The 115,343-nt window shown below is 65.5% G+C and carries 99 protein-coding genes, 1 tRNA gene and 1 pseudogene (1 of these 101 cut by a window edge); 32 read left to right on the forward strand and 69 right to left on the reverse strand.

Annotation, left to right across the window (positions count from 1 at the left end; genetic code table 11):
- Window positions 1-48 precede the first annotated feature (48 nt).
- The 21 genes from CR917_RS21030 to trmJ form a co-directional block, all read right to left on the reverse strand.
- Window positions 49-840, reverse strand: a complete 792-nt coding sequence (locus CR917_RS21030) for an amidohydrolase (RefSeq protein WP_043862515.1) — start codon at window positions 838-840, stop codon at window positions 49-51.
- Window positions 828-1,976, reverse strand: a complete 1,149-nt coding sequence (locus tag CR917_RS21035) for a pyridoxal phosphate-dependent aminotransferase (protein WP_043862516.1) — start codon at window positions 1,974-1,976, stop codon at window positions 828-830. The genes CR917_RS21030 and CR917_RS21035 overlap by 13 nt, the downstream gene beginning before the upstream one ends.
- Window positions 1,977-2,121: 145 nt before the next feature.
- Window positions 2,122-3,585, reverse strand: a complete 1,464-nt coding sequence (der, locus tag CR917_RS21040) for a ribosome biogenesis GTPase Der (protein ID WP_043862517.1) — start codon at window positions 3,583-3,585, stop codon at window positions 2,122-2,124.
- 117 nt (window positions 3,586-3,702) lie between these two features.
- On the reverse strand, window positions 3,703-4,854 hold the full coding sequence (bamB, locus tag CR917_RS21045; protein WP_054916600.1) for an outer membrane protein assembly factor BamB: 1,152 nt from the start codon (window positions 4,852-4,854) through the stop codon (window positions 3,703-3,705).
- Window positions 4,847-5,488 (reverse strand): tetratricopeptide repeat protein, encoded by a 642-nt coding sequence (locus tag CR917_RS21050; protein WP_043862519.1) that lies wholly within the window; start codon window positions 5,486-5,488, stop codon window positions 4,847-4,849. Before CR917_RS21050 ends, bamB begins: the two co-directional genes overlap by 8 nt.
- A 39-nt stretch (window positions 5,489-5,527) precedes the next feature.
- Window positions 5,528-6,817 carry a histidine--tRNA ligase gene (hisS, locus tag CR917_RS21055; protein ID WP_054916601.1) on the reverse strand — a complete coding sequence of 430 codons (1,290 nt, stop codon included), beginning with the start codon at window positions 6,815-6,817 and terminating at the stop codon, window positions 5,528-5,530.
- Between the two features lie 28 nt (window positions 6,818-6,845).
- The gene (ispG, locus tag CR917_RS21060; RefSeq protein ID WP_043862521.1) at window positions 6,846-7,955 is read right to left on the reverse strand and encodes a flavodoxin-dependent (E)-4-hydroxy-3-methylbut-2-enyl-diphosphate synthase; all 1,110 of its coding nucleotides are present in this window, start codon (window positions 7,953-7,955) and stop codon (window positions 6,846-6,848) included.
- 3 nt (window positions 7,956-7,958) lie between these two features.
- Complete coding sequence (locus CR917_RS21065) at window positions 7,959-8,960, reverse strand: RodZ domain-containing protein (RefSeq protein ID WP_104572913.1); 1,002 nt, start codon at window positions 8,958-8,960, stop codon at window positions 7,959-7,961.
- Window positions 8,960-9,718 carry a type IV pilus biogenesis/stability protein PilW gene (pilW, locus tag CR917_RS21070; RefSeq protein ID WP_043864471.1) on the reverse strand — a complete coding sequence of 253 codons (759 nt, stop codon included), beginning with the start codon at window positions 9,716-9,718 and terminating at the stop codon, window positions 8,960-8,962. The genes CR917_RS21065 and pilW overlap by 1 nt, the downstream gene beginning before the upstream one ends.
- A gap of 7 nt (window positions 9,719-9,725) precedes the next feature.
- Window positions 9,726-10,874 carry a 23S rRNA (adenine(2503)-C(2))-methyltransferase RlmN gene (gene rlmN, locus CR917_RS21075; RefSeq protein WP_054916603.1) on the reverse strand — a complete coding sequence of 383 codons (1,149 nt, stop codon included), beginning with the start codon at window positions 10,872-10,874 and terminating at the stop codon, window positions 9,726-9,728.
- Between the two features lie 28 nt (window positions 10,875-10,902).
- Window positions 10,903-11,328, reverse strand: a complete 426-nt coding sequence (gene ndk / locus CR917_RS21080; RefSeq protein ID WP_043864469.1) for a nucleoside-diphosphate kinase — start codon at window positions 11,326-11,328, stop codon at window positions 10,903-10,905.
- A 91-nt stretch (window positions 11,329-11,419) separates the two neighbouring features.
- On the reverse strand, window positions 11,420-11,620 hold the full coding sequence (gene iscX, locus CR917_RS21085) for a Fe-S cluster assembly protein IscX (protein WP_043864468.1): 201 nt from the start codon (window positions 11,618-11,620) through the stop codon (window positions 11,420-11,422).
- 14 nt (window positions 11,621-11,634) lie between these two features.
- Window positions 11,635-11,976: an ISC system 2Fe-2S type ferredoxin gene (gene fdx, locus CR917_RS21090; protein WP_043864467.1), complete on the reverse strand. Its 342-nt coding sequence runs from the start codon at window positions 11,974-11,976 to the stop codon at window positions 11,635-11,637.
- A gap of 3 nt (window positions 11,977-11,979) precedes the next feature.
- On the reverse strand, window positions 11,980-13,842 hold the full coding sequence (gene hscA / locus CR917_RS21095) for a Fe-S protein assembly chaperone HscA (protein ID WP_078479943.1): 1,863 nt from the start codon (window positions 13,840-13,842) through the stop codon (window positions 11,980-11,982).
- Between the two features lie 41 nt (window positions 13,843-13,883).
- Complete coding sequence (gene hscB / locus CR917_RS21100; RefSeq protein ID WP_043864465.1) at window positions 13,884-14,405, reverse strand: co-chaperone HscB; 522 nt, start codon at window positions 14,403-14,405, stop codon at window positions 13,884-13,886.
- An 8-nt stretch (window positions 14,406-14,413) separates the two neighbouring features.
- Window positions 14,414-14,737, reverse strand: coding sequence for an iron-sulfur cluster assembly protein IscA (iscA, locus tag CR917_RS21105; protein WP_043864464.1), 324 nt, complete (start codon window positions 14,735-14,737; stop codon window positions 14,414-14,416).
- Window positions 14,738-14,765: 28 nt separating this feature from the next.
- Window positions 14,766-15,152: a Fe-S cluster assembly scaffold IscU gene (iscU, locus tag CR917_RS21110; RefSeq protein ID WP_002552476.1), complete on the reverse strand. Its 387-nt coding sequence runs from the start codon at window positions 15,150-15,152 to the stop codon at window positions 14,766-14,768.
- Window positions 15,153-15,198: 46 nt separating this feature from the next.
- Entirely contained in the window at window positions 15,199-16,413 is a 1,215-nt protein-coding gene (locus CR917_RS21115) for an IscS subfamily cysteine desulfurase (RefSeq protein WP_043864463.1), read from the reverse strand.
- Window positions 16,414-16,456: 43 nt separating this feature from the next.
- Window positions 16,457-16,948 (reverse strand): Fe-S cluster assembly transcriptional regulator IscR, encoded by a 492-nt coding sequence (gene iscR, locus CR917_RS21120; protein ID WP_043864462.1) that lies wholly within the window; start codon window positions 16,946-16,948, stop codon window positions 16,457-16,459.
- Between the two features lie 154 nt (window positions 16,949-17,102).
- The gene (gene cysE / locus CR917_RS21125) at window positions 17,103-17,885 is read right to left on the reverse strand and encodes a serine O-acetyltransferase (RefSeq protein WP_054916605.1); all 783 of its coding nucleotides are present in this window, start codon (window positions 17,883-17,885) and stop codon (window positions 17,103-17,105) included.
- On the reverse strand, window positions 17,886-18,659 hold the full coding sequence (gene trmJ / locus CR917_RS21130) for a tRNA (cytosine(32)/uridine(32)-2'-O)-methyltransferase TrmJ (RefSeq protein WP_043864460.1): 774 nt from the start codon (window positions 18,657-18,659) through the stop codon (window positions 17,886-17,888).
- Between the two features lie 144 nt (window positions 18,660-18,803).
- Here trmJ and suhB point away from each other — a divergent pair, with 144 nt between their 5' ends.
- A complete protein-coding gene (suhB, locus tag CR917_RS21135; RefSeq protein WP_043864459.1) occupies window positions 18,804-19,622 on the forward strand; it encodes an inositol-phosphate phosphatase in 819 nt (272 codons plus the stop codon).
- Window positions 19,623-19,758: 136 nt separating this feature from the next.
- On the opposite strand, the gene CR917_RS21140 is transcribed toward suhB, so the two are convergent.
- The 6 genes from CR917_RS21140 to queA form a co-directional block, all read right to left on the reverse strand.
- The gene (locus tag CR917_RS21140; RefSeq protein ID WP_043864458.1) at window positions 19,759-20,307 is read right to left on the reverse strand and encodes a glycine zipper 2TM domain-containing protein; all 549 of its coding nucleotides are present in this window, start codon (window positions 20,305-20,307) and stop codon (window positions 19,759-19,761) included.
- A 121-nt stretch (window positions 20,308-20,428) separates the two neighbouring features.
- Complete coding sequence (secF, locus tag CR917_RS21145; protein WP_043864457.1) at window positions 20,429-21,340, reverse strand: protein translocase subunit SecF; 912 nt, start codon at window positions 21,338-21,340, stop codon at window positions 20,429-20,431.
- Between the two features lie 9 nt (window positions 21,341-21,349).
- Window positions 21,350-23,218 (reverse strand): protein translocase subunit SecD, encoded by a 1,869-nt coding sequence (gene secD / locus CR917_RS21150; RefSeq protein WP_054916607.1) that lies wholly within the window; start codon window positions 23,216-23,218, stop codon window positions 21,350-21,352.
- Window positions 23,219-23,281: 63 nt separating this feature from the next.
- Window positions 23,282-23,623, reverse strand: coding sequence for a preprotein translocase subunit YajC (gene yajC, locus CR917_RS21155; protein WP_043864455.1), 342 nt, complete (start codon window positions 23,621-23,623; stop codon window positions 23,282-23,284).
- Between the two features lie 51 nt (window positions 23,624-23,674).
- Complete coding sequence (gene tgt / locus CR917_RS21160; RefSeq protein ID WP_162484886.1) at window positions 23,675-24,790, reverse strand: tRNA guanosine(34) transglycosylase Tgt; 1,116 nt, start codon at window positions 24,788-24,790, stop codon at window positions 23,675-23,677.
- Window positions 24,791-24,804: 14 nt separating this feature from the next.
- Window positions 24,805-25,854 carry a tRNA preQ1(34) S-adenosylmethionine ribosyltransferase-isomerase QueA gene (queA, locus tag CR917_RS21165; RefSeq protein WP_043864453.1) on the reverse strand — a complete coding sequence of 350 codons (1,050 nt, stop codon included), beginning with the start codon at window positions 25,852-25,854 and terminating at the stop codon, window positions 24,805-24,807.
- 108 nt (window positions 25,855-25,962) lie between these two features.
- Between queA and CR917_RS21170 the strand changes: the two genes are divergently transcribed.
- Window positions 25,963-26,047: transfer RNA gene (locus CR917_RS21170), tRNA-Leu, on the forward strand.
- 579 nt (window positions 26,048-26,626) lie between these two features.
- Here CR917_RS21170 and CR917_RS27190 read toward each other — a convergent pair.
- Both CR917_RS27190 and CR917_RS21180 read right to left on the reverse strand, forming a co-directional pair.
- The gene (locus tag CR917_RS27190; protein ID WP_143516664.1) at window positions 26,627-27,187 is read right to left on the reverse strand and encodes a hypothetical protein; all 561 of its coding nucleotides are present in this window, start codon (window positions 27,185-27,187) and stop codon (window positions 26,627-26,629) included.
- Between the two features lie 455 nt (window positions 27,188-27,642).
- Window positions 27,643-28,548 carry a LysR family transcriptional regulator gene (locus CR917_RS21180; protein WP_088515308.1) on the reverse strand — a complete coding sequence of 302 codons (906 nt, stop codon included), beginning with the start codon at window positions 28,546-28,548 and terminating at the stop codon, window positions 27,643-27,645.
- A gap of 107 nt (window positions 28,549-28,655) precedes the next feature.
- Here CR917_RS21180 and CR917_RS21185 point away from each other — a divergent pair, with 107 nt between their 5' ends.
- The 3 genes from CR917_RS21185 to CR917_RS21195 are packed head-to-tail and all read left to right on the forward strand — an operon-like array spanning window position 28,656 to window position 31,206.
- Window positions 28,656-29,897, forward strand: coding sequence for a D-amino acid dehydrogenase (locus CR917_RS21185; RefSeq protein ID WP_104572914.1), 1,242 nt, complete (start codon window positions 28,656-28,658; stop codon window positions 29,895-29,897).
- A 25-nt stretch (window positions 29,898-29,922) separates the two neighbouring features.
- Window positions 29,923-30,273: a RidA family protein gene (locus CR917_RS21190; RefSeq protein ID WP_104572915.1), complete on the forward strand. Its 351-nt coding sequence runs from the start codon at window positions 29,923-29,925 to the stop codon at window positions 30,271-30,273.
- Window positions 30,274-30,303: 30 nt separating this feature from the next.
- Window positions 30,304-31,206: a transporter substrate-binding domain-containing protein gene (locus CR917_RS21195; protein ID WP_043864448.1), complete on the forward strand. Its 903-nt coding sequence runs from the start codon at window positions 30,304-30,306 to the stop codon at window positions 31,204-31,206.
- A 38-nt stretch (window positions 31,207-31,244) separates the two neighbouring features.
- Here the strand turns inward: CR917_RS21195 and CR917_RS21200 are convergent, their stop codons facing one another.
- Window positions 31,245-32,153 (reverse strand): EamA family transporter, encoded by a 909-nt coding sequence (locus CR917_RS21200; RefSeq protein ID WP_104572916.1) that lies wholly within the window; start codon window positions 32,151-32,153, stop codon window positions 31,245-31,247.
- Window positions 32,154-32,246: 93 nt separating this feature from the next.
- On the opposite strand from CR917_RS21200, the gene CR917_RS21205 reads away from it, so the two are divergent.
- The 6 genes from CR917_RS21205 (at window position 32,247) to ssuD (CR917_RS21230) (ending at window position 38,524) form a co-directional block, all read left to right on the forward strand.
- A complete protein-coding gene (locus CR917_RS21205; RefSeq protein WP_104572917.1) occupies window positions 32,247-33,029 on the forward strand; it encodes a helix-turn-helix domain-containing protein in 783 nt (260 codons plus the stop codon).
- Window positions 33,030-33,267: 238 nt separating this feature from the next.
- Window positions 33,268-33,846, forward strand: coding sequence for an FMN reductase (gene msuE / locus CR917_RS21210; RefSeq protein ID WP_043864443.1), 579 nt, complete (start codon window positions 33,268-33,270; stop codon window positions 33,844-33,846).
- On the forward strand, window positions 33,843-34,988 hold the full coding sequence (gene ssuD, locus CR917_RS21215; protein WP_043864442.1) for an FMNH2-dependent alkanesulfonate monooxygenase: 1,146 nt from the start codon (window positions 33,843-33,845) through the stop codon (window positions 34,986-34,988). Before msuE ends, ssuD (CR917_RS21215) begins: the two co-directional genes overlap by 4 nt.
- Window positions 34,985-36,175 carry an acyl-CoA dehydrogenase family protein gene (locus CR917_RS21220; protein ID WP_043864441.1) on the forward strand — a complete coding sequence of 397 codons (1,191 nt, stop codon included), beginning with the start codon at window positions 34,985-34,987 and terminating at the stop codon, window positions 36,173-36,175. The genes ssuD (CR917_RS21215) and CR917_RS21220 overlap by 4 nt, the downstream gene beginning before the upstream one ends.
- A gap of 9 nt (window positions 36,176-36,184) precedes the next feature.
- Complete coding sequence (locus CR917_RS21225) at window positions 36,185-37,285, forward strand: sigma-54-dependent Fis family transcriptional regulator (RefSeq protein WP_043864440.1); 1,101 nt, start codon at window positions 36,185-36,187, stop codon at window positions 37,283-37,285.
- A 99-nt stretch (window positions 37,286-37,384) separates the two neighbouring features.
- The gene (gene ssuD, locus CR917_RS21230) at window positions 37,385-38,524 is read left to right on the forward strand and encodes an FMNH2-dependent alkanesulfonate monooxygenase (protein WP_104572918.1); all 1,140 of its coding nucleotides are present in this window, start codon (window positions 37,385-37,387) and stop codon (window positions 38,522-38,524) included.
- 38 nt (window positions 38,525-38,562) lie between these two features.
- Here ssuD (CR917_RS21230) and CR917_RS21235 read toward each other — a convergent pair whose 3' ends face one another.
- From CR917_RS21235 to CR917_RS21265, 7 genes are all read right to left on the reverse strand, one after another.
- The gene (locus CR917_RS21235; protein ID WP_058541401.1) at window positions 38,563-39,615 is read right to left on the reverse strand and encodes a methionine ABC transporter ATP-binding protein; all 1,053 of its coding nucleotides are present in this window, start codon (window positions 39,613-39,615) and stop codon (window positions 38,563-38,565) included.
- 73 nt (window positions 39,616-39,688) lie between these two features.
- Window positions 39,689-40,459: a MetQ/NlpA family ABC transporter substrate-binding protein gene (locus tag CR917_RS21240; protein WP_078479931.1), complete on the reverse strand. Its 771-nt coding sequence runs from the start codon at window positions 40,457-40,459 to the stop codon at window positions 39,689-39,691.
- A 92-nt stretch (window positions 40,460-40,551) separates the two neighbouring features.
- On the reverse strand, window positions 40,552-41,217 hold the full coding sequence (locus CR917_RS21245; RefSeq protein WP_104572919.1) for a methionine ABC transporter permease: 666 nt from the start codon (window positions 41,215-41,217) through the stop codon (window positions 40,552-40,554).
- Window positions 41,214-42,587: an LLM class flavin-dependent oxidoreductase gene (locus CR917_RS21250; protein ID WP_104572920.1), complete on the reverse strand. Its 1,374-nt coding sequence runs from the start codon at window positions 42,585-42,587 to the stop codon at window positions 41,214-41,216. The genes CR917_RS21245 and CR917_RS21250 overlap by 4 nt, the downstream gene beginning before the upstream one ends.
- A 9-nt stretch (window positions 42,588-42,596) precedes the next feature.
- A complete protein-coding gene (locus CR917_RS21255) occupies window positions 42,597-43,820 on the reverse strand; it encodes an SfnB family sulfur acquisition oxidoreductase (RefSeq protein ID WP_043864434.1) in 1,224 nt (407 codons plus the stop codon).
- Window positions 43,821-44,082: 262 nt separating this feature from the next.
- Entirely contained in the window at window positions 44,083-45,294 is a 1,212-nt protein-coding gene (locus CR917_RS21260; protein WP_054916313.1) for a YeeE/YedE family protein, read from the reverse strand.
- 62 nt (window positions 45,295-45,356) lie between these two features.
- On the reverse strand, window positions 45,357-46,046 hold the full coding sequence (locus tag CR917_RS21265) for a CPBP family intramembrane glutamic endopeptidase (RefSeq protein WP_052504326.1): 690 nt from the start codon (window positions 46,044-46,046) through the stop codon (window positions 45,357-45,359).
- Between the two features lie 216 nt (window positions 46,047-46,262).
- Between CR917_RS21265 and CR917_RS21270 the strand changes: the two genes are divergently transcribed.
- From CR917_RS21270 to CR917_RS21280, 3 genes are all read left to right on the forward strand, one after another.
- On the forward strand, window positions 46,263-46,982 hold the full coding sequence (locus CR917_RS21270) for an SDR family oxidoreductase (RefSeq protein WP_104572921.1): 720 nt from the start codon (window positions 46,263-46,265) through the stop codon (window positions 46,980-46,982).
- A gap of 101 nt (window positions 46,983-47,083) precedes the next feature.
- Window positions 47,084-47,611 carry a UPF0149 family protein gene (locus tag CR917_RS21275; RefSeq protein WP_100633012.1) on the forward strand — a complete coding sequence of 176 codons (528 nt, stop codon included), beginning with the start codon at window positions 47,084-47,086 and terminating at the stop codon, window positions 47,609-47,611.
- 123 nt (window positions 47,612-47,734) lie between these two features.
- The gene (locus tag CR917_RS21280) at window positions 47,735-48,259 is read left to right on the forward strand and encodes a hypothetical protein (protein WP_104572922.1); all 525 of its coding nucleotides are present in this window, start codon (window positions 47,735-47,737) and stop codon (window positions 48,257-48,259) included.
- On the opposite strand, the gene CR917_RS21285 is transcribed toward CR917_RS21280, so the two are convergent.
- From CR917_RS21285 to CR917_RS21305, 5 genes are all read right to left on the reverse strand, one after another.
- On the reverse strand, window positions 48,237-50,639 hold the full coding sequence (locus tag CR917_RS21285; RefSeq protein ID WP_104572923.1) for a TonB-dependent receptor: 2,403 nt from the start codon (window positions 50,637-50,639) through the stop codon (window positions 48,237-48,239). The genes CR917_RS21280 and CR917_RS21285 overlap by 23 nt on opposite strands.
- A gap of 90 nt (window positions 50,640-50,729) precedes the next feature.
- Window positions 50,730-51,704: a FecR domain-containing protein gene (locus CR917_RS21290; protein ID WP_158255602.1), complete on the reverse strand. Its 975-nt coding sequence runs from the start codon at window positions 51,702-51,704 to the stop codon at window positions 50,730-50,732.
- Window positions 51,701-52,219, reverse strand: a complete 519-nt coding sequence (locus tag CR917_RS21295; protein ID WP_043864428.1) for a sigma-70 family RNA polymerase sigma factor — start codon at window positions 52,217-52,219, stop codon at window positions 51,701-51,703. The genes CR917_RS21290 and CR917_RS21295 overlap by 4 nt, the downstream gene beginning before the upstream one ends.
- A 67-nt stretch (window positions 52,220-52,286) precedes the next feature.
- The gene (locus CR917_RS21300) at window positions 52,287-52,874 is read right to left on the reverse strand and encodes a hypothetical protein (protein WP_043864427.1); all 588 of its coding nucleotides are present in this window, start codon (window positions 52,872-52,874) and stop codon (window positions 52,287-52,289) included.
- A 70-nt stretch (window positions 52,875-52,944) separates the two neighbouring features.
- Complete coding sequence (locus tag CR917_RS21305) at window positions 52,945-53,754, reverse strand: AraC family transcriptional regulator (protein ID WP_058541391.1); 810 nt, start codon at window positions 53,752-53,754, stop codon at window positions 52,945-52,947.
- Between the two features lie 82 nt (window positions 53,755-53,836).
- On the opposite strand from CR917_RS21305, the gene CR917_RS21310 reads away from it, so the two are divergent.
- Entirely contained in the window at window positions 53,837-54,760 is a 924-nt protein-coding gene (locus CR917_RS21310) for a DMT family transporter (RefSeq protein WP_054916306.1), read from the forward strand.
- Here the strand turns inward: CR917_RS21310 and CR917_RS21315 are convergent.
- Both CR917_RS21315 and CR917_RS21320 read right to left on the reverse strand, forming a co-directional pair.
- Entirely contained in the window at window positions 54,672-55,217 is a 546-nt protein-coding gene (locus CR917_RS21315; RefSeq protein ID WP_054916305.1) for a sterol desaturase family protein, read from the reverse strand. The two genes, CR917_RS21310 and CR917_RS21315, sit on opposite strands and share 89 nt — an antisense overlap.
- A gap of 29 nt (window positions 55,218-55,246) precedes the next feature.
- Complete coding sequence (locus tag CR917_RS21320) at window positions 55,247-55,876, reverse strand: TetR/AcrR family transcriptional regulator (protein ID WP_104572925.1); 630 nt, start codon at window positions 55,874-55,876, stop codon at window positions 55,247-55,249.
- Between the two features lie 128 nt (window positions 55,877-56,004).
- Between CR917_RS21320 and CR917_RS21325 the strand changes: the two genes are divergently transcribed.
- Together CR917_RS21325 and CR917_RS21330 are read left to right on the forward strand one after the other, a co-directional pair.
- Window positions 56,005-57,087, forward strand: a complete 1,083-nt coding sequence (locus CR917_RS21325; RefSeq protein WP_104572926.1) for a sugar phosphate isomerase/epimerase — start codon at window positions 56,005-56,007, stop codon at window positions 57,085-57,087.
- Window positions 57,084-57,926, forward strand: a complete 843-nt coding sequence (locus tag CR917_RS21330) for an alpha/beta fold hydrolase (RefSeq protein WP_088515295.1) — start codon at window positions 57,084-57,086, stop codon at window positions 57,924-57,926. The genes CR917_RS21325 and CR917_RS21330 overlap by 4 nt, the downstream gene beginning before the upstream one ends.
- Before the next feature lie 73 nt (window positions 57,927-57,999).
- Here the strand turns inward: CR917_RS21330 and CR917_RS21335 are convergent, their stop codons facing one another.
- Entirely contained in the window at window positions 58,000-58,392 is a 393-nt protein-coding gene (locus CR917_RS21335; RefSeq protein ID WP_043864420.1) for a lysozyme inhibitor LprI family protein, read from the reverse strand.
- A gap of 25 nt (window positions 58,393-58,417) precedes the next feature.
- Window positions 58,418-59,320 (reverse strand): LysR family transcriptional regulator, encoded by a 903-nt coding sequence (locus CR917_RS21340; RefSeq protein ID WP_058541388.1) that lies wholly within the window; start codon window positions 59,318-59,320, stop codon window positions 58,418-58,420.
- A 94-nt stretch (window positions 59,321-59,414) separates the two neighbouring features.
- Here CR917_RS21340 and CR917_RS21345 point away from each other — a divergent pair, with 94 nt between their 5' ends.
- Window positions 59,415-59,888, forward strand: a complete 474-nt coding sequence (locus CR917_RS21345) for a DMT family transporter (RefSeq protein ID WP_104572927.1) — start codon at window positions 59,415-59,417, stop codon at window positions 59,886-59,888.
- 4 nt (window positions 59,889-59,892) lie between these two features.
- On the opposite strand, the gene CR917_RS21350 is transcribed toward CR917_RS21345, so the two are convergent.
- The 17 genes from CR917_RS21350 to hmpA form a co-directional block, all read right to left on the reverse strand.
- Window positions 59,893-60,414 carry a hypothetical protein gene (locus tag CR917_RS21350; RefSeq protein WP_043864417.1) on the reverse strand — a complete coding sequence of 174 codons (522 nt, stop codon included), beginning with the start codon at window positions 60,412-60,414 and terminating at the stop codon, window positions 59,893-59,895.
- Between the two features lie 15 nt (window positions 60,415-60,429).
- On the reverse strand, window positions 60,430-60,957 hold the full coding sequence (locus tag CR917_RS21355; protein WP_054916298.1) for a hypothetical protein: 528 nt from the start codon (window positions 60,955-60,957) through the stop codon (window positions 60,430-60,432).
- Window positions 60,958-61,506: a hypothetical protein gene (locus CR917_RS21360; RefSeq protein ID WP_104572928.1), complete on the reverse strand. Its 549-nt coding sequence runs from the start codon at window positions 61,504-61,506 to the stop codon at window positions 60,958-60,960.
- Window positions 61,507-61,579: 73 nt separating this feature from the next.
- Window positions 61,580-62,137 carry a GNAT family N-acetyltransferase gene (locus tag CR917_RS21365; protein WP_043864414.1) on the reverse strand — a complete coding sequence of 186 codons (558 nt, stop codon included), beginning with the start codon at window positions 62,135-62,137 and terminating at the stop codon, window positions 61,580-61,582.
- Window positions 62,134-63,726 (reverse strand): J domain-containing protein, encoded by a 1,593-nt coding sequence (locus tag CR917_RS21370; RefSeq protein ID WP_104572929.1) that lies wholly within the window; start codon window positions 63,724-63,726, stop codon window positions 62,134-62,136. The genes CR917_RS21365 and CR917_RS21370 overlap by 4 nt, the downstream gene beginning before the upstream one ends.
- 10 nt (window positions 63,727-63,736) lie before the next feature.
- Window positions 63,737-65,431, reverse strand: coding sequence for a molecular chaperone HscC (locus CR917_RS21375; protein WP_043864413.1), 1,695 nt, complete (start codon window positions 65,429-65,431; stop codon window positions 63,737-63,739).
- Between the two features lie 95 nt (window positions 65,432-65,526).
- Entirely contained in the window at window positions 65,527-80,535 is a 15,009-nt protein-coding gene (locus CR917_RS21380; RefSeq protein ID WP_256589740.1) for an autotransporter-associated beta strand repeat-containing protein, read from the reverse strand.
- A 247-nt stretch (window positions 80,536-80,782) separates the two neighbouring features.
- Window positions 80,783-81,157, reverse strand: a complete 375-nt coding sequence (locus CR917_RS21385) for a YkgJ family cysteine cluster protein (RefSeq protein WP_043864412.1) — start codon at window positions 81,155-81,157, stop codon at window positions 80,783-80,785.
- Window positions 81,158-81,336: 179 nt separating this feature from the next.
- Window positions 81,337-82,572, reverse strand: coding sequence for an alanine transaminase (alaC, locus tag CR917_RS21390; RefSeq protein ID WP_104572930.1), 1,236 nt, complete (start codon window positions 82,570-82,572; stop codon window positions 81,337-81,339).
- A gap of 147 nt (window positions 82,573-82,719) precedes the next feature.
- Window positions 82,720-83,847 carry a hypothetical protein gene (locus tag CR917_RS21395; protein ID WP_104572931.1) on the reverse strand — a complete coding sequence of 376 codons (1,128 nt, stop codon included), beginning with the start codon at window positions 83,845-83,847 and terminating at the stop codon, window positions 82,720-82,722.
- Between the two features lie 783 nt (window positions 83,848-84,630).
- The gene (cyoE, locus tag CR917_RS21400; protein ID WP_043864408.1) at window positions 84,631-85,518 is read right to left on the reverse strand and encodes a heme o synthase; all 888 of its coding nucleotides are present in this window, start codon (window positions 85,516-85,518) and stop codon (window positions 84,631-84,633) included.
- Window positions 85,519-85,529: 11 nt separating this feature from the next.
- Window positions 85,530-85,862, reverse strand: coding sequence for a cytochrome o ubiquinol oxidase subunit IV (cyoD, locus tag CR917_RS21405; RefSeq protein WP_043864407.1), 333 nt, complete (start codon window positions 85,860-85,862; stop codon window positions 85,530-85,532).
- Window positions 85,863-86,486 (reverse strand): cytochrome o ubiquinol oxidase subunit III, encoded by a 624-nt coding sequence (cyoC, locus tag CR917_RS21410; protein WP_043864406.1) that lies wholly within the window; start codon window positions 86,484-86,486, stop codon window positions 85,863-85,865.
- A 3-nt stretch (window positions 86,487-86,489) separates the two neighbouring features.
- On the reverse strand, window positions 86,490-88,508 hold the full coding sequence (gene cyoB / locus CR917_RS21415) for a cytochrome o ubiquinol oxidase subunit I (protein ID WP_043864405.1): 2,019 nt from the start codon (window positions 88,506-88,508) through the stop codon (window positions 86,490-86,492).
- Window positions 88,509-88,511: 3 nt separating this feature from the next.
- Window positions 88,512-89,453 (reverse strand): ubiquinol oxidase subunit II, encoded by a 942-nt coding sequence (cyoA, locus tag CR917_RS21420; protein WP_043864404.1) that lies wholly within the window; start codon window positions 89,451-89,453, stop codon window positions 88,512-88,514.
- Between the two features lie 562 nt (window positions 89,454-90,015).
- Window positions 90,016-90,522 (reverse strand): disulfide bond formation protein B, encoded by a 507-nt coding sequence (locus CR917_RS21425; RefSeq protein WP_043864403.1) that lies wholly within the window; start codon window positions 90,520-90,522, stop codon window positions 90,016-90,018.
- Between the two features lie 181 nt (window positions 90,523-90,703).
- Window positions 90,704-91,885: an NO-inducible flavohemoprotein gene (gene hmpA / locus CR917_RS21430; RefSeq protein WP_104572932.1), complete on the reverse strand. Its 1,182-nt coding sequence runs from the start codon at window positions 91,883-91,885 to the stop codon at window positions 90,704-90,706.
- Between the two features lie 155 nt (window positions 91,886-92,040).
- Between hmpA and norR the strand changes: the two genes are divergently transcribed.
- The 4 genes from norR (at window position 92,041) to CR917_RS21450 (ending at window position 95,780) form a co-directional block, all read left to right on the forward strand.
- The gene (gene norR / locus CR917_RS21435; protein ID WP_043864401.1) at window positions 92,041-93,588 is read left to right on the forward strand and encodes a nitric oxide reductase transcriptional regulator NorR; all 1,548 of its coding nucleotides are present in this window, start codon (window positions 92,041-92,043) and stop codon (window positions 93,586-93,588) included.
- Window positions 93,589-93,669: 81 nt separating this feature from the next.
- Window positions 93,670-94,569 carry a chemotaxis protein gene (locus CR917_RS21440; protein WP_043864400.1) on the forward strand — a complete coding sequence of 300 codons (900 nt, stop codon included), beginning with the start codon at window positions 93,670-93,672 and terminating at the stop codon, window positions 94,567-94,569.
- Window positions 94,570-94,734: 165 nt separating this feature from the next.
- Window positions 94,735-95,040, forward strand: a complete 306-nt coding sequence (locus tag CR917_RS21445; protein ID WP_088515290.1) for a hypothetical protein — start codon at window positions 94,735-94,737, stop codon at window positions 95,038-95,040.
- The gene (locus tag CR917_RS21450; protein ID WP_104572933.1) at window positions 95,019-95,780 is read left to right on the forward strand and encodes a YkgJ family cysteine cluster protein; all 762 of its coding nucleotides are present in this window, start codon (window positions 95,019-95,021) and stop codon (window positions 95,778-95,780) included. Before CR917_RS21445 ends, CR917_RS21450 begins: the two co-directional genes overlap by 22 nt.
- Before the next feature lie 7 nt (window positions 95,781-95,787).
- Here the strand turns inward: CR917_RS21450 and CR917_RS28220 are convergent, their stop codons facing one another.
- Together CR917_RS28220 and CR917_RS28225 are read right to left on the reverse strand one after the other, a co-directional pair.
- Complete coding sequence (locus tag CR917_RS28220) at window positions 95,788-96,660, reverse strand: methyl-accepting chemotaxis protein (RefSeq protein WP_370409068.1); 873 nt, start codon at window positions 96,658-96,660, stop codon at window positions 95,788-95,790.
- Window positions 96,661-97,041: 381 nt separating this feature from the next.
- Window positions 97,042-97,434 (reverse strand): annotated as a pseudogene (locus CR917_RS28225) (PAS domain-containing protein); the annotation flags it as partial.
- 148 nt (window positions 97,435-97,582) lie between these two features.
- On the opposite strand from CR917_RS28225, the gene CR917_RS21460 reads away from it, so the two are divergent.
- The 7 genes from CR917_RS21460 to CR917_RS21490 all read left to right on the forward strand — a co-directional run bounded on the left by CR917_RS21460 (window position 97,583) and on the right by CR917_RS21490 (window position 107,520).
- A complete protein-coding gene (locus CR917_RS21460; RefSeq protein ID WP_058541382.1) occupies window positions 97,583-98,761 on the forward strand; it encodes an efflux RND transporter periplasmic adaptor subunit in 1,179 nt (392 codons plus the stop codon).
- Complete coding sequence (locus CR917_RS21465) at window positions 98,758-101,859, forward strand: multidrug efflux RND transporter permease subunit (RefSeq protein WP_043864395.1); 3,102 nt, start codon at window positions 98,758-98,760, stop codon at window positions 101,857-101,859. The genes CR917_RS21460 and CR917_RS21465 overlap by 4 nt, the downstream gene beginning before the upstream one ends.
- A 9-nt stretch (window positions 101,860-101,868) precedes the next feature.
- Window positions 101,869-102,543 (forward strand): heavy metal response regulator transcription factor, encoded by a 675-nt coding sequence (locus CR917_RS21470; protein ID WP_043864394.1) that lies wholly within the window; start codon window positions 101,869-101,871, stop codon window positions 102,541-102,543.
- Window positions 102,518-103,900: a heavy metal sensor histidine kinase gene (locus tag CR917_RS21475; RefSeq protein ID WP_104572934.1), complete on the forward strand. Its 1,383-nt coding sequence runs from the start codon at window positions 102,518-102,520 to the stop codon at window positions 103,898-103,900. The genes CR917_RS21470 and CR917_RS21475 overlap by 26 nt, the downstream gene beginning before the upstream one ends.
- Window positions 103,901-104,089: 189 nt before the next feature.
- Window positions 104,090-104,311, forward strand: a complete 222-nt coding sequence (locus tag CR917_RS21480; protein WP_043864392.1) for a hypothetical protein — start codon at window positions 104,090-104,092, stop codon at window positions 104,309-104,311.
- Between the two features lie 255 nt (window positions 104,312-104,566).
- The gene (locus CR917_RS21485) at window positions 104,567-105,841 is read left to right on the forward strand and encodes an OprD family porin (RefSeq protein ID WP_231390716.1); all 1,275 of its coding nucleotides are present in this window, start codon (window positions 104,567-104,569) and stop codon (window positions 105,839-105,841) included.
- Between the two features lie 176 nt (window positions 105,842-106,017).
- Window positions 106,018-107,520: a diguanylate cyclase gene (locus CR917_RS21490; protein ID WP_104572935.1), complete on the forward strand. Its 1,503-nt coding sequence runs from the start codon at window positions 106,018-106,020 to the stop codon at window positions 107,518-107,520.
- Here CR917_RS21490 and CR917_RS21495 read toward each other — a convergent pair.
- Window positions 107,517-107,993 (reverse strand): PA2169 family four-helix-bundle protein, encoded by a 477-nt coding sequence (locus CR917_RS21495; RefSeq protein ID WP_043864389.1) that lies wholly within the window; start codon window positions 107,991-107,993, stop codon window positions 107,517-107,519. The genes CR917_RS21490 and CR917_RS21495 overlap by 4 nt on opposite strands.
- A gap of 203 nt (window positions 107,994-108,196) precedes the next feature.
- Between CR917_RS21495 and CR917_RS21500 the strand changes: the two genes are divergently transcribed.
- Window positions 108,197-108,427, forward strand: coding sequence for a DUF3820 family protein (locus CR917_RS21500; protein ID WP_043864478.1), 231 nt, complete (start codon window positions 108,197-108,199; stop codon window positions 108,425-108,427).
- On the opposite strand, the gene CR917_RS21505 is transcribed toward CR917_RS21500, so the two are convergent.
- From CR917_RS21505 to ptsP, 3 genes are read right to left on the reverse strand one after another with little or no spacing between them, the layout of a single operon-like run.
- Window positions 108,428-110,167, reverse strand: coding sequence for a PTS fructose-like transporter subunit IIB (locus tag CR917_RS21505; RefSeq protein WP_104572936.1), 1,740 nt, complete (start codon window positions 110,165-110,167; stop codon window positions 108,428-108,430).
- On the reverse strand, window positions 110,164-111,120 hold the full coding sequence (pfkB, locus tag CR917_RS21510; RefSeq protein ID WP_104572937.1) for a 1-phosphofructokinase: 957 nt from the start codon (window positions 111,118-111,120) through the stop codon (window positions 110,164-110,166). The genes CR917_RS21505 and pfkB overlap by 4 nt, the downstream gene beginning before the upstream one ends.
- The gene (ptsP, locus tag CR917_RS21515) at window positions 111,120-113,978 is read right to left on the reverse strand and encodes a phosphoenolpyruvate--protein phosphotransferase (RefSeq protein WP_104572938.1); all 2,859 of its coding nucleotides are present in this window, start codon (window positions 113,976-113,978) and stop codon (window positions 111,120-111,122) included. Before ptsP ends, pfkB begins: the two co-directional genes overlap by 1 nt.
- Before the next feature lie 284 nt (window positions 113,979-114,262).
- On the opposite strand from ptsP, the gene cra reads away from it, so the two are divergent.
- Window positions 114,263-115,258, forward strand: coding sequence for a catabolite repressor/activator (gene cra, locus CR917_RS21520; protein ID WP_104572939.1), 996 nt, complete (start codon window positions 114,263-114,265; stop codon window positions 115,256-115,258).
- A 2-nt stretch (window positions 115,259-115,260) separates the two neighbouring features.
- On the forward strand, window positions 115,261-115,343 hold the beginning of the coding sequence (locus tag CR917_RS21525) for a TatD family hydrolase (RefSeq protein WP_054916281.1). It continues 694 nt past the right edge of the window; only the first 83 of its 777 coding nucleotides appear in the window; the start codon lies at window positions 115,261-115,263; its stop codon lies beyond the right edge, outside the window.

A 115,343-nucleotide genomic window follows, 5' to 3' on the forward strand; every position in this document is an offset into this window, starting at 1 on the left:
TACGGGGCTGGTGGATGCCCGTAGGCGCCGGCCTTGCCGGCGAAGGGGTCAGTGCAGGTCGAAGGTATCGGCATCCAGGTTGGCCGGGAACCGCGTGCGGTACGCAGCCAGGTCCGCCGCACTCAGCACCACGGTGAACACGCCGTCGGCCTCGCCGGCACTGAGCAGGCTCTCGCCCTGGAAGTCCAGCACCTGGCTGTCGCCGCTGTAGCCAAAGCCCTTGCCATCGGTGCCCACGCGGTTCACCGCCGCCACATAGCACAGGTTCTCGATGCCCCGTGCCGGCAGCAGGCGGTTCCAGTGCAGGCGCCGCGCCGCCGGCCAGTTGGCGGTGTACAGCAGCAGGTCGGTGTCCTGTGCATCGCGGCTCCACACCGGGAAGCGCAGGTCGTAGCAGATCAGCGGGCGCACCCGCCACCCCTTGAGCTCGAACTGCACCTGGCGCTCGCCGGGGGTGTAATGCTTGTGCTCGCCGGCCATGCGGAACAGGTGGCGCTTGTCGTAGAACAGGATCTCGCCGTCCGGGCGCGCCCACAGCAGGCGGTTGCGGTGGCTGCCGTCCTCGGCCTGGATGATCACGCTGCCGGTCACCACGGCATCGAGCTTCCTGGCCTGGCTCTTGAGCCATTTGTAGGTGGGGCCGTTTTCCGGCTCGGCCAGGCTTTCGGAGTCCATCGAAAAACCGGTGGTGAACATCTCCGGCAGGATGATCAGGTCCGCGCCGCGGGCCTGCTCCAGCAGCACCTCGAAATGCTCGTAGTTGGCCATGCGGTCCTGCCAGGCCAGGCTGGTCTGCACCAGCGCCACGGTCAGGTTGGGCAATGTACTCAGATCGCGCATAGTTTTTCCGCTGCCTGACGCAGCGTCTCCTCGCGTTTGGCGAAACACAGGCGCACCAGGCGCTGCTCGGGAATGGGTTGCTGGTAGAACACCGACACCGGAATGGTCGCCACGCCGTGTTCGCGGGTCAGCCATACCGACATCTGCACGTCGTCGAGGTCCGGGCGAATCGCCGAATAGTCCACCAGCTGGAAATACGTACCGGCCACCGGCTTGAACTGGAAGCGAGAGCCTTGCAGCAGGCCACAGAACAGGTCGCGCTTGGCCTGGTAGAACGCCGGCAGCTCTTCGACATGTTCCGGGTGCTCGGCCATGAAATCGGCCAGCGCCCACTGCAGCGGCGTCACGCCGCAGAAGTTGACGTACTGATGCACCTTGCGCAACTCGGCACTCAGGGCTGGCGGCGCGATCACATAGCCGGTCTTCCAGCCGGTCACGTGGTAGGTCTTGCCGAACGAACTGACCACGAAGGCCCGCGCGTACAGGGCCTCGTGGGCCAGCACGCTGGCGTGGCGCGCGCCGTCGTACACCAGGTGCTCGTACACCTCGTCGCTGAGCACATAGATGTCACGGTCGGCGATCAGCGCCGCCAGCTGGTCCAGCTCGGCACGGGTAATCAGCGCGCCGCTGGGGTTGTGCGGCGAGTTGATGACGATCATGCGGGTACGCGGGCTCAGCGCATCGCTGAGTTTCTGCCAGTCGATGGCAAAGCTGTCGGCGCCCAGTTGCACGTGCACGCAACGGCCACCGGCCAGTTCCACGGCGGGTTCGTAGCTGTCGTAGCAGGGGTCGAAGACGATGACTTCGTCGCCGGGGCGGATCACCGCGTGGATGGCGCAGAAGATCGCGGCCGTGGCGCCGGGGGTGATGGTCACCTCGTGGTCGGCATCGACCGTCACGCCATACTGGCGAGCGACCTTGGCCGCTACCTGCTGACGCAGGGCCGGCAGGCCGGTCATGGGGGAATACTGGTTGTGGCCGGCACCGATGTGCCGCCCTACCGCGTCCAGCAGCGCTTGCGGGCCGTTGAAATCGGGAAAGCCCTGGGACAGGTTCAGGGCGCCGGTTTGCACGGCGAGCTGGGACATGGTGGTAAAGATGGTGGTGCCGACGTTCGGCAACTTGCTGCTGATCATGGAGCCCTCTTTCCTGCGCGGTCAGGCTCCGAGCATAGCGGATTGGACCGCCAGGTTGTAGGAGCCAGCGTTGCTGGCGAAAGGGTAAGCGCGGTTCAGTTGATCCGCGCTGCCCATTTCGCCGGCAAGGCCGGCTCCCGCACCATCAGCGCTTGTCCTTGCGCTTCTTGGCCGACTTCTTGTGGTGCGACATCAGGCGGCGCTTCTTGTTGACCTGGCGGTCGGTCAGGGTGTTCTTGTTGCCTTCGTACGGGTTCTCGCCACCCTTGTACTCGATGCGAATCGGCGTACCGACCAGCTTGAGCACACGGCGGTAGGTGTTTTCCAGGTAGCGCGAGTAGGACTTGGGCACCTTCTCCACCTGGTTGCCGTGGATCACGATGATCGGCGGGTTGGCACCCCCCAGGTGGGCATAGCGCAGCTTGATGCGACGGCTGTTGACCATCGGCGGCTGGTGCTCGCTGACCGCGTCTTCGAGGATCTGGGTCAGGCGGCTGGTCGGCCAGCGGGTGACCGCCGACTTGAACGAGTTCTGCACCGACTGGTACAGGTTGCCCACGCCAGTGCCGTGCAGTGCCGAAATGAAGTGAATGTCGGCGAAGTCGACGAAGAACAGCCGGCGTTCCAGCTCGGTTTTCACGTAGTCACGCTCGCCCGGCTGCATGCCGTCCCACTTGTTGAGCGCGATCACGATGGCGCGACCGGCTTCCAGGGCGAAGCCCAGCAGGTTCAGGTCGTGGTCCACCACGCCTTCGCGGGCATCCATGACGAAGATCACCACGTTGGCGTCCTTGATCGCCTGCAGGGTCTTGACCACCGAGAACTTTTCGACTTCCTCGTGGATCTTGCCGCGCTTGCGCACACCGGCGGTGTCGATCAGCGTGTACTTCTCGTCATTGCGCTCGAAGGGAATGTAGATGCTGTCGCGGGTGGTACCGGGCTGGTCGTACACGATCACACGGTCTTCACCGAGCATGCGGTTGACCAGGGTCGACTTGCCGACGTTGGGGCGACCGATGATGGCGATCTTGATGCCATCCTTCTCGCTGGGGCCAGGAATGCGCACGGCTTCCTCGCCCTCGGCGACGTTCATGTCGATCTCTTCTTCTTCCTTGTCCCGCGGGAAGTCGCTGAGCACAGCCTCGAGCAGGTTGTTCACGCCACGGCCCTGGGCGCCGGCCACGCCGATGGCGTTGCCCATGCCCAACGGTGCGAACTCGGCAATGGCGGTGTTCGGGTCGATGTTGTCGATCTTGTTGGCCACCAGGAACGAGCGCTTGTTGCGCTTGCGCAGGTGCTCGGAAATCATCTGGTCGGCAGCGGTCAGACCGGCACGGGCATCGACCAGGAACAGCACCACATCGGCTTCTTCGATGGCCAGCAGCGACTGCTCGGCCATTTTTTCGTCCATGCCATGTTCGTCACCGGAGATACCACCGGTGTCGACCAGGATGTAGGAGCGCCCTTGCCAGCGCGCCTCGCCATATTGACGGTCACGGGTCAGGCCAGACAGGTCGCCAACGATGGCATCGCGGGTCCTGGTCAGGCGGTTGAACATTGTAGATTTGCCGACGTTCGGTCGGCCCACCAGGGCGATTACGGGAACCATGCGGCTCTCCACTGCTTGAATTCAAAAAATACAAAGGCCGCTGCAGTGCAGCGGCCGGAGTTCGGGCGGCGCCCCGAAGGCGCCGCAGCCCGAGGCCCGCAGGCCTCAAGCATAGACTCAGCGAATGGTCAGCGCCTCGAGTTTGCCGCTGTTGCCAAACACATAAATCATGTCACCTACCACCAGCGGGCGTGCACGCAGGCCATCGCTGTCGATGCGCTCGCGACCCACGAAGCGGCCGTCCACCTGGCTCAGCAGGTGCAGGTAACCTTCCAGGTCACCCACGGCCACGTAGCTGGAGAACACTTCCGGTGCCGACAGCTGGCGACGGGCCAGCGAGTCGTTGCTCCACAGCGCCGACGAAGAACGCTCGTCGATGCCTTCGACCGTACCGGACGCCAGGCTCACGTAGACGTTGCCAAAGCCCTGGGCCACACCGGCGTAGCTGGAGGCATCGCGCTGCCACAGCACGCGACCGCTTTCCAGCTCGAGGCCGGCGACGCGCCCCTGGTAGCTGGCCACGTACAGCACACCGCCCGACAGCAGCAGGCCGCCGTCGATATCCACCACGCGGTCCAGCTCGGAACGCCCTTGCGGAACGGCAACACGTTGCTCCCAGACCGGCACGCCGTTCTGGGTGTCCAGCGCCACGACCTTGCCGGTCGAGAGGCCGGCCACGGCCAGGCGGTTGGTCACGATCGGCGCACCGGTACCGCGCAGGGTCAGTACGGCCGGGGTGCTTTCGTAGATCCAGCGGCGGTCGCCGGTGCTGGCATCCAGGCCGATCACGCGATCGTCCTGGGTCTGCACCACCACCACGTCACCGTTGGTCGCCGGGGGCGCCAGTACTTCACTGGTGACCCGCGCACGCCACTTTTCTTCGCCGGTGCTGGCATCCATGGCGATCACTTCACCCTTGAGGGTGCCGAGCATGACCAGGCCGTAGCCGACACCCACCGCACCGGATACCGGCAGGTCGAGGTCTTTCTTCCAGATCACGTCGCCGTTCATGCGGTCCAGCGCCATCACCACGCCGGTCACATCGGCGGCGTAGATGCGGTCGTTCTCGATGGCCGGGACGAGCATGTTGAAGCTCTCGCCCTGGCCGTCACCGATCGAACGGCTCCACTGCTTCTTCAGTACCACCTCTTCGGTGAACTTGGTCAGCTCGGCCGGCGGCAGTTCCTTTTTGCTGTTGCTGCTGCAACCAACGGCCAGAAGGGCCACGGCCAGCACTGCTGCATGTTTCCAACCGATCACGTCACGCATCCCCTTTGGCAAGGTCGTCGAGCTTGAGTTGCAGGCCACCGATCGCGGCGTCATCCGACAGCGCGGCCTTGGCCTTCTGATACGCGGCGTGAGCATCATCGGCGCGACCCAGCTGTACCAGCAGGTCGCCCTTGAGTTCTTCACGGCTGGCCAGGAAGGCCTTGTCGGCATCGCCATCGAGCAGCTTCAGGGCGTCATCGACCTTGTTCTGCGCGGCCAGTACACGGGCCAGGCGCTGACGGGCAATTTCGCCCAGGGTGGCGTCGGCCGGCTTGTCGAGCACGCTTTTCAGTTCGCTGGCGGCGTCGTCGAGCTTGCCGCTCTCGACCGCGACCTTGGCCACGAACAGGCTGGCGTACTGCGCGTAGGCCGTGCCGCCGAACTCGCTCTTGAGCTTGCCCGACAGGTCCGCGACCTGGGCCATGTCCGGCTGGCCGGTCGGCGTCAGGGTGGTTTCAAGCAGGGCCTGATAAAGGTTCGAAGCACCTTGGGACTGGTTGCCCTGGTACTTCTGCCAGGTCTGCCAGCCCAACACTACCACCAGCGCCAACAGGCCACCGGTCAGCAGTGGTTTGCCGTTGCGCTGCCACCAATCCTTGAATGCGGCCAGTTGTTCATCATCGCTACTCGACACCCCAATACTCCTTTTCACCAAATCGGCTGTTGACCCGCTTCACGCCTGCGCGAGGGAAGCTTCCAGGTGCTCGGCCAGAGCATCCCAGGCAATGTTTTGTTGTTCGCCCTGACCACGCAGGGGTTTGAAACCTACCACTTGTTGCGCCAGTTCGTCGTCCCCCAGGATCAAGGCATACAGAGCGTTGCTCTTGTCGGCCTTCTTGAACTGGCTCTTGAAGCTGCCGCCACCGGCATTGACCTGCAGGCGCAAGCCCGGCAGGCGGTCACGCAGACGCTCGCTCAGGGCCAGCCCGGCGAGTTCGGCCTGTTCGCCAAAGGCGCACAGGTAGACGTCGATCTGACGCGAAATCGACTCGGGCACCTGGCCCAGGGTCTCGATCAGCAGCAGCAGACGCTCGATGCCCATGGCAAAACCCACGCCCGGGGTCGGCTTGCCGCCCATCTGCTCGACCAGGCCGTCGTAGCGGCCACCGGCACATACGGTGCCCTGGGAACCGAGCTTGTCGGTGACCCACTCGAACACGGTCTTGCTGTAGTAGTCCAGGCCGCGCACCAGCTTGGTGTTGATCACGAACGGAATGCCGGCGGCGTCCAGACGAGCCTTGAGCCCCTCGAAGTGCACGCGCGATTCTTCGTCCAGGTAGTCTTCGAGCTTCGGTGCACCCACCAGCGCCGCCTGGGTGTTGGCGTCCTTGCTGTCGAGGATGCGCAGCGGGTTGGTCTTGAGACGACGTTGGCTGTCTTCGTCCAGTTGCTCCAGGCGCGCCGAGAGGAACTCGACCAGCGCGTCACGGTAACGGCCGCGGGCTTCGCTGGTACCCAGGCTGTTGAGTTCGAGCTTGACCGCATCGCGGATGCCCAGCAGGCCCCACAGGCGCCAGGTGAGCACGATCAGCTCGGCGTCGATGTCCGGGCCATCGAGGTTGAACACCTCCAGGCCGATCTGGTGGAACTGGCGATAGCGGCCCTTCTGCGGGCGCTCGTGGCGGAACATCTGGCCGATGTACCAGAGCTTCTGCACCTGGCCACCACCGCTGATGCCGTGCTCGAGCACGGCGCGCACGCAGGCGGCGGTGCCTTCGGGGCGCAGGGTCAGGGAGTCGCCGTTGCGGTCGGCGAAGGTGTACATCTCTTTTTCGACGATGTCGGTCACTTCACCGATGGAACGCTTGAACAGCTCGGTCGGCTCGACGATCGGGGTGCGGATCTGGCGATAGCCGTAGGTGTCCAGCAGGCCGGCCACGGTGCTCTCGAAATAGCGCCACAGCGGGGTCTGCTCGGGCAGGATGTCGTTCATGCCACGAATGGCTTGCAGCGATTTGCTCACGGTAAATCCTTAACGAAATCGGTGTCGGTCAACCGCGGGCAATCACTGCCGCGTCGGCCTCGGCCTTCTCAGCCGCTTTCTGGCGGATGAGTTTTTCCAGCTCATCCACCAGGTTGTCATTGGTCAGCTTCTGCGCCGGCTTGCCATCGATGTAGATCAGGTTCGGCGTGCCGCCGGTGAGCCCCACGTGGGCTTCCTTGGCTTCGCCAGGGCCGTTGACCACACAGCCGATCACCGCCACGTCCAGCGGTACCAGCAGGTCTTCGAGGCGCCCTTCTAGCTCGTTCATGGTCTTGACCACATCGAAGTTCTGCCGCGAGCAGCTCGGGCAGGCGATGAAGTTGATGCCACGCGAACGCAGGTGCAGCGACTTGAGGATGTCGTAGCCGACCTTCACTTCCTCGACCGGGTCGGCGGCAAGCGAGATGCGGATAGTATCGCCAATCCCTTCGGCAAGCAGCATACCGAGGCCCACGGCCGATTTCACCGTGCCCGAGCGCAGGCCGCCGGCTTCGGTGATGCCCAGGTGCAGCGGCTGCACGATCTGCTTGGCCAGCAGGCGATAGGCCTCGACGGCCATGAACACGTCGGAGGCCTTCACGCTGACCTTGAAGTCCTGGAAGTCCAGGCGATCGAGGTGCTCCACGTGACGCATGGCCGACTCCACCAGGGCCGCCGGGGTGGGCTCGCCGTACTTCTTCTGCAGGTCCTTTTCCAGGGAGCCGGCGTTGACGCCGATACGGATAGGGATGCCGCGATCACGCGCGGCATCCACCACCGCACGCACGCGGTCTTCGCGGCCGATGTTGCCGGGGTTGATGCGCAGGCAGTCCACACCCAGCTCGGCCACGCGCAAGGCGATGCGGTAGTCGAAGTGGATATCGGCCACCAGCGGCACGCTGACCCGCTGCTTGATGCGGCCGAAGGCTTCGGCCGCGTCCATGTCCGGTACCGAGACGCGCACGATGTCGACGCCGGCATCCACCAGGCGGGTGATCTGTGCGACGGTGGCATCGACGTCGTTGGTGTCGGTGTTGGTCATGCTCTGGACGGCGATGGGTGCATCGCCGCCGACAGGCACATTACCTACCCAGATTTTGCGCGATTCGCGACGTTTGATCGGAGATTCGCCGTGCATGACTTATTGTCCCAACTTCAGGCGAGCAGTCTCGCCACTGGTGAACGGCGCCACGTCGACGGGCTGGCCGTTGAAACTGATCTGTGCGCCACGGGCAAAGCCCAGGCGTACCGCGAACGGCGGCTTGCCGGTCAGCTCGAGGGTCTCGCCCTTGCGCTTGGTGGCATTGACCAGCACCTTGCCGTTGCCGTCGGTGACCGAAGTCCAGCAATCGGCAACGAACTGCATGTGCAACGAGGCGCTGCCGGCAGCCGGTGCAGCCGCTGGCGCAGCGGGGGTGGCGGGGGTGGCAGGCGCAGGGGCGGCAGCCACAGCCGGGGCGCTGGCCGCAGGGGCCGGCGCTACGGGAGCCGGGGCTACGGGTGCGGCAGGCGCAGCTGGCGCCGGGTTGCTGGCGGCCGGGGCCTGTGCGGCAGCCTCGTCGGTGGCAGGCTGGGCCTGCTCGGCCGGTGCGCTGGCAGCCGGCGCTTCCTGGCTTTCGGCCACGGCCTGGTCTTCAGGCTCGTCCAGCGGGTGGATCTGGGTGGTACCGTCGGCGCTCTCGACCTCGACGTGTTCCATGGCCAGGCTGGCCAGGTCCTTGCCGCGCAGGCTGGTCTGGTCCTGCCACCAGAAGAAGCCACCGCCGATCACCAGGATCAGCAGCAACAGGCTGACGATGCGCAGGATGTTGTGCGACAGGCGTACCGGCTCTTCGATACGCCCCAGCGCATGCACGTCGCTGCCCTGGGAATTGCTGCCGGTGGCCTGGTCGAAGGCCAGCACCAGTTCGGCCTGGTCCATCTCGAACAGCTTGGCGTAGGCACGGATATAGCCGCGGGCGAAGGTATGCCCTGGCAGCTTGTCGAACGCGCCGGTTTCAAGGTTGTTCAGGGAACTCACGGTCAGGTTGAGCTTGCGGGCCACTTCGGCCTGCGACAAGCCCTTGCTTTCACGGGCCTGACGCAAGGTCTCACCGGGATTCTGGCGAGTCGCTGCTGCTACTTCGGGATGCGCCGCTTTCATCATTGCTCCGACAGGTATTGCTGATATTCCGGCGTACCGGGATAAAGTCGTTGTAATTGCACGCCCAGTTCGGCGGCCTTGTCAGGTTCTTCGAATACAGTTGCCAGGCGCGAACCCAGCAGCAGGCTGCGGGGGCCGTGATCGCTCAGCTGGCTGAAACGATCGTAGTAGTCGCGCGCCGGCACATAATGCCTGTCTTCGTAAGACAACTCAGCCATTTCGAGCAACGCGCGCGGTTGCTGCTGGTTGAGCCGTAAAGCCTTTTGCAGGTGTTCACGCGCCTGCTCGCGCTGACCCAGCTTGATGGCGGTCAGGCCAAGGTTCTCGAAAACCCGGGAGCGTTCAGGATACAGGGTATCGGCCGCCGCTTGGCGAAACATCTGCTGCGCCTGGGCATAGCGCCCCTGTGCATACAGGAAACTGCCGAAATTGTTGCGAATACGGGGGTCGTCGGGGTTGGCAGCCAGGGCCTTGCGGTAATACCCCTCGGCCAGCGCCGGCTCGTCCTCGCGCTGGAACACAAGGGCCAGCGCGGCATTGGCTGCCGGGTCGCGAGCGTCCAGTTCAAGGGCCTTTTTCAGCGGCACCTTGGCGCGTTCGGTCAAACCTTGTTGCAAATAACCCAGGCCCAGTTGCACATAGGCCTGGCGTGCCTCTTCGCGCCCCTTGCCGCTTTGCAGCGGGTCGGAACTGCCGCTGCCGACGCAGCCGGCAAGCAGCGTCAGCAACAGGGTTGGCAGCGCGGCGCGCAGGCCCATGTCGGCCTCAGTTGCCCGCCGCGCCGGTTTGCGGCATATCGGCGTCGGCATTGAGCTGCCGTACCGCGATATAGCGCTCACTGCGGCGCGTGCGGTCCATCACCTGCCCCACCAGCTGACCACAGGCCGCGTCGATGTCCTCGCCACGGGTGGTGCGCACGGTAACGTTGTAGCCGGCCTGGTGCAGGTGGTCCTGGAAGCGGCGGATCGCGTTGTTGCTCGGACGCTCGTAGCCGGAGTGCGGGAACGGGTTGAACGGAATCAGGTTGATCTTGCACGGGATGTTCTTGAGCAGCTCGACCATCTCGACCGCGTGCTCGAGCTTGTCGTTGACGTCCTTGAGCAGGGTGTACTCGATGGTCAGCACACGCTTCTCGCCGAGTTCGGCCATGTAGCGCATGCACGACTCGAGCAGCATCTTGAGCGGGTACTTCTTGTTGATCGGTACCAGCTCGTTGCGCAGGGCGTCGTTGGGTGCGTGCAGCGACAGCGCCAGGGACACGTCGATGTGCTTGGCCAGCTGGTCGATCATCGGCACCACGCCGGAGGTGGACAGGGTCACACGGCGCTTGGAAATGCCGTAGCCCAGGTCGTCCATCATCAGGTGCATGGCGGCGACCACGTTGTCGAAGTTGAGCAGCGGCTCACCCATGCCCATCATCACCACGTTGGTGATGGCGCGGTCGATGGTGGCGGGAATGCTGCCGAACGACTTGTTGGCAATCCACACCTGGCCGATCACTTCGGCGGCGGTGAGGTTGCTGTTGAATCCTTGCTTGCCGGTGGAGCAGAAACTGCAGTCCAGGGCGCAACCGGCCTGGGACGAGACACACAGGGTGCCACGCTTGCCCTGGGGGATGTACACGGTCTCGACGCAGCTGCCGGACGCCACGCGCACCACCCACTTGCGGGTGCCGTCGCTGGAGATGTCCTCGCTGACCACTTCGGGGCCGCGAATCTCGGCAACGGCCTTGAGCTTCTCGCGCAGGGCCTTGCCGACATTCGTCATGGCGTCGAAATCATCGACGCCAAAGTGGTGAATCCATTTCATTACCTGGCCGGCACGGAAACGCTTCTCCCCGATGGACTCGAAGAATTTTTCCATTTCCGGCTGGGTCAGGCCCAACAGGTTAGTTTTACCAGTCGATGTCGTCATGGATTCACCCTCACTCGTAAGCTGTCGCTTAGCGAGCGGTTACCTCGGTAGCTGCGAAGAAGTACGAGATTTCGCGAGCAGCAGCGGCTTCGGAGTCCGAACCGTGAACGGCGTTGGCGTCGATCGACTCGGCGAAGTCGGCACGGATGGTACCGGCAGCAGCTTCTTTAGGGTTGGTGGCGCCCATCAGCTCACGGTTCAGAGCGATGGCGTTTTCGCCTTCCAGAACCTGTACAACGACCGGGCCGGAGATCATGAAGGCAACCAGGTCACCGAAGAAGCCGCGCTCTTTGTGCTCGGCGTAGAAGCCTTCGGCTTCGGCTTTGGACAGTTGCTTGAGTTTCGAGGCAACGACGCGCAGGCCGGCTTTTTCGAAACGGGTGGTGATCTCGCCGATCACGTTCTTGGCAACGGCGTCAGGCTTGATGATGGAGAAAGTACGTTGAACAGCCATGGTGTAACTCCAGAAACAGTAAGTGAAGCGAAAAATTAAACCCGCGAATTATACGCGGGTTCCGGGGGATTGCCTAACCTGCCGAGTGCGCTCAGTCGGCTTCTTCGATCCAGGCGGCCTGAATGGCTTCAAGCACCTTCTCTCCGCCACGGTTCGGATCGTCGCTGAAGTCGGGCAGGGCCTGCACCCAGCGGCTCAGTTCGACGAAATTCACGTAGCGAGGATCGACTTCCGGCTTGCTTTCGGCAAGCTGAATTGCAATTTCAAGTACATCAACCCATTTCAGGCTCATGATGACTCCAACGGTCAGTGCGGCGCTTCGGCGGCGTGGTTGAGCGAGTATTTCGGGATCTCGACGGTCACGTCCTCGGTGCCGACCTTGGCCTGGCAGGTCAGGCGCGACGTGGGCTCCAGGCCCCAGGCGCGGTCGAGGTAGTCCTCTTCCAGCTCGTCGGCCTCGTTCAGCGAGTTGAAACCCTCGCGGATCACGCAGTGGCACGTGGTGCAGGCGCAGACGCCGCCGCAGGCGCTTTCGATCTCGATGTGGTTGTCATGGGCCACTTCAAGGATGGACTTGCCGGTTTCGGCCTCCACCACCATTCCGTCCGGACAGAACTTCTCGTGGGGCAGAAAAATCACCTGCGGCATCAGTTACTCCTCGATCTCATTCAGGTTGCGCCCGGCCAAAGCGGCTTTTACCGTCGAATCAAGGCGACGGGCGGCAAAGGCATCGGTCACTTGCGACAGACGCTTGGTCTGCTGCTCGATGGCGGCGCCATCGGTACCGTTCATCAAATCACGCAAGTCTTGCATCTGTTGTTCGATCGCCAGGCGCTCTTCGGCGTCCAGCAGGCGCTCGCCATCGGCGTCCAGCGCGCCCTGCACCGCTTCGAGCAGACGCTCGGCGTCTACCTGGTGCTCGCGCAGCTGGCGCGCCACCTTGTCGTAGCCGGCATGTTCGAAGGAGTCCTTGAGCATGCGAGTGATCTCGCCGTCGGTCAGGCCGTAGGACGGCTTGACCTGAATGCTCGATTCCACACCCGAGCCCAGCTCGCGCGCCGAAACGCTGAGCAGGCCGTCGGCGTCGACCTGGAAGGTGACGCGAATCTTCGCCGCACCGGCCACCATGGCCGGGATGCCGCGCAGTTCGAAGCGCGCCAGGGAGCGGCAGTCGCTGATCAGCTCACGCTCACCCTGCAGCACGTGGATCATCATGGCCGACTGGCCGTCCTTGTACGTGGTGAATTCCTGGGCACGGGCAACCGGAATGGTGGTGTTGCGCGGGATCACCTTCTCCATCAACCCGCCCATGGTTTCCAGCCCCAGGGACAGCGGAATCACGTCGAGCAGCAGCAGTTCGCCGCCGTCGCGCTTGTTGCCGGCCAGGGTATCGGCCTGGATCGCGGCGCCGATGGCCACCACCTGATCGGGGTCGATCTCGGTCAGCGGGGTACGCCCGAACAGCGCGCCCACCGCCTCGCGCACACGCGGCACGCGAGTGGAACCACCGACCATGACCACGGCTTCGACTTCATCCAGCTCGATGCCACAGTCGCGCACGGCGCGGCGACAGGCCTTGAGGCTGCGCGCCACCATCGGTTCGATCAGCGCGTCGAAGCCGGCACGGGTCAGCTCGCCCTGCCAGGCGCCATGGCTCACGGACACGACATCGCTGTTGGTCAACGCTTCCTTGGCCGCACAGGCAGCTTGCAGCAGTTGACGCTGGGTGCCGGGGTCGAGGTCGGCAGACAGGCCCGCCTGCTCGATGATCCAGCCGGCCACCGCATGGTCGAAATCATCGCCGCCCAGGGCGCTGTCGCCGCCGGTGGCCATCACTTCGAACACACCGCCGGTCAGGCGCAGGATGGAAATGTCGAAGGTGCCGCCGCCCAGGTCATAGATGGCCACCACGCCTTCGGCGTTCTGGTCCAGGCCATAGGCCACAGCCGCAGCAGTCGGTTCGTTGAGCAGGCGCAGCACGTTCAGCCCGGCCAGGCGCGCAGCGTCCTTGGTGGCCTGGCGCTGAGCGTCGTCGAAGTACGCCGGCACGGTGATCACCGCGCCGACCAGCTCGCCACCCAGGGTGGCTTCGGCGCGCTGGCGCAGCACCTTGAGAATGTCGGCCGAGACTTCCACCGGGCTTTTCGGGCCCTGCACCGTGTCGATGAACGGCATGTGCGACTCGCCGCCGACAAAGCGGTAGGGCAGTTGCTCGCCCAGTTGCTTGACGTCGGCCAGGCCGCGCCCCATCAGGCGCTTGACCGACAGCACGGTGTTCAGCGGGTCGCTGGAGGCCGCGTCACGGGCACTGTAGCCCACGTCGACATGGTTGGCGTGATAGCGCACCGCCGACGGCAGGATGACCCGGCCCTCGGCGTCTGGCAGCGGTTCGGAAATGCCGCTGCGCAATGCAGCGACCAGCGAATTGGTGGTGCCAAGGTCAATGCCCACGGCCAGGCGGCGCTGATGGGGCTGTGGCGTCTGACCGGGTTCGGCGATCTGCAGTAGGGCCATGCTTATCTGATACCAGGGGTGTCGCCAACGGCGCCACCGGGTTAATCGTCGAGGCGCTCTTCCAGCTGGCGCACTTCATAGGCGAGCTTGTCGAGGAACTGCATGCGGCGCATCAGGCGCTCGGCCTGTTCACGCTGCGCAGCATCCTCCCAGCAGGCGGCGAAGTCCTCGTTGAGTGCTTCCTGGGCGACCTTCAGGCGGCGCTTGAACGCGGCCACGCCATCGAGGTCGGCACTGTCCTGCAGGTCTTCGAGCTCTTCTCGCCATTGCATCTGCTGGAAGAGGAACTCGGGGTCGTGGACAGTGACTTCCTGCGGCACTTCGTGGCCCCCCATCGCCAACAGGTAGCGCGCCCGCTTGGGCGCACTCCTGAGGGTCTGGTAGGCATCGTTGAGGCCGGCCGAGCGCTCCAGCGCCAGGCGCTGTTCACGCTCGGGGGCATCGGCGAAGCGGTCCGGGTGAACCTCGCGGGCCAGCTCGCGATAGCGCGCGGCCAGCTTGTCGAGGTCCAGGCGAAAGCCCGGCTGCAGGTCAAACAGGGCGAAATGACAAGGAGTACCCACGCGCAGCCTCAGACGTTGAAGCTTTCGCCGCAGCCACACTCACCGCGCACGTTGGGATTGTTGAACTTGAAGCCTTCGTTCAACCCTTCCTTGACGAAATCCAGTTCGGTTCCGTCCAGATAAACCAGGCTTTTCGGGTCGATGATCACCTTGACGCCGTGACTTTCGAACACCTGGTCCTCGCTGTCCGGCGCGTCGACGAACTCCAGCACATAGGCCAGGCCCGAGCAGCCGGTGGTGCGAACGCCCAGGCGAATGCCGTCACCCTTGCCGCGTCCTTCGAGGGAGCGCCGCACGTGGTTGGCGGCGGCTTCTGTCATGCTGATAGCCATCGAGACTCCTTACCTGCAACAGGCGAACTTAGAGCAAACCTTTCTTCTGCTTGTAATCGCGCACGGCCGCCTTGATGGCGTCCTCGGCGAGTACCGAGCAGTGGATCTTCACCGGCGGCAACGCCAGTTCTTCGGCCAGCTGGGTGTTCTTGATGGTTTCGGCTTCGTCCAGGGTCTTGCCCTTCATCCACTCGGTAGCGAGGGAGCTGGAAGCGATGGCCGAACCACAGCCGTAGGTCTTGAACTTGGCATCTTCGATGACGCCCTGCTCGTTGACCTTGATCTGCAGGCGCATCACGTCGCCGCACGCAGGCGCGCCGACCATGCCGGTACCGACATCCGGGTCCTCGGCATTCATCTTGCCGACGTTGCGTGGGTTTTCGTAGTGGTCGATGACCTTTTCACTGTAAGCCATGGTGCTATTCCTTCCTCATCAGAGAGCCGCTCTTGCTGGCGACTACTTAGTGCGCAGCCCACTCGATCTTGGAGATGTCGACGCCGTCTTTGTACATATCCCACAGCGGCGACAATTCGCGCAGCTTGGTCACGGCCTCGCAGACCTTCTGCGCGGCGTAGTCGATTTCTTCTTCGGTGGTGAAGCGACCGAAGGTGAAGCGGATCGAGCTGTGCGCCAGTTCGTCGTTGCGGCCCAGGGCGCGCAGCACGTAGGACGGCTCGAGCGACGCCGAGGTGCACGCCGAACCCGAAGACACTGCCAGGTCCTTGAGGGCCATGATCAGCGACTCGCCTTCGACGTAGTTGAAGCTCAGGTTCAGGTTGTGCGGAATACGCGCGGTCATGCTGCCGTTGATGTACAGCTCTTCAAGGTTCTCGACCTGCTTGTAGAAGCGGTCGCTCAGGGCCTTGATGCGCAGGTTCTCGCTGGCCATCAGCTCCTTGGCGATGGCGAAGGCTTCGCCCATGCCGACGATCTGGTGGGTAGCCAGGGTGCCCGAACGCATGCCGCGCTCGTGACCGCCGCCGTGCATGGTGGCTTCAAGACGCACGCGCGGCTTGCGGCTGACGTACAGCGCGCCGATGCCTTTGGGGCCGTAGGTCTTGTGCGCCGAGAACGACATCAGGTCGACCTTCAGCTTCTGCAGGTCGATCTCGACCTTGCCGGTGGACTGCGCGGCATCGACGTGGAACATGACGCCACGCGAGCGGGTCAGCTCGCCAATGGCGGCGATGTCGTTGATGGTGCCGATTTCATTGTTCACGTGCATGATCGACACCAGGATGGTGTCTTCACGCAGGGCTGCCTCGACCATGGCCGGGGTGATCAGGCCATCGGCGCCCGGCTCGATGTAGGTGACTTCGAAGCCTTCACGTTCCAGCTGACGGGTGCTGTCCAGAACGGCCTTGTGCTCGATCTTGGAGGTGATCAGGTGCTTGCCCTTGGTGCCGTAGAAGTGCGCGACGCCCTTGATTGCCAGGTTGTCGGACTCGGTGGCGCCACTGGTCCAGACAATTTCCCGCGGGTCGGCGTTGACCAGGTCGGCGACCTGGCGGCGAGCGTTCTCGACCGCTTCTTCGGCTTTCCAGCCAAAGACGTGGGAACGCGAGGCCGGGTTACCGAAGTTCCCGTCGACCAGCAGGCAATCGCTCATCTTCTGGGCGACACGTGGGTCGACCGGGGTGGTCGCGGAGTAATCGAGGTAGATCGGCAACTTCATTGAATATCTCCTATCAGGCGGGCTCATCGCACAGTCGAAACGGTCATTCGACGGCGGATGTCTCAATCTTGTCCAGATGCGGTGTCCGGCCCGCCATGCGGCGCAGGTCCTGACGCTGGGCGACTTCTTGCACCTCACGGCGAGTAACAAGGTCAGCCAGGCTGATACCGCTCAGAAATTCGTGAATCTGCTGGCTGAGATCACACCACAAGTGGTGGGTCAGGCAGGTATCGCCAGCGTGGCAATCACCCAGGCCCTGGCAGCGTGTAGCGTCGACCGATTCGTTGACCGCATCGATCACCTGGGCTACCTGGATGCTTTCCATCACGCGCGACAGCTGGTAGCCGCCGCCTGGACCGCGCACGCTGGAGACCAGACTGCTGCGACGCAGCTTGGCAAACAGCTGCTCCAGATAGGAAAGGGAGATGCCTTGGCGCTCGGAAATGTCGGCCAGGGACACCGGCCCGTTTTGCGCGTGCAACGCCAGGTCAAGCATGGCAGTCACGGCGTATCGGCCTTTTGTAGTCAGTCGCATGGCTATTTGGTACCACGGGAGTTACGGGATGTGTGCGAGTATGCGATTCCCGAGCATTTAAGTCAACTATAAGACCTACTGCTTTAGTCGGGATTGCGCCTGAGAGGCGGCGCAGAGTGTAGCAAAGTCGGGCGCGCCAGCGCACGCCCTTCTGTCAATGCGTCGACGCGTCGCTGCGGGCGTCGGCCTTCACATCCGCGAAGTCTTCGTCACGCAGGGCCGGCAGTTCCTTGGCGCAGTAGTCGCTGCCCAGGTTCTTGAGGGCACCGCACATGTCCTCCAGGCGCCCGTCCACCGCTTGCAGGTGGTCGAGCAACTGGCCGATGGCGCGGGCCACCGGGTCGGGCATGTCTTCGCTCACGCCGTAGGCGTCGAAGCCGATCTTCTCGGCCATGGCCTTGCGCCGGGCCTCCTGCTCGGCGTCGGACTTGACGATGATACGCCCCGGGATGCCCACCGCCGTGGCGCCGGCCGGCACCGCCTTGGTGACCACAGCATTGGAGCCGATCTTGGCCCCCGCGCCCACGGTGAACGGACCCAGCACCTTGGCGCCGGCCCCCACCACCACGCCGTCCTCCAGGGTCGGGTGGCGCTTGCCCTTGTTCCAGCTGGTGCCGCCCAGGGTCACGCCCTGGTACAGGGTCACGTCATCGCCGATCTCGGCGGTTTCGCCGATCACGATGCCCATGCCGTGGTCGATGAAGAAGCGCCGGCCTACCTTTGCACCGGGGTGAATCTCGATGCCGGTCATCCAGCGACCGAAGTTGGACACCAGCCGCGCCAGCCACTTCCAGTCCCGTACCCACAGGGCATGCGCCGCGCGGTGCAGCCAGATCGCATGCATGCCCGGGTAGCAGGTCAGCACTTCAAAGGCATTGCGCGCCGCCGGGTCACGGTGGAAAACGCTTTGGATATCTTCACGCAGACGCTCGAACATTTACTGATCCTTCCGCTTGTGCGCATCGCCCCGGGCCGCTTTCTGGGTTTCGGTGAGGATGCCGCGCAAAATGCTTATTTCCGATCGACTGACCGCGCTGCGCCCGTACAGGCGACGCAAACGCGGCATCAGGTGCTTGGGCTTGGTCGGGTCGAGAAAGCCGATGTCCACCAGCGCGGACTCCAGGTGCTGGTAGAACAGCTCCATTTCGTCCATGGTCGCCAGCTCGGCGCTTCGCACCGAGGCCACTTCGACCTTCTCGACTTTCGACGCCTGCCCGTCGGCTGCCAGCCAGGCCATGCGCACTTCATAGGCCAGGACCTGGACCGCAGCCGCCAGATTCAGCGAACTGAAATCCGGGTTGGACGGGATATGCACGTGATAATGACATCGCTGCAGCTCGTCGTTGGTCAGGCCGGCATGTTCACGGCCGAACACCAGCGCCACCTCGGCACCCTCGCCTGCCTGCTCGACGACCTTGGCGCCGCATTCGCGCGGATCGAGCAGGGGCCACGGGATGCGCCGGTCGCGGGCACTGGTGCCCACCACCAGGGTGCAGCCCACCAGCGCATCCTCGAGCGTGGCCACCACCTCGGCACCCGCCAGCACGTCATCGGCGCCGGAGGCACGGGCACTGGCCTCGTGGGAAGGAAAGTCGTTCGGCTCGACCAGCACCAGGCGCGACAGGCCCATGTTCTTCATGGCGCGCGCAGCCCCACCGATATTGCCGGGGTGACTGGTATTGACCAGGACGACACGAATTCTTGGCAGCACGGGACGGCTCACAGACACGGAAGGAAGGGAGCAAATCTTACAGAAGCGACCGGCATTACGCTATGAAAGCAAATGTCGCCCTTCTTCGTTCAAAGTTTTCTGCTAGAATGTTCGGCTTTCTTTAACGACCCAGGTGAAACGTCCATGCAGCCCATGCTGAATATCGCGCTGCGCGCCGCCCGCAGCGCCAGTGAATTGATTTTCCGCTCCATCGAGCGCCTGGATACCATCAAGGTAGATGAGAAAGACGCCAAGGATTACGTCTCCGAAGTCGACCGCGCGGCGGAAAAAGTCATCGTCGACGCCCTGCGCAAGGCGTACCCCAACCACTCCATCTACGGTGAAGAAACCGGCCTGCACGCTGGCAACGGCGAAGAAGGCAAGGACTACCTGTGGGTCATCGACCCGCTCGACGGTACCACCAACTTCCTGCGTGGCGTCCCTCACTTTGCCGTGAGCATCGCGTGCAAGTACCGCGGCCGCCTGGAACACGCCGTGGTCCTCGACCCGGTACGCCAGGAAGAATTCACCGCCAGCCGTGGCCGTGGCGCCCAGCTCAATGGTCGCCGCCTGCGCGTCAGCGGTCGCACCAGCCTGGACGGCGCCCTGCTGGGTACCGGCTTCCCGTTCCGTGACAACCAGATGGATGGCCTGGACAACTACCTGGGCATGTTCCGTGCCCTGGTCGGCCAGACCGCCGGCATCCGCCGCGCCGGCGCCGCGAGCCTGGACCTGGCCTACGTGGCCGCCGGCCGCTTCGATGCGTTCTGGGAGTCGGGCCTGAGCGAGTGGGACATGGCTGCAGGCGCACTGCTGATCCAGGAAGCGGGCGGCCTGGTGAGCGACTTCACCGGTGGTCATGACTTCCTCGAGAAGGGCCACATCGTTGCCGGCAACATCAAGTGCTTCAAGGCGGTGTTGACGGCGATCCAGCCGCACCTGCCGGCTTCGCTGAAGCGCTGAGTTTCAGCCGGGCAATAAAAAAGCACCCTTCGGGGTGCTTTTTTGTGGCTGGCTTTCGGGCCTCTTCGCCGGCAAGGCCGGCGCCTACAGGTTGCGCATGGCTTTGTAGGAGCCCGCCTTGCCGGCGAAAGGGCCATCACTGCCCAGGCTGTGCCTGCGTCAGTACCAGCTTGCCATTCTCGTCCAGCGGGATCTGCGAACCCGGGTCGCGCTCCATGCGCACCTGCCCGGCCTTGTCGCCAATCGAATACTTCACGTCGTACCCCACCACCTTCTCGCTCAGGTCATTGACCGTGTTGCAGCGGGTTTGCGTGGTGGTGTAGGTATCGCGGTTCTGCATGCCTTCCTGCACCTTGTTGCCGGCATAGCCACCACCGACGGCACCGGCCACGGTCGCGATCTTCTTGCCATTGCCGCCGCCGATCTGGTTACCCAGCAACCCACCTGCCACGGCGCCCAGCACGGTACCGGCGATCTGGTGCTGATCCTTCACCGGCGCCTGACGGGTCACCGTGACATCCTTGCAGACTTCCCGAGGCGTCTTGACGGTCTGCTTGACCGGCTGCACCGACGTCACCTGCGCGTATTGCGGCCCGCCCTTGACCAAGCTGTAGGTAGCCACGGCACCTCCGGCAGTGACACCGACAGCACCCAGCACCGCACCCACCAGCATTGACTTGTTCACGTGAACCTCCTGATTTACCTGCGGGAACACGCCCGCGCTTCTCCCAGCCTTGGAGCATAAAAAAAGGCGCGAGTTCAATACTCGCGCCTTCTTGTACCGCTCAGGACAGTGGCAAAAAGCCTTATGGACGCTCGTCCACACCCTCGGTTTTCACCGGCGGGATCAGGTCTTCACTGTTCAGGTTCAGCCAGATCAGCACCACGTTGGCGATGTAGATCGACGAGTAGGTACCGGCCATTACACCGATGAACAGTGCCAGCGAGAAGCCCCACAGGTTGTCACCACCGAAGAACAGCAGTGCCGCGATCGCCAGCAAGGTGGACACCGAGGTGGCCACGGTACGCAGCAGGGTCTGGGTGGTCGAGACGTTGATGTTCTCGATCAGCGAAGCCTTGCGCATCACGCGGAAGTTTTCCCGTACCCGGTCGAACACCACGATGGTGTCGTTGAGCGAGTAGCCGATGATCGCCAGCACCGCCGCCAGCACCGTCAGGTCGAAGGTGATCTGGAAGAACGACAGGATGCCCATGGTCACGATCACGTCGTGCACCAGCGACAGGATGGCGCCCACCGCAAACTTCCACTGGAAGCGGAAGGCCAGGTAGACCAGGATGCCGCCCAGCGCCAGCAGCATGCCCAGGCCGCCCTGGTCACGCAGTTCCTCGCCCACCTGCGGGCCGACGAACTCGACACGCTTGACCGTGGCCGGGTTGTCGGTGCTGATCTTCTGCAGTGCCTCGGCCACCTTGTTGCCCAGCATCGGGTCGTCGCCCGGCATGCGCACCAGCAGGTCGGTGGTAGCACCGAAGCTCTGCACCACGGCATCGTGGAAGCCGGACCTGACCAGCTCTTCACGAACCTCGCCAAGGTTGGCCGGGCGCTCGTAGGTCAGCTCGATGAGCGTACCGCCAGTGAAGTCCAGGCCGAAGTTGAGCCCTTTGTAGAACCAGCTGAACAGTGCCAGCACAGTCAGCAGCAGGGTGACGCCGAACGCGACGTTCCGCACACCCATGAAGTTAATGGTACGTAACATGGCAGCCCCTTATACCCACAACTTCTTGATATCCCGCCCACCGCAGGTCAGGTTGACCATTGCGCGGGTGACCATGACGGCCGTGAACATCGAGGTGAAAATCCCGAGGGACATGGTAACCGCGAAGCCCTTGACCGGACCGGTACCCATGGCGAACAGGATGCCGCCCACCAGCAGGGTGGTCAGGTTGGCATCGACGATCGCGGTGTAGGCACGGTTGAAGCCTTCGTGGATGGCGCGCTGCACCGACATGCCATTGGCCAGCTCTTCACGTATGCGCGAGAAGATCAATACGTTGGCGTCGACCGCCATACCCATGGTCAGCACGATACCGGCAATGCCCGGCAGGGTCAGCGTAGCCCCCAGCAGCGACATCAGCGCCAGCAGCAGCACCATGTTGCCCGCCAGGGCGATGGTGGCGATCAGGCCGAAGGCACGGTAGATGGCCATGATGAACAGCGACACGAACAGCATGCCCCACAGCGATGCATCGATACCCTTGGTGATGTTGTCGGCACCCAGGCTCGGGCCAATGGTACGTTCTTCGGCGAAGTACATCGGCGCCGCCAGACCACCGGCACGCAGCAGCAGGGCCAGTTCGGACGACTCACCCTGGCCGTTCAGGCCGGTGATGCGGAACTGGCTGCCCAGCGGCGACTGGATGGTCGCCAGGCTGATGATGCGCTTCTCTTCCACGAACGACTGCACCGGCACGTCTTTCTCGACACCGTCGACCATCTGCTTGACGTAGCGGGTAACCGGACGCTGTTCGATGAAGATCACCGCCATGCTGCGCCCGACGTTGCTGCGCGTGGCGCGGCTCATCAGTTCGCCGCCGTGGCCATCCAGGCGGATGTTCACCTGCGGGCGACCCTGCTCGTCGAAGCTGGCCTGGGCGTCGGTGACCTGGTCACCGGTGATGATCAGGCCACGCTCGACCGCTGCCGGTGGGCGACCGCCCTCACGGAACTCGAAGGTCTCGGTAGTAGCCTTGGACGCACCCGGCTCGGCACCCAGACGGAACTCCAGGTTCGCGGTCTTGCCCAGGATACGCTTGGCTTCGGCGGTGTCCTGCACGCCTGGCAGCTCGACCACGATGCGGTTGGCACCCTGGCGCTGAACCAGTGGCTCGGCCACACCCAGTTCGTTGACGCGGTTACGTACCGTGGTCAGGTTCTGCTTGATCGAGTATTCACGGATTTCCGCGACCTTGGCCGGGGTAATCGCCAGACGCAGCACCGACAGGCCGTTACGCTCGGTGGTGGTCAGCTCGAAATCGTTGAAATTCTTGCGGATCAGGCTGCGAGCCTGTTCGCGGGACTGGTCATCGGAGAAGCCCAGTTGAATGCCGCCATCTTGCTGCGGCAGGCTGCGGTAGCGCACACGCTCCTTGCGCAGCAGGCTTTTGACTTCGCCTTCGTACACCTTCAGACGTGCCGCCATGGCCTTGTCCATGTCCACTTCAAGCAGGAAGTGCACACCACCGGACAGGTCCAGGCCCAGCTTCATCGGGCTTGCACCCAGGTTGCGCAGCCATTGCGGAGTGGTCGGGGCCAGGTTCAGTGCAACGACGTAGTCGTCACCCAGCGCCTTGCGCACAACGTCCTTGGCCGGCAGTTGGTCGTCCTGTTTGGCCAGACGCACCAGTGCGCCCTTGCCCTTCTCGCCCAGGCTTGCACCCTTGACCGCGATACCGGCGTCGGCCAGTGCCTTGGTGGCACGGTCCAGGTCGGCCTGGCTGACCTGCAGCGCCGTGCTGGCACCACTGACCTGAATAGCCGCGTCGTCAGGGTAGAGGTTGGGAGCGGAATAAATAAAACCGATCGCCAGTACCGCCAGGATCAGTGCGTATTTCCATAGAGGATATTTGTTCAGCATCACGCCGCCCGTTCAAGACGCGGGGCGCCTTGCGCGCCCCGTCGATTGTAGAAAATCTGAAACTTAGATCGCTTTGAGCGTGCCCTTGGGCAGGGTCGCGGCAATAGCACCCTTCTGGAACTTCAGTTCCACGGTGTCGGACACTTCCAGCACCACGAAGTCATCGGCCACTTTGACGATCTTGCCGGCAATACCGCCGTTGGTGACAACTTCGTCACCTTTCTGCAGGTTGCTCAGCAGGTTCTTCTGCTCTTTGGCGCGCTTGGCCTGTGGACGCCAGATCATCAGGTAGAAGATGACCAGGAAGCCGACCAGGAAAATCCACTCGAAGCCGGTACCGGCTGGGCCGGCGGCAGCTGCCGGGGCTGCTGCGTCCGCGTAAGCGGCAGGAATCAGAAAGCTCATTTAGCACTCCAAGTTGCAAGTTGTTGTACGTGTGTCAGGTTCGACAGAACATCAATCCAAGGGCGGCACAGGCAGCCCGCGCTTGGCGTAAAAGGCATCGACAAAGGCGGCCAATGTACCCTGTTGAATAGCCTCGCGCAAACCAGCCATCAGGCGCTGGTAATGACGCAAGTTGTGGATGGTATTCAACATGCTGCCCAACATTTCGCCGCATTTATCCAGGTGATGCAGATAAGCGCGGGAGAAGTTCTGGCAGGTGTAGCAGTCACAGGTCGGATCCAGTGGCGAATCATCATGGCGATGGAACGCGTTACGGATTTTAAGCACGCCGGTATCGACAAACAGATGACCGTTGCGCGCATTGCGCGTGGGCATCACGCAATCGAACATGTCGACGCCGCGGCGCACACCCTCAACGAGATCTTCCGGCTTGCCTACCCCCATAAGGTAACGAGGTTTGTCAGCCGGCATCATGCCCGGCAGGTAGTCCAGCACCTTGATCATCTCGTGCTTGGGCTCGCCCACCGACAGCCCGCCAATGGCCAGGCCGTCGAAGCCGATCTTGTCCAGGCCCTCGAGCGAACGCTCGCGCAGGTTGCGGTGCATGCCGCCCTGCACGATGCCGAACAGCGCCGCAGTGCTGTCGCCGTGGGCGTTCTTCGAGCGCTGGGCCCAGCGCAGCGACAGCTCCATGGAGATGCGCGCCACATCTTCATCGGCCGGGTACGGGGTGCACTCGTCGAAAATCATCACCACGTCCGAGCCCAGGTCGCGCTGCACCTGCATCGACTCTTCCGGGCCCATGAACACCTTGGAGCCGTCCACCGGGGAGGCGAAGGTCACGCCCTCCTCCTTGATCTTGCGCATCGCGCCCAGGCTGAACACCTGGAAGCCGCCGGAGTCGGTGAGGATCGGGCCCTGCCACTTCATGAAGTCGTGCAGGTCGCCGTGGGCCTTGATCACCTCGGTGCCCGGGCGCAGCCACAGGTGGAAGGTGTTGCCCAGGATCATCTGCGCGCCGATGGCCTCGATGTCGCGCGGCAGCATGCCCTTGACCGTGCCATAGGTGCCCACCGGCATGAAGGCCGGGGTTTCGACCACGCCCCGGGGGAATGTCAGGCGGCCGCGACGGGCCTTGCCGTCGGTGGCCAGCAACTCGAAGGACATACGACAGGTGCGACTCATGCTTGATCCTCGGGCCCGCGTGGCGCCGGATTGCGGGTGATGAACATGGCATCACCGTAACTGAAGAAGCGGTAGCCGTTTTCCACCGCTGCAGCGTAGGCAGCCATGGTCTCGGGGTAACCGGCGAAGGCCGAAACCAGCATCAGCAGCGTGGATTCGGGCAAATGGAAGTTGGTCACCAGGGCGTCGACCACGTGGAACGGGCGGCCCGGGAAAATAAAGATGTCGGTATCGCCGCTGAACGGCTTGAGCGTACCGTCGCGCGCCGCGCTTTCCAGCGAGCGCACGCTGGTGGTGCCGACCGCGATCACCCGCCCGCCGCGCGCCCGGCATTCGGCCACGGCGTCCACCACGTCCTGGCCCACTTCGAGCCACTCTTTATGCATGTGGTGATCTTCGATGCGCTCCACGCGCACCGGCTGGAAGGTGCCGGCGCCCACGTGCAGGGTGACGAAGGCGGTGCTCACGCCCTTTTCGGCGATCTTGCCCATCAGCTCTTCATCGAAGTGCAGGCCGGCGGTGGGCGCGGCCACGGCGCCGGAGCGCTGCGCATAGACCGTCTGATAGCGCTCGCGGTCGGCGCCTTCGTCGGGGCGGTCTATATAAGGAGGCAACGGCATGTGGCCGACGCGGTCGAGCAGTGGCAGCACCTCTTCGGTGAAGCGCAGCTCGAACAGCGCGTCGTGGCGCGCGACCATCTCGGCTTCGCCGCCGCCGTCGATCAGCAGCTGGGTGCCTGGCTTGGGCGACTTGCTAGAGCGCACGTGGGCGAGCACGCGATGGCTGTCGAGCACGCGCTCGATGAGGATCTCCAGCTTGCCGCCGGAGGCCTTCTGGCCGAACAGTCGGGCCGGGATCACCCGGGTGTTGTTGAACACCATCAGATCGCCCGGGCGCAGGTGCTCGAGCAGGTCGGTGAACTGGCGATGCGCGAGCGCGCCGGTAGGCCCGTCGAGGGTCAACAGCCGGCTGCTGCGCCGTTCAGCCAGTGGATGGCGGGCGATCAGGGAATCTGGAAGCTCAAAGGAGAAATCGGCGACGCGCATGATGGTGATCGGTTTGACAGGGCCGCAAAGTTTAGCGGAAAGCGGCAAAATTGACCATGAAAGCTGATTGACCAACGGTAGGCGCCTCACTATACTTCGCCGCCACAAGCCCTGATGGCGGAATTGGTAGACGCGGCGGATTCAAAATCCGTTTTCGAAAGGAGTGGGAGTTCGAGTCTCCCTCGGGGCACCATACAAATCCTTGTAAATCAAGGACTTAGAGAAGGGGTAGAAAGAAATTTCTACCCCTTTTTCTATCCAGAAAATCTGTTCTTCTCAAACCCATTTCCCTCGGAAAATGCGGCCCCAAAGCGTTACGCCACGCGAAGCCAAGATCATACAAACCCACAAAAGGCAATAGATTTTATGGGTATTCAAGAACCTTCGCGTCTCCGGCAAGGTCGTTTTTTGTGGTTGAACGTGTTCAAGCATGAGAATTGAGCACATATAAAATCTTATATAGCAGCGCCGATTAAGGTCTACCCCTAACTTTTTAATTTTTGACAGCTACCATCCAACCCTACATATATTTTCAATCTACTATTGACACAATATTTCGTTGCATTAAGCCATTAATTGACTGTCATCGAAATCAAAAGACCGAACAAATCAAGCATTCAACAATGCTTGACAACTGTATAGCAGGCCTTGAAAAGGCCACCTTGAAAGGCAGCCTGATAGTTATCGACCATTATACGAACGCGGTCTATCTTCTCTTCATCGACCTCAAATCAACAAAAACACCGATGTGCTTTATTGTCGTTTACACACTTCAAAAAACAGTGCCATCATCCAAGGCAGACTTCAACTCGCTCTTGTAATTACTCTTATTAAAACTGTCGACTTTCTTGTAAGTATTCAGCTTTTCAGGAGAGCGATATTGCGTATCACTTGCGAACGATTGAAAGGTGTCATCGTCAACCATTCTTATATGCATTTGAAGCTCCCTTGAATCATAACCATAAAACTCAACAAAGCCGGGAATTTGACTTTGACGTGCAACCATCAACGCTTCTTTGACTGGCTTGTCATAGAGATAGAATGTAGCAGTCACCATAATGGCACCCCCGGATTCAGTATTGTTCTTACCGAATTGGGGATTCACATAAGGGGTGAACACGACCCCACCATCCATAGCCTTGGTTTGTCCTAGCCATTTACGCTCTTTAATAGCACTGATTGTCTTATTGATAGGTCCAGAATACTCAACGCTTCTTCTGTCTTTATCAAGCTCGACGTGCTCAAAGGTTTCTGCTGATGCTGTGCACGCAAAAGCGGCAACCAACGATGCCAGCACAAAGCTTTTAATTTTTTCCATTTTTTCCTTATCCATTCAGTTGAATCGCGAGAGCCAAGTCTTGCTGGTAAGGCAAAATGCTATCGCCATTTGAGCAATAGTTAAACGCCAGCATTCCAACATCGCGGGGATGCAATATATTTAAGACTGGAACTTGCATGCGAGTTCTTCAAGTGCTTTCCTTCGGAATACCTGTCAACAGTCATCCGCAACAAACCCACTGCTTTATGACCTACCCATGAAATGATGACAAGGTTTTTTACATCTGCACGCTCTAATGTAGCAATTACGGTTTTTCGTATGCGGTGGAAAACACATCGCTTATCACAGCCCAACTCTGTTTTGGATGTGCTTACCGAATGGCTTCCAAACCCATTACTATTTCGATGTACATAGCCGTCAAACGACGACTACGCAACACCCATAAAGCCCACTGACTGCGGGCTTTTTAGTCTCTGGGGTTTCATCCCATTCCCTGGCAAGTCAACGCTTCAGCGCCAACAATCCAATTGCCCCTGCGCACGAGTGCTGAAGATCGTCAGCAGTTCGCCCAGTGTATGCGGTGGCGGTTCGGCAGCGCGGGTCACCGCGTACAGGGTGATCGGCAACGCTGGGGCCAGGGGGCGAATGGCGGTGGCCCCAGGCGACGCGCTGAGGGCGGTGAAGGGATCGATCACCGCCAGCCCTGCACCGGATTCGACCATCGCCCTGGCCAGTGAATAGGTTTGCACCGCGATGCTCACCCGTGGCGGCGGCTCTACCGCCTCGAGATAGCTGTCGAGGCGGGCCGACAGCGGATCGGCACTGGACAGCCCGATCAGCGGCGCGTCGGCCAGGGCCTGCAGCGGCAGCGGCTGGCCTTCTTCCTCCTGGGGCCAGTAACCGGCCGGCGCCAACGCCACCAACACCCCACAGGCCAGCGCCTGGGCCTTGAGCCCCGGGTGATCGGGTAGTTGCAGGGTCAGGGCGACATCGATTTCGCGCATCAGCAGGTTCTGCACCAGCTCGCGGCTATGGGCACTGGACAGCTCGCAGGCGATCTCCGGATAACGTTGCGTCCATTCATGAATGGCCGGCGGCAACAACGACAGGGCCAGTGCCGGGGTCGCGCCGATCCGCAGGCTGTGGCCCGGCTCGCGGCGCAGGCTCTGGGCCAGGCGTCGCACCCCTTGCAGGCTTTCGGTGACCTTGTCGACCTCACGCTCCAGCTCCAGCGCTTCCGGGGTGGCCTGGAGTTTGCCGCGCACCCTTAGAAACAACGGGAAACCCAGATGCTGCTCAGCGTGTTGCAGCACTTTGGTCACGGCGGGTTGGGAGACGTGCAGTAACTGCGCGGCAGCGCTGACCGACCCGGTCTGACGGATGGCCTGGAAGATCTCGATGTGGCGAAGGCGCATGGCGAGTCCATAACCTTTGTTTATGGGATGACCATCTTTATTCATTGTTCGGCGCCTGTCACCTGGCTCTAACCTCGGTCTCGTCTCAACCCCGGCTAAGGACTGACATGGCTCAGCGTGTATGCATCATCGGCGGCGGCGTCATTGGCCTGGCAACAGCTTACGCACTGGTGCGCGATGGCGTTGAGGTGACCCTGGTCGAGGCGCGGGATTCGCTGGGCAGTGAAACCAGCTTTGCCAATGGCGGCCAGTTGTCCTATCGCTACGTGGCGCCCCTGGCCGATGCCGGCGTGCCATTGCAGGCCATCGGCTGGATGCTGCGCGGTGACTCACCGTTGAAGCTGCGCCCCCGCCTGGACCCGGCGCAGTGGCGCTGGATGGCGTCCTTTCTGGGGGCCTGTCGCTCCTCCGTCAACCGCACCAATGCAGCCCACCTGCTGCGCCTGGCGTTGTTCAGCCAGGCCACCCTGCAGGCCTGGCGCGAAGACGATGCCCTGGACGGTTTCCACTGGCGGCGCAATGGCAAGCTGGTGACCTTTCGCAACACCGCGAGCTTCGAGCACGCCCGCCACAGGCTGGCCGCCCCCCAGCAACAGCAGGTGCTGTCGTCTGCCGACTGCGCCCGCCTGGACCCGGCGCTGGCCGATGCCCCCTTTGTTGGCGCGATCTACACCCCCGATGAAGAGGTCGGTGACTGCCACGGCTTCTGCCAGCAACTCGCGGCGCGTTTGCGGGCCTCGGGCCGTTGCGAGTTCCGCCTGGGCCAGGCCGTGACCGGTATTCGCCAGGCCAATGGCATGGTGAGCGCAATCGAACTGGGGGATGAAGTGCTGCCAGTGGAGCATCTGGTGATTGCCGCCGGCCATCGCAGCCCACTGCTGACGTTGCCAGGGGTGCACCTGCCCCTGTACCCGCTCAAGGGCTATAGCCTCACCGTGCCGATCGGCGCCCACCACCGGGCCCCGGACCTGAGCATCACTGACTATGACCGCAAGATCGTCTACGCCCGCATCGGCGAGCAACTGCGGGTAGCGGCCATGGTCGACATCGTCGGCTTTGAACAGGCGCTGGACCCCAAGCGGCTGGCCCTGATCAAGCGCCAGGCGCGTGACACCTTCGCCAATGCCGGCGACTACGAGCAGGCCATCGAGTGGGCCGGTATGCGCCCGGCGACCCCTAGCGGCGTGCCGCTGCTGGGCGCAACGGCGTATCGCAACCTGTGGCTCAACCTCGGCCATGGTGCCCTGGGCTTCACCCTGGCCTGCGGCAGTGCGCAGTTGCTCAGCGAGCTGATCGGCCAGCGCCGCCCCTCCATTGATCTGCAGGGCTTTGCGCCCCGTGTGGCCTGAAATTACCCAAGAGAAGGACTATCCGATGACCATCAGCCGCATCCAGACCAATCCACGCTTGTCCGCTGCCGTGACCTTTGGCGACCTGGTGTTTCTCTCCGGCCAAGTACCGGGTGATGCCACCGACGCCGCTGGCCAGACTCGCCAGGTGCTGGCAAAAATCGACGCGCTGTTGGCCGAGGCGGGCAGCGACAAGGATCACCTGCTCAGCGCGACCATTTACCTGAAGGACATAGGTGAGGATTTCGCGGCGATGAACTACGTATGGTCGGACTGGTTGTCGCCTGGCCAGGCACCGAATCGCACGACCTTGCAGGCCGAGCTGGCCCGCCCGCAGGTGCGAGTCGAAATCAGCGTTATCGCGGCCCGCCGCTAAGCAATCCATCACCCACAACGGAGAATAACAATGCAAAAAATCACGTTGCTCGGCTGCACCCTGGGCGTATTGCTCGGCACTCAAGTGCAGGCTGAAGAAACCTCGCTGGGGCCGACCCTGAGCAAGATTGCCAGTACCAACAGCATTACCCTGGGTTATCGCGATGCGTCGGTACCCTTCTCCTACGTGGGCGATCACTCGGGTCAACCGATGGGTTACTCGGTGGACCTGGCGAACAAGATCGTCGAGCGCGTGCAGCAAAAGCTCGCGGCGCCCCAGCTCAAGGTCAAGTACAACCTGGTGACTTCGCAAACCCGCATTCCGCTGGTGCAGAACGGCACGGTCGACCTGGAATGTGGCTCGACCGGCGTGACCGCTGAGCGGCAAAAACAGGTGGCGTTTTCCTACGGCTTCATCTACGTCAAAGGCCAGTTGTTGACCGCCAACGACAGTGGGATCAAGAGCTTCGCCGACCTGCGCGGCAAGAACGTGGTGACCACCGCCGGCACCACCAACGAGCGCTATCTGAAGAGCTACAACATCGATAACAAGATCGACATGTTCGTGATCAGCGCCAAGGACCACGGCGAAGCCTTCCAGCTGTTGCAGTCCGGTCGGGCAGCGGCGTTCTACATGGACGATGCGTTGCTCTACGGCGAGCGCGCCAAGGCTCGCGATCCGCACAAGTGGGTAGTGGTTGGGGAGGAGCAGTCGCGGGAAATCTACAGCTGCATGGTGCGCAAGGACGATCCGCAATTCCTCGCACTGGTGAATTCGACACTGGGCGAGCTGTACAGCTCGGGGGAGATCAACGGGATCTACCAGCGCTGGTTTGAGCAGCCGATCCCGCCAAAAGGCTTGAACCTCGAGTTCCCGATGACTAGTGAACTCAAGGCGATCATTGCCAAGCCGGTGAGTGATCCGGTGCAGTAGCGATCAGTGCCCTGCCCCTTCAGCAACAACGCTGGCGCCTACACCGTCTCGCGCTCCCCTGTAGGCGCCAGCCTTGCTGGCGAATGCGCCCGCCCAGGCCACTTCACGAACCCCGCCCCCAGCGCCGCCAGAATCAACCCGATCGAAACCGCCTCGTGCGCATCCACCCGGTGACCCAGCAGCACCATCGACCCTGCCACCCCGAATACCGGGATCAGCAACGACAACGGCGCCACCTTTGACACCGGGTACTCACGCAGCAGCAGGTTCCACCCCCAGTAACAGAAGTGCGTCGCCGCATACACCTGGAACACCAGCGAAAACACCGCCACCCACCCCACCTGCGCAACCACCCCGGTGAACGGCGCGGTGCCATGCATCAGCCAGGTGAGCAGCACCAGCGGCAGCGGTGCGAACAGGCTCGCCCACACCACAAAGGCAAACATCTCGCGCACCTTCGAGCGCTTGATGATGACGTTGCCCACACTCCAGCTGAACGCACTCACCAGCAACAAGCCATAACCCACCACCGAGCCATCGCCGGGCCTGCCATCGATGATGGACACCAGCCCCAGCACTGCCAGCCCCACCCCGATGCCCTGCCCCACGCCAAGGCGTTCGCGAAACAGCAACACGCCCCAGCCCAGGGTGAAAAACGCACTGAACTGCACCAGCAACGCCGCCGTGCCCGGCGGCACGCCCAGCTCGATACCCAGGTTGATCAACGCCCACATCGCCACGCCAAAGATCAACCCGTATGCCGCCACCCAGCCCAGGCCGACCGCCGGGCGCCGGATGAAGAACACCCACGGCAACGCCGCCAGGGTGAATCGCAACGCCGTCAACAGCAGCGGGTCAATTGCGGCCAGGCCGAGCTTGGTGATGGGAAAGTTGAACCCCCACACCGCCGTCACCAGCACGGCCAGGGCCAGATGTTTCTTTTGCATGGCGTACCTATCCCGAAAGTCAGGGCGCCACTATGCGCAATGAGCACACTGGCTCGCTTGCACTATCAGGTCATAGATCATTAAATTCGGGCCATGCGCGAAATCGACATCGACCCCTATGAACACACCCCCCGCGACGCCGTGGTCACGGCCAACGACTATGGCGACGGGCAGCACTTTGCCTTGCATACCCATCAGCGCGGGCAGTTCGCCTATGCGGCCTGCGGGGTGATCACGGTGTTCACCCGCCAGGGCAACTGGGTGGTGCCGCCGCAGCGGGCCATCTGGGTGCCCGCAGGCGTGCCGCACGAGATGAGCATGAACGGCCCGGTGACGATGCTGAACACCTATGTGCGCCAGCCTGCCGCCACCCGCCTCGGCCTGCCCGCACACTGCCAGGTGTTCGGTGTGTCGACGCTGCTGCGCCAACTGCTGCTGGGCGCCCGGGATGTGCCGGCGCTGTATGCCGAAGGCAGCCGCGAGGGCTACCTGATGAACCTGCTGCTGCACGAGATTGCCGACATGCCGGCGCTGTCGCTGAATGCACCGCTGCCCAGCGAGCCCAGGCTCGCCCGGGCCTGCCAGCACTTGCTGGCACAGCCCTCGCTGGATACAGGGATCGATGACATGGCCCGCCAGGTGGGCATGAGCCGGCGCACCTTCACCCGGCTGTTTCGCCAGCACACCGGCATCAGCTTCGTGGCATGGCGACAGCAGGCATGCCTGATGGCGGCGGTGGTGCGTCTGGGCAATGGCGAGGCGATCACGCGGGTGGCGACGGACCTTGGCTACAGCAGCCCCAGTGCGTTCACCAGTGTGTTCCGGCGCGTGCTGGGCGCGGCGCCCAGCCAGTACTTCGCCAACGCGGTAAGTTGATGCACCACGATTCGCTGCAACCCAAGCAGTAGCGCGCCAGGCCTACACAGACAGCCAACTGTCTGCCCAGCAACTGTTGCCCCAGCAACAGCCAGCCAACAAAAACCTCCCGCACCAACACCATTGCCACCTCACTACCGCGCCAGGCCCAGCAAAAACGGGGCCTGCGACTGTGGTACGGCTCTTGCTCAAGCCTGGGTAACGCTCTGAGCGCAGGGCCACACCACAGGACGCACACATGACCGCAGCACTCAAGGTCGTCGCCGTTTCCGGCGGCGCCTATCGCCCCTCACGCACCCTGGCACTGACCGAGGCGATCGTCGCCGAGCTGGGCAAGCACCTGCACATCGACGCCCAGCTCATCGAGCTGAGCGAGATCGCCCGCCCGGTAGGCGGCGCCCTGTCGCGCGCCGAACTGCCGGCCACGGTCGAACAGCAGCTGCAGGCCATCGAGCATGCCGACCTGCTGATCGTTGCCTCGCCGGTTTACCGCGGCTCGTACCCCGGCCTGCTCAAGCACCTGTTCGACCTGGTGGGCCAGGACAGCCTGATCGACACCCCGGTGCTGCTGGCCGCCACCGGTGGCAGCCCGCTGCATGCGCTGGTGATCGACCACCAGCTGCGCCCGCTGTTCAGCTTCTTCCAGGCGCTGACCCTGCCCATCGGCGTGTATGGCAGCGAAGGGGACCTGCAGAACTACCAGGTCAGCAGCCCGGTACTGCAAGCCCGTGTCAGCCTGGCCGCCGAGCGTGCCGCACCGTTCTTCGCCGCCCACGCCCACAGCCAGCGCAAGCTCGCCAGCGGGGCCGAACGATGAACGTGTTCTGGTTCCTGCCCACCCACGGCGACGGTCATTTCCTCGGCACCAGCGACGGCGCGCGCCCGGTCACCCTCAACTACCTCAAGCAGATCGCCCAGGCCGCCGATGGCCTGGGCTACCACGGCGTGCTGATCCCCACCGGCCGCTCGTGCGAGGACTCCTGGGTGGTCGCCTCGGCCCTGGCGCCGCTGACCGAACGCCTGCGCTATCTGGTGGCGATACGCCCCGGCATCATCTCGCCCACCGTGTCGGCGCGCATGACCGCCACCCTGGACCGCCTCTCCGGCGGGCGCCTGCTGATCAACGTGGTCACCGGCGGCGACCCCGACGAGAACCGCGGCGACGGCATCCACCTCAGCCACAGCGAACGCTACGAGGTCACCGACGAGTTCCTGCGTATCTGGCGCCGCGTACTGCAAGGCGAGTCGGTGGATTTCGAGGGCAAGCACTTCAAGGTCGAGAACGCCAAGGCGCTCTACCCACCGGTACAAAAGCCCTACCCGCCGCTGTACTTCGGTGGCTCGTCCGACGCCGCCCATGACCTGGCCGCCGAACAGCTGGACGTGTACCTCACCTGGGGCGAACCGCCCGCCGCCGTCGCCGAGAAGATCGCAGATGTGCGCGCCCGCGCCGCCAGGCACGGGCGCACGGTGAAGTTCGGCATCCGCCTGCACGTGATCGTGCGCGAAACCGCCGAAGAGGCCTGGCAGGCCGCCGACCGCCTGATCGCGCACATCAGCGACGACACCATCGCCGCGGCGCAACAGTCCTTCGCGCGCTTCGACTCCGAAGGCCAACGGCGCATGGCTGCGCTGCACGGCGGTCGCCGCGACCAGCTGGAGATCGCCCCCAACCTGTGGGCCGGTGTGGGCCTGGTACGGGGCGGCGCCGGCACCGCGCTGGTGGGCGACCCGCAACAGGTGGCCGCGCGCATCAAGGAATACGCCGACCTGGGCATCGAAAGCTTCATCTTCTCCGGCTACCCCCACCTGGAGGAAGCCTACCGCTTCGCCGAGCTGGTGTTCCCGCTGCTGCCAGAACCCTACGCCAGCCTGGCCGGGCGCGGCGTCACCAACCTGACCGGGCCGTTCGGCGAAATGATCGCCAACGATGTGCTGCCCAAGGCGCAGACCGCATGAGTGCCAAGCAACCGGAACCCACCCTGCTCAGCCCGCTGCAGACCGCGCGCGCCCTGGCCGCCGAATTCGCACTGACCGCCGCCGAACGCGACGAGCGCGGCGGCACACCCAAGGCCGAGCGTGACGCCATTCGCCACAGCGGCCTCTTGGCCCTGAGCATTCCCACGCAGTTCGGCGGCATGGGCGCCAGCTGGGGCGAAACCCTGAACATCGTGCGCGAGTTCGCCCGGGTCGACAGCTCCATCGCCCACGTGTTCGGCTTCCAGCACCTGATGCTGGCCACCGTGCGCCTGTTCTCCAGCCCCGACCAGTGGCAGCCCTGGTTCGAGCAGACCGCCCGCAAGAACTGGTTCTGGGGCAACGCCCTGAACCCGCTCGACACCCGCACCGTGGTCAAGAAGTACGACGGATGGCGCGAATTCTCGGGCAAGAAGAGTTTCTGCTCCGGCGCCAGCGACTCGGAAATGCTGATCGCCTCGGCGGTGGATGAAAGCGCCGGCGGCAAGTTGCTGATCGCCGCCATCCCCACGGCACGTACCGGCATCACCCTGCATGGCGACTGGAACAACATGGGCCAGCGCCAGACCGACAGCGGCAGCGCCACCTTCGAGCGCGTGCGCGTCGAGGAATCCGAACTGCTGCTCGACCCCGGCCCGCTGAGCACTCCGTTCGCCTGCCTGCGCCCGCTGATCGCGCAACTGCACTTTGCGCACATCTTCCTCGGCATCGCCGAAGGGGCGCTGGAAGAGGCGCGCCAGTACACGCTCAAGGAAGGGCGACCGTGGTTCAAGTCCAATGCCCGGCACGTCAGCGAAGACCCGTACATCCTGCGCCACTACGGCGACTTCTGGGTGGGCCTGGAAGGCGTTCGGCTGCTGGCCGAACGCGCCTGCAACCAGCTCGACGAAGCCTGGCACAAGGGCCCCACGCTGAGCAGCGACGAGCGCGGGCAACTGGCGCTGTCCATCGCCGCGGCCAAGGTGGCGGCCACCCGCACCGGCCTGGACCTGTGCAACCGCCTGTTCGAAGTGACCGGCGCGCGCGCCACGCATGCCTCGCTGCGCTTCGATCGCTACTGGCGCAACCTGCGCACCCAGACCCTGCACGACCCGGTGGACTACAAGGTCCACGAGCTGGGTGACTGGGCCCTGAACCGGACGGTGCCCGCCCCGTCCTTCTACTCCTGAGGGCTGCCCATGCACCTGTTGACGCTCCCGCCATCGCCAACCCTGGCCACCTCGATCAGGGCCACCGCACAGGTGTTCGAAGACCCGAGGTCGCAGGCGCTGCTCGCCCACCTGCAGCAGGTCGCGCCGAGTGAGGCCAGCGTGCTGATCATTGGCGAAACCGGTACGGGCAAGGAGCTGGTGGCGCGACATATCCACAACCTCAGCCGGCGCCACCACGGGCCGTTCGTGGCGGTCAACTGCGGGGCGTTCTCCGAGTCGCTGGTCGAGGCCGAACTGTTCGGCCACGAAAAGGGCGCCTTCACCGGCGCCCTGGCGTCCAAGGCCGGCTGGTTCGAGGAAGCCGACGGCGGCACGCTGTTTCTCGACGAGATCGGCGACCTGCCGATGGCCATCCAGGTCAAGCTGCTGCGCGTGCTGCAGGAGCGCGAAGTGGTGCGCCTGGGGTCGCGCAAGAGCATCCCGATCAACGTGCGCGTGCTGGCCGCCACCAACGTGCAGCTGGAAAAGGCGATCAACGCCGGGCACTTTCGCGAAGACCTGTTCTACCGCCTCAACGTGGTCAGCCTGCAGTTGTACCCGCTGCGCGAGCGCCCCGGCGATATCCTGCCGCTGACCCGCCACTTCATGGCCAGCTACAGCGCCCGCCTGGGCTATGGCGATGTGCAGTTGAGCAGCGAGGCAGAGCACAAGCTGGCCAGCTACGACTGGCCGGGCAACATCCGCGAGCTGGAAAACGTCATCCACCACACCCTGCTGATCTGCCATGACGGCGTGATCCAGCAGGACGACCTGCGCCTGTCCAACCTGCGCATCGAGCGGCCCGAGGGCACACCCGCCCCGGACACATCCGCCAACGCCCTGTTGCAGCGCGCGTTTCAGAAGCTGTTCGAAGAAGAGCACGGCGCGCTGCATGAAAAGGTCGAGGAGGCGCTGCTGCGCAGTGCCTACCGCTTCTGCCACTACAACCAGGTGCACACCGCGCGCCTGCTCGGCCTGAGCCGCAACGTCACCCGTGCCCTGCTGATCCGCATCGGCGAACTGGTGGTGAACAAGCGCCAGCCGCCACCGGAGCCGAACGCCACACGCGTCATCAACCTGTCGATCTGACCCAGACTTGCCCAAGCAAGCAGCGACTTCACCCACCTTGCGTTGCACGCCGTCCCGGCCGGGGCGGTGGCCCATTCTTCCTGCAACGAGCACCCCACCATGAGCCTCGATATCTTCTGGTTTCTGCCCACCTCCGGCGACACCCGCTACCTCGGCCACTCCGCCAGCGGGCGCCCGGCCACCAACGCCTACATGCGCCAGATTGCCGTGGCCGCCGAGAACCTCGGCTATGACGGCATTCTCATCCCCACCGGCAGCAGCTGCCTCGACCCCTGGGTCACCGCCGCCAGCCTGGTGCCGGTGACCCACCGCCTCAAGCTGCTGGTGGCCCTGCGCACCTCGCTGGGCAACCCCACCGCGTCGGCGCGCCAGGCCGCCACCCTCGACCAGGCCAGCGGCGGACGCCTGCTGCTCAACGTGGTGCCCGGCGGCGATGCCACCGAGCTGGCCGCCGATGGCGTGTTTCTCGCGCACGACCAGCGCTACGACGCCGCCGACGAGTTCCTCACCGTGTGGCGCCAGCTGCTCAGTGGCGAACAGGTCGACTTTCACGGCGAGCACCTGCGGGTGGAGGGCGCGCAGAACTTCTTCGCGCCGGTGCAGACGCCCTACCCGCCGCTGTACTTCGGTGGCTCGTCAGCCGCCGCGCACGAGCTGGCGGCCAGGCATGTGGACGCCTACCTGACCTGGGGCGAGCCACCCGCCGCGGTGGCCGAAAAGATCGCCGACGTGCGCGCCCGTGCCGCCCGCCACGGGCGCACGGTGCAGTTTGGCGTGCGCCTGCATGTGATCGTGCGTGAAACCAGTGAACAGGCCTGGGCGGCGGCCGAGGAATTGATCAGCCACCTGGACGAGGCCACCATCGCCGCCGCACAGGCCAACTACGCCAGCATGGATTCCGAAGGCCAGCGGCGCATGGCCGCGCTGCACGGCGGGCGCCGCGACCGGCTGGAAGTCTCGCCCAACCTGTGGGCCGGGGTCGGCCTGGTGCGTGGCGGCGCCGGCACCGCACTGGTCGGCGACCCGGCCACGGTGGCGGCACGGCTGCAGGAGTACGTCGCCCTGGGCGTGGACCGCTTCGTGCTGTCGGGCTACCCGCACCTGGAGGAAGCCTACCGCTTCGCCGAACTGGTGTTCCCGCTGCTGCCCGGCAAAAGCAAGGTGACGGTGGATGGCGCCTTCACCGGGGGCGCCTTCGACGTGCGTGCCGGCCAGGCCAGGCCCGCCGCCAGCCAGTAACGCGCAGGGCCCGGGCTACCCGGTGCAGGCCGGTCGGCTCAGGCCCGTGCGGCCACCCGCTCGACGCTGTCGGCCACTGTACGGGCCTGCTGCAGCACCTGCGCACACACCTGTTCAGGGGCCTCCACGCGCACGCGCAGACGGCCAAGGATACGCCCCTGGATACGCTCGATATTGGCCTGCACCAGGTGGGTCGGGTAACCCAGTGCCGCGCTGATCGCGCTCAGCTCCGGCGCCTGGCCACGGGCCCCGGTGTAATGCAGGTCGAGCAGCCAGTCGCCGGCGCTGGCTGGGGCCAGGTCATGGGCGCCGCCAGGGTGCAGGGTGCGCAGCAGGGTGCGGGTCACCTCGTGGCACGGGCAGCCGAACACCCGCCACACCTCGCCCTGCTCCACCACCTCGCCCGCCTCCAGCACCACCACACGGTCGCACAGCTCGCGAATCACTTCCATCTCGTGGGTAATCAGCACGATGGTCAGGTTCAGGCGCCGGTTGATATCGCGTAGCAGCGCCAGAATCGACTGGGTGCTTTGCGGGTCCAGCGCCGAGGTCGCCTCGTCGCACAGCAGCAGGTCGGGCTGCAGCACCAGCGCCCGGGCGATGCCGACGCGCTGCTTCTGGCCACCGGACAGCTGTGCAGGGAAGGCATCGCGCTTGTCCTCCAGGCCCACCAGTTGCAGCATCTCGCTCACCCGCCGCTCGCGCTCGGCGCGGCCAATGCCGGCCAGCTTGAGCGGCAGGCCGATGTTCTCGCCGACGGTTTTCACCGACATCAGGTTGAAGTGCTGGAAGATCATGCCGGTGCGCTGGCGCTGACGGGCCAGTTGCGCGGTGTCGTAGCCGGCGATGTCCTCGCCGTCGATCAGCACCTGGCCGTTACTGGGTTGCTCCAGGCGGTTGAGCGAACGCAGCAGCGACGACTTGCCCGCGCCGCTGCGCCCGATGATGCCGAACACCTCGCCCCGGCGTATCTCCAGGTTGATGTCACGCAGCGCATGCACAGTGCGCTCGCGCCCCGGGTACTGCTTGCCGAGCCCCACCAGGCGGATATGCACGGCGCCTGCCAGCGGCTGTTGATTGAAACTGACCATGGATCAAGGCCTGCCCTGCGAAGGATGCGATTCGACCAAGGCCCGCGCTGTCGCCAGCGCGGGCCACCGGGGCTCAGAAGCCGGGCACTATCTGGCCCTTGTAGCGGGTCAGGATGAAGTCGCGCACCTGTGGCGAGTTCAGCGCCTTGGCCAGCTTCTGGATGCGCGGGTCATCGATGTTGTCGGGGCGCGCGACCAGGTACTCCACGTAAAGGTCCTTGCCCTTCTCCACGATCAGCGCGCTGCTGGTATCGATGCCCGCCTCCAGCGCGTAGTTGGCGAAGACGAACGCCAGGTCCACCTGGTTCACCGCACGGGCCAGCAGCGCGCCTTCGAGTTCGCGAATCTTCAGGTGCCTTGGGTTGGCCGCGATGTCGCGCTGGGTCGCCAGGGTGTTGCTCGGGTCCTTGAGGGTTATCAGCCCGGCTTCGTGCAGCAGCACCAGGGCACGCCCGGCGTTGACCGGGTCGTTGGGGATGGCGACGCTGGCGCCGTCCTTGAGCTCGGCGATGCTCCTGATGCGGGTGGAGTACGCACCGAAAGGCTCGATGTGCACGCCCACCACCGGCACCAGGTCGGTCTTGCGGGTGGCGTTGAATTCGTCGAGGAACGGCCGGTACTGGTAGTAGTTGGCGTCCAGGTTCTTCTCGGCCAGTTGCAGGTTGGGCTGGATGAAATCGCTGAACACCTTGATGTCCAGGTCCACGCCTTCGGCCGCCAGCGCCGGTTTGACGAACTCGAGGATCTCGGCGTGCGGCACCGGGGTGGCGCCCACCACCAGTTTCTCGTTGGCGTGCGCCGACAGCGACAGCACGGCGGCCAGTACGGCCAGGGTCTTCTTCATGGGCTTGCTCCTGAACAGGTAGAACATTGGCCGCCGTGGGATACGTGGGCCGGCGGCAGCGAAACCCGGCTGCCGCTGACGGGAAACACAATTCAACGCCGGGTGAAGCGCCGCACCAGGCGGTCGCCACTCACCTGCAGCACCTGTACCAGCACGATCAGCAGCAGCACGGTCACCACCATCACGTCGGTCTGAAAGCGCTGGTAGCCGAAGCGGATCGCCAGGTCGCCCAGGCCGCCGCCACCGACCACGCCGGCCATCGCCGTGTAGTCCACCAGCACGATGGCGGTCACCGTCACCGCCGCGATCAGGCCGGTGCGCGCCTCGGGCAGCACGGTGTGCCACACGATCTGCCAGGTGCTGCCACCCATCGACTGGGTGGCCTCCACCAGGCCGCGGTCGACCTCGCGCAGGGCGATTTCCACCAGCCGCGCAAAGAACGGCATACAGCCGATCACCAGCGGCGGTATGGCGCCGGGCACGCCCAGCGAAGTACCGGCCACCACCTGGGTGAGCGGGATCAGCACAATCAGCAGGATGATGAACGGCATCGAACGCAGCACGTTCACCACCACCGACAGCACGCGGTACACCAGCGGCGAGGCCAGCAACTGGCGCTGGCCGGTGAGGTACAGCAGCACCCCCAGCGGCAGCCCCATCAGCACAGTGAAACCCAGCGCTACGCCGAGCATGCTCAAGGTGTCGAGGCAGGCCTGGCCCACCTCGGGCCAGTTGACATGGGCCAGCAGCTCGCTCATTGCCCAGCGCCCCTGCGCAGCGCGGCGGCCGGGTGCGGCGCGCCCAGCCGGTCACCTGCGTCGAACAGCTTGTTGCGCAGCGTGCCCGGGGCGTAATCGCGCTTGAACAGGCCACGGGCCTGCAGCTCGGGCACCAGCAGGTCGACCACCGCCTCGAAGGTTTCCGGGGCCACCACGCTGGCCAGGTTGAAGCCGTCCACGTCGGTCTCTTGCACCCATTCCTGCAACTGGTCGGCCACCGTCTGCGCCGAGCCCACCAGTACCGGGCCGTCGCCGCCGATGGCGCAATAGTCGGCAATTTCGGCGGTGGTCCAGGTGCGGCTGGGGTCGGCACGGGTGAAGGCTTCCACCGCCGACTGGATCGCATCGCTCTGCACTTCGCGCAGCACCTGGTCGCTCTGGTACTGGGCGAAGTCGATGCCGGTCCAGCCCGACATCAGCGTCAGCGCACCGCTGGCGCTGGCGTACTCGCGGTACTCGCGCAGGCGCGCCAGGGCCTGTTCATCAGTGGGGGCGACAATCACCGTAAGCTGCTCCAGCACCAGGATATCGCCCGGTGCGCGGCCGGCCGCCACCGCCGCAGCGCGCACCTGCGCCACCTGGTTCTTGAGCACCGTCTTGCTCGGCGCAGCAACGAACACGCACTCGGCGTTGGCCGCCGCAAACGCCCTGCCGCGCGTCGAGGCACCGGCCTGGTACAGCACCGGGGTGCGCTGGGGCGAGGGCTCGCACAGGTGAAAGCCCGGCACCTGGAAGAACTCGCCCTGGTGGCCGATGCCGTGCACCTTGGCCGGGTAGGCATACACCCCGCTGGCGCGGTCGGCGCGCACGGCGTCGTCTTCCCAGCTGGCCTCCCACAGCTTGTAGCAGACCTGCAGGTACTCCTCGGCCAGGGCGTAGCGCTGGTCATGCGACAGCTGTTCGCGCTGGCCCAGGTTGCGCGCCCCGCTGGACAGGTACGAGGTGACGATGTTCCAGCCGGCGCGGCCACGGGTCAGGTGGTCGAGCGTGGACATGCGCCGGGCAAACGGGTACGGGTGCTCGAACGACACCGAGGCGGTCACGCCAAACCCCAGGTGCTCGGTGACGGCGGCCATGGCCGGCACCAGCTGCAGCGGGTCGTTCACCGGCACCTGCGCTGCCGTACGCAGCGCCTCGTCGGCGTTGCCGCCGTACACGTCGTAGGCGCCCAGCACATCGGCGATGAACAACCCGTCGATCTTGCCGCGCTCCAGGGTCCTGGCCAGCTCGGTCCAGTAGTGGATGTCGGTGTAGCGCGTGGCCTGGTCACGCGGATGGCGCCACAAGCCCGGCGACAGGTGGCCGACGGTGTTCATGGCAAAGGCATTGAGGCGTATCTGCTTGGGCATGGTGGCGGCCTAGTTCCAGTCGTGACGCTGTGGCTTGGCCCCGTTCAAGGCCCAGTTGCCCACCAGGTGGTACTTCCAGCGCACCGGGTCGTGCAGGGTGTGCACGCGGGCGTTGCGCCAGTGCCGGTCGAGGTTGTGGCGCACCTGGGTGGAGCGCGTGCCGCCCAGCTCGAACAGGCGGTTGCTGGCCTCGATCGCCGCTTCGGTGGTCAGCACCTTGGCCTTGGCCACGGCCACCGAGGCCTGGGCCACCGAGTCCTCGTCGGGGGCCAGGCTGGCCCGATCGAGCACCTTGCCGGCGCGCTCCAGCAGGGCCTCGGCGGCTTCCTGGCGAATCTCCAGCGCGCCGATCTGCACGATGGTCAGCGGGTCCTGGCTGGCCTGCTCCACGCCCGCATCGATCCACGGGCGGGCCTGCTCGCGGATGAAGGTGATGGCGTCGTCCAGCGCCGCACGGCCGATGCCGGCGTCGATGGCGGCGGTGGTCAGTTGCGCGAAGGGGCCGGCCAGGGTCGGGGTTTCGTACGAGCGGTAGGTGGGAAACAGGTTGAAGGCCGGCACGATCAGTTCCTGCGCCAGCACCGTGCCGCTGGAGGTGGTGCGCTGGCCGATGTTGTCCCAGTCGTCGACGATCACCAGGCCCGGGGTATCGCGGCGCACGAAGGCCAGTTGCGAGCGGTCCTGCGCGTCCAGCGCCAGCACCCCCAGCCAGTGCGCGTACAACGAGCCGGTGCAGTAGCCCTTGCGCCCGTCGATGCGGTAGCCATCGGCATGGGGCACGATGCGGGTCTGGATCTCCTTGACGTTCTTGCCGCCGGTTTCCGACAGCGCATTGGCAAAGCGGTGCCCGGCCAGCACCAGGTCGAAGAAGAAGCGCTTCTGCTCTTCGCTGCCCTGCAGGCGGATGTCTTCGAGCAGGCAGTAGTGGTTCTGCGGTATCTGCCCCAGCGAAGGGTCGGCGGCGGAGATGATCGCGATCACCTCCGCCAGGGTGGCGAAGGACACCTGCGCCCCCCCGTACTGTTTCGGTACGGTGATGCCCCACAGGCCGCTGTTGGAGAACGCATCCACCACGTCGGCCGGGACCTGGCGGCTGCGGTCGCGCTCGGACGCGCCTTCGCGCAGCAGCGCGGCAACCCGATGGGCAATGGCAATGGCTTCGGCATCGTCACGGATGACGTGGGCATCCGGCTGGCGGATGTCGTAGTGGGCAGAAACAGGGGTGGCAGTCATGGTCTATCTCGATGAGTACACAGAGTCCCCCGTGAGATAGCACAACCCATGCCACTTGAATTTCACCTATAAATCAATTAGTTACGCACAACAGAAAGCGGCATGGCTGGATGCACGGCAACAAAGTGTTGGCCAACTGTTCGTAGTGCAACAGTACGACAGCGGTCAGTTGCTCCCCGTACACCGCGCGCCTGTTCGCAGTAAAGGGCGGGCATGAAAAAACCGGCTACTGCGAGCCGGTTCCCATGCAGTACCGCCAGCCTCAGCCGCCGCTGGCTGCCACGCTCTTGCGTTCAGCCACGAAGAACAGCGGGCGAATCCGCACCCCCACCACGTTGCCGGCATACGCCGCCACCAGCCACAGCCAGCCATGCACGCTGCCCGAGGCGATGCCGCTGAAGTACGCGCCGATGTTGCAGCCATACGCCAGCCGCGAGCCGTAGCCCAGCAGCAGGCCGCCGATCACCGCGGCCAGCAGCGAGCGCATCGGAATCCTCAGGCTCGGCGCGAAGCGCCCGGCCAGGCCTGCTGCCAGCAACGCACCCAGCACGATGCCGATGTCCATCACCGTGGTCACGTCCTCCCACAGCGGTGCAGCCAGGGCCTTGGCGTTGCCCGGCATCTGCCAGAACGCCCAGCTGCCCACGTCCACGCCCAGCCCGCTCAGGGTCTTGGCGCCCCACAGGGCGAACGCCGAGGTGATGCCCCACGGCCGGCCCGCCAGTGCCAGGGTCGCGTAGTTCAGCAGCGCCAGGCCGATCGCGCCCCACACCAGCGGCCACGGGCCACGCAGGAAGCGACGCAGGCCCTCATGCTGGCTGCCTGCCGGGGCCTCGAGGGCGCCGTGGCGACGCTTCTCCAGCACCACCGTGCCCCAGGCGATCAGGCCGAACACCACCAGGTTAAGCACCAGCGCGGGGGCCACGCCAAAGGTCTGCACCACGGAGGTGGCCGGGAACGACGGCAGCGCGAACCACCAGTCGGCGTGGTGGGTTGCAGTTACCGAACCGATGATGAAGAACAGCAGCGTCACCAGCATGCGCGCGTTGCCACCGCCCACCGTGAACAGGGTGCCCGAGGCACAGCCGCCGCCCATCTGCATGCCGATGCCGAAGATGAACGCACCGAACACCACCGACACCCCGGCCGGCGCCACCAGCCCGGTCACCGGCTGGCCGAACAGCGTGCCGGCGCCCAGGGCCGGAAAGAACAGCAGCACGGCGATAGCCAGCATCACCATCTGCGCGCGCAGGCCGGCGCCACGGCGCTCATTGATGAACACCCGCCAGGCGGACGTGAAGCCGAACGCGGCGTGGTACAGCGTGAGGCCCAGGGCGGCGCCGACGATCAGCAGCAGCACCTGTTTGATGCCCACGCTGGCATTCAGAAAGACGGCGCCGACCACCAGCAATGACAGCGCAACCAGTGGCGCGCCGAGACGGCGCTCAGGCGCCGCGGAGAGAGAAAGACCCATGACGATACTCGGATATAGACGGAACAGGCCGCGAGTATACCGTCACCAGCCACCGTGCGGGCTCACGGATAGAACAGCGGGTACATCGCAAGCGCCAGGGTCGAGGCGCAGGCATGCATCGCCATGGGCACCAGCAGGCCGCCGGTTCGGATCCGCGCATAGGCCAGCATCAGGGCGAGGATGAACAACAGCACCACGGTCGACCTGAAGGTGTACTGCAGGTGGATGGCGGCAAACGCCAGGGCGCTGACCACGATCGCCACCACCGCCCACAGCGGCTTGCGGAACGGGAACAGGTTGAGCAGAAAATGCCGGAATGCCAGCTCTTCGCCCAGGGGGGCGAGCACGATGACCATGCTGGTCAGCAGCACGCGATCGGCCAGCGAACCGGCACCGAGCAGGGTCATGAACTGCAGCATGAACGGCTCGGCGGGCTGGTCGACCAGGGCGGCGTAGTTGTAGGCCAGCAGGTAGACCACCACCACGCTGGTCAGGCCAAGCCAGAGGGCCTTGTAGCTGAAGTTGGCCCCCCTGAAGGCATGCCCGGCCAGCGGGTTGCGCCGCAGCAACAGGTACAGCCCGCCGATGGCTGCACACGCCACCAGGTGGGCGCCGAACAAAGCCAGGGTGAAGTCCAGGCCACTGCCGAACAGAAAGGCGCCGGCGAACTGCGCGGTGAAGTACAGCAGCAGGCCCAGCAGCGCGAGGCCGATGCGCTTGCCGGCGGTGCTGGCGATGTAAGGGGTGGTCACGGGACTTCCTTGTACGGGGTTGTTCACAGCGTTCTCCTTGGCGGGGGCGCATTATGGCGAGTTTCGCGGCTGCTGCGCAGCCCATCGCCGGCAGCCGGCTGCTACAGGCTAAGCGCTCAAGTAGATTCACATCTGGATACATCCGGCCATTTGCCATTCCCCTCGCCCTCTGTTTGCATCCGCGCTCTCTCCCCGTGCAGACAAGGAAATCACCCCATGAAAACCCTGGTAGTCGGTGCCAGCAAAGGGCTGGGCAAGGCCCTGATCGAAGGCCTCGGCGAGGCGGGCGACACGCTGGTCGGCGTGTCGCGCACGCGCCCCGACGGCATCGCCGCCAAAGCCGGCGTGCAGTTGAACTGGGTCGAAGCCAACCTGGCCGAGCCGGCCAGCGCCGCGCACGCCATCGCCCAGGCTGTGGCAGAGCACGGCCTCGACACGCTGATCTACAACCTCGGCATCTGGGAAGAGCTGGCCTTCGACCCGGCCTACGACTTTCTCGGCGACAGCGACGCGCAGGTACAGGCCATCGTCAGTTGCAACATCACCGCCACCCTGCTGCTGATCAAGCGCCTGCTGCCCACCCTGCTGCGCAGCGCCACCCCGCGCATCATCCTCACCGGTTCCACCTCCGGCCTGCCCCAGAGCGGGCGCCCCGAGGTGGCCTTCGGCGCCTCCAAGTTCGCCCTGCGTGGCATCGCCGATGCGCTGCGCGAAGGCTACCGCGAGCAGCGCCTGGCCGTGACCTGCCTGAACCTGGGTTACCTCAACACCGAAGACCCGCTCAGCACGCCCCGCGACGTGGCCGAGCAACGCGGCGAAGGCCTGCTGATCCCCGTGCACGACGTGGTGCAGGTGGTGCGCATGGCGCTGAGCCTGTCGTCGGCCAGCTACGTCAAGGAGCTGACCTTGCCGGCCCTGCTCGACGAGCGCTTCTGAGCGCTGATCAGCACGCTGGATAAAAACCGGCGAAAGCGCCATCCTTCTCGCCTTTGACGCGCAGCCTGGCTGCGCCCACCGTTATGTGAAGGACCTTTTTCATGCAGACGCTCAACGACACCGACTTCGAGTTCATCGAAGACATCCTGCTGCAGTATGGCGATGACCATTCGGTGCTCAACGCCTCGGAACTGGACGGCTACCTCACCGCGCTGGTGTCCGGCCCGGCGCCTGTGGCTATCGACGAATGGTTCCCGGGGATCTTCGGTGGTCGCCAGCCGGAATGGGAAAGCGCTGCAGACTGCCAGCGCTTCGTCGAGCTGGTGACCCTGCACGCGAACAACCTGGCCGAGCGTTTCTCGCCGCGCTTCGAAGAGACCGAGCACAACGGCCAGCCGCTGACGCTGGCCGAAGAGTGGTGCTTTGGCTACCTGCGCGGTGCAGGCCTGGCCAACTGGCCGGCCTTGCCGGCGGCGCAGCAGGTGGCACTGGATGTGATCGAGACCTGTGCCGCACAGGACAACTTCGAACTGCCTGCCGACCTGGATGTGGTGCTGCATCGCCAGCGCGTGGCCGCCATCGAGCCGGCGGCGCGGGCGTTGCAGGGGTACTGGGCGACGCAGCGCTGAAGCGGGCGGCGGCGCCGCCCATCGCGGGTCGAGCCCGCTCCCACAGGTTCGGCGCAGTTCCTTGTGGGAGCGGGCTTGACCCGCGATGACGCCAGCACATACCCCAACAATCCGGAGCAGTGCATGCCCACCACCCTCACCGCCGCCTTCCCCCACCACCTGGCCCGCGAAGTCCAGGACCTGGCCCGGCACCTCGACCTGCCCAACGGTGACCAGGGCATCGCCGTCACCCTCGACGGCGAACCCCTGACCCTGCCCTACCGCCTTCACCTGCCGGCTGCCGATACAGCCCGGTCACTGATCCACGCCTGCCTGCTCACCCGCCACCCCGACGGCCACGTGCGCGAGCGTTACCTGCAGCAGATCATTCGGGCACCAGAGGCGTGGGTCATCCCGTTCGTGTTCCAGCTCACCGGCGAATACGTGATCGAGCTGCTGGCGCTGTGCGAGGCCAACCTGTCGACCCTGGACGCCAGCGCCTACGGCCGCTTCTTCAACGACAACCCCGCCTACTTCAGCCTGACCCGCGCACGCATGGTCAGCTACTGGGATTGCTACCACCGCAGCCGCCACCCGCACCTGCGCAGCTACGTGGGCACCCGCCTGTTCCGCGCCTTCAGCGACTTCACAACGACCACTTCACGGTGAACATCACATTGCGCGGCTCGCCGAAGATGTTGGCCCCGGCCGGGTTGCTGATGCTCTGGTAGTAACGCTTGTCCGCCACGTTGTTGAGGTTGGTCTGCAACGTCACCGCCGGCGTCACGCGGTACTGGGTCATCAGGTCGACCACGCTGTACCCGCCCTGCTTCACGCTGTAGCTGGTATAGGTGCGGCTCTGGGTGCGAAAGGCCCCGCCCACGCTCCATTGATCGAGGTCGCCCGGCAACTGGTAGCTGGTCGCCAGCTTGAACAGGTTGTACGGCGAATCACTGTCGAAGCGGTCACCCTTCTGCGCCGAGCCGGTCGCCTTCACATACTCGGCCGCCGCATAGGTATAGCCGGCCGACGCCTGCCAGCCCGGCGCCAGTTCGCCGCCCAGCTCCAGTTCCAGGCCGCGGGTACGAATTTCGCCGGCCGCCTCGTAGCAGGCATCCATGGTCGGGCAATCACCTGCCGGCAACGACTTGGCCAGGTTCTCCTGGTCGAGCTGGAACAGCGCGAAACTGGCGTTCAACGCGCCACCGAAGTACTCGGCCTTGAGCCCGGCCTCGTAGTTGGTGCCGGTTACCGGCGCCAGCAGGCCACCGCTGCTGTTCTGGTACTCCTGCGGCTTGAAGATGCGCGTCCAGCTGGTGTAGACCGAGTAGGTGTCGTTCAGGTCATAGATCAGCCCCGCATACGGGGTGACCTCGCGGGTGGCCTTGTAGTCGGCGCCGAAGGCGTAGGCCCCGACCTCGGTGTGCTGCTGGTACTCATACCAGTCCAGGCGCGAGCCGAGGATCAGCTTCAGGTCATCGCGCAGGTTGAAACGCACGGCGGTGTAGGCACTGGACTGATCCACCTTGCCCTTGCGCGACCAGTTGTAGTCGATGGCCGGCCGGGGCACGTCCTTGTAGTGGAAGTTGTTGGGGTCCACGACATAGTTGAAGCTCGCATCCGGGCCGCCGCCAGGGCCGTCGTCGGTATCGTCGCGGCGGTAGCTCGCCCCCACCACCAGTTCATGGGTACGCCCGAACAGGCTGAACGGCCCGCTGGCATAACCATCGACACTCTTCTGCGTATGTTCGTAGGAGTAGCGCCCCACGTTCAGTTGCAGCTCGTCGGCGGTCGGGTCCAGCCGGTAGTAGCTGCTGCCCAGCATCTCCAGGTTGGCCTTCAGCCAGCTGGCGCTCAGGCGCAGGCGCCAGTCGTTGTCCAGGCGATGTTCCACCTCGGCGAACACGCTCTTGTTGGTCTTGTCCCAGTAGGTCCAGTCGGGGCTGAAGCGCGACGAGCGGGAAATGTCGAGGAAGCTGCCATCGGCATGGGTCGGGCTGCCGTTCCAGTCCGCGCCGGGGTTGTCCTCGCGGTTGTAGTAGCCGCCCAGGGTCAGCGTGGTGGCGTCCGACAGATCGAATTCGGTGATCCCGTACAGCAACTGGCGCTGGTTGCTGTAGGCATCGGTAAAGCTGTTCTTGTCCTGGTAGCTGCCCACCACTCGCCCGCGGACGGTACCGGCCTCATTGAGGCTGCTGCTGGCGTCGATTTCGGTACGGTAGTTGTCCCAGCTGCCGGCTGCCGCCGTGAGGGTGATCTGCGGCGCCAGCGTGGGGCGCTTGCGCACCAGGTTGAGGGTACCCGACGGGTTGCCCGAGCCCACCATCAGGCCGGAAGCCCCGCGTACCACCTCCACCCGGTCGAACATCGCCAGGGTCGCGGTGCCCAGGGTGTCGCTGTCGTAGGCGATGGGCAGGCCGTCGACCATGATGTTGTCGATGGCCGCACCGCGCGAGTAGAACTGCGGGCGCTCACCGCCGGTCTTGCGCAGGGTCAGCCCCGGCGTATAGCTGGCGATGTCGTCCAGGGTCTGCATGTTCTGGTCGTCCATGCGCTGGCGGGTGACCACGGTCACCGACTGCGGGGTATCCCGGGCCGAGGCCTTGAACTTGGTGGCCGTGGCCATGCTGGCGGTGGTGTAGGAGCCAGTGTTTTCCGTGACCTCGCCCAGCGTACTGCCGGTGATGCTGGTGGCACCCAGTTGCAGCGCATCACTGCTGTCGGCCTTCTCCAGGGTCAGGGTGCCGTTGTCGGTCACGCGCAGTTGCAGGCCGCTGCCCGCCACTGCCTGGCGCACCGCTGCCTCGGCGCTCAGTTGCCCGTTCACCGCCGCGCTCTGGCGCCCGCGCAGCAGCGCCGGGTCCACCACCAGGGTGCTGGCGCTTTGCCGGGCGATCTGGCGCAGGGCCTGGTCCAGCGGTTGCGCCGGTAACGCATAGCGCTGCATGGCTGGGTCCGCCCAGGCGCGGTTCAGGTCGAGGGAGCAGGCAGAAACGGCAACCGCGACAGCCAGTGCCAGGCGCGCGGGGCTCAGGAGTTGGGGACGCATGTGAAGGGCTTTCCTCGCAGGAAGTGAATGGGCGTTTCCTGCTATGTCCAGCGAGCCGAAAAAAGCCTTCACCCTGGCGGAACGTTTTTTTCAGCGCAGGTCGATCAGCGTGATCGGCCCGAACGCCTCGACACTGATCGGCAGCACCTGCGCCAGCGATTGCAGGGCGCGGTCGCTGTCGTCCAGCGGGAACACCCCGAACACGCGCAGTTGCGCCGCCGCCGGGGAAACCCGCAGCACGCCGTAGCGGTAAGGGCGCAAGGCATCGATCACGCTGCCCAGCGACGCGTCGTCCACCTCCAGGCGACCTTCCATCCAGGCATCCAGGCGGCCTTGCTCATTGCCCAGGGGCGAGAGTGCATCGTCGGCAAAGCGCAGGGTCTGCCCGCTGTCCACCACGATGCTCTGCCCGGCGCGATTGCGCACCTGCACGCTGTGCTGCTGCACGCTGACGGCACTGCGCTGATCCAGCGTGGCGACACTGAAGCGCGTGCCCAGGGCCCGCACCCGGCCTTGCGCAGTGACCACCTCAAGGGGGCGGTGCGGGTCGCGGGCCACCTGGATGTTCAGCTCGCCGTGGCGCAGATGGATCACCCGGGCTTCGGCACTGAACGCCACCTCCACGGTGGTGCGCGCATTGAGCAGCAGCACGCTGCCGTCGGCCAGTTGAATGCGCCTGCGCTCGCCGGTGCCGCTGTAGTGGTCGCTGAACACGGCGTCCAGCGGCATGCGCCGTTGTACCGTCAACAACGCCGGCAGGCCCAGCATCAGCAGCAAGACGCTGCCGCCGCGCAGCAACCGGCGCCGCTGCAGCGACAACCCGCTGCTGCGCAGGGCGCGGGTGGCCGCACTGGCGCTGCCGGGCACTTCCAGCAAGGGGTTCAAGGGTGTGTGGGTGGCCTGGGTAACCGCCTGCCAGGCCTGGCGATGGCTTGCGTCCAGCGCCTGCCACTGCTCGAAGGCGTCGCGGTCGGCTGCCGTCGCCGCCCCCGAGCCCAGGCGCACGCTCCATTCGATGGCTTCGCGCACCGCCGGGGTCAGCGCTGCCAGGCTGCGGCCGCTCACGTGCCCGCGCCCAGTTGCGCCAGGTAGCAATGGGTCACGGCGCGCCGCACCCAGCGCTCGACGCTGCTCAACGACACCTGCATCTGGTCGGCGATCTGCTGGTGGGTCAGGCCCTCCAGGCGGTTGAGCAGAAAGGCATGGCGCACCTTGGCCGGCAACCCGGCCAGCAAGGCATCCACCGCCTCCAGGGCCTCGCGCAGCACCGCCAGGGTTTCCTCGCACGGCGCCACCGGCTCGGGCAGGTTGGCCAGCGCTTCAAGGTAGGCGCGCTCCAGTTCGCCGCGACGCCAGAAGGTGTACAGCACCCGCTTGGCGACCATGCACAGGAACGCCCGCGGTTCGTCCAGCTGACCCAGGTGCGGCGAAGTCAGGGTACGCAGGAAGGTGTCGTGGGTGAGGTCCGCGGCATCGGCGTGGGAATTGAGCCGACGGGCCAGCCAGCCGCGCAACCAGTGATGGTGTTCGGCGTACAGTAGGTGCAACGGGTGCTGGGCGGACGGGCGCGGGTTGGACATGCGAGGGGCACACTAATGGTAATTGTTCGCATTCTTATCCCTCGCCCTGGGATTTGCAAGCCGTGCCCTACTCGCGGCAACTGGGCGAGCCGCCCCAGCGCATGTTGCGAATGCAGAAGTAGCGGTCCTTTTTCAGGGTCACGGGGGCGATCGTGCAAGGCAGCACCGCCGGGTCGATCTCGATCGACATCTCATCGGCCGCGTAGCGATCGTCATCGAATTCGATCACGCAGGTGCCGTCCTCCTGCGCCCGCTCGGGAAAGCGCAGGCCCTGTACCACCTGATCGCCCATCTTCACCCGCAGCGGGCTCGGTGCCGATGAGCTGCACGCCTTGAGGGCCGGATGGTTGACGGTTATCCACAGGGGGTACTCGCCGCCTGTGCGGTCAGGGAACAACGGAATGAACAACAGCGACTGGTAGGTCGACTGACCGTGATTCACCACCTTGAGCCACAACGGGCTGGCGTTGCAGGTGGCGCCCAGCGACGCGCCGTAGCGCAGCTTGGGGTCGGTGTGGTCCTGCCAGCCGCCCAGGCGGTCGGGCTTCCAGTCATGGCCCCATTTGTATTCGGTACAGCCGCCCAGGGTGAGCAGCAAGCACAACAGCGTGGCGATACGGTGCACGGTGAAGTCCTTCCTTGGTGGAGCATCCATCGGGAACACATTGTCGGGGCCAGGCGTCTCGCCGGCAAGGCCGGCTCCTGAACGCCGGCTCCTGCACGAGTCAGCCGCGCTGGAAGCAGCCCGGGGTGATGCCGACCACTTTCTTGAAGGCCCGGGTCATGTGGCTCTGGTCGAAGAACCCGCAACGCAGCGACGCCTCGGCGATGCCCACGCCACTGCGCAGCAACTGCTGCACCCGCGCCACCCGCGTCTGGATCTGATAGCTGTGCGGCGATACGCCCACGCTCTTCTTGAACACCCGTATCAGGTACAGCGGATCGAGCCCCACCCACTGCGCCAGGTCGTTCAGCGCGATGTTCTGCGCGTACTGCTCGTCGAGCATCTGCCGCACCCGTCGCACCACTTCGCGTTCGTCGGCCACCGCCCGGGGCTGCGGCCCGCCGCACCGCTCGAACAGCTGGCTGACCAGGTGCAGCAGCACGCTCTCGCGCTCAAGGCTCGAACACGACTGCTCGATCACCTGATGCTGGTGCAGGAAGGCCTGGGCAAAGCCCATGTCGTGGGTCAGCGCCTGCTGGAACAGGTGGATATGCCCGTCGCCGAAACGCCCCTCGAACACCGCACGGTTGAGCCACTGCGGGTCGAGGTAGAGCATGCGGTAGCTCCAACCCTCGGCGCTGCCCGGCACGCCGTCGTGCATCTCGCCCGGGGTCAGGGTGACGATGCTGCCGGCGGTGCCCAGGTGCTGGGTGCCACGGTAGAAGAGCTTCTCCACGCCCGCACCGATCACCCCCACCGCGTAGCGCTCATGGGAATGGCGGCCGAAGGCCCGTGCGCTGTAGCGCGCCGCCAGCAATTCACAGCCCCCTTCGGGGACGCGCCAGAAGCGCGAGAAGTCCTGTTGCTCCATGGCCTGTCCAGTTTTGTGCAATACGCGCGCAGGGCGGGTGGATAAATTTGCCCGACTTCTTCGCAACAGACCAGAGAAAACCATGCAGTCATCCAACGGGGTCACCCTCTCCAGCAACCGGGCCATCGTCGAACTGACACTGGGCGGGCTGATGCTCAGCCTGTCGGCGCTGGCGGTGGCCTTCGCCCATATCGGCGCCGGGGGCGCGGGTTTCTACCGGATGCTGATCGCCTCGGTGCTGTTCTACCTGCTGCTGCGGGTGAGAAGGCAACCTGCTCGCCTGGCCCACCCCAGGGCTCGACGCTACACCGCCCTGGCCGGCGTGTTCCTGGCCATCGACCTGATCCTGTGGCACCACAGCATCTACATCGTCGGGCCGGGCATCGGCTCGATCCTGACCAACTGCCAGGTGTTCTTCATGACATTGCTCGGGCTGTGCCTGCTCAAAGAGAAACCGTCGCTGTATTTCGTCGCCTCGATCAGCCTGGCCTTCGTCGGCCTGTACCTGTTGCTGCTGCCGGAGATGGGCAGCGCGCTGGGTATCCAGGGCGTGGTCTATGGCGTGCTGTCGGGGCTGGCCTATGCCGTGTGCGTGTACTACCTGAAAGTCACCACCCAACTGCCCCAGGGCGGCGGCGACAAGATCGCGCAGATGCTGCACCTGAGCCTGTGGGCGGCCGGGGTGATGCTGGGGTACGCGCTGTTGCGGGGCGAGAGTCTGGCCATCGCCGACCAGCAGACCTTCTACATGCTGGTGATCTATGGCGTGCTGGTGCAGTTCGTCGGCTGGTTGCTGGTCAACCGCTCGATTGGTGCCATCAGCCTCGGGCTGGCAGGGCTGATCCTGCTGCTGGAGCCGGTGATCACCTACTTCATCGACGTGGCATTTCTGGACAAGGCCAGTTCGGCCATGCAGATCACCGGGGCGCTGGTGACGGTGCTGGCGGTGTACATTGGCTCGATAAAGCCGCCGAGCAAGGCCCCGGCGCTGAGCGAGCCGGCCTGACACGGCGCTCGCGCAGCTGCTGCCTGAGCACATGCAGGGGCGGTGCGTAGAGGAAGCCGAACGACACGCTGTGCCTGCGCCCCTTCACCGCGTGGTGCATCAGGTGTGCGTGGTACAGCCGACGCAGATAGGGGTGGCGCGGCCTGGGGCGCGCGGGCCAGTGGCGGTGCACGATGCCGTCGTGCACCAAAACGTAGATCAACCCGAACCCCGCCACCCCGGCGCCCACCCACTGCAACGGGTCGTGGCCGGCATTGCCCAGCACGATCAGGGTGATCGCGGCCAGGGCCAGGATCAGCAGGTAGATATCGTTGGTTTCCAGCGTGCCCAGGTGCGGTTCGTGGTGCGAGCGATGCAGAAACCAGCCCCAGCCGTGCATCACGTACCGGTGCGCCAGATAACCGACACCTTCCATGGCGACCAGGGTGCAGAGAAAAATCGCGAAGTGGGCAATCATGGTCGGTACGGGGTTGGGAAATGACGGTGTCAGGGTATTTGATCGGCGGCCGATGGTCCATGCCCACCGGTAGCCAGGGCCAGCATCTGCATGGCCGGCGCCACTGCCTTGAGCAGGCGCTCACGCGCGATCCCGTCGCGGGCCTGCACCGACAACCCATGCAGCAGCGTGGCAAAAAAATCGCCCAGCGATTGCACATCGACCTCGGGTTTCAACTCGCCCGCCTCGGCCGCCTGCTGCAAGCGCTGAATGATCGACAAGGTTTTTTCGCGGCGGTGGTCGGCCAGCCATTCACGCACGGCGTCGTTGTCGGCCGAGCAGTTGGTGGCTGCCGACACCACCATGCATCCCAGTGGACCCGCTGGGCGGGTGTACAGGTCGACGGCATCGAGCAACAGCCGCTCGATGGCCTGGTAGGCCGTGGGTTGCTCGCTCAGCGCCTGGGTCGAAAATGCGCCCTCTTCGCGCTCATACAGCTCGATGGCCTCCTTGAACAAGAGCTCCTTGGAGCCGAACGCGGCATAGATGCGCGCCGAAGCGATACCCAGCGCAGCCACCAGGTCGCTCATGGACGTGGCTTCGAAACCGCGCGCCCAGAACACATCCCGGGCGGTGCGCAACGCGGCTTCACGGTCGAACTGGCGTGGTCGGCCTGCCATCTCGATAGTCTCCAACCAGGAATGAAGGCGGCATTATCCGTAATTGTTTGTCGAAAGACAAAGAATACTTGACGACGCGCAAGCTGCATCCTTATTGTTTGTCGATCAACAAACAATAGGAGTTCCACATGATCACGTTGAAAGGCCCCAGCCTGCATCTGGCGCAATTCAGTGCCGACCAGCCACCGTTCGACTCACTGCCCAACATCGCCCGGTGGGCTGCGCACATGGGCTTCAAGGCGTTGCAGATACCGGCCTGGGACAAGCGTCTGTTCGATGTCGAGCTAGCCGCAAGCAGCCAGGCCTACTGCGACGACATCACTGCCATGCTGGCCGAACACGGGCTGGTGATCAGTGAGCTGACCACGCATCTCTTTGGCCAGCTGGTGGCGGTACACCCGGCATACGACGCCTTGTGCGACAGTTTTGCACCGGCCCACCTGCAGGGCTACGCGGCTGCCCGCAGTGCCTGGGCGGTGCACCAGCTCACCTGCGCGGCCATCGCGTCGCGGCGCCTGGGCCTGAGCGACATGGGGACTTTTTCCGGTGCACTGGCATGGCCGTACGTCTTTCCCTTCCCGCAACGACCCGACGGCCTTGTTGAAACAGCCTTCGCCGAGTTGGCCAGGCGCTGGCTGCCGGTGCTCGATACCTGCGCCGAACAGGGCATCAACCTGTGCTTCGAAATTCACCCCGCCGAAGACCTGCACGACGGCGCAAGCTTCGAGCTGTTTCTCGAACACGTCGGCCACCACCCGCGCTGCAAGATGCTGTTCGATCCCAGCCACCTGATCCTGCAGCAACTCGACTACCTGGCGTTCATCGACCACTACCGGGACTACATCCGCATGTTCCACGTCAAGGACGCCGAGTTCCTGCCCACCGGCAAGCAGGGCCTGTTCGGCGGTTATCAACCCTGGCTCAAGCGCGCCGCACGCTTCCGTTCGCTGGGGGACGGGCAGGTCGACTTCAAGGGCATCTTCAGCAAGCTGGCCGAATACGACTACAGCGGCTGGGCCACGCTGGAGTGGGAGTGCTGCCTGAAAAACCAGCACGATGGGGCACGTGAAGGGGTGGCGTTCATCAACCGGCACATCATCCAGGTCACCGACACGGTGTTCGACGACTTCGCCGGTACCCCGGTGGCGCCGGCGGTCATCGCCAGGATGCTCGGCTTTGAAGGCAACCCTGTCGGGGAGCTGCAACGATGAGCACGCATTCTCACCATTACGCCCATGTGCACGGCCTGCGCCTGCACTACGTCACCCAGGGCGAAGGGGCACCGGTACTGCTGATCCCCGGCTGGCCACAGACCTGGTACACCTGGCGGCACGTCATGGCGGCCCTGGCCGACAACGGTTACCAGGCGATTGCCGTGGACCTTCCCGGCATGGGGCTTTCCGACAAGCCGCTGGACGGCTACGACACCGGCACCTGCGCCGCCCGCCTGCACGCGCTGATGGGGCAACTGGGGCACGAACGCTATGCCGTGGTGGGCCACGATGTGGGCATGTGGGTGGGGTATGCCCTGGCCAGCGATTTTCCGGGGGTGGTGAACCGGCTGTGCCTGAGCGAAGCGGTGATTCCGGGCCTGGCGCCGGCGCCGTCGATCTTCGCGCCGCCGGAGCAGAACATCTTCCTGTGGCACTTCATGTTCAACCAGTTGCAGGACCTTCCCGAGGCGCTGATTACCGGGCGCGAAGCGCAGTACCTGAGGTTCATGTTCGAGAAATGGGCTGTGCGCCTGGATCGGGTGGCGGTGGATACCTATGTGCAGGCGTATTCGGCGCCGGGGGGCTTGCGTGGCGGGTTTGCCTACTACCGCGCGATACCCGAAACGATTCGCCAGAACCAGCAGCGCGGGCAGGTGCCACTGGGCATGCCGGTGCTGGCGATCGGGGCGCAACTGGCAACCAATGATGCGCCGCGGGTAACCCTGGAGGGGCGCGCCACCACGTTGCAGGGCGCGATCATCGAGGGCTGCGGGCACTTTGTGACCGAAGAGGCCCCCGAGGCATTTGTCGGGCACCTGCTGCCGTTTCTGCGCTGAGGGTTGCGGCGCGGCCTTCGCCAGCAAGGCGCGCGCCTGTCATCTAGCGCGTGCCATTGCCCGCGAAGGGCGTTCAAGGCGCCTGCAATGCCTCCAGCTCATCCGCGCGTTCGGAGGTCATGCGCAGGCGGCAGCCACCGCCATTGAGGATGTCCATGGTGCCGCCGGTCTGCGTGAAGTAGAAATCGCAGTTGCTGTCGATGTACTTGATCCACGCCCGCTGCGCATCCCGGAGCTTGCCCTGCTGCACCGGCCCAAACGCGGCCATGGCCTTCTTGTAGACCTGGTTCAGGCGTTTGTCCTGGCGGGCGATCTCGGCGTTGTTGCATTCGTTCATGCTCACCGTGGTGTTCGCGGTGTCCATGCAGGCCTTGTACGCCGCCGAAGTCTTGTCCTGCGCCAGCGCCAGCGGCGCAACTGCCGCCAGCGACAGCACCGCAACCCCCATCATCCGCTTGATACTCATGGCTTGCCTCTCCTGTTCTGACTGCCTAGGGCGCACAGGCTCGCATGACCTGCTCGCGCAACCAATGGTGCGCCGCTTCCTTTTTGCGTCGCTCGTGCCACACCTGCTGAAAGGCGAACGCGCGAATCGCCAGCGGCGGCTCGAAACAGCGCAACCCACGCTGCGCCTTGAGGTTCTGCACGCTGCGCCGCGCCACGGTCAGCACCAGGTCGGTGCCCACCAGCACGTCGCTGGCCGCCGCCCAGTGCGGCAACGCCAGCACCACCCGGCGCTGCTGCCCCAGCGCCGCCAGGGCCTGGTCGATCTCGTTGTCGGCCCCGGGCCGCATCGCCACCAGCACATGGGGGCGCGCCAGCCAGGCGGGCAATGTCAGCCCGCCACGGGCCGGCAGCGTGGCGCGGTCGGCCACACACACGAACCCCTCCTCGAACAGCGTGGCGGCCTGCAACGGCTCGGCCAGGGTGGGGAATACGCCCAGCGCCAGGTCCACCTCGCCATCGAGCAACTGGCCGAGCATCGCCTCGCGGCTGCCCTGGCTGACCACCAGGTCGATGCCCGGTGCGGTCTCGCGCAGGCAGCGCATCAGGCCCGGCAGCACCACCCGCGCGCCATAGTCCGACATCGCCAGGCGAAAGCTGCGCCGCGCCCGCGCCGGCTCGAAACCGGGGCTGCCCAGCAGCGCATCCAGTTGCTGCAGGGCATCCTGCAACGGCGCCGCCAGTTCCAGCGCACGCAACGTGGGCTGCAGGCGGCCCGCACGGCGCACCAGCAGCGGGTCCTGGAAGATCTCGCGCAACTGCGCCAGCGCATGGCTCACCGCTGGCTGGCTGCGGTGCAGGCGCAAGGCCGCGCGCGAGACGTGCTGCTCGGCCAGCAGCGCATGCAGGGTCAGCAGCAGGTTGAGGTCGATACGGCGCAGATCATCCATGTGGCGAATAGCCCCTGTGCACAATTCGAATTTCCATCAGTGAAACAGATAACCAAGACTGTACCAAGCCCTCCATAGCCAGAAGGAAACCACCATGAACCTCAACCTCGCTGTCGCCATACCGCTGCTTGTCGCCCTGCTGGCCGGTGCCGCCGTGCCGTTCCAGGCCGGCGCCAACGCCGCGCTCGGGCGCCTGCTCGGGCACCCGCTGTGGGCCACGCTGATCTCGCTGGCGGTGAGCGTGCTGATGGTGCTGCCGGCCCTGCTGCTGATGCGCGCACCGCTGCCGCAACTGTCCAACCTCGGCCAGGCGCCGTGGTGGGCGTGGTTGGGTGGCGTGGCCGGGGTGGCCTACATCACCGCGGCGCTGATCCTCACCCCGCGCCTGGGCGCGGCCGGTTTCATCGTGTGCGTGATCGCCGGCCAGGTGCTCTCGTCGCTGATCATCGACCAGTGGGGGCTGATGGGCCTGCCATCGCGCCCGGTCAACGGCCTGCGCATCGCCGGGGTGGCGCTGATCATCGTCGGCATGCTGGTGGTGCAATGGGGCACCCGCGCCAACCGTTGAGGGCTCACCAGGGGTGGGTGCGCTCGAACACGTAGCCGTGCTGGGGGAACGCATTGAACAGGATCACCCCCAGCACCACCAGCAACAGCAGCCAGTCGACAACGCGCAGACGCGGCACCTGGCGCACCTCGCGCCGGTCACGACAGTGCAGCGCCTGCCCCAGGGTCATCAGTACGAAGGCGCCGATCCACAGGTAGTACCCCACGCCCAGCGCGGTGAGTTGCACGAAATCATAGGACTGCGGCGTGTTGTCCGGCACCGTGCTCACCACCAGGAACGACAGCCCCAGCAGCAGCGCCAGCACCGACAGGCCCAACCCCACCCGCGGCCACCAGCGATGGGCCAGCAGCGCCAGGCCGAAGACCGGGTTGGCAAACCAGCCATAGATCTGGAACGGGATGCCCCACAGCCCGTACACCAGCAACCATACCGAACTCATGTGGGCACCGTTGTCGGTGTAGTAGGCATTGAAATACAGGCAGGCCACGTACAGCACCAGGCTGAGCGTGAGGTAATGACGTTTCACAGGAGTGTCCGCAGGTCAGATGGAATTGGAGGGTATTGCCGGGGCCGGAGGCGTGACATTGGCGCCGCTGCCCACGCTGAACGAGAACGCCGCCGTGGCATAGATCGCCGCCACCAGCACCCAGGCCAGCCAGCCCTGGCCCGGCCCGCCCGGCGCCTGCCGGCGGTTGAGAAACTGGCCGGCCACGTATGCCGCCAACGCCAGCAACCACAGGTAGTAGGCGCCGAGCAGGTTGGCCTGGCCATTGGCCTTGCGCGGCACCAGCGCGCTGTCGCCCCAGCCGATCACTGGCAGCCACTGCGCCGCCAGCACCAGTGCCGCGACCGCCGCCAACAGCGACAGCAGCGGCCGGTTGCGCCGCAGCATCAGTGCCAGGCACAGCAGCGGGTTGGCCCACCAGGCGCTGCCACCCAGCCAGCCGAGGGTCAGCACATGCATGCCGCGCATGGTCACCTCGCTGACCGGCACGGCATCCAGAAACAGGCTGCCCAGGTACAGCACCAGGCTCAGTACCACGTAATGCCGCTTGAACAGTGCCAGCATCTAGTTGACCCCGAGTTCGCAGTCGTCGCAGGCCGCTGGTGGCTCGCCGAGGTTCATGTAGACCGGTCGCGCCGGCGCGACGGTGGCCTTGACGAACGACAGTGGAATGGTCAGCACGATACCCGCCACCAGCACCCAGTGCAGCCAGCCCAGCGCTGGCTGGATAAGCCTGGGCTGGCGCCGGTAGCGGTGCTGGCCGATCACGAATGCCAGCATCGAGGCCAGCCACAGGTAGTAGCCGGTGCGCACGTCAGGCCCGCCGTGGGGCGCCGGCGGGATCGGCGACCAGTCGGTCCAGCCCAGCGCCAGGGCCGAGCCCGCCAGCAGCAGTGCGCACCAGCCCAGGCGGTAAGCGGTTTTGGGGTCTTTGCGGTGGGTTGCGAAGGCGCCCAGCAGCAGCGGGTTGGCAAACCACAGGCCGCCGGCCAGCCAGCCCATCGACAGCGCGTGCATGCCGCGCAGCACCGAATCGTGCCCCCAGGCGCAGGCCTCCGGGTACAGGCAGGCGAGGTACAGCAGCAGGCTCAGCAAGCGGAAATCGAAGCGCACCAGTAAGTCCATTCAGCCGGGTGGGAAGCGGGGCGCGACGATAGCCCATCGCCTGCCCCGCTGTCCAAGTCATTCAGGCCGATTCGAGCAGCAGCCCGTACAACGCCGAATCCGACACCTCGCCGGCGATGCACCAGCGCTCGCGCAGCAGCCCTTCACGCTCGAAGCCCATGCGTTCGAGGGTGCGCGCCGAGGCACCGTTGCGCGGGTCGATCTCGGCCTCGAGGCGGCGCATGTTCAGGCCGATGGCAAGGTACTCGACGAACAGCTCCAGCGCCTCGCCCATGTAGCCCTGGCCCTGGGCGCTGCTGGCCAGGCAGTAGCCGATTTCGCCGCGGCGCGACTCGGCGTCGATGTTGAAGAATTGGCACATGCCCAGCAGCAGGTCGCTGCCCTGCGGGTAGATACCCAGCTTGAGGCTGCGCCCGGCCAGGTAGGCGGCGCGGTCGGCCAGCAAGGCCACTTCGGCTTCGTCCAGGGTCTGCCACGGCCCGTGGTGCCAGTAACGCATCACCTCGGGGTCGGCCATGATCCCCAGCCACTGCTCGGCATCGCGGGCCTGCATGGGCCGCAGTTGCAGGCGCGGCCCGTTCAGGCACAGCGCAGTGTCGAAAGCTTCAGGCAAACTCATGAAATTACTCCTGGTGGGTGAACCTGCCACCACGCCACCACGCCCACCGTTACCAGCAGGACCGCGGCCTGGGCCAGGTTGAATTCGTAGAGCCGGTGCAGCGTCACCCACGGCTGGCGCCACGCCGGGCCGCCTTCCTGTGGTGGCTGATACGGCAACAGGCCAAGCAGCCCGACAGCGAAGTAGCCCGTCAGCGCGACGATACCGGTCCACGGGTGGGTACCGGCCAGCATCGGGTAGATCGGCAGTGCCAGCAGCAGGCGCGGCACGCCATGGCGCAGCAGCAGACGCTCGCCATCGGGGTTGAACCGACGCGGGATCAGCCATTCGCTCAGGCGCAGGTCCAGCGCCAGCAGGTTCGGCGCGGTCCACAGCCAGAAACGCATGAACACCGCCGACAGTTGCACCGTCAGCAGCGAGCCCACCACGGCGGCAATCAGTACATTGGAGGGGTGCGCGAAGAAATCCGGCCCCGCCAGCCACAGCACGATCACCAGCACCATGCAGCTCATCACCCGCAGGTAGCTGCGCGGGTGCAGCGGGCGCGGCGCCAGCCTGCGCCAGAAGTACAGGTCGCGGTGCGGCACCTGGTCGAGCAGTTCGGGGTAGTGGTAGAGCAGGGTTTGCGTCAGATGCTCACAGGCTTCCCAGTCGGCCTCGCTGAAGCCCTGGGCCAGCGCCACCTGCTGCTTGAACTCGAGGTTGCGCAGCAGCAGGTAGGCCGCATTGCCCTCGGGGTTGGTGTGCCAGTGCCACTGCTCGGCCAGGGCCTGCTGGCGGGCGAACCAGGTATCGCGACGGCAGCGCTCGTTCAGGCCCTGCCACAGGTGCGCGGGCCGGGGGCCACCGTCATCGTCGCTCCAGTTGAAGTAGCCGCACACGCGTTCGAACAGCGCGGTGCTGCTGCCGGGGTGATCGTGAAGCAGCTCCAGCAGCATGGCCTGGAACTGCTCGCGGCGGTCGAAGGGCTCCAGCCAGGCCTGCCCGCCCCAGTGCTGCAGGCTGGCGAAAAACGCCTGTTCGTCGCCCGCCTGCAAATAGTGCTGCAACTGCGCGTGGCAGGCTTGCCAGAGGCTGCCCAGCAGTTCGTCGCCCTGGTACGCGCCGATCGGCACCGCCTGCCAGGGGGTGAACCAGCCACGCCTCGGCACCGCCCAGTGCAGGATGGGCAGGCGCAGGGTTTCGTCATCCAGGCTGCGCTGCAGCAACTGCTGCTCGAAGGCCGCCTCGCACCCCAGTTCACCGGCCTGGCGCCACAGGTTGTCGAGCTGCGCAGGGTCCAGCCCTTCGAGCAGCGCGCGGGCCTGTTGCTCCCTGGCGGGTGTGGGTTCGATGTCGACGTGCACCGCCGCGGCCTGCGGGGCTGGCACATCGGCCGATTCCAGCGCTGGCGCTGCATCGTCCTCGTGTGCCCAGCGGCTGCGCGCCAGCGCCTGTTCATAGGCCTCGCGCAGGCGCTGGAAGGCCTCGGGGTCCTCGTCGGGGCGGTGCACCTTGAGCAGGCGCGCATACTGGCGCCTGATACTGCGTTCATCAGCGCCCGGGGCCAGGGCCAGCACGCTCCAGCAGTCTTCGATCACGTCACTCATTGCCGCTCCTTCAGCGCCAGCTGTCCTGGCCCAGTTCATTCACGCGCTGTTCGAGCTCGTGGCGCACCTCGCGGATCTGGCGCTCGTCCTGGGTTTCCAGCACGCGCTGGAACTGCGCGGCCCAGGCCCCGATCAGCTCACGTACCTCGCCCAGGCTTTCCTGATACAGGCGCTCCAGGCGCGCCAGCAACAGGGTGTTGGGTTGCTGGTCACGCGGGTGGGTCTTGAGCTCGGCCAGCGCCGCCAGGCGTTCGCGTACCTCTTCGGGGCTGAGTACGCCGGGGTTGTTCTCGATCACCAGGGCATGCTGCTCGCCGGTCAGCGGGATGCTCACCTGGGCTTCGAGAATGCCGTTGATGTCGTAGGTGAAGCGCACGTCCAGGGCCACCTCGCCGGCCTTGCGCCGTGGCACCGGAATCTCCAGCACGCCCAGCAGCACGTTGTCGCGCACCAGGCGGCTCTCGCCCTGGAACACCTTGACCAGCACCTGCTCCTGCTGGTCGCCGACGGTGTAAACCGTCTGCACCCGGCTCACCGGCACCACGCTGTTGCGCTCGATGATCGGCAGGTAGTGCCCGCTCTCGTGGCGGTCACCGACCTGGCGCACGGTTTCCATGCCCAGGGTGTAGGAGCACACGTCGGTCAGCACCACCTCTTCGAGCGCGGCATCCCGGGCCTTGAGCGCGGCCTGCACGGCGGCGCCGTGGGCCACCACTTCATCGGGGTTGAGGCTGATCGAAGGGAAGCGCCCGAACAGCCCGGCCGCCAGCTTGCGCACCAGCGGCATGCGCGTGGTACCGCCCACCAGCAGCACTTCGTCCAGGTCCGAGGCGCGGATGCGCGCATCGCGCAGGGCGCGTTCGATGGGGGTGCGCAGGCGTGCCAGCAGCGGTGCGAACAGGTCGGCCAGGGCGTCCTGGGTGTACACGTGGCGCCATTCGCGGCCCTCCACGCGTACCACGAAGTCGGCCTGCTGGGCCTGACCCAGCTGCCGGCGTACACGCTCGGCCTCGCGGCGCAGCGGCTGCAGCAGCGTGGTCGCGCCGGGGAAGTCGTTGCCCTGCTGGGCCTGCACGAAATGCTCCAGCAGCAACTGGTCGAAGTCTTCACCGCCCAGGTAGTTGTCGCCGGCGCTGGCGCGCACCTCCATCACCCCTTCGAACAGCTCCAGAATCGACACGTCGAAGGTGCCGCCACCCAGGTCGAAGACCAGAAACGAGGTTTCCTTGTCGCGCTGGTGCAGGCCGTAGGCGAGTGCGGCGGCGGTGGGTTCGTTGATCAGTTTGTCGACGCGCAGCCCGGCCAGTTCGCCGGCCACGCGGGTGGCCTTGCGCTGGGCATCGCTGAAGTAGGCCGGCACGCTGATGACCGCCTCGGTGACCGGCTCGCCATAGGCACGCTCGACGTCTTCCTTGAGGCTCTTGAGCACCAGTGCCGAGAGTTCTTCGGGGCGGTAGGCACGCCCACCCAGGGTGACCTGCTGGTTGCTGCCCATGTAGCGCTTGAACAATGCGGTGGTCAGGTGCGGATGGGTGTGCAGGCGCTCGCGCGCCGCCTGCCCGACCAGCACCCGGCCCTGGTCGTCGAGCCCCACCACGCTGGGGGTGAGCGTGTGGCCGAGTGCGTTGGCCACCAGTTCAGTGGCGCCATCGCGCCACACGGCCACCAGGCTGTGGGTCGTGCCCAGGTCGATACCGACGATCATCAGCGACTTCCCTCTCATCAAATCAGAGGGCGATGGTACTTGAGGTACCTGCGCTCAAGCCACCGCCTTCACGCGCCGTGATCGTCGTTCGCCGCCTAGAACCCCATGCTGAAACTCACCGTTACCGCATGGTCGCGGGTGTCGCTGGACAGCTGCCCCGAATAGCCCAGGCCCAGTTTGCCGGCCTGCCCGATCGACAGGTCCAGCCCCGCCTCAACCACCGCCGCATCGCGGGCGATCGGCACGCCCTGGGTGGTGAAGCCGGCGCCGCCCTCGATGAAGCGCAGGTCGGCATCGGGCTTGGTGTCGCCGTAGGCATGCCGCCAGCCCAGGCTGCCACGCGGGGTCAGGGTACTGCCGTTGGCCAGCTTGAACGCCTTGCCCGCCCGCAGGCCCACGGTGGAGAAGGTGATGTCCTGGTCGGCACTGGCCTTGAGCCGCGCCGCGCCGCCCTTCTCGCGTGCAGTGTCGCTGTCGTAGTTGACGTAGGCCAGGCCCGCGAACGGTTCCAGCGCCACGCCGCCTGCCTCGATGGCGTAGCTCACCTCGCCGAACACCTGCGCGGTGCGCGCCTTGTACTTGGCCTTGAGGCGGTCGTCGTAGCTGCCGATGGCGACGTCACGCTTGCTCTCGATGTCGTGCCAGCTGTACGCCGCACCCACGCGGGCCGAGAAGGCATCGAGCTGGTAGCCCAGGTAGGTGGCCAGGTGGTAGCTGTCGATGCTCGCATCGGAACGGCGGCCGCTGGCATCCAGGTCGCTGCGGGTATAGCCGGCGGCCACGCCCACGCGCCAGTCGCTGTTCAGGCTGCGGTCCACCCCGAGCAGGAAGCCCTGCACGTTGCGGTCGATGCTGGCGCTGTTGCTGTTGCCGTCCATCTTGCCCCAGGTGCCCAGTGCCTGCGCCCAGCCCACGGCCTCGTCGTGGCAACCGTCGCTGGTGAGCTGGTTGGCGTTCGGTGCCAGGGCCCGACGCGGATCCTCCTCGCGCATGCAGCCTGGCTGGCGCAGGCGGTCGTTGACCGCTTCGCGCACGTAGCGCGAGTCTTCGATCAGCGCACTGGCGGTACTGGCATGGATCTCGCCCGACAGGCTGTCCAGCGCCGCCTGAACGCCACCACGGTTCTGCGCCATGACCGCGCCCAGCACCGCCGCCGGTGCCCCGCTGCTGCCCAGTGCGCCGGCCACGGCCTGCTGGTTGGGGGTCGCAGCCACATCGCCGAGGCTGGTGCCGTTGCGGCTGATGGTGACGCCGACCTGGTTGCTGCCGTAGTTGAGCGTGGTGTCGTAGAACGGCGTATCCGGCAACTGCACGGTGGTGAAGGTGCCGTTCACCCCGCCGCCGGCAGTCACCACGGTGTACTGCGCGTTGCCCGAGGCCGGTGCCGAGTTCAGCACCACCAGGCTGCCGCCCAGGTTGGCCGTGCCGCCCACGGTCAGGCCGCTGCTGGCGGGGTTGCCGACCACCACCTGCAGGGTGCCGCCCGGGGCGTTGGTGAAGTTGCCGCCGACCTTGAGCCCGCTGGCCGGGTCAGGCTGCACCACACCGTTGTTGACCAGCGAGCCCACGCTGCCGTTGCCGCTCAGTGCGGCACCGGCCCCCACCGTGACCTTGGCCCCGAGCACCGTGCCCGGGTTGGCCGCATTGCCCACCAGCAGCAGGCCCTGGTTGACCGCCAGGTTGCCGCTGAACGGCTGGTTGCCGGTCAGCAGCAGGCTGCCGCTACCTTGCTTGACGGTGTTGCCGGTGCCGCTGAGTACACCGTTGAAGCGGCCGTCGGTGTCCTGCTGGAACACCAGGCTGGCGTTGTCGACGATGTTGCCTTGCAGGCTGGTGGTGTTGCCCACCAGCGTACCGCCGCTGACCCTGGTGCCGCCGGTGTAGGTGTTGGCGCCGCTCAGGATCAGCGTGCCTGCGTCGAGTTTTTCGATACCGCCCGCGCCCACCAGCGGCGCCGAGATCTGCGTGCTGTCGCCGGTGTTCACGCGCACGGCGGCCAGGTCGCCATTGGCTGCATTGACCGGTGTCAGGCTGCCGCCGCTGCCGGCCACCAATTGGTAGCCGCCGGTGAGGAACTGCAGGCCGGTGAAGGACTGATTGCCAGCCACGGTGACGGTCCCCGCCTGACCACCGAACACGCCGAACTGCGCATCCCAGGTTTCGCTCAGGTTGCCGTTGACGTCGGTCCAGTTGGTGCCGTTGCCCCAGGTACCGCTGCCGCCACCGATGGTGCCGTCGGCATTGGTCTTGCCGCCGTTCCAGAACTGCAGTGCGCCACCGGCGCCCTGCACCACCAGGTTGATCTGCTGGGCGATGGCCGTCTGCAGGGTCAGTTGGCCTGGCAAGGTGCCGCCTGGCAGCAGGCCGAACAGCAGGCCGTTGTCGGTCAGGTTGCCACCGTAGCTGAACAGCTGGTAAACGCCGCTGCCGAAGCCACCGGCATTGCTGATGTTGAGCGTGCCATCAAGGGTCAGGTCGCCCGCCACCTTGACCACGGTGGTCGAGGCCGATGCCTGCCCGAGCGCCAGGTCGACATTGCTGCCGGCATCCAGGTTGAGCGCGCCGACCTTGAGTGGCGTGGCGCCGCTGCCTGCCGCCAGGGTCGCACCGCTGGCCAGGTTGACCGTGCCGGCGTAGTTGCCGCTGCCGCCCAGGGTCGCCCCGTTGTTGACCTGCACCGTGGCACTGGCCAGGCTGCCGTTGACCAGCAGGCTGCCGGCGTTGACCGTGGTGGCGCCGGTGAAGCCGCTGTTGCCGGTCATCAGCAGTTGCCCGCTGCCGTTCTTGATCAACGTGCCGCTGCCGGTGAGGTTGCCGGTGTAGGTACCGTTGCTGGCCTGTTCGAAGGTCAGCGCGGCGTTGTTGAGGATCGCGCCCTGCAGGCTGCTGGTATTGCCCTGCACGCTGCCGGCGTTGAAGGTGCTGCCGCCGCTGTAGGTGTTGGCACCGCTCAGCAGCAGTGCGCCATTGCCGTTTTTCACCAGGCTGCCGTTGCCGCTGATCACCCCGTTCAGGGTCAGGTCGTGGCTGCCGCCCAGGGTCAGTTGCGAGGCCAGGCTGACGGCGTTGCCCAGTTGCAGGTCAAGCGTGCCGTCCAGCTGCGCAGTGCCACCCACCGTGAGCGCGCCGCTGCCCAGTGCAGCGTTGTCGCCCAGGGTCAGGCTGCCGGCATTGAGGCGCGTACCGCCCTGGTAGGTGTTGGCGCCGGCCAGGGTCAGGTCGGCCGTACCGTTCTTCACCAGGCTGCCGCTGCCGCTGACGAGGTTGGTGAGATCAAGGTCATTGCTGCCCGCGATGGTCAGCGCACCACCGAGCGTCACGGCGTTGCCCAGGGTCACGGCCTGGTTGGCATCCAGCGTGGTGCCGTCGGCAGCCGTCAGCGCACCGCTGCCCAGGGCGGTGTTGCTGCCCACCACCAACGTGCCGCCGTTGAGCTGGGTGCCGCCGGTATAGCCGTTGTTGCCGTTGAGCACCAGGGTGCCGCCTTCGAGCTTGGCCAGGGTGCCGCTGCCGTTGATGTCCACGTTCAGTGTGGCGCTCACGCCGTTGCCGATACGCACGTTGCCGGTGCCCTGGGCACCGTTGGTGAGGTTCAGCGCGTCACCGCTCAGCACGTAGCCATTGTCGAGGAACTGCAGGCCGTTGACGGTCTGCACACCATCGACGGTCACCGCGCCGCCCGTGCCCTGGAACACCGCGAAGGTGCCGTTCCAGGCCTGGTTGAGCGCTCCGTTGGCATCGGTCCAGTTGGTGCCGCCGACGCTCCAGACACCGGCGCCGCCGTCGACCGATCCATTGCCGACGGTCTGGCTGCCGTCCCAGAACAGCACGTTGTTGTTGCTGCCGCCCACCACCAGGTTGACCTGGTTGTTGACGGCGGTCTGCACATCCAGATCGCCCGCGATGACCCCATTGGGCACGCTGCCGATGGCCAGGCCGTTGTTGGTCAGCGCGCCGCTGTAGTCGATCAGGCGATACACGCCCGCACCGAACCCGCCCAGGTCGGTGACATTGAGCTTGCCGTCCAGGGTCAGGTTGCCGCCCACGTTGATCAGCGCCGGGGTACCCACCACAGGGGCGCCCAGGGCCGCATCCAGGTTGGCGTCCGCGCCCAGTACCAGCGAGCCGACGCTCAGGGTATCGCCGCTGCGCAGCGACAGGTGCCCGCCGTCGGCGACGGTCAGCGCGCCGCCGAGGCTGCCGGTGCCGCCCAGGGTGCTGCCGCTGTTCACCGTGACGGTGCTGCTGGCCAGGCTGCCATTGACGATGAGGCTGCCGCCGCTGACGGTGGTGGCCCCGCTCAGGGTATTGCCACCGCCCAGGGTCAGCGTGCCGGTGCCGGTCTTGTCCAGCGTACCGGTGCCGCTGAGCACCCCGCCGAACGTGCCCTCGCCCACTTGCAGGCCGGTACCGGCGCCTACGTTCACGGTGCCGCTGCCGCTGAGCTCGCCCAGGTTGGTGGTGCCGCCCAGGTTGAGGCTGGCGCCGTTGCCCAGGTTGAGCTCGGCCGGGTTGCCGAGTGCACCGCTGCCCACCGTGCTGAGGCTGCCGGAAAGAATGTTGAGGATGCCGCTGAAGCTGTTGTTGCCGCTGAGGGTGAGGTTGGCCGCACCGTTCTTGTTCAGGGTGCCCGCACCGCTCAGCACGCCGGCCAGGGTCAGGTTGTTGGTGCCCGCCACGTTGAGCGTGCCGCCCACATCCACCGCGTTGGCCAGGGTCATGGCGCTGGTGGTGGTCAGGGTGGAGGTGCCGCTGACACTCAGGGCACCGCTGCCCAGCGCCGAGCCGTTGCCCAGGGTCAGGTTGCCGGCACCCAGCTGGGTGCCACCGCTGTAGGTGTTCACCCCGGTGAGGGTCAGGCCGCCGCTGCCGGTGTGGTTCAGGCTGCCCGTGCCACTGATGACACCGCCCAGGGTGAGGTTGTTGCTGCCCGGCAGGGTCAGGCCGGCGTTGAGCACGATGGCATTGGCCAGTGACAGCGCACTGCCATTGACCAGGCTGGAGGCGCCACTGACGGTGAGCGCGCCACTGCCCAGCGCCCCGGCGTTGCCGACATTCAGGGTGCCGCTCTGCAGTACGGTACCGCCCGTGAAACCGTTGGCACCGTTGAGCGTGAGGCTGCCGCTGCCCTGCTTGGTGAGGCTGCCGGCGCCGTTGACCAGGCCATTGAGGGTCAGGTCGTTGCTGCCGAGCAGCGTCAGGTTGCCGCTCAGGTTGAAGGTGTTGGCCAGCGCCAGCGCGCTGCTGCTGTCCAGTTGCGTGCCCGCGGCCGCGTTGAGGGCGCCGACGCCCAGTGCGGTGTCACTGCCCAGTACCAGCGTGCCGGCATTCAGGGCGGTAGGGCCGGTGTAGCTGTTGTCGCCGTTGAGCGTCAGGCTGGCGCCGCCCGCCTTGAGCAGGCCGCCGGTGCCGCTGATGTCACCGTCCAGCGTCAGTGCGTTGCTGCCGGCAATGCTCAGTTGGCCGAGCAGGCCAATGGTGTTGGCCAGGCTCACCGCCTTGTTGCTGTCCAGGGTGGTGCCATTGGCCGCAGTCAGCGTGCCACTGCCCAGCGCGCCGTCATTGCCGACCACCAGGGTGCCGCCATTGAGCTGCGTGCCGCCGGTGTAGCCGTTGGCGCCGTTGAGCACCAGCGTGCCGCTGTCGAGCTTGGCCAGGGTCGCGCTGCCATTGACCGGCAGGTCCAGGGTGGCGGTCACGTTCGGGTCGACCCGTACCGCAAAGCTGCCACTGTTGCCGTTGACGGCGTTGAGCACGCCGCCACTGCCGGCGACCAGCTGGTAGCCGTCGGTGATGAACTGCAGGGCATTGACGGCCTGACCACCTTCGACCGTGACCACGCCGCCCGCAGCGCCCTGGAACACCGCGAACTGCCCCTGCCAGACGTCGTTGACTGTGCCGTTGAGGTCGGTCCAGTTGGTGGTGGTGCTGTTCCAGGTGCCGCTGCCGCCCTGCACCACGCCATCGGGGACAGTGCCCGCCCCATCCCAGAACTGCACGATCAGGTTGGGCGAGTTGACCAGCACGTTGACCTGGCCGGTAATCGCGGTTTGCAGTTGCAGCTCGCCGGGCGTGACGCTGCCCGGCAGGCTGCCCAGCACCAACCCGTTGTTGGTCAGCGAGCCGTAATCGAACAGGCGATAGATACCATTGCCGAAGCCGCCGTCATCGGTGATGTTGAGCGTGCCACCCAGGGTCAGGTTGCCGGCAACATTGAACAACGAGGTACCGCCGGTGACGGGCGAGCCGAGTGCGACGTCGATGCTGGCGTTGGGCGCCAGCGCCAGCGAGCCGAAGCTGAGCTGGGTGCCGCTGGTGCCGGCCAGGTGGCCGCCGTTGACGATGGTGGTCAGCCCGCCCACGCTGCCGCTGCCGGTCAGGGTCGCGCCGGAATTGACCGTCAGGTTCCCCCCGTTCAGGGCGCCCGACACGCTCAAGGTACCGCCGCTGACCTGGCTGGCGCCGCCCAGGTTGCTGATGCCGGCAAGTTCCAGCACGCCGGTGCCGACCTTGTTCAAGCCGCCGCTGCCGACAAAGGCACCGGCGAAGACGCTGTCCAGGTTGGTATTGCCCAGGCTCAGCGTGCTGCCCAGGCCGATATTGGTGGTGCCGCTGCCGGTGAGTGCACCGATGCTGGTGTTGCCGTTCAGGTTCAGGTCGGTGCCGCTGCCCAGATTGACACTGGCGACATTGCCCAGGGCGTTGCTATTCAAGGTGGTCAGCATGCCCTGGGTGATATCGAGTGTGCCGCTGAAGGTGTTGTTGCCGAACACCACCAGTTCCTGGGCGCCGCTCTTGATCAGGTTGCCCGAGCCACTGATAACCCCACCCAGAGTCAGGTTGGCGGCCGTGTCCAGGGTCAGGTCGCCATTGACCGCGATGGCATTCAGCAGCGTGACAGCCTGGGTATTGCCCAGGGTGCTGGTGCCCGTGGCGCTCAGTGCGCCGCTGCCCAGCGCAGCGCCATTGGTGACGGTCAGGGTGCCGCCGCCCAGGCTGGTACCACCGGAATAGGTGTTGGTGCCGCTCAGGGTCAGGTTGCCGCTACCGGTCTTGATCAGTTGGCCGTTGCCGCTGATCACGCCGCCCAGGCCGAAGTCGTTGCTGCCGTTGACGGTGAGGTTGGCATTGAGGCCGATGCCGTTGTTCACCACCACGGCGCTGTTGCCGCTGCTCAGGCTCGAGTTGCCGGTGACCGACAGCACCCCGGTGCCCAGCGCATTGTTGTTGCCCAGCACCAGGGTGCCGGCGGTGAGGATGGTCTCGCCGCTGTAGGTGTTGCTGCCGTTGAGGGTGAGGGTCGCAGCGCCGTTCTTGGTCAGGTCGCCGGGGCCGTCGATCACGCCGTTCAGGGTCAGGTCGTTGCTGCCGCCGACGTTCAGGTTGCCGACGATGTTCAGCGCATTGCCCAGCGTCACCGCCGTGCTGGCATCGAGGATGGTGTTGTTGCTGGTGCGCAGGGTACCGACGCCCAGTGCGCTGTCGCTGCCCACGATCAAGCGGCCGGCGCCCAGCAGGGTGTCGCCGCTGTAGGTGTTGGCGCCGCTCAGGGTCAGGTCGCTGGCGCCGGTCTTGACCAGGCCGCCCGCGCCGCTGATCGCGCCCGTCAGGGCCAGGTTCTGCGCGCCGAGCAGGGTCAGGTTGCCGGTCAGTACCAGGGCATTGTCCAGGGTCAGCGCGGTGCTGGTGTCCAGCGTGGTGGCGCCGGCGGCGGTCAGGGTGCCACTGCCCAGCGCCGTGGCCGAGGTCAGCAGCAAGCCGCCGGCATTGAGCGCTGTACCGCCCTGGTAGGTATTGTTGCCGCCCAGGGTCAGCACCCCGGTGCCGGTCTTGATCAGGCCGCCCGCACCGCTGATGTCGCCGCCCAGGGTCAGGCCGGCGCTGTTGGCGACGGTCAGGTCGGCATTCAGGCCGATGGCGTTGCCCAGGTTCAGCGCGGTGTTGCTGGCCAGGGTGGAGGCGCCGCCGACCGTCAGCGCGCCGCTGCCCAGTGCGGTGGCGTTGCCTACGGTGAGGGTGCCGGCATTCAGGGTGGTGCCGCCGCTGTAGGTGTTGGCACCGGTGAGGGCGAGGTTGCCGCCACCGGTCTTGATCAGCCCGCCAGTGCCGCTGACCACGCCCGTCAGGCCCAGGTCGGTGTTGCCGGCGACCGTCAGGTTGGCGCCCAGGTTGACCGCGTTGGCCAGGTTCACCGCAGCGCTGCTGGCCAGGGTGGACGCCCCGCCCACGCTGAGGCCGCCGTTGCCCAGCGCCAGCGCATTGCCCACGGTGAGGGTGCCGGCGTTCAGGGTGGTGCCGCCCTGCCAGGCGTTGGCACCGGTCAGGGTCAGGTTGCCCGCGCCATTCTTGGTGAGGCTGCCGGCACCGTTGACCTGGCCGCCCAGGGTGATGTCGTGGGTGCCGCCAACGGTCAGGTTGCCGGCCAGCGATACGGCGTTGAGCACGGTGACATCCAGGCTGCTGTCCAGCGTGGTGCCGCCTGCTGCCACCAGGTTACCCAGGCCCAGCGCCTGGTCACTGCCCAGAACCAGGCGGCCGCCATTGAGCAAGGTGTTGCCCAGGTGGGTGTTGCTGCCCGACAGGGTGAGCGTCGCGCCACCATTCTTGCTCAGCCCGCCGCTGCCGGTGAGGTTGCCGGCAAGGGTCAGGTCGTTGCTGCCGACCACCGTCAGGCCGCCGAGCAGGCCGATGGCATTGCCCAGGGTCACGGCGCTGCTGGCGTCCAGTGACGTGCCGGCCTGTGCAGTGAGCGTGCTGGTGCCCAGTGCGGTGTTGCTGCCGACGATCAGGGTGCCGCCGGCGAGGCTGGTGCTGCCCTGATAGGTGTTGTTGCCATTGAGGGTCAGGCTGGCCGAACCGTTCTTGACCAACCCGCTGCTGCCGCCGATCACGCCATTGAGCACCAGGTTGCTGGTGCCCGGCAGGGTCAGGTCGGCGCCCAGGTTGATCGCGTTGGCCAGGCTCAGCGGGGTGCTGGTCGCCAGGCTGGACGCGCCGGTGACGTTCAGCGCACCACTGCCCAGTGCCGCACCATTGCCCAGGGTGAGGGTGCCGCCGCCGACGCTGGTGCCGCCCTGGTAGGTGTTGGCACCATTGAGGGTCAGGTTGCCCGTGCCGGTCTTGTTCAGGGCACCGCTGCCGCTGACGATGCCGTTGAGGGTCATGGCGTTGAGGCCGTCGAGGGTCAGGTTGGCGCCCAGGTCGATGGCGTTGGCCAGGTTGGTCGTGGTAGTGCCTGCCAGGCTGCTGGCAGCGGTCACGTGCAGCGCGCCTGTGCCCAGGGCCAGGTCATTGCCCAGCAGCAGCCGGCCAGCGGCCAGGGTGGTGCCGCCGGTGTAGCTGTTGGCGCCGCCCAGGGTGAGCGTGGCAGCGCCGTTCTTGGTCAGGTTGCCGGCGCCGTTGATGCTGCCGTTCAGGGCCAGATCGTTGCTGCCGGCCACCGTCAGGCCGCCGAGCAGGTTGACGCTGTTGCCCAGGGCGATGCTGGCGTTGCTGTCCAGCGTGGTGCCGTTGGCGGCAGTCAGCGCACCGCTGCCCAGCGCCAGGTTGTTGCCCACCACCAGGGTGCCGCCATTGAGGGCGGTGCCGCCGCTGTAGCTGTTGCTGGCGTTGAGCACCAGCGTGCCGCTGTCGACCTTGCTCAGCAGGCCGCTGCCGCCCAGGGCGACACCAACCGTGGCGGTCACACCCGGATCGACACGCACCGTGGTGGCGCCATTGCTGCCATTGACCAGGTTCAACTGGCCGGTCACGCCATTGAGCAGGCGGTAGCCATCGGTGACGAACTGCAGGCCGGTGATCGACTGCGCGCCATTGACCAGCACGTCGCCTGCGGCGCCCTGGAATACCGCGAAGTTGCTGCTCCAGTCACGGTTGCCGGTGCCGTTGACCGTGGTCCAGTTGGTACTCAGGGCATCCCAGGTGCCGTTGCCGCCCTGGATCACGCCGTTGCCGACCAGGCCGGTGCCGTCCCAGAACAACACGCTGCCATTGGCGCCACCGACCAGCAGGTTGACCTGGCTGCCGATCGAGGTCTGTACCTGCAGGTCGCCCAGCTGCACGCTGCCGGGAATACTGCCGATCACCAGGCCGTTGTCGGTGAGCTGGCCGGTGTAGTTGATCAGGCTGTAGATACCGGTGCCAAAGCCGCCGATGTCGCTGACATTGAGGGTGCCGTCCAGGGTCAGGTTGCCGTTGACCTTGATCAGCGCATTGCCGCCGGTAGCCGGCGAACCAAGGCCCACGTCCAGATTGGAGTTGGCGTTGAGCACCAGCGAGCCCAGGGTCAGGCTGCTGCCGCTGTTGGCCGCCAGGTGGCCGCCATCGGCGATGGTCACCGCGCCCAGCACGCTGCCGGTGCCGGTACTGGTGAGGGTGGCGCCGGTATTGACCTGCACCAGGTTGCTGCCCAGCGAACCGGTGACGTTCAGGGTGCCGCCATTGACCTGGGTGGTGCCAGTGAGCAGGCCGTTGTTGCCGGCCAGTTCCAGGCTGCCGCCGCCGACCTTGATCAGGCCACCGGCCCCGGCCAGGCCGCCGGTGAATACGCTGCTGGCATCCCCCGCGCCCACGCTCAGGTTGGTACCGGCCCCCAGGTTCACGCTGCCGCTGCCGGTGAGGCTGGCAAGGCTGCTGCTGTTACCCAGGTTGAGGCTGGCGCCCAGCCCCACGTTCACCGCCGAGGCATTGCCCAGTGCGCCGGCACCGACCGTGGTCAGGCTGCCATTGAGCACGTTGACCGCGCCGCTGAAAGTGTTGTTGCCACTCAGGGTCAGGTCGGCCAGGCCATTCTTGATCAGGCCACCGGTGCCGCTGATCACCCCGCCCAGGCTCAGGTCGTTGTTGCCCGCCAGGCTCAGGTCGGCATTGAGTATCAGGTTGTTGCCCAGTGCGAAGCTGGCGCTGTTGTCCAGGCTGGCGTTGCCGGCCACGGTCAACGCGCCGGTGCCCAGGGCATTGGCATTGCCCAGGGTCAGGCCGCCGGCATTGAGCACGGTGCCGCCCTGGAAGGTGTTGACGCCATTGAGGGTCAGGTTGCTCGCCCCGTTCTTGACCAGCCCGGCGGCGCCGCTGATCACGCCGCCCAGGGTCAGGTCGTTGCTGCCGGCCAGGGTCAGGTTGGCACCCAGGTTGATCGCGTTGGCCAAGGCGAAGCTGGCGCTGTTGTCGAGGCTGGCCGCACCGGTCACGTTCAGTGCGCCATTGCCCAGCGCCGAGGCATTGCCCAGCACCAGCGCGCCGGCATTGAGCAAGGTCCCGCCGGTGAAGGTGTTGAGGCCATTGAGGGTCAGGGTGGCGGCACCATTCTTGATCAATTGGCCGGCCCCGGCGATCACACCGCCCAGGGTCAGGTCATTGCTGCCGACAACGCTCAGGTTGGCGTTCAGGTTCACCTGGTTGGCCAGGTTGAGCGCCACGCTGTTGTCGAGCGTGGCAGCGCCGCCCACGTTCAGTGCGCCGCTGCCCAGTGCCTGGTTGTTGCCAAGGCTGAGGCCGCCGCCATTGAGGTTGGTACCGCCTTGATAGGTATTGGCCGCGTTCAGGCCGAGGGTGGCCGTGCCCGTCTTGGTCAGGCTGCCGGTGCCGCCCACCACGCCGTTGAGCGTCAGGTTCGCGGCCCCGCCGATGCCCAGGTTGCCGGCCAGGTTGACCAGGTTGGCCAGGCTGACCGCCGTGCTGGCCTCCAGCTGGGTGTTGCCGGCTGCGTTCAGCACGCCGGTGCCCAGCGCGGTGTTGCTGCCGACGATCAATTTGCCGGCGTTCAGGTTGGTGGCGCCGCTGAAGGTGTTGGCGCCGCTCAGGGTCAGGTCGGCACCGCCGGCCTTGGTCAGGCCGCCTGCGCCGCTGATCACGCCGCCGAGGTTGAGGGTGTTGCTGCCCAGCAGGTTGAGGTTGCCGGCCAGGGTCACGGCATTGCCCACCGTCAGGGCTTTGGTGGCGTCCAGCGAGGTGTTGCCGGCAGCAGCCAGCGTACCGGTACCCAGTGCGGTGTTGTTGCCCAGGACCAGCGTGCCGGCATTGAGCGCCACGCCGCCACCGAAGGTATTGGCAGCGCCCAGCGTCAGGTTGGCCGCGCCGTTCTTGCTCAGGCCCGAGGCGCCGCTGATAACGCCGTTCAGGGTCAGGTTGCTGGTGCCCGGCAGGGTCAGCACGCCATTGAGGACCACGGCATTGGCCAGTACCAGCGGTGAACTGTTGGCAAGGCTCGCCGCGCCGCCGACAGTCAGGGCGCCGGTGCCCAGCGCTGCGGCACTGGCCAGGGTCAGGGTACCGGCGTTCAGGGTGGTACCGCCGAGGAAGGTGTTGTTGCCGCTGAGGGTCAGGTTGGTGGTGCCGTTCTTGATCAGGCTGCCATTGCCGCTGATCAGGCCTTGCAAGGCCAGGTCGTTGCTGCCGTCGAGGGTCAGCGCGCCGTTGAGCGTGAGGGCGTTGCCCAGGGTCACGCCCGGGGCGGCGTCAAGGCGGGTACCGTCCGCCGCGATCAGTGCGCCCTGCCCCAGCGCCGTGCTGCTGCCGAGCACCAGCTTGCCGGCGTTGAGCCGGGTGTTGCCCACGTAGGTGTTGTTGCCGGCAAGGGTCAGGTCGGCCGCGCCGTTCTTGATCACGCCGCCCGCGCCACTGATCGGGCCGCCCAGGCCAAGATTGGCCGTGCCGCCGACGGTCAGGTCGGCGCCAAGGTTGACCGCGTTGGCCAGGGTGAGTGCCACGCTCGCATCCAGGCTGGCGGTGCCCGTGGTGTTCAGGGCGCCGCTGCCCAGGGCGTTGGCCGCGCCCACCATCAGGCCGCCGGCATTGAGCGTCACACCGCCCTGGAAGCTGTTGTTGCCGTTGAGCGTGAGCAACGCGGCGCCGTTCTTGACCAGCCCGCCGCTGCCCGACACCACGCCGCCGAGCGTCAGGGCATTGCTGCCGGCCAGGGTCAGGTTGCCGCCCAGGCTGATGGCATTGGCCAGTGCAACCGAGCTGGTGCTGTCCAGCGTGGTGCCATCGGCCACGGCCAGCGTGCCGGTACCCAGCGCCGTGTTGTTGCCGACGATCAGCTTGCCGGCCTGCAACTGCACGCCGCCGCCGAAGGTATTGGCCGCGCCCAGGGTGAGGTCGGCCGCACCGCTCTTGATCAGCCCGCCCGTACCGCTGACCACGCCCCCCAGGGTGGTCGCGCTGGTGCCCAGCAGGCTCAGCGTGTTGGCGCCGAGCACCACGGCGTTGTTGAGGTTGACTGCGCTGCTGGCGTCCAGGCTGGCATTGGCGCCCAGGGTCAGCGCGCCGGTACCCAGCGCCGCACCGTTGCCTACGGTCAGGCTGCCGCCGTTGAGCAGCAGGCCGCCGGTGAAGGTGTTGGTGCCCGTGAGGTTGAGGTTGGTGGTGCCGTTCTTGACCAGGCTGCCGTTGCCGCCGATGACGCCGCCTAGGGTCAGGTTGTTGCTGCCGGTGAGGGTCAGCGCACCGCCCAGGCTGATGGCGTTGGCCAGGGTCAGCGCACTGCTGGTGTCCAGGCTGGTGCCGGCGGCCGCAGTCAATGTACCGCCCCCCAGCGCGGCGGCATTGCCGAGAATCAGCTTGCCGGCGCCCAGCGTGGTACCGCCGCTGTAGGTGTTGCTGGCGGCCAGGGTCAGGTCGCCGCTGCCGGTCTTGTTCAGCGAACCGGTGCCGCTGACCACACCGCCCAGGGTCAGCGCATTGCTGCCGGGCAGGCTCAGCGCTGCCGACAGCTGCACGGCGTTGCTCAGCACCAGCGGTACCGAGCCCTGCAGGCTGCCGGCCCCGGTAACGCTCAGGCTGCCGGTGCCCAGGGCCGCGGCGTTGGCGAGCGACAGTACGCCAGCATTGAGGAAGGTGCCGCCGGTATAGGTATTGGCCCCGCTCAGGCCCAGGGTGCCGGCGCCTGTCTTGGTCAAGGCGCCGCTACCGCTGACGATGCCGGTGAGGGTCAGGTTGTTGTCGCCGATGATGCCGAGCCCGCCGGCACCGAGGGTGACGGCGTTGGCCAGCGACAGGTTGGCCGCGCCCGCACCCAGCGCGCCACCGTTGGCCGCGATGGTGCCGGTGCCGAAGGTCGAGGCGTCGTCGAACACCAGCGAGCCGCCGTTGAGGCTGGTGCTGGTGACCCCGAGCAACGCGCCGGAGAGTGTCCAGGTGCCGCTCTGCACGAGCAGGTTGTTGAAGTTGATGTAGTTGCTGGCCGAAAGCGTGCCCGTGCCGCCGGTACCGGTGCCCCCGCCGATGGCGTTCTGCAGGGCCAGGGTGTTGCTGCCGCCGGCACCGCCGTCGACCTTGCCGCTAGGCGCATACAGCAGGTTGATGCCGGCGATGCCCAGGTCGACGCCTACACCTCCCCCGCCACTGACACTGGAACCTGTGATTGCGTTGAAGCGGTTGGTGGAGTTCGCCCCCATCGACACGCCGCCACTGATCGCGCCACTGTTGGTGAAGGTATTGCCGGTGGCAGTACCCGATGCCTGGAACGCCACGCGACCGATGATGGTGCCGGTGTTGGTCATGTTCACGCTGCCGCCGCCATACACCGCCACCACCGGGGCGTCTGGGGCCAGCACGCTGACGCCGACAATGTTCGATGAACCGATGGCGCCGTCGTTGACCAGCGTGGTAACGCCACCGTTGCCGTTCTGCACGCTCAGGGCCAGGCCGTTGAGGTTGAGCAGGCTGGCACTGAGCACACCGGTGGTGCCCTTGATCACGCCACCGCTGAAGTTGGTGATGCTGACCGTGCTGGCCGCCGCGTTGCCGACCTTGATCCCGGAGCTGAGCCCGCTCAGGATCCCGAGGAATGCGGGGTCGATGGTGCCCGAGTTGTTCAGGGTGACGTTGTTGCCGGTCAGGTTGACTGCCGTGCCGAACAACGGCGCGTTGATCTGCGAGCCATTGCTCAGGTTAAGAGTCAGGTTGTTGGCGGAGGAAGTGACGTTGCCGTTCAACCCCGGGGTGCAGGTGACCGTCGCGCCCGCACCGGGGACCAGTGGGGTACAGGCGGCACTGGCCGTTGCACTGAACAGGCCGAAAGCGATTCCCGCGGTGGCCAGGCTCACGGCCAGCGACAAGGGGCGAATACGGGCGGGGGCAAGCTTGACGGCACGTCTGTCCACGGGCGACTCCTTCGTGGATCAGGCAGTTCGTTCCTTGAATGCGTGCGACGGGTACGCCGTGGAAACTACACACACTAACGTCGAAATGCCTGACCTTGGCGACTACGATTCCAGTGCTGGAATATGTAGCCGCTTTCCCGGAGCCCTTGCGCAAAGGCGTTACGTCAAATGGTGTTAATACTTTGGCAATGGGCCCCGTGAATACAGGGCCTCGTCAAACTTACAGCGCCAGCCAACCGACGAACGGTCAGGCCACCTCCGGGTCTTCGGCGGGCCAGAACGGCTCGTTGGCTTCCAGAGGGGGCAGGCCGTGGGCGGCCCGCGCCGCGTTGCAGTCGTCGTTGGGCTGGCCATTGACCCAGGCGGCATCGAACTCGCGGCAGGGGCTGGAGCGCTGGGCATAGAGCGAACAGCTGACGCTCTTGCCGATCTCGCCTTCAAGCCCTATGCAGCGACACGGCTTGGCGTCGGTGCCGATCATCGCCACCCGGGTCGGGTTGATCTGCACCACCAGTTCATCAGGCACGACACCCCCGGCCGAGGTGCATTCACCCCAGAAAAAGGACACACGGAAATACGCGCAGCAGGCACCGCAAGTCAAACAAGGATTGTTTTCGGACATGATTTGGGAGGGGGGGAGAAGTATCGTTGGAGGGAGAAACCCGACGATCATTCTATGCTTCGGCGTGGCGTTGAAAAGGGGGGCAGTGAAAGAAATATGGGCGGCCGACGGAAGGCGGTGTCGCGCCCTTCGCCGGCAAGGCCGGCTCCTACGGGAGCAGGCCTTGCCGGCGAGGTGCATCACGACGTGCGTGAAGCCCTGACCGCCTTCGGCGCCTCGATGCCATCGGCACGGAACATCTGGCGGATGCCGCGCACCGCCTGGCGAATGCGGTCCTGGTTCTCGATCAGGGCAAAGCGCACATGGTCATCGCCATAGTCGCCAAAGCCGATGCCCGGCGACACGCATACCTTGGCTTCGGCCAGCAGCTTCTTGGCGAACTCCAGCGAACCCAGGTGCGCGTACTGCTCGGGGATCTTGGCCCACACGTACATCGAGGCCTTGGGGTTCTCGACCATCCAGCCGGTCTCGTGCAGGCCCTTGACCAGCACGTTGCGCCGCTGGCGGTACTGCTCGGCGATGTCGCGCACGCACTGCTGGTCGCCTTCGAGCGCCGCGATCGCCGCCACCTGCAACGGCGTGAAGGTGCCGTAGTCGTGGTAGCTCTTGATTCGCGCCAGGGCGTTGACCAGCTCCGGGTTGCCGACCATGAAGCCGATCCGCCAGCCGGCCATGTTGTAGCTCTTGGACAGCGTGAAGAACTCCACGGCGATGTCCTTGGCACCCGGCACCTGCATGATCGACGGGGCCTTCCAGCCGTCGTAGACGATGTCGGCATAGGCCAGGTCGTGGATCACCAGCACGTCGTACTGCTTGGCCAGTGCCACCACCCGCTCGAAGAAGTCCAGCTCCACGCACTGCGCGGTGGGGTTGGAGGGGAACCCCAGGATCATCATCTTGGGCTTGGGGATCGACTCGCGGATCGCCCGCTCCAGCTCGTTGAAGAAGTCCACGCCGGGCACCAGCGGCACCGAACGCACCTGGGCCCCGGCGATCACCGCGCCGTAGATGTGGATCGGGTAGCTGGGGTTGGGCACCAGCACGGTATCGCCGTGGTCCAGGGTGGCCAGCATCAGGTGGGCCAGGCCCTCCTTGGAGCCGATGGTGACAATGGCTTCGGACTCGGGGTCGATCTCGACGTCGTAGCGGTCCTTGTACCAGTGCGAGATGGCCCGGCGCAGGCGCGGGATACCGCGCGAGGTGGAGTAGCCGTGGGTGTCTTCGCGCTGGGCGACCTGTACCAGCTTCTCGACGATGTGCGGCGGCGTGGCCCCGTCGGGGTTGCCCATGCTCAGGTCGATGATGTCTTCGCCACGACGGCGCGCGGCCATCTTGAGTTCGGCGGTGATGTTGAATACGTAGGGGGGGAGACGATCTATGCGCGCAAAGCGGCGCGGCGAACCTTGGTCAGCCATGGTTACCTCGAGGACGTAAGCGCCCGGAACCGTCCGAGCGACGTTGGCCACTGCGGTGGCCGAGGCAGAAGATAGTGCCTGCAGGCAATGCCTGTAAAGTGGATTCGATCGCGGGCCGCGCAGCGCGGCCGCGACCGATGCCGGGTGTCAGCACAGACGCTCGAACGACAGCGAGCGCCAGCTCCCCACATCCAGGCCCTCCTCCGGCGCCATGTGGGCCCCGCGCACGAAGCTGAAAGCCTTGCGCATATCGCCCTGGTGGACCAGCCGATGCTCCCCTTCGGACTCGCTCAGCAGCGTGTAGGAGTGCTTGCGCATGGCCCTGTAGCGGGCATCGTCGCGGTCCATGGCATCCAGGTAGTCGGCCACCTGCCCTTCGCTCAGCTCAAGGCGTTTTTGCAGCGTCACGCCCCAGCGGGTCAGGCAGGTTTCGGCAAAATGGCGCACGATCAGGCCCGGGTCGGGCAGCTCGTTGCCGGCACTGGCGCCATCGGCCGAGGCATTGCCCACCAGCGTGGCGTGGCGTCCTGGCAGTGGAAAGATGTGGACACGGGTATCGGGATAGGTGGACGGGATGACGCAGGCGAAGCCCTTGGAACGCTCGTCGCGAGAAAAGAAACCCACGTACTCCTTCACGTTGGTGCGCAGGTGCAGGCGGTGTGGCTGCAGGTTGTTGATCCCGGGCACGGGGTCGATGGCAAAGATGTTCACCGGCACGTGGGCCAGTTGCGGGTCGTCGGCCATGGCGTTGGCGAGCATGTGGGCACTGATGCCGCCGCGGCTCCAGCCCACGATATTGACCTTATCGGGAATCAGGCCGTCCTTGCGGTGCATGCGGATGATGCCTTCCTGGAGTTGCTGCGGGGTCACGCCGCGGTCGCCATAGTCGTACTGGCGCCAGAACCAGGAACCCTCCTTCTTCACGTCCTCGATCGGCACGCCGGCTGACTTCAGGCGGTTGTAGTCCTGCTCGGTGAGTTTTTCGCGCTGCCAGGTGCAGGAGCCCTTGATGACCTGCAGGGCGTGGGCCACGTTCTGCTCCCAGCCGGCGCCGAACAGGGTGCCGGTGAGGCCGTATTCCTTGTTTTCGATGAACAGGTCATCGGCCTGCAGGTTGCCGCTGCCCGGGCCGTCGATGGCGATCCAGTTGGCGAACTCGCGGCTCTGGTCGTTGGAAGCAAGGGTGGCGACCAGTTCGCCGTTCCAGAAATTGGGGTTCTGGTCATCGAAACGGTGCGATCCGGTGCCGCAGAAGTAAACGGTCAGAATGCTCATGGCGGTGTGCTCCTTGGGGTGGGGAGCCGTCACGCTAGCAATGCCGGGGGTTGCGTGTTCAGCGGGGAGTGGTGCCCGGGTGGGAGGGATTGCCGGCCGTTGGCATACACCGATCCAGAGGCGCTCAGGCTTTTGATCTGCTTTTGATCTTCTGGCCCTTCAGGAGGCCGAGTGGAGCGCCTGCGTAGTGGGGTGTAGGGCCATGGATGGCCCGGAAAGTGCCGACGGGCAGGGACGCCCGTGCGGCGCGGCCCCCGGAGCAGGTGCGGAGCGAGGGGACCCGGAGCGTAGCGTAGGGCCGTATGCAGGGCCCAGCCTTTTTGGTTACTTTTGGGGCGTTTGCCAAAAGTGACCCGCTGTAAGAGCGGAAGGCGCCGCTCGCAGCGCTATCCATGTCGGATAATCACAACGACATGAAAATCGACAATCATGTGCTTATCCAGCATGGATATCGACATTTAGGGCCCCTTCCGCTCTTACAGCGGCTTACTTTTTTCTTGGAAAAAGTAAGCAAAACCGCTCCGTCCAGCATCCGGCCCTACGCTTCGCTACGGGTCCCCTCATTCCACCCACGCTCCGTGGGGCCGCGCCGCACGGGCGTCCCTGCCCGTCGGCACTTTCCGGGCCATCCATGGCCCTACACCCCACTACACGCGGGCTCCATTCGGCCTCCTGAAGGACGGAAAGATCAAAAGCAAAAGCAAGAGCAAGAGCGAAGCCGTTTCTGAAGGGCAAAAAAAACCCCGGCACCTTTCGGCCCGGGGTCTCTTTCAACACATCAGATCAATGCGCGTAGGTCAGCAGCAGCTCGGTCGGCACCTTGGTGTCCAACGACATCATCACGCTCAACGCAGTGATGGTGAAGATGGAAAACACGAACAGCTTGCGCGCCCACAGGCGATCATCCACAGCCTTGTAGCCGGTCCAGGCCATGTACAACCAGTACATGCCCATCGCCGCCGCAACAGCCATGTAGCTCATGCCGGCATAACCACCGATGGTCAGCATCAGGGTCGCTGCCAGGAACGCCACGATGTACCAGAGGATGTGTTTCTTGGCCACCAGGATGCCACGCTTGACCGGCAGTACCGGAATCGAGGCCGCCAGGTAGTCGTTGAAGCGGAAGATCGCGATCGCATAGGAATGCGGCATCTGCCACAGGCTGAACATCACCAGCAGGGTCAACGCAGCCAGGTCGAAGCTGTTGCTCACGGCGCAGTAGCCGATCACCGGAGGCATGGCACCGGACAGGCTGCCTACCAGGGTGCCGTGCACCGATTTGCGCTTCAGGTACAGGCTGTAGAAACCCACGTAGATGATAAACCCGATCAGGCCGAACAACGCTGCCAGGGCATTGGCCTGCACGTACAGCAGGCCAAGCCCGGCCACCCCGAGCAGGGTGGCGTAGGCCAGCGCGATCTTCAGCGAGACCTGCCCTTGAACCATCACACGGTTCTTGGTGCGCTCCATCTTGATGTCGATGTCACGGTCGATGCAGTTGTTGAACACGCAACCGGACGCCACCACCAGCGAAGTGCCGATCACCGTGGCCAGGAACAGCATGAAGTCCACATGCCCTTGCGCGGCAAGGAAGAAACCGCCTGCCACAGAAAGCACGTTACCGAAAATGATCCCCGGTTTGGTGATTTGGATAAAGTGCTTAAAGGACATGCCGTCTTACCTCACTTCGCCATCATGCTGGTGTGGATGCTGAACATGATCCACAGCGACAGGCCGACCAACAGTGCAATGACCAACCCGGTGAACAGGAAGGCGCTGACGTTCTCACGCTGCTCTGGCGAACGGTCCAGGTGCAGGAAGTAGTACAGGTGCACGACGATCTGGATGACCGCGAAGGCCACCACGATCAGTACGGTCATGTCTTTGGGCAAGGTCGGGTACATCACCAGACCGAACGGGATCAGCGTCAGGATCACCGACAGTACGAAGCCGATTGCGTACGACTTCACGCTGCCGTGGCTGCCCTCGGCGTGCTCGTTATGTGCGTTAGCCATTTACAGAACCCCCAGCAGATAGACAACGGTGAATACGCAGATCCAGACCACGTCCAGGAAGTGCCAGAACAGGCTCAGGCAACCCATGCGGGTCTTGGCCGAACCGGTGATGCCCTTCTTCTGGATCTGGTACATCATCACGGCCATCCAGATCAGACCACCGGTCACGTGCAGACCGTGGGTGCCGACCAGGGCGAAGAAGCCCGACAGGAAGCCGCTGCGCTGCGGGCCGAAGCCTTCGCTGATCAGCAGGTGGAACTCGTTGACTTCCATGACGATGAAGCCAAGGCCGAGCAGGAAGGTGACTGCCAGCCAGGCCAGTACACCGTTCTTGTTGCCCTTGTACATCTGCAGCATGGCGAAGCCGAAGGTGATACTGGAGAACAGCAGCAGCGCGGTTTCAGCCAGTACATACGGCAGTTCGAAGATGTCGTGACCCGACGGGCCGCCGGCAAAGTTGCCGGACAGCACCGCGTAGGCTGCGAAGATCGACGCAAACAGGATGCAGTCGGTCATCAGGTACAGCCAGAAACCGAATACGGTCATCTGGCCCGAGTCGTGGTGTTCTTCGTGCCCATGGTCGTGACCATGAGCAGCATCAGCATTGATTACATGACTGGACATTGATTAAACCCGTTCAAACGATTCGACAGGCGCACCGACTGGCGAGCCGGTAGCCAGACCGAGGTGCTTCAGACGCTCACCTTCGATACGTGCCACTTCCTCGGCAGGAACCATGTAGCCCTGGTCGTCACGCGCAGCGTGAGCAACGAAGACAGCGATGGTGCCGATCAGGCCGACCGCGGCCAACCACCAGATGTGCCAGATGGTGGCGAAACCGAAGACGGTCAACAGCGCGCCCATGTACAGACCGGTAGCGGTGTTGTTCGGCATGTGGATCGGTGCGTACTGGGCCGGAGCCTTGTAGGCGATACCGGCGCGCTTGGCTTCGGTCCATGCGTCCAGGCCGACTTTTTCCGGCATGGTGGCGAAGTTGTAGAACGGCGGTGGCGACGAGGTCGACCATTCCAGGGTGTGCGCATTCCATGGGTCGCCAGTGACGTCCATGTTGTCCTTGCGATCGCGGATCGACACGTACAGCTGGATCAGCTGGCAGGCGATACCGAACAGGATCAGCACGGCACCGACCACGGCCACGTACAGGTACGGTTCCCAGGCAGGGTTGTCCGAGTGGTTCAGACGACGGGTCATGCCCATGAAGCCCAGTGCGTACAGCGGCATGAAGGCCACGTAGAAACCGGAGATCCAGAACCAGAAGGCAGCCTTGCCCCACTTCTCGTTCAGGGTGAAACCGAAGGCTTTCGGGAACCAGAAGGCGAAGCCGGCAATGTAGCCGAACACCGCACCACCGATGATCACGTTGTGGAAGTGAGCGATCACGAACAGGCTGTTGTGCAGCACGAAGTCAGCACCAGGTACGGCCAGCAGTACGCCGGTCATGCCGCCGATCGAGAAGGTCACCATGAAGCCCAGGGTCCACAGCACTGGCGCGGTGAAGCGCAGACGGCCCTGGTAGATCGTGAACAGCCAGTTGAACAGCTTGACCCCGGTCGGGATCGAAATGAGCATGGTCGCCAGACCGAAGAAGGTGTTGACGCTGGCGCCCGAACCCATGGTGAAGAAGTGGTGCAGCCATACGCCGAAGCCCAGAACCGAGATCGCACCCGAGGCGTAGATCATCGACTTGTGGCCGAACAGGCGCTTGCCGGTAAAGGTCGAGATGACTTCCGAGAACACGCCGAACGCCGGCAGGATCAGGATGTACACCTCAGGGTGACCCCATGCCCAGAACAGGTTGACGTACATCATCGGGTTCCCACCAAGCTCGTTGGTGAAAATGTGGAAGTCCAGATAACGGTCAACGGTCAGCAGTGCCAGGGTCGCGGTCAGGATCGGGAACGAAGCCACGATCAGGATGTTGGCCCAGGTGCAGGTCCAGGTGAAGATCGGCATGTCCATCAGCTTCATGCCAGGGGCGCGCATTTTCAGCACGGTGGCCAGGAAGTTGACACCGGTCAGCGTTGTCCCCAATCCGGATATCTGTAGCGCCCAGATGTAGTAGTCGACACCGACCCCAGGGCTGTACTGGATACCCGCCAGCGGTGGATAGGCCACCCAGCCGGTCTTGGCGAACTCGCCCACGCCCAGGGAGATGTTGACCAGCGCAACGCCGGACACCAGCAGCCAGAAGCTCAGGGAGTTGAGGAACGGGAAGGCAACGTCACGTGCACCGATCTGCAGAGGCAGGGCCAGGTTCATCAGGCCGGTGAAGAATGGCATCGCCATGAAGATGATCATGATCACACCGTGAGCGGTGAAGATCTGGTCATAGTGTTCAGGAGGCAGATAGCCCTCGGCGCCGCCAGTGGCCATGGCCAGCTGGGTACGCATCATGATGGCGTCGGCAAAGCCGCGCAGCAGCATGACCATCGCGACGATGATGTACATCACCCCGATCTTCTTGTGGTCGACCGACGTCAGCCACTCGGTCCACAAGTAGGTCCACTTGCGGAAATAGGTGATTGCAGCAACCAACGCGAGACCGCCGAGCGCGATCATGGCGAGGGTCACCATGACTATCGGCTCGTGATACGGGATCGCGTCCAGACTAAGTTTACCGAACATCTTTTACTCCTCTGCCCCAGCAGCTGAATGCATACTCACGTCCATCGCTTCGGCCGCTTCTTTGTGCTCTTTCTTCTCGTGCACCACCGGCTTGCCACGGTTCATGCCCTCGTACTTGTCGACGATGGACTGGAACATGTTTTCCGGGGCCACGCTGTAGAGCGCAACCGGGTTGTTTTCGCTAGGTTTGGCCAGAGCCTCGTAGGTGGCCTTGTCCAGTTGTTGCGGCGACTGCTTGACCTCGTTGACCCACGCCTCGAAATCTTCCTGGGACGTGGCGATCGCCTTGAACTTCATGCCGGTGAAGCCGGCACCGCTGTAGTTGGCGGAGATCCCGTCGAACTCGGCGTTCTGGTTGGCAATCAGGTGCAGCTTGGTGGTCATGCCCGCCATCGCGTAGATCTGGCCGCCCAGGCCCGGGATGAAGAACGAGTTCATCACGGCGTCGGAGGTCACGCGGAAATTGACCGGGGTGTTGGCCGGGAAGACGATCTTGTTGACCGTGGCAATGCCCTGTTCCGGGTAGATGAACAGCCATTTCCAGTCCAGCGCGACCACGTCGATCTGCACCGGCTTCACGTCGGAATCCAGTGGACGGTACGGGTCCAGCTTATGGGTGGAGAGGTAGGTGACATAACCCAGGGCGATGATGATCAGCACCGGGATGGACCATACGGCCACTTCGATCTTGGTCGAGTGCGACCAGTCAGGGGTGTAGGTGGCAGCCTTGTTGGAGGCGCGATACTTCCACGCGAACGCGATCGTCATGAAAATGACAGGAATCACCACCAGCAACATCAGGCCGGTAGCGATCAGGATCAGGTTCCTTTGCTCAATGCCGACCTGGCCCTTCGGGTCGAGCAGGGTCCAGTTGCACCCACTGAGTAAAAGCATGCCTAAAAAGGGCAGAATGCCAAACAGTCTGGGGTAACGCTTTTTACTCATCTCACGACCTCTAGAGCAGCTTGCTTCAATGCAATTTGTGTTTTGGTCGCCAACACTTCGTCCTGCCAAGCGTCAGCATTTATGGGATCGAATACGGTCACGCCGGAATTCAGCTGCGGCTGCTCGGCAGAACCGGTGTGCAACGGTGCTTATTGTTTTGACTTCGTAGGCAATCAGGCCTGTTTACAGACCAATTCCATTTGGTGCGGAAAATCACGGGAGGGGGGTCAGCCCGGCATCGCCGCAGGCGATGCTCGTCAGAGTCACGAAAGGGGCCGGAGCTCCTTTAATCCTGCAACTCGCAAGCGGTGCCGAACGGAAATTGGGGGCGATTGTAGTGACGTAACATGGCCATGACTATGACTTATTGAGCAACAGTCCTTTACAGAAAACGTAACAATAGCGCAGTAAAAATCAATTTCGCGACAGTTTGTCGCACCCTTGGCTGTAGCCCTGAAATGCCCGTACCGCAAGGGTTGGGACTTGATCCAGGTCAACCTGGAGGCGACTTCTTCGGAAAATTCTCAAGCCCTGCGCACTTGCCTCGACACGGGACTTTTGTCTAACGCTGGCGACGGTTGCGGTAGATGCCCAGCGGCACCAGCACGGCGGTCAGCACGAAGGCCAGCAGCGCCCATTGCGCCAGCGACAGCCCCAGCACCGGCGGGTACGGCGTCGAGCAGAAACCATCCACCTGGAACACCAGCGGCAGCACCGAGGCCAGCGGCAGGCCGTCGACGATCGGCTGCAGGGTGTCGATGCCGCAACTGACGGCCGGGTTGGCCAGAATGTAGGCGTGGTTGCCCGCTGCAGCAATGCCGCCGATGGCGCTCAGCACCACCAGGGCCTCGAACAGCGTGAGGCTGCGCCGCCCGGGCATGGCCGCACCGATGAAGGCGAACAGGGCGATGAACAGCAATGCATAGCGCTGCAGGATGCACAGTGGACATGGTGCCTCGCCCAGCACGATCTGCATGTACAGGGCACCGCCGATCAGCGCCAGGCAGATGGCGCCCAGCAGTACCAGAAAGCGCCGTTCCCGATTCAGGCGCTGCGTTAGATCGTTCATTCCCGTTCCCTTCACTAGATAGGTGGCTCAAGCCTGGGCGCAATTCTACACGCCGACCATGACCACAGGGAGTGAAGGTTAAACCGATTAAAAGAAGATTAAGGTCGGCAGCTTAGCCGGCGCCTGCAGCACATACGCGCAGCTGCAGGCGCCGGCATTGCCGGCGAACAGGCCCCGGCCCTTACTCGAGTGCCGCCGCCGGCCCGAAGAACTCGTAGCGGCTCTGCTGCTCCGGCACCCCCAGGGCCTTGAGCTGACGCCTGATCGCCGCCATGAAGCCCTTGGGCCCCAGGAAGTACGCGTCCAGGTCACGCTCGACCGGCAGCCACTGCGCCAGTTGATCCTGGCTCAGCAGCCCCACGGCGTCGGCCGGCAGGCTCACCCCATCATCCTCGGCGTAGCAATAGAAGCGCTTGAGCTGCGGATGACGCGCCGCGCGTTCGTCCACCCAGTCGCGAAACGCATGCACCGCACCGTTGCGCGCGCAATGAATGAAGTGCACCAGGCGACCGCTGGCCAGGGCCGCGTCGAGCATCGCCAGTGTCGGGGTGATCCCTACCCCGCCGCTGATCAGCACCAGCGGCTTGTCGCTGGCGCTCAGGGTGAACTCGCCCGCCGGCGGGAACAGCTCCAGGGTATCGCCCACCTGCAGGTGCTCATGCAGGTAGTTGGACACCTTGCCGCCCGCCTCGCGCTTGACGCTGATGCGGTACTCGCGGCCGTCACCCAGCGCCGACAATGAATAGTTGCGCCGATGCTCCTGGCCATCGATCTGCACCTTCAGGCCCAGGTACTGGCCGGGCTCGCCCTTGAGGACCGGGCCGCCATCGAGCGGGGCGAAGTGAAACGAGACGATCTCGCTGCTCTCCTGCACCCGCGCCGCCAGCCGGAACGCCCGCGCACCGCGCCAGCCACCCGGCGCCTGGGCCTTCTGCTGGTACAGGCCCTCTTCGGCGCCGATCAGGATATCGGCCAGTTGCTGGTAGGCCGCGCCCCAGGCCGCGATGACCTCGGGGGTGGCGACCTCCTTGCCGAGCACCTCTTCGATGGCACGCAGCAGGCAGGCGCCGACGATCGGGTAGTGCTCGGGCAGGATCTGCAGCGCCACGTGCTTGTTGATGATCTGGTTCACCAGGCCGCCCAGTTGCTCGAGCTGGTCGATATGGCGTGCATACATCAGTACGCCATTGGCCAGCGCCCGCGGCTGGTCGCCGCTGGCCTGGTTGGCCTGGTTGAACAACGGACGCACCTCGGGGTATTCGCTGAGCATCAGTTTGTAGAAATGCGTGGTCAGCGCCTCGCCGCCGCTTTCAAGCAGCGGAACGGTGGCTTTGACGATGGCACGATCTTGGGCATTGAGCATGGGTAACTCCCGGGCCTTATGGCTTCTGGATAATCTGCCCGGGTTGTTTCAGCTTTCGTGCCAACTATTAAATCCATATAAATCAATAGCTTGAATATTTTTGAGTCAAATTGACCACAGCCCTGCTAGAGTCATAAAGACTCGAAGGAGTCATCATGACCGCAAAATCCCTGCTTACCGCACTGCTGCCCCTGGTCAGCGACCTGTCTCGCGAGCTGCCCGAACGCGAACGCTACCGTCGCCTGCTCGAAGCCATGCGCGCCCTGTTGCCATGCGACGCCGCCGCGCTGCTGCGCCTGGATGGCGAATGGCTGGTCCCCCTGGCGGTGGACGGCCTGAGCCCCGACACCCTGGGCCGGCGCTTCAAGGTCAGCGAACACCCGCGCTTCGCCGCCCTGCTCAGCCGCAGCGAGCCGACCCGCTTTGCCAGCGACAGCCAACTGCCCGACCCCTACGACGGCCTGGTCGAGGGCCTGCACCAGCACCTGGAGGTACACGACTGCATGGGCTGCCCGCTGTTCGTCGACGAACGGCCCTGGGGCCTGATCACCCTCGATGCGCTGGCCCCGGAGCGCTTCCAGCAGGTCGAGCTGGACGCCCTGCAGGCCTTCGCCAGCCTGGCCGCCGCCACGGTCAACGTGGCGCAACGTATCGAACGCCTGGCCCTGCGCGCCGAAGACGAACACCAGCGCGCCGAGATCTACCGCCAGGCCAGCGGCCAGCAGCACCAGGAACTGATCGGCCAGAGCAAGGCCCACAAGCACCTGCTCGAAGAGATCCGCCTGGTCGCCGGCAGCGACCTGACTGTACTGGTCACCGGTGAAACCGGGGTCGGCAAGGAGCTGGTGGCCCAGGCCATCCACCAGCAGTCGGCGCGTGCCGACAAGCCGATGATCAGCCTCAACTGCGCCGCCTTGCCCGACACCCTGGTCGAGAGCGAGCTGTTCGGCCATGTGCGCGGCGCCTTCACCGGCGCGGTGGGCGAGCGACGCGGCAAGTTCGAGCTGGCCAACGGCGGCACACTGTTTCTCGACGAAGTGGGCGAACTGTCGCTGGCCGTGCAGGCCAAGCTGCTGCGCGTGCTGCAAAGCGGACAGCTGCAGCGCCTGGGCTCGGACCAGGAGCACCAGGTGGATGTGCGCCTGATTGCCGCCACCAACCGCGACCTGGCCGAGGAAGTGCGTGCCGGGCGCTACCGCGCCGACTTCTACCACCGCCTGAGCGTGTACCCGCTGCGGGTGCCGGCGCTGCGCGAGCGCGGGCGCGACGTGCTGCTGCTCAGTGGCTACTTCCTGGAGCAGAACCGCTCGCGCATGGGCCTGAACAGCCTGCGCCTGAGCAGCGATGCCCAGGCCGCGCTGCTGGCGTACGACTGGCCGGGCAATGTGCGCGAACTGGAGCACCTGATCGGCCGCTCGTCGCTCAAGGCGCTGGGCCAGCACCCCGAGCGGCCGAAGATCCTGACCCTGGAGGCCCGCGACTTCGACCTGCCCGGCGCCGGCCCGGGGGCAGCGCCCAGCGTGGCGGCGCCACTGCCACCACCGCCCGGCACCGACCTGCGCCAGGCCCTGGACCTGTACCAGCGCCAGCTGATCGAGGCCTGCCTGGAGCGCCACCAGCACAACTGGGCCAGTGCCGCGCGCGAGCTGGGCCTGGACCGCGCCAACCTCAGCCGCCTGGCCCGCCGACTGGGGCTACGCTGAAGTGCAGTGGCGGATTAAAGCCTGGCGTGCTCGGGTCGATAACCCGGCAGATCCCTTATTCTCTTTGCCCTGAAGGTGCCTATGGCCTCGCAAAATGCCCGCGCCGACTCGCTGTCGCTGCTGCTGTTCACCCTGCGCAGCGGCAAGCTGATGGCAATCAACCTGCTCAAGGTCAGCGAGATCATCCCTTGCCCGCCCCTGACCAAGCTCCCGGAATCGCACCCGCACGTCAAAGGCGTGGCCACCCTGCGGGGCAACTCGCTGTCGGTCATCGACCTGTCGCGCGCCATCGGCGAGCGCCCGCTGGAAGACCCCAACGGCGGCTGCCTGATCGTCACCGACATCAGCCGCTCCAAGCAGGGCCTGCACGTGCAGGCGGTGAGCCGCATCGTGCATTGCCTGAGTACCGACATCAAGCCGCCGCCCTACGGGTCGAGCAGCAAGGCATTCATCACCGGGGTAACCCAGGTGGACGGCACGCTGGTGCAGGTGCTGGACATCGAAAAGGTCATTCACGGCATTGCGCCGCCGCCGCGTGAAGTGAGCAGCAGCGAGCTGAACCCCGAAGACGCCGCCGTTCTGCAGGCCACCAACATACTGGTGGTCGATGACAGCCATGTGGCACTCCACCAGTCGGTGCTGACCCTGCGCGGCCTGGGGCTGGAATGCCACACCGCCAAGAGCGCCAAGGATGCCATCGACACCCTGCTGGAGCTGCAGGGCACCGACCGGGAGATCAACGTAGTGGTCTCGGACATCGAGATGTCCGAGATGGACGGCTACGCCTTCACCCGCACACTGCGCGAAACGCCTGACTTCCAGCACCTCTATGTACTGCTGCACACCTCGCTGGACAGCGCGATGAACAGCGAGAAAGCCCGGCTGGCAGGGGCGAACGCGGTGCTGACCAAGTTCTCCTCGCCGGAGCTCACCGATTGCCTGATCGTGGCAGCGCGGGCGGTGGCTTTCGCCGAGCGCTGAGCCGACCCCCTTCGCCGGCAAGGCCGGCTCCTACAGGCACCGCGTACCCTTGTAGGAGCCGGCCTTGCCGGCGAAAAAAACCGGACAAACGCTGAAACGCTCCCGCTCCTGCAAAAATCGACGCTCTGGCATAATCAGCGGCCTGCCCCCCATGAGCCGCCCATCATGAAAACCCTTACCTTTACTCTGCTGGCCCTGTTCAGCCTGGGCGCCCACGCCTCCAGTGATCAAGCCTGGGCTAACCACGAAAAAGCCCTGACCAGGGCCTGCCTCGCCGCCAGTCAGTTCAAGGATGCCCGGCCCGCCAGCAAGCCGGCCGAGTTCGACGACCGCGTCGGCTACAGTGCCCTGCTGATCAGCGGCCACTACCCGCAAAAGCACATGAAGAACCAGAAAGGCAGCGAGCTGTGCCTGTTCGACAAGCAGCGCAAGACTGCCTTCATCACCGAATGGACCCCCGCCAAACCGTGACCAGCGCTGCAACCTCACTCCAGTTCGACTGCACCGGCTGTGGCAAATGCTGCAATGGCCACCACGTTCCCCTGACCCTCGACGAAGCGCGCCACTGGGTGGCAGATGGCGGCCAGCTCATCGTGCTGGTGGAAGCCTTTCTGGCCAACGGCCAGGGCCTGCCCGACGCCCAGCGCGAGCACGCCACCCGCCGTGCCTGCGCCGTGCCCTGCGGCAGTACCCAGGCACACGTGGCCATCACCTTCGCCGCGTTCAACCCCGGCGCCTGCCGCAATCTGGATGCCGACAACCTGTGTCGCATCTATGAGCGCCGGCCGCTGGTGTGCCGCATCTACCCGATGGAAATCAACCCGCACATCCCGTTGCGCCCCGACGCCAAGGACTGCCCGACCGAAGCCTGGCAACGCGGCCCGGTACTGATCCACGGCAGCCAGCTGATGGACCGCCAACTGGCCGAACTGATCGAGCGCTCGCGCCAGGCCGACCGCGACGATATCCACGCCAAGGTGCAGATCTGCCAGCAACTAGGCATCACCACCAGCGCGCTCAAGGGCAACGGCTTCACCGCCTACCTGCCCGACACCGGGGCGCTGCACGCCGCCCTGCACGCCCCGGGCAACGCCGCGCTAGTGCCCTGGACCCTGCACGTGGAAAACCCGGCACTGGTCGAGCAACTGCATCAGGCCGGCGCCCGGGTGTGCAGCACATCGGCTGGCCACTACAGCTTCATCGGTTTCTGAGCGGCGCCTAGCGGCGCTGCCAGAACTCCTCGGCCAGGCGCCGCAGGTCTTCGGCCAGGCCGGCCACGTCGCTGGCGTTGGCATGCCCGTGCTGACCGGCCACCACGCTCTCTTCGCTGGCCTGGCGAATGCTGATGATGTTGCGGTTGATATCTTCGCTGACCAGGCTCTGCTGCTCCACCGCCGCAGCAATCTGCAGGCTCATCTCGCTGATCTGGTTGACCTGCTGGCTGATGCCGTCCAGCGCCACCGCCGCCTGCTGCGCCTGCTCGACGCTCTGCCCGGCATGCTCGCGGCTCTCGTGCATGGCCTGCACCGCATCGCGGGTGCCGCGCTGCAAGGCGCTGATCATGCGCTGGATTTCGCCGGTGGACTCGGCCGTGCGCTTGGCCAGGCCGCGCACCTCATCGGCGACCACCGCAAAGCCACGCCCCTGATCCCCCGCCCGCGCCGCCTCGATGGCCGCGTTCAGTGCCAGCAGGTTGGTCTGCTCGGCGATGCTGTGGATAACCGACAGCACTCCAGAAATTTCCATGCTGTGGCCTTCCAGGGTGTGGATAACCTCGGTGGCAGCGCTCAGCGCGCTGGCCAGCTCGAGGATGCTGCTGCGGCTGCGGTCCACCAACTGGTGACCATTCTGGGTGGCATCTTCGGCATGCTCGGCGGCCTCCGAAGCCTGCTGGGCATTGCTGGCCACCTCGGCCACGCTGGTGGTCATCTGGTTGATTGCCGCCGCCACCTGATCGGCCTCGCCCTGCTGGCCCAGGGTGGTGGTGTGGCTGTGCTGCAGGTGCTGGGCCAGCTCTGCGGTGTGGCCGGCCAGGCGCTGCGAGGTATCGCCAATGCGCCCCACCACCGCCCCGATCTGCGCCTCGAGCATCAGCAGGGCGAATTCGATCTGCCCCACGGCGCCCGCCTTGCCGGTATACAGCTGCTGGCTCAACGGGTTGTCGGCAATCGACTGCGCCCGCACCCGTAGTTGTTCCAGCGGGCGCAGCAGCGCCGACACCAGCAGCGCACTGAGCCCACCGGCGGCCACCAGCTCCAGCAGCCACTGCCACGGCAGCGCCGGCAACAGCAGGCGGCTGGTGCCCAGCACCACTGCCAGCACCAGGCCTGTGCCCAGCCCCAGCTGCAACGCCAGCCCAGGGCGCGGCAGGCGCTGCCACCAGGGCAACGGGCGCTGCTGGCGCAAGCGTGCATAGCAGCGTTCGGCGGCCTCCACCTGCGCCGGGGTGGGCTTGGTGCGCACCGACTGGTACTCCACCGTCTGGCCCTGGCTGGTGACCGGCGACACGAATGCGCTGACCCAGTAGTGGTCGCCATTCTTGCAGCGGTTCTTCACCAGCCCCATCCACGAGCGGCCGGCCTTGAGGGTCTGCCACATCTGCGCAAAGGCCTGGGAAGGCATGTCGGGATGGCGTACCACATGGTGCAACTGGCCAATCAGCTCGTCGCGCTCGAACCCGCTGACCTTGAGAAAATCCTCGTTGGCATAGGTAATGGCGCTGGTCAGATCGGTGGTGGAAAGGATATTCGCGTCACCGGGGTAATCTACATTGCGGCCGGTCACAGGCAGATTGCTCTTCATCGAAAGCGCTCGCGTTTTTATAGGTGGAGGGGCGGCAGGGCGAGAGACTCTACGGGGCAACATTTAGTAAAACCTTGATCCAGCGCAGACTATTGGCACTTGGCCATCTGCCAGCTGACAGCGCTGACAGGTGGGCGTCACACTGCTGACCCCCAGTAGCAGCTATAACCTACTGACAGCCCTCCTTTTTCTGCCCTGGCGCCGTGCACGCATGCGAATTTCCAGCTCTCGAGTGTTTTTTTTCGGCCTGATAGCGTTGCTGCTGGGCCTGGCGCTGTACCTGACTTTCGGTCGCCACACGGCCAGCCAACCGGCCATGCCCGTGGCCACCCCGGTCAGTGTGATCCAGGTGCAGCAGCAGGATGTGCCGCACTACCTCAGCGCCATCGGCGCGGTGCAGTCGCTGCACAGCGTGCAGATCCGCCCCCAGGTGGAGGGCGTGCTGACCCGGATCCTGGTCAAGGAGGGCCAGTCGGTGCAGGCCGGCGACCTGCTGGCCACCCTGGATGACCGCAGCATCCGCGCCAGCCTCGAGCAGGCCCAGGCGCAACTGGGCCAGAGCCAGGCCCAGCAGCAGGTGGCCGAGGTCGACCTCAGGCGCTACCGCCTGCTCAGCGAAGACAACGGCATCTCGCGCCAGACCCTCGACCAGCAGCAGGCACTGGTCAACCAGCTCAAGGCAAGCATCCTCGGCAACCAGGCAGCGATCGCCGCGGCCAAGGTGCAGTTGTCGTACACCCAGATCCGCTCGCCGGTCACCGGACGGGTGGGCATTCGCAACATCGACGAAGGCAATCTGGTGCGCACCAGCGACGCCCAGGGCCTGTTCAGCGTGACCCAGATCGACCCCATTGCGGTGGAGTTCGCCGTGCCGCAGCAATGGCTGCCGACCCTGCAGGGGCTGGTGGCCGCCGAACCCCCGGCGCCGATCCGTGCCTACCTCGAAGGCAACGGCGACAGCGGCGGCCTGCTGCTGGGTGAAGGGCACCTGAGCCTGATCGACAACCAGATCGCCGCCAACACCGGCACCCTGCGCGCCAAGGCCGCGTTCGACAATGCCCAGGCCCGCCTGTGGCCGGGGCAACTGGTGAGCCTGAAGATCCAGACCAGCATCCAGCGCGATGCGCTGGTGGTGCCCCCCGGCGTGGTGCAGCGGGGCATCGACCAGCACTTCGTGTACCGCGTCGAGGGCGACAAGGTCGCGGTGGTGCCGGTCAAGGTGCTGTACCAGGACAGCAACCTCAACGTGATCAGCGGCGTAGCGGTCAACGACACGCTGGTGGCCGACGGGCAGTCGCGGCTCAGGCCCGGCGCCCGGGTCGAGGTACTGACAGCCCCGCCCGCCGCGCCCGTCGGCGACGATGTTGCCGGCAGCGGTGTGCAGCCATGAGCGGGCGCAGCTCGATCAGTGCGTGGTGCATCGACCGCCCGGTGGCCACCCTGCTGCTGACCTTCGCCCTGGTGCTGCTGGGCGTGGTGGCGTTCCCGCAGTTGCCGGTGGCACCGCTGCCCGAGGCGGACTTCCCCACCATTCAGGTCAGCGCGCAGCTGCCCGGCGCCAGCCCCGAGACCATGGCCTCGTCGGTGGCCACCCCGCTGGAGGTGCAGTTCAGCGCCATCCCCGGCATGACCCAGATGACCTCCAGCAGCGCACTGGGCTCCACCAGCCTGATCCTGCAGTTCACCCTCGACAAGAACATCGACACCGCCGCCCAGGAAGTCCAGGCCGCGATCAACACCGCCTCCTCGCGCCTGCCCCAGGACATGCCGAGCCTGCCCACCTGGCGCAAGGTCAACCCGGCCGACAGCCCGGTGCTGATCATGACCGTCAGCTCCGCGCAGATGCCGGCCAACGAACTGAGCGACTACGCCGAAACCCTGCTGGCACGCCAGCTGAGCCAGATCGACGGGGTCGGGCTGGTCAACATCACCGGCCAGCAGCGCCCGGCGATTCGCGTGCAGGCCCAGCCGGAAAAACTCGCCGCCATCGGCCTGACCCTGGCCGACCTGCGCCAGGCCATCCAGCAGACCAGCCTCAACCTGGCCAAGGGCGCGCTGTACGGCGACAGCAGCGTGTCGACCCTGGCCACCAACGACCAGTTGTTCCACCCCGATGAATACGCCCAGCTCATCGTCGCCTACCGCGACGGCGCCCCGGTGCACCTCAAGGACGTGGCCACGGTCATCAACGGCGCCGAAAACGCCTATGTCAAAGCCTGGTCCGGCGACCAGGAAGGCCTCAACCTGGTGGTGTTCCGCCAGCCCGGGGCCAACATCGTCGATACCGTGGACCGGGTCATGCAGGCGCTGCCGCACCTGGAGGAAATGCTCCCGGCATCGGTGCAGGTGTCGGTGCTCAGCGACCGCACCCAGACCATCCGCGCCTCGCTGCACGAGGTGGAGATCACCCTGCTGATCGCCGTGCTGCTGGTGATCGCGGTCATGGCGCTGTTCCTGCGCCAGTGGTCGGCCACGCTGATCGTCTCCAGCGTGCTGGGGGTATCGCTGGTGGCCAGCTTCGCGCTGATGTACCTGTTCGGCTTCAGCCTGAACAACCTGACCCTGGTGGCCATCGTCATCGCCGTGGGGTTTGTGGTGGACGATGCCATCGTGGTGGTGGAAAACATCCACCGGCACCTGGAGGCCGGCGACGACAGCCGCACGGCTGCCCTCAAGGGCGCCGGCGAGATCGGCTTCACCGTGGTCTCGATCAGCTTCTCGCTGGTGGCCGCGTTCATCCCGCTGCTGTTCATGGGGGGCGTGGTGGGGCGGCTGTTCAAGGAGTTCGCCCTCACCGCCACCTCCACCATCCTGATTTCGGTGGTGGTCTCGCTGACCCTGGCGCCGACCCTGTGCGCGCTGTTCATGCGCCGCCCGCAACACCCCGAGCACGCCGCGCCGACCTTCGGCGAGCGCCTGGTGGCCGGTTACGATCGTCTGCTGGTCAGGGCCCTGGCGCACCAGCGGCTGATGCTCGGGCTGTTCTTCGTGACCCTGGCCCTGGCCATCGGCGGCTACGTGGCCATTCCCAAGGGCTTCTTTCCGGTGCAGGACACCGGCTTCATCCTCGGCACCACCGAGGCCGCGGCCGACGTGTCGTACCCGGACATGGTGCGCAAGCACCAGGCGCTGGCGAAGATCATCGAGGCCGACCCTGCGGTACGCGCGTTCTCGCACTCGGTGGGGGTTACCGGCAGCAACCAGACCATCGCCAACGGGCGCTTCTGGATCGCCCTCAAGGACCCTGCCCAGCGCGACGTGTCGGCCAGCGAGTTCATCGACCGGCTGCGCCCCAAGGCCGCCCAGGTGCCGGGCCTGGTGCTGTACCTGCGGGCCGGGCAGGACATCAACCTCAGCTCCGGGCCCAGCCGCAGCCAGTACCAGTACGTGCTCAAGAGCAACGACGGCCCGGCGCTCAACCTGTGGACCCAGCGCCTGACCGAACGCCTGCACGCCAACCCGGCGTTCCGCGACCTGTCCAACGACCTGCAGCTGGGCGCCAGCGTGACCCGCATCGACATCGACCGCCAGGCCGCCGCGCGTTTCGGCCTGACCACCGCCGACGTCGACCAGGCGCTGTACGACGCCTTCGGCCAGCGTCAGATCAGCGAGTTCCAGACCGAGACCAACCAGTACAAGGTGATCCTGGAAATCGATGCACGCCAGCGTGGCAAGGCCGAGAGCCTGGCCTACTTCTACCTGCGCTCGCCCCTCAGTGGCGAGATGGTGCCGCTGGCGGCGCTGGCCAAGGTCGCGGCGCCCAGCACCGGGCCGCTGTCGATCAGCCACGACGGGCTGTTCCCGGCCGCCAACCTGTCGTTCAACCTGGCACCGGGGGTAGCCCTGGGCGATGCGGTGAGCATCCTCGAACGCACCCAGCGCGAGCTGGGCATGCCGGCCTCGATCATCGGCACCTTCCAGGGCGCGGCCCAGGCCTTCCAGAGTTCGCTGTCGAGCCAGCCGTGGTTGATCCTGGCCGCGCTGGTGGCGGTGTACATCATTCTGGGGGTGCTCTACGAGAGCTTCGTGCACCCGCTGACCATCATCTCCACCCTGCCCTCGGCGGGCCTTGGCGCACTGGCGCTGCTGTGGCTGATGGGCCAGGACTTCACCATCATGGGCCTGATCGGCGTGGTGCTGCTGATCGGCATCGTCAAGAAGAACGGCATCCTGCTCATCGACTTTGCCCTGGAGGCCCAGCGCCAGCGCGGGCTTGCGCCAGAGGCGGCGATCCACGAGGCGTGCCTGACGCGCTTTCGTCCGATCATCATGACCACCCTGGCCGCCCTGCTGGGCGCGGTGCCACTGATGCTCGGCGCCGGGGCCGGGGCCGAGCTGCGCCAGCCGCTGGGCATCGCGGTGGTGGGCGGGCTGCTGGTCAGCCAGGCGCTGACACTGTTCACCACGCCGGTCATATACTTGGCCCTGGAGCGCCTGTTCCACCGCCGCCGCAACGACCTGCCGGCGGCCCGGCCGATCGAGAACTGAGAGCCGACCATGCGCGTGCTGATTATCGAAGACGAACAGAAGACCGCCGACTACCTGCATCGCGGCCTCACCGAACAAGGCTTTACCGTGGACCTCGCCCCGGACGGCATCGAGGGCCTGCACCTGGCCCTCGAGGGCGACTACTCGGTGATCGTGCTCGACGTGATGCTGCCGGGCCTGGATGGCTACGGCGTACTGCGCGCCCTGCGTGCACGCAAGCAGACGCCGGTGATCATGCTCACCGCCCGCGAGCGCGTCGAAGACCGCATCCGCGGCCTGCGCGAAGGCGCCGACGACTACCTGGGCAAGCCGTTCTCGTTCCTCGAACTGGTGGCGCGCCTGCAGGCGCTGACCCGCCGCAGCGGCGGGCACGAGCCGGTGCAGATCCAGGTCGCGGACCTGTGGGTGGACCTGATCAGCCGCAAGGCCAGCCGCGCCGGCCAGCGCCTGGAACTGACCGCCAAGGAGTTCTCGCTGCTCAGCGTGCTGGCGCGCCGCCAGGGCGAGATCCTGTCCAAGACCGCGATTGCCGAGCTGGTGTGGGACATCAACTTCGACAGCGACGCCAACGTGGTGGAAGTCGCCATCAAGCGCCTGCGCGCCAAGCTCGACGGCCCGTTCGAGACCAAGCTGCTGCACACCATCCGAGGCATGGGCTATGTACTGGAAAGCCGTGCGCACTAACTCCATCGCCCTGCGCCTGAGCCTGCTGTTCAGCCTGGTGGCGCTGGGCGTGTTCCTGTTGATCGGCGGTGCCCTGTACAAACAGGTCGACCGCAGCCTCGACCTGCTGCCGGAGGCCGAGCTGGACGCCCGCTACAGCGTGCTGGAATCGGCGCTGACCCGCTATGGCACCCGGGAGCACTGGGCCAAGATCACCAACAAGCTCAACCTGCTGAGCGAGGAAGACCGGCGTATCCGCTTCTGGGTGGTGAGTGGCGACGCGCACTACGAGTACGGCCAGCCCGACGCCGCGCTACGCGACTTTGCCGCCGGCCCGCTGGGCATGCGCGACCTGCAGCTGGAGGGCCGGCCGTACCCGTACAAGGTGCTGGTGAGCGAGCTGCCGGCGCTGGACCGGCGCCCTGCCCTGCGCTTTCTGCTCGGCATCGATACCGAAACCTTCTGGCACACCCAGCACACCCTGCTGGGGGCATTGATCAGCCTGGCGGTGATCGGCGTGCTGCTGGCCTCGGCCCTGGGCTACTGGGCCGCGCGCATCGGCCTGCGCCCGCTGCGGGCGCTGTCGGCCGAGGCCCAGCAACTGGCGCCACCGCACCTGAGCGCACGCCTGTATGCGGCCGACCTGCCGCCAGAGCTGCAACAGTTCGCCGGCACCTTCAATGCCACCCTGGAGCGGGTCGAGCAGGCCTATTCACGCCTGGAGGGGTTCAATGCCGACGTGGCCCATGAGCTGCGCTCGCCCCTGACCAACCTGATCGGCCAGACCCAGGTGGCGCTGACCCGCGGTCGCAGCGCCGAACATTACTTCGAGGTACTGCAATCGAACCTGGAGGAACTGGAGCGGCTGCGCAGCATCGTCAACGACATGCTGTTCCTGGCCAGTGCCGACCAGGGCAACAAGGCCACCGCGCTGACCAGCAGCTCGCTGGCCGAGGAAGTGGCGACCACCCTGGACTACCTGGACTACATCCTCGAGGACGCCCAGGTACGGGTGCAGGTCAGCGGCGATGCACGGGCGCGCATCGAGAAGGCGCAGTTGCGCCGGGCGCTGATCAACCTGCTCAACAATGCGGTGCAGCACACGGCCCGCCAGCAGGTGATCCAGGTGCATATCGAGCGTCAGGGCGAGCAGGTATGCATTGCCGTGAGCAACCCGGGCCCGGCCATCGAGGCCGTGCACCTGCCTCGCCTGTTCGAGCGCTTCTACCGGGTGGATGCCGCGCGCAGCAACAGCGCCGTGGGCAACCATGGGCTGGGGCTGGCGATCGTCAAGGCGATTGCGCTGATGCATGGCGGCAGCGTGTTTGCCCGCAGCCAGGCGGGGGCCAATACGTTCGGGATTCTGTTGCCGGCCTGAAGCCCGCTCCCACAAGGGCCAGCGAACACCCTGTGGGAGCGGGCTTGACCCGCGATGGGCCAACGCTGCGCTCGACTGTTGCCCGAAACGCAACAGTGCATTGCCCAATCCCCTCTGTTTCAACCCCCCACCGAGGACTATCGTACCCACACCAAATAGATAGCTTGCTATGCAAGAAGGTAGCTTCAAATGTCCAACAGTATGGGTATTGCCAGTATTTTCGTCCTGTCGTCCGTATTGCTCTCGCCCCTGGCCATGGCCGAGGAGTCCCCTGCTTTCGTGGCGCAGTACGCCGCCCGCGCCGCTGCCGCGCAGCAAGGCCGCGAAGCCCTCGCCCAGCAGCAGGACCACGCCAAAAACCTGGAGCAGACCGCGTCCAAAGGTTCTGCGAGTGCCGACAAAGACAGCTGATACGCTGCCTCTGCCTCTCTCCTATTCCCTCGACTGCTGCGCTGGCGACGTGTTCGCCTGCGTGGCCGTCTTTCAAAGCCGCTGCTATCAGCGGCTTTTTTTTGGCCTGGACAAAAGGTTCTGCGGCCAGAGATGTGTCCTCACAAGAAAACACCGCTTCGCACAATAAAAAGCTGCATCCCTCACCTCAAGGAGTCCACACCGGTGATCCACGCGTTTCGCTTGACCCCGCTGTTCGTTGCGCTGGCTGCAACGATGCCCCTGCACGCCCAGGCCGACGAGGCCGAAGGCTTCGTCGAAGGTGCGCACCTCGACGTGCTCAGCCGCAACTACTACCTCAACCGCAACCAGCTGCAGCGCGGCAACCACGACAACCGGGAATGGGGCCAGGGCTTCATCGGCAAGTTCGAGTCCGGGTTCACCCAGGGCACCGTGGGCTTTGGTCTGGATGCCCATGCCATGCTCGGCCTCAAGCTGGACGGCGGTGGCGGCACGGCGGGTTCGAGCATCCTGCCCTACCACTACAAGGACGATGGCGAACTGGGCAAGGCCCCGGATTCGTTCTCCAATGCCGGCGCTGCCATCAAGCTCAAGGCCTTCGACACCGTACTGCGTGCCGGCGACCTGTTCCTGACCAACCCGGTGATCGCCGGTGGCGAAACGCGCATGCTGCCGCAGACCTTCCGCGGCGTCAGCCTGACCAACAACAGCATCGACGGGCTGCAACTGGAAGGCGGCCAGGCCAGCTTCACCAAGCTCTACAACCAGAGCGGCCACAAGCGCATCGGCGCTACCTACGGCAACCTGCCAGATGACCGCGAAAGCCGTCACCTGAACTGGGCCGGCGCAGCCTGGGCACCGGTCGAAGGTTTTACCAGCAGCCTGTATGCCGCCGAACTCAAGGACGTGTGGAACCAGTACTACCTGGACCTGGACTACACCTGGCAGCTCGCCGACGGCGTCAGCCTCAACCCCGGCCTGCACTACTACCACACCCAGGACACCGGCGATGCGCTGCTGGGCAGCATCGACAACAACACCTACAGCCTGCACCTGGCGCTCGGCGTGGGTAACCACACCGTCACTGCGGTGTACCAGCGGGTCAACGGCAACACGCCGTTCGACTACATCACCCTGGGCGACAGCGTGTACCTGGACAACTCGCAGATGTACTCGGACTTCAACGGGCCTGGCGAGCGTTCGTGGAAACTCAAGTACGCCTATGACTTCGCCGGCGTCGGCATGCCCGGCCTGACCACCGCCGTGTCGTACTCGCGCGGCAAGCTGGACCTGAGCAAGGTCGACCCGGCCAGCGCCGGCTATAGCAACTGGTACAGCGCCGACGGCGACAATGCGCGCCACTGGGAACGCGACATGGACCTGGCCTACGTGTTCCAGCAAGGTTCCCTCAAGGACCTCAGCGTGCTGCTGCGCTGGGCCTCGCACCGTGGCAGCCAGGGCTACGCCCAGGTCGACAACGATGTGGACGAATACCGCGTGATCGTCGAATACCCGCTCAACGTCTTCTGATCCCACCGCCATGCGCCAAAGAGCTTGCAGGATGCAGGCTCTTTTCCTGCAAATAGCCCCAAGATGCCGTACATCAATCGGCACCAGCAACAGCTTGTCCGACAATCTGCACCCGCCTAGAATACCGCCGCCTCGCACCTGCCCTTTCAACGACAGCGGTACGAATCACCTCCATCATGCCTTCGCGCCTTCCGCCCCAGCGCCCGACCCTGTACAGGACTCATCCGGAGTTGATCCTTAACCTGGGCAGTTGCCTGGCGGTTCTGGCCATCATCACCATCGTGACCTTCCTGCTGGTACGCGAAAAAGCCAACGTGGGCCAGGCGGCCGCACGCTCGGCCAGCAATATCGTGCAGTTGATCGACACCGACATCGTGCGCAACGTCGAGCTCTACGACCTGTCGCTGCACGGACTGATCTGGGCCATCCAGCGCCCTGAGCTGGCCAGCGTAGCCGCGCCGCTGCGCCAGCAACTGCTGTTCAACCAGGCCTTCACCGTGCCGTTACGCGGCGACATCCTGTGGCTGGACCGCAATGGCAACGTGGCGGCCGACTCCACCAGCGTGGTGCCACGCAGCGCCAACTTTGCCGACAGCAAGGTGTTCCAGGCCCATCGCGACAACCCCGACCTGGGCCTGGTCATCAGCCCGCCATTCAAGGCGCGCCTGGGCGAGCTGGACTGGTGCATCAGTTTCAGCCGGCGCATCAACGATGCCGATGGGGCCTTCGCCGGTATCGCGTCAGGCGCCCTGCGCCTGGCCTACTTCAGCGAGCTGTTCCAGCGCCTGGACATCGGCCGCGACAGCAGCGTCAACCTGTTCAACAGCGACGGCGTGATGCTCGCCCGCCACCCTTCGCTGCCCAGCGACCCGCTGATCGGCGCCGACCTGTCCGAGCAGCCCAACTTCAAGCGCGCAATGGCCCAGGGCAACGGCAGCTTCACCGCGCGTTCGAGCCTGGACGGCAAGCATCGCCTGTACACCTTTTCACGGGTGGACGACCTGCCGCTGCTGGTGGTGGTGGCCTTGTCCACCGACGAGGTCTATGGCTCGTGGCGGCGTACCGCACTGGTGGTCAGTATCGCTACCGGCCTGTTGTGCATCGGCATCCTCTGGCTGTCGTTGCTGCTGGGGCGCGAATTGCGCAGGCGCCACAGCGCCGAGCAGGGCCTGGCCGAACTGGCAGCCACCGACAGCCTCACGGGGCTGGCCAACCGTCGTCAGCTCGACCAGGTACTGCGCCGCGAATGGGCACGTGCCCAGCGCAGCCAGCGCCCGCTGGCGGTACTGATGGTGGATGTGGACCACTTCAAGGCGTTCAATGAACGCCACGGTCACCAGGGCGGGGACGAAGCGCTACGCCAGGTGGCGACGACGATCGCGCACAGCATCCGCCGCCCGGGGGACCTGGCCGCGCGATATGGCGGGGAGGAGTTTCTGGTGATCGTGCCCGAGACCGACCTCAACGGCGTGCTGACCCTGGCCGAACGTATCCGCAGCAGCGTCGAGGCACTGCCGCCGTTCGGCGACGACCAGCACCCGGTGACCGTCAGCATTGGCGTGGGCCTGCAGACGCCAGAAGCCCAGCAGGATCTTTCGACCTTGCTGGGCTGTGCGGACGATGCGCTGTATTGCGCCAAGCGCAACGGGCGCAACCGGGTAGAGGTGTACGCCGGTTAGGAACGTGCGCGGGCCGCGTCGCGCAGCACCTTGACCTGGTCATGGTTGCGCTGCACGCCATGGTACTGGCGCTCGACCAGAGCATATGCCGGGTCACTTGCCGGTACATTCAGCTTGGCCAGTTTTTCCAGGGCATCCTTGTAGGCTTTGAGGGCGTGGTCTTCACCGCGCTCCACTTCTTCCAGCACCGCCTTGTCGTCGTTGCTGGTCAGCGAGGACTTGAGGTTGACCCAGGCGCGGTGCATGTCACCGCTGAGGCTGGTGGTGGTTTCCGGGTCGCCGCCCAGGGAACGCACGTGCTGCTGCAGATCTGCAGCGGCGCTACGGCATTCGCCTTCACGCTGCAGGAAGAACGCCTTCAGGTCCGGGTTCTTGGCATCCTCGGCAGAAGTCTTGAAGCCCTTCTCGCCATCCTTGCTGTACTCGATGAGGTTGTTCAGAACCGAAATAACGTCTTTGTTCACGTTGGTCATGACAGTGCTCCTTTGCATGAGGGTGGTTGCGTAGTACAGGAGCAGTGTTCATGCCAGCTTTTCTGTAAAAATTAAATCTTTTAAAATCAACAACTTATAAAAATTTTGAACCTTCCCCAAGCAGCGTTTTGCATGAACGGACCTTTGGTCTCGTGCAGATTGCATGTATTGTCGGGCCTTTCCTGCACTGCTGCGCCGAGCCCATGACTCCCGAGACACTCGAACTGCTGGTCACCCGCGAAATGCCCTATGGCAAGTACCAGGGCCGGCTGATCGCCGACCTGCCCGGCCACTACCTCAACTGGTTCGCCCGCCAGGGCTTTCCCAAGGGCGAACTGGGCGGGCTGCTGGCGCTGATGCACGAGGTCGACCACAACGGCCTGGCCGACCTGCTCGAACCGCTGCGCAAGAAGCACCCGCGCCCACGCCCCTGATCAGGCCTTGGCCGGCTCCAGTGCCAGCTCGGCCACGTCCCTGCGCTTGAGCACCGCGTACACCACAGCGGTCAGCAGGCTGCCGGCGGCGATGGCCAGCAGGTACAGCAGGGCGTGGTTGATCGCGTTGGGAATCAGCATCACGAACAGCCCGCCGTGGGGCGACATCAGCTTGCAACCGAAGTACATCGACAGCGCGCCGGTCAGTGCACCGCCGACCACGCTGGCGGGGATCACCCGCAGCGGGTCCTTGGCCGCGAACGGGATCGCCCCCTCCGAAATGAAGCACATGCCCAGCACCAGCGCCGCCTTGCCGGCCTCGCGCTCGCTCTGGGCGAACTTGCGTCGCGCCAGGAAGGTGGCGATGCCCAGGCCGATCGGCGGCACCATGCCGGCGGCCATGGTCGCGGCCATCGGCGCCATGCTCTGGTTGGCCAGCAGGCCCACCGAGAAGGCATAGGCGGCCTTGTTCACCGGCCCGCCCAGGTCCACGCACATCATGGCGCCGAGCAGTATGCCCAGCAGCACCGCGTTGGCAGTGCCCATGCTGTCGAGAAAATGCGTCAGGCCATCGAGCATGCCGGCCACCGGCTTGCCCACCACGTAGATCATCACCAGGCCGGTGAACAGGCTGGCCAGCAGCGGGATGATCAGGATCGGCTTGAGACTCTCCAGGCTGCTGGGCAGGCGGACCCAGTGGCTGATCGCCTTGGCCGCGTAGCCGGCCACGAAGCCTGCGACGATGCCGCCGATGAAGCCGGCGCCCAGCGAACTGGCGAGCAGCCCGCCGATCATGCCCGGCGCCAGGCCCGGGCGGTCGGCAATCGAATAGGCGATGTAGCCGGCCAGCAGCGGCACCATCAGCTTGAATGCGGCGTCTTCGCCGATCTGGCGCAGGGCGGCGGCCAGGGTGCCCGGCTCCTTGTAGGCATCGAGCCCGAACATGTATGCCAGGGCGATCAGCAACCCGCCTGCCACCACCATCGGCAACATGAACGACACCCCGGTCAGCAGGTGCTTGTACACCCCAGCCCTTTCACTGCGTGCAGGTGCGGTGCCGGCGCTGCCGGCGGCACGCTCTTCGCGACCTTCGGCCAGCGCCTTGTTCAAGGTGGCCTGGGCCTGCTTGAGGGCCACGCCGGTGCCACAGCGGTAGATGCGCTTGCCGGCGAAGCGCTCGGTGGGCACTTCGATATCGGCGGCCAGCAGTACCACTTCGGCTTCGGCGATGGCCGCGGCGCTCAGCGGGGTGCGTGCCCCCACCGAGCCCTGGGTTTCGACGGCCAGTTGATAACCCAGTTGCCGCGCCGCCTGCTGCAAGGCTTCGGCGGCCATGAAGGTGTGCGCCACCCCGGTGGGGCAGGCAGTGACCGCAACGATCTTCTTCACCGCCCCCGCTGCGGCCGGCGCAGGCGCCATGGCTTCGGGGTGATGCACCTGGGCCTGTTCGGCGGCCAGGCGCAGAAAGCTCTCCACATCCTGCAGGGCCTGGGCCGGGGTGCTCTGGAACAGGCGTTTGCCGGCAAAGCGCTGCAGATCGAACGGGCCGGTGCTGATCACCAGCACCCAGTCGGCGGCGGCGATCACTGCCGGCGAAAGCTGGCGCTCGGGATGGTCGGGGTCGTGCACCTCGACACTGGTGCTCCAGCCCTGGCGCTGCGCGGCCGCATCCAGCAGGCGCGCGCTGAGCAGGCTGGACACCTGGCCGTTGGGGCAGGCGGTGACGATGGCGATCTTCATTGTTCACCCTCTTGTCGAGCGTGGGGAATCTGCACCCGGACGGCATCTTCGAGCTGCGCCAGTTGCACGCGGTCGCCGATGCCGAAGCCGATCTGGGTCACGGCCTGGGCGGCAATCGCGGTGGCGCGGCGCAAGGTCTGCGCGGCAGGCTCGGCATTGAGCAGGCCGTGCAGCATGCCGGCCAGCAACGAATCGCCCGCGCCCACCGTGCTGGCCACCACCACCTGGGGCGGCAGCGCCTGCAGGGCGCCGTCGCGCCGGAACCAGATCACCCCCTGCTCGCCCTGGGACACCACCACATGCTCGACGCCCTGGTCGATCAACTGGCGGGCAGCGGCCTGCTGCTCGGCAATGCTGTGCAGCGGGCGGCCCAGCGCTTCGGCCAGTTCGTCGGTATTGGGCTTGACCAGCCACGGCGCGCTCTTGAGCCCGGCGATCAAGGCCGCACCACTGCTGTCCAGGATCACCTTCAGGCCCAGCGACTTGAACCACGCCAGCAGCATCTGCAGCCACTGCGGGCTCACACCCGGCGGCAGGCTGCCGGCCACCACCACCGCGTCATGCCCGCTGGCCAGGTGCTGCAGGCGCGCCAGCAGCTCGCCCTGGGCGTGTTCGTCGACCTGCGGGCCCACGCCGTTGATATCGGTGACCCGGCCATCGCCCTCCACCAGCTTGAGGTTGCTGCGGGTTTCGCCGGGCACCCGCACGAAGCAATCGGCAAAGCCGCGACGGGCCATCAGGGCCTCGAAGGGCTGCAGGTTGTCCTGGCCCAGGAAGCCGCCCACCGTCACCGAATGCCCCAGGTCGGCCAGCACCTGCGCCACGTTCAGGCCCTTGCCCGCCGCGTGGCTGTGCTGCGCGTGGCTGCGGTTGACCGCGCCGGGCTGCAGGGTGGCGAGGCTGACGGTAAGGTCCAGCGCCGGGTTGAGGGTCAGTGTGAGTATCCGTGCCATCAATGCATCTCCACCCGTGCGCGCACGTCGGCGGCACTGCCCTGCACCAGCGCATCACGCGCCAGTTGCCGGGCCTGTTCAAAATTCAGTTCGCGCACCACCGCCTTGACCTCGGCAATGCTGCGCGCCGCCACGCTCAGTTCATCCACGCCCAGCCCCACCAGCACCGCCACCGCCTGAGGGTCGGCGGCCAGTTCCCCGCAGATGCCCACCCACTTGCCGTGGGCATGCGCGGCGCGCACGGTGATGTCGATCAGCTGCAGCACCGCCGGGTGCAGGCCATCGGCCTGGGCCGACAGGCTCGGGTGGCCGCGGTCGATGGCCAGGGTGTACTGGGTCAGGTCGTTGGTGCCGACGCTGAAGAAGTCCACCTCCGGCGCCAGCACCGGTGCCAGCAGCGCGGCCGAAGGCACCTCGATCATGATGCCCACCTGCAGGTCGCCGACCGGTATCTCCCGGCGCAGGCGCTCGACCATTGCTCGGGCCTGGCGCCACTCCTCCACCTGTCCGACCATCGGGAACATGATGCGCAGCGGTCGCTCGCCCGCCGCGCGCAACAGGGCGCGCAACTGGCTTTCCATGACCTGCGGCCGTTGCAGGGTCAGGCGAATGCCGCGTACCCCCAGAAACGGGTTTTCCTCCTTGGCGATGGGCCAGTAGGGCAACGGCTTGTCGCCGCCCACATCCAGGGTGCGCACCACCAGCGGCCGGCCCTGCAGGCCGTCGAGCACACGGCAGTACTCGGCCTCCTGGGTGGCCTCGTCGGGCACCTGTGGATGGGCCATGAAGATCAGCTCGGTGCGCAGCAGGCCGATGCCTTCCGCGCCCAGGTCGATCACCTGTTCGATACCCGCGCTTTCACCGATGTTGGCGAACACTTCCACGGCATGCCCGTCGCGGGTCACGGCAGGTTCCAGGCGACGCGCCCGGGCCGCCTGCAGGCGCTGTTCGCGCTGCTCGCGCTCGGCCAGGGCGCGCTGCAGCTCGTCCGCCGCCGGGGCCACGGTCAGGCGCCCACGCTGGCCGTCCAGCAACAGCTCGGTGCCGGCGGCGATCAGCAGCACCGCCGCGCCGGCCCCCACCACCGCCGGGATGCCCAATGCCCGCGCCACGATCGCGCTGTGCGCGGTGGCGCCACCCCGTGCGGTGAGAATCCCGGCCACCCGCGCCGGATCGAGGCGCGCCACATCGGACGGGCCTACTTCGTCCATCACCAGCACATAGGGCTGTTGCGGCTCCGCCACCTCGGCGGCCCCGCACAGGGTGGCCAGCACACGGCGGCCCACGTCGCGCAGGTCGGCGGCGCGTTCGGCCAGCAAGGCGTCGTGCAAGGCCTCCTGCTGCCGCGCTGCGGCCTCGATCACGGTCATCCAGGCCGCTGGGGCGCTTTCGCCCTGGAGCAGGCGCAGCTCGACTTCATCGCCCAGCCCCGGGTCGCTGAGCATTTCCTGGTGAGTGACGAAGATCTCGCGGATGGCCTTGGCCGGGCTGCGCCGGATCAGCGCTTCGAGCTCACTGGCCACGGCGGCCAGGGCACGTTGCAGGCGGTCGCGCTCGATCACCGGCGACTCGCCCCGCAGCGGGTAGTCGAAATGGCGCAGCACCTGCACATGCGCCGGGCCGCAGGCGATGCCCGGCGATGCGGCCACGCCCTGGACCTGCGTGCCCGGCAGCGGCGCGCTCAGCGTCGGCACGAGCACCTGGGGCGCCGCTACCTCGCTCACCGGTGCCAGCGCCTCGACCGCTTCGCCCAGGCCGGCCTGCACCGCCGCCAGCAACGCCGGCAGCGCGCTGTCGGCCACGCTCGGCTCGGCAATGAACTCCAGTACCTGGCCACGGCGTGCGCCCAGGCTCAACAACTTGCTCAGGCTCTTGACCGACACGGCGGCCTCGCCGCTGTCGACCACGCGCACGCGCACCTCGCCCTCGAAGGCCTTGGCCAGTTGCGCCAGCTCCTTGGCCGGGCGCGCATGCAGGCCGTGGGCATTGGCCAGGCCGACGCGAACGCTGGGCCAGTCGGCCGGCAGCTCGCCGCCCAGCACCTCCAGCACCGCACGGCTGCTGGTAGCGCGAAACAGCTCCTGCGCCCGACCTTCGATCAGCAGGGTACACAGGCGTTCGAGCAGGGCCTGGTGCGCCGCGCCCAGGCTGGCCAGGCAGAACAGGCCGTTGAGCGGCTGGCCCAGGTAGCGCAGCGGCTGCTGCGGGGTGACGAACGCCAGGCCCGGCTTGCGCACGGTCTGCTCGCTGTGCAGCCACCACAGGCCATCGCCCAGGGGTAGCGCCTCGACCTGCTGCAGCACGGCGGCAAAGCCATTGCCGGCGCAATCGGCGCGGCGCAGCAGGCGGGCGCCACGCCATACCAGCTCTTCGAAATCCTCGGCGGGCACACCCAGGCCGATCATCTGTGCATCCAGTGCCAGCTCCTGCGGCGCCCCCTGCAGCAGCTTGAGCAACGCCTCGGCGCTGCCGGCCCGGCGCAGCGCCTGGGCCAGGTCGGTCTCGCCCAGCGCGCGGGTGAGCAATTGCAGCAGGCGCAGGTGCTCGTCGGAGCGCGCGGCGATGCCGATGGCCAGGTACACGATCTGCCCGTCGCCCCAGTCCACGCCCTCGGGGAACTGCAACAGGCGCACGCCGGTGGCATGCACCAGCTCGCGGGTCTGCGGGGTACCGTGGGGGATGGCGATGCCCTGGCCGAGAAAGGTCGAGCCCTGGGCTTCACGCGCCTGCAGCCCGGCCAGGTAGCCCTCGGCCACCAGCCCGTCGGCCACCAGGCGCTCGGCCAGCAGCTGCAGCGCGGCGGTCTTGTCCACGGCCGACTGGCCCATGGAAATCTGCTCTATGGTGAGCTCGAGCATGAACCTCTCCTTTGCAGCGCCGGGCCGGCGCCGAGGTATTGTTGTGAATTTAGCAGCACCCGACACTTCGCAGGGCCGGGCGCAGGCGAAGGCCACGGCAGAAAAATCGCCTGCTGAATCGTTTAACCTAGAATAGCGTGCACGTTACTCGATAACCTGCGAACAATGAAAGCCCCATTTTGTCGGACAATTGCGACAATGGTCGTCTGCGCCGATGCTTCGCAATCGGCGACAATACCCGGTCAGGCTCTGCAGCCAACCCCGGTAATAACAAGGAAAATTCGGTGAAACTCAGCGATATCGCCCGTCTGGCCGGTGTGTCCGTTACCACTGCCAGTTATGTCATCAATGGCAAGGCCGAACAGCAACGCATCAGCAGCAGCACGGTAGAGCGTGTGCGTGCGGTGGTCGAGGCCCATGGCTTCACGCCCAACCCGCAGGCGGCCGGGCTGCGCAGCCGTCACACGCGCACCCTTGGCTTCATCCTGCCAGACCTGGAAAACCCCAGCTATGCGCGCATCGCCAAGCAACTGGAGCAAGGCGCAAGGGCCCAGGGCTACCAGCTGCTGATCGCCAGCAGCGACGACCAGCCCGACAGCGAACGCCAGTTGCAGCAGCTGTTTCGCGCACGGCGCTGCGACGCCCTGTTCGTCGCCAGCTGCCTGCCCGAAGACGACGACAGCTACCGCACGCTGCAGGCCAACGGCCTGCCGATCATCGGCATCGACCGCAGCCTGGAGCCGGCGCAGTTCTGCTCGGTGGTCAGCGACGACGAGCATGCCAGCCTGCACCTGACCCGCAGCCTGCTCGACAGCGCCCCGGCGCATATCGCACTGATTGGCGCACGCCCGGAGCTGAGCGTCAGCCGCGCTCGCGCACGTGGTTTCGACCAGGCCCTGCAAGGCTTCGACGGACGGGCCAGCCAGCACCAGGGCGAAGCCTTCAGCCGCGAGTGCGGGCGCCGCCTGATGAGCGAGCTGCTGGCCGACCTGGGGCGCCTGCCCGACGCGCTGGTGACCACCTCCTATGTGCTGCTGCAAGGCGTGTTCGATGTGCTGCAGACCCGCCCGCCAGCATCGCGCAGCCTGCACCTGGGCACCTTCGGTGACAACCAGTTGCTGGACTTCCTGCCCCTGCCGGTCAACGCCATGGCCCAGCAGCACGGCCTGATGGCCGAAACCGCCTTGCGCCTGGCGCTGGAGGCGGTGGAGAAGCAGCACTACACGCCGGGTGTGCACGCGGTGGCGCGCACCTTCAAGCAACGCCTCTTCAAGGCCTGACCATGCGCCTGGTAGACACCCACACCCACCTGGACTTTCCCGACTTCGATGCCGACCGCAGCGAAGTGCTGGGGCAGGCGCGCCG

This window comes from Pseudomonas sp. BRM28 (assembly GCF_002939405.1).
GTDB classification, from domain to species: domain Bacteria; phylum Pseudomonadota; class Gammaproteobacteria; order Pseudomonadales; family Pseudomonadaceae; genus Aquipseudomonas; species Aquipseudomonas palmensis.

Coding starts and splice junctions, on each gene's coding strand:
- CR917_RS21030 (WP_043862515.1), bottom strand. CDS start 840: ATGCGCGATCTGAGTACATTGCCCAACCTGACCGTGGCGCTGGTGCAG.
- CR917_RS21035 (WP_043862516.1), bottom strand. CDS start 1,976: ATGATCAGCAGCAAGTTGCCGAACGTCGGCACCACCATCTTTACCACC.
- der (WP_043862517.1), bottom strand. CDS start 3,585: ATGGTTCCCGTAATCGCCCTGGTGGGCCGACCGAACGTCGGCAAATCT.
- bamB (WP_054916600.1), bottom strand. CDS start 4,854: ATGCGTGACGTGATCGGTTGGAAACATGCAGCAGTGCTGGCCGTGGCC.
- ispG (WP_043862521.1), bottom strand. CDS start 7,955: ATGCACGGCGAATCTCCGATCAAACGTCGCGAATCGCGCAAAATCTGG.
- CR917_RS21065 (WP_104572913.1), bottom strand. CDS start 8,960: ATGAAAGCGGCGCATCCCGAAGTAGCAGCAGCGACTCGCCAGAATCCC.
- pilW (WP_043864471.1), bottom strand. CDS start 9,718: ATGGGCCTGCGCGCCGCGCTGCCAACCCTGTTGCTGACGCTGCTTGCC.
- rlmN (WP_054916603.1), bottom strand. CDS start 10,874: ATGACGACATCGACTGGTAAAACTAACCTGTTGGGCCTGACCCAGCCG.
- ndk (WP_043864469.1), bottom strand. CDS start 11,328: ATGGCTGTTCAACGTACTTTCTCCATCATCAAGCCTGACGCCGTTGCC.
- iscX (WP_043864468.1), bottom strand. CDS start 11,620: ATGAGCCTGAAATGGGTTGATGTACTTGAAATTGCAATTCAGCTTGCC.
- fdx (WP_043864467.1), bottom strand. CDS start 11,976: ATGCCGCAGGTGATTTTTCTGCCCCACGAGAAGTTCTGTCCGGACGGA.
- hscA (WP_078479943.1), bottom strand. CDS start 13,842: ATGGCCCTACTGCAGATCGCCGAACCCGGTCAGACGCCACAGCCCCAT.
- iscA (WP_043864464.1), bottom strand. CDS start 14,737: ATGGCTATCAGCATGACAGAAGCCGCCGCCAACCACGTGCGGCGCTCC.
- iscU (WP_002552476.1), bottom strand. CDS start 15,152: ATGGCTTACAGTGAAAAGGTCATCGACCACTACGAAAACCCACGCAAC.
- CR917_RS21115 (WP_043864463.1), bottom strand. CDS start 16,413: ATGAAGTTGCCGATCTACCTCGATTACTCCGCGACCACCCCGGTCGAC.
- iscR (WP_043864462.1), bottom strand. CDS start 16,948: ATGCGACTGACTACAAAAGGCCGATACGCCGTGACTGCCATGCTTGAC.
- cysE (WP_054916605.1), bottom strand. CDS start 17,885: ATGTTCGAGCGTCTGCGTGAAGATATCCAAAGCGTTTTCCACCGTGAC.
- suhB (WP_043864459.1), top strand. CDS start 18,804: ATGCAGCCCATGCTGAATATCGCGCTGCGCGCCGCCCGCAGCGCCAGT.
- secF (WP_043864457.1), bottom strand. CDS start 21,340: ATGTTACGTACCATTAACTTCATGGGTGTGCGGAACGTCGCGTTCGGC.
- secD (WP_054916607.1), bottom strand. CDS start 23,218: ATGCTGAACAAATATCCTCTATGGAAATACGCACTGATCCTGGCGGTA.
- yajC (WP_043864455.1), bottom strand. CDS start 23,623: ATGAGCTTTCTGATTCCTGCCGCTTACGCGGACGCAGCAGCCCCGGCA.
- tgt (WP_162484886.1), bottom strand. CDS start 24,790: ATGTCCTTCGAGTTGCTGGCCACCGACGGCAAGGCCCGTCGCGGCCGC.
- queA (WP_043864453.1), bottom strand. CDS start 25,854: ATGCGCGTCGCCGATTTCTCCTTTGAGCTTCCAGATTCCCTGATCGCC.
- CR917_RS27190 (WP_143516664.1), bottom strand. CDS start 27,187: ATGGATAAGGAAAAAATGGAAAAAATTAAAAGCTTTGTGCTGGCATCG.
- CR917_RS21180 (WP_088515308.1), bottom strand. CDS start 28,548: ATGCGCCTTCGCCACATCGAGATCTTCCAGGCCATCCGTCAGACCGGG.
- CR917_RS21185 (WP_104572914.1), top strand. CDS start 28,656: ATGGCTCAGCGTGTATGCATCATCGGCGGCGGCGTCATTGGCCTGGCA.
- CR917_RS21190 (WP_104572915.1), top strand. CDS start 29,923: ATGACCATCAGCCGCATCCAGACCAATCCACGCTTGTCCGCTGCCGTG.
- CR917_RS21195 (WP_043864448.1), top strand. CDS start 30,304: ATGCAAAAAATCACGTTGCTCGGCTGCACCCTGGGCGTATTGCTCGGC.
- CR917_RS21200 (WP_104572916.1), bottom strand. CDS start 32,153: ATGCAAAAGAAACATCTGGCCCTGGCCGTGCTGGTGACGGCGGTGTGG.
- CR917_RS21205 (WP_104572917.1), top strand. CDS start 32,247: ATGCGCGAAATCGACATCGACCCCTATGAACACACCCCCCGCGACGCC.
- msuE (WP_043864443.1), top strand. CDS start 33,268: ATGACCGCAGCACTCAAGGTCGTCGCCGTTTCCGGCGGCGCCTATCGC.
- ssuD (WP_043864442.1), top strand. CDS start 33,843: ATGAACGTGTTCTGGTTCCTGCCCACCCACGGCGACGGTCATTTCCTC.
- CR917_RS21220 (WP_043864441.1), top strand. CDS start 34,985: ATGAGTGCCAAGCAACCGGAACCCACCCTGCTCAGCCCGCTGCAGACC.
- CR917_RS21225 (WP_043864440.1), top strand. CDS start 36,185: ATGCACCTGTTGACGCTCCCGCCATCGCCAACCCTGGCCACCTCGATC.
- ssuD (WP_104572918.1), top strand. CDS start 37,385: ATGAGCCTCGATATCTTCTGGTTTCTGCCCACCTCCGGCGACACCCGC.
- CR917_RS21235 (WP_058541401.1), bottom strand. CDS start 39,615: ATGGTCAGTTTCAATCAACAGCCGCTGGCAGGCGCCGTGCATATCCGC.
- CR917_RS21240 (WP_078479931.1), bottom strand. CDS start 40,459: ATGAAGAAGACCCTGGCCGTACTGGCCGCCGTGCTGTCGCTGTCGGCG.
- CR917_RS21245 (WP_104572919.1), bottom strand. CDS start 41,217: ATGAGCGAGCTGCTGGCCCATGTCAACTGGCCCGAGGTGGGCCAGGCC.
- CR917_RS21250 (WP_104572920.1), bottom strand. CDS start 42,587: ATGCCCAAGCAGATACGCCTCAATGCCTTTGCCATGAACACCGTCGGC.
- CR917_RS21255 (WP_043864434.1), bottom strand. CDS start 43,820: ATGACTGCCACCCCTGTTTCTGCCCACTACGACATCCGCCAGCCGGAT.
- CR917_RS21260 (WP_054916313.1), bottom strand. CDS start 45,294: ATGGGTCTTTCTCTCTCCGCGGCGCCTGAGCGCCGTCTCGGCGCGCCA.
- CR917_RS21270 (WP_104572921.1), top strand. CDS start 46,263: ATGAAAACCCTGGTAGTCGGTGCCAGCAAAGGGCTGGGCAAGGCCCTG.
- CR917_RS21275 (WP_100633012.1), top strand. CDS start 47,084: ATGCAGACGCTCAACGACACCGACTTCGAGTTCATCGAAGACATCCTG.
- CR917_RS21280 (WP_104572922.1), top strand. CDS start 47,735: ATGCCCACCACCCTCACCGCCGCCTTCCCCCACCACCTGGCCCGCGAA.
- CR917_RS21285 (WP_104572923.1), bottom strand. CDS start 50,639: ATGCGTCCCCAACTCCTGAGCCCCGCGCGCCTGGCACTGGCTGTCGCG.
- CR917_RS21295 (WP_043864428.1), bottom strand. CDS start 52,219: ATGTCCAACCCGCGCCCGTCCGCCCAGCACCCGTTGCACCTACTGTAC.
- CR917_RS21300 (WP_043864427.1), bottom strand. CDS start 52,874: ATGGATGCTCCACCAAGGAAGGACTTCACCGTGCACCGTATCGCCACG.
- CR917_RS21305 (WP_058541391.1), bottom strand. CDS start 53,754: ATGGAGCAACAGGACTTCTCGCGCTTCTGGCGCGTCCCCGAAGGGGGC.
- CR917_RS21310 (WP_054916306.1), top strand. CDS start 53,837: ATGCAGTCATCCAACGGGGTCACCCTCTCCAGCAACCGGGCCATCGTC.
- CR917_RS21315 (WP_054916305.1), bottom strand. CDS start 55,217: ATGATTGCCCACTTCGCGATTTTTCTCTGCACCCTGGTCGCCATGGAA.
- CR917_RS21320 (WP_104572925.1), bottom strand. CDS start 55,876: ATGGCAGGCCGACCACGCCAGTTCGACCGTGAAGCCGCGTTGCGCACC.
- CR917_RS21325 (WP_104572926.1), top strand. CDS start 56,005: ATGATCACGTTGAAAGGCCCCAGCCTGCATCTGGCGCAATTCAGTGCC.
- CR917_RS21330 (WP_088515295.1), top strand. CDS start 57,084: ATGAGCACGCATTCTCACCATTACGCCCATGTGCACGGCCTGCGCCTG.
- CR917_RS21335 (WP_043864420.1), bottom strand. CDS start 58,392: ATGAGTATCAAGCGGATGATGGGGGTTGCGGTGCTGTCGCTGGCGGCA.
- CR917_RS21340 (WP_058541388.1), bottom strand. CDS start 59,320: ATGGATGATCTGCGCCGTATCGACCTCAACCTGCTGCTGACCCTGCAT.
- CR917_RS21345 (WP_104572927.1), top strand. CDS start 59,415: ATGAACCTCAACCTCGCTGTCGCCATACCGCTGCTTGTCGCCCTGCTG.
- CR917_RS21355 (WP_054916298.1), bottom strand. CDS start 60,957: ATGCTGGCACTGTTCAAGCGGCATTACGTGGTACTGAGCCTGGTGCTG.
- CR917_RS21365 (WP_043864414.1), bottom strand. CDS start 62,137: ATGAGTTTGCCTGAAGCTTTCGACACTGCGCTGTGCCTGAACGGGCCG.
- CR917_RS21370 (WP_104572929.1), bottom strand. CDS start 63,726: ATGAGTGACGTGATCGAAGACTGCTGGAGCGTGCTGGCCCTGGCCCCG.
- CR917_RS21375 (WP_043864413.1), bottom strand. CDS start 65,431: ATGATCGTCGGTATCGACCTGGGCACGACCCACAGCCTGGTGGCCGTG.
- CR917_RS21385 (WP_043864412.1), bottom strand. CDS start 81,157: ATGTCCGAAAACAATCCTTGTTTGACTTGCGGTGCCTGCTGCGCGTAT.
- alaC (WP_104572930.1), bottom strand. CDS start 82,572: ATGGCTGACCAAGGTTCGCCGCGCCGCTTTGCGCGCATAGATCGTCTC.
- CR917_RS21395 (WP_104572931.1), bottom strand. CDS start 83,847: ATGAGCATTCTGACCGTTTACTTCTGCGGCACCGGATCGCACCGTTTC.
- cyoE (WP_043864408.1), bottom strand. CDS start 85,518: ATGTCCTTTAAGCACTTTATCCAAATCACCAAACCGGGGATCATTTTC.
- cyoD (WP_043864407.1), bottom strand. CDS start 85,862: ATGGCTAACGCACATAACGAGCACGCCGAGGGCAGCCACGGCAGCGTG.
- cyoC (WP_043864406.1), bottom strand. CDS start 86,486: ATGTCCAGTCATGTAATCAATGCTGATGCTGCTCATGGTCACGACCAT.
- cyoB (WP_043864405.1), bottom strand. CDS start 88,508: ATGTTCGGTAAACTTAGTCTGGACGCGATCCCGTATCACGAGCCGATA.
- cyoA (WP_043864404.1), bottom strand. CDS start 89,453: ATGAGTAAAAAGCGTTACCCCAGACTGTTTGGCATTCTGCCCTTTTTA.
- CR917_RS21425 (WP_043864403.1), bottom strand. CDS start 90,522: ATGAACGATCTAACGCAGCGCCTGAATCGGGAACGGCGCTTTCTGGTA.
- hmpA (WP_104572932.1), bottom strand. CDS start 91,885: ATGCTCAATGCCCAAGATCGTGCCATCGTCAAAGCCACCGTTCCGCTG.
- norR (WP_043864401.1), top strand. CDS start 92,041: ATGACCGCAAAATCCCTGCTTACCGCACTGCTGCCCCTGGTCAGCGAC.
- CR917_RS21440 (WP_043864400.1), top strand. CDS start 93,670: ATGGCCTCGCAAAATGCCCGCGCCGACTCGCTGTCGCTGCTGCTGTTC.
- CR917_RS21445 (WP_088515290.1), top strand. CDS start 94,735: ATGAAAACCCTTACCTTTACTCTGCTGGCCCTGTTCAGCCTGGGCGCC.
- CR917_RS21450 (WP_104572933.1), top strand. CDS start 95,019: ATGGACCCCCGCCAAACCGTGACCAGCGCTGCAACCTCACTCCAGTTC.
- CR917_RS28220 (WP_370409068.1), bottom strand. CDS start 96,660: ATGCTCGAGGCGCAGATCGGGGCGGTGGTGGGGCGCATTGGCGATACC.
- CR917_RS21460 (WP_058541382.1), top strand. CDS start 97,583: ATGCGAATTTCCAGCTCTCGAGTGTTTTTTTTCGGCCTGATAGCGTTG.
- CR917_RS21465 (WP_043864395.1), top strand. CDS start 98,758: ATGAGCGGGCGCAGCTCGATCAGTGCGTGGTGCATCGACCGCCCGGTG.
- CR917_RS21470 (WP_043864394.1), top strand. CDS start 101,869: ATGCGCGTGCTGATTATCGAAGACGAACAGAAGACCGCCGACTACCTG.
- CR917_RS21475 (WP_104572934.1), top strand. CDS start 102,518: ATGTACTGGAAAGCCGTGCGCACTAACTCCATCGCCCTGCGCCTGAGC.
- CR917_RS21480 (WP_043864392.1), top strand. CDS start 104,090: ATGTCCAACAGTATGGGTATTGCCAGTATTTTCGTCCTGTCGTCCGTA.
- CR917_RS21485 (WP_231390716.1), top strand. CDS start 104,567: ATGCCCCTGCACGCCCAGGCCGACGAGGCCGAAGGCTTCGTCGAAGGT.
- CR917_RS21490 (WP_104572935.1), top strand. CDS start 106,018: ATGCCTTCGCGCCTTCCGCCCCAGCGCCCGACCCTGTACAGGACTCAT.
- CR917_RS21495 (WP_043864389.1), bottom strand. CDS start 107,993: ATGACCAACGTGAACAAAGACGTTATTTCGGTTCTGAACAACCTCATC.
- CR917_RS21500 (WP_043864478.1), top strand. CDS start 108,197: ATGACTCCCGAGACACTCGAACTGCTGGTCACCCGCGAAATGCCCTAT.
- CR917_RS21505 (WP_104572936.1), bottom strand. CDS start 110,167: ATGAAGATCGCCATCGTCACCGCCTGCCCCAACGGCCAGGTGTCCAGC.
- pfkB (WP_104572937.1), bottom strand. CDS start 111,120: ATGGCACGGATACTCACACTGACCCTCAACCCGGCGCTGGACCTTACC.
- ptsP (WP_104572938.1), bottom strand. CDS start 113,978: ATGCTCGAGCTCACCATAGAGCAGATTTCCATGGGCCAGTCGGCCGTG.